The sequence below is a fragment of the Streptomyces sp. NPDC047042 genome (assembly GCF_040644035.1).
Taxonomy (GTDB): domain Bacteria; phylum Actinomycetota; class Actinomycetes; order Streptomycetales; family Streptomycetaceae; genus Streptomyces.
Genome location: NZ_JBEYVP010000003.1, coordinates 229,922 through 343,516, shown reverse-complemented (window position 1 = coordinate 343,516; position 113,595 = coordinate 229,922). Strand labels below are relative to the sequence as shown.

The following is a 113,595-nucleotide window of genomic DNA, read 5'->3' as shown; positions in this document are numbered from 1 at the left end:
GGAACATCGCGGTCTCGGAGGCGGAGGCCCACGTACGCCGTCTGGTCAAACTGGGCCAGGCGGAGGCGGTGACGGGGAGCGATCCGGTGACCTACGTGGCCGTCTGAACCCGGTGCGCCCGGGCCGCCTTCGAGAGCCAGGTCACTTTCGGCGCGCCGGGGACGTGAAGCGGCCCACAGGACGCAGATCACCTACGGGGTGGAGTAGTAGATCGATTGGTGTGTCATGTTCACATAGAAAGGGGGTCTGACCTGCACATTGAGAGGCAGGTCACAAACGCCTCTCATCGCCCACATACGACCACAACTAGCAAAAGGGGTGATTGCGGGCGCCTCTCGAGCCTGTTTCTCTGGAGCAGTCGCACGGCGCCGACGAACCCCCACGGGTCGCGGCGCCGCCGCATGTCACCGCCACACACGCAGCACGCACCACACGCAGCACCCGGCACCGACTGCACGCGACAGCCCTGACCCCGAAGAAAAGGTTCTCCGTGTTCGTCTCCCGTATCGCCCGCACCCTCGCCTCCCCGAAGAAGGCCCTCACCACCGCCGCCGTGGCCGCCGCCACCGCCGGCATGGTCCTGGCCGCGGCTCCCGCGGAGGCGTCCACCGCCTCCTCGTCCGGCGCCAAGGCGATCGCGCACAAGCTGATCCCGAACGACGCGCAGTTCAACGCCTTCAGCAAGATCGTCGAGCACGAGAGCGGCTGGAACGTCGCCGCCACCAACGCCTCCTCCGGCGCGTACGGCCTGGTCCAGGCCCTCCCCGGCTCGAAGATGGCCTCGGCCGGCGCCGACTGGCGGACCAACGCCGCCACCCAGATCGAGTGGGGTCTGAAGTACATGAACGAGCGCTACGGCAGCCCGGTCGGAGCGTGGAACTTCTGGCAGGCCCACCACTGGTACTGAGCCGACCAGGACAGAGAGTACGAAGGCGCCGGCCCCCGATATTTCGGGGGCCGGCGCCTTCATGCTTTCTTCTTGTCCGCCCGTGATGGACTGGCCGGATGAGCACAGAGGCAGAGGCAACCGGGCCGGATTCCGAGTCGCGCGGTCTGCGGCTCGTGGTCGTTCTGCTGGTGCTGACGGTGGTCAGCGGGCTGATCGACGCCGTCAGCTATCTCGGGCTCGGCCGGGTCTTCACCGCCAACATGACCGGCAACGTCGTCGTGCTCGGCTTCGCCGCCGCCGGGGCGCCCGGTTTCTCCGTACCGCACACGCTGACCTCGCTCGCCTCGTTCGTGCTGGGCGCGGTGGCCGGCGGGCGCCTCTCGCGACGTCTTGGCGGTGGTTCGCGCCGCAGGTGGGCCCGGATCACCCTCGCCGTCGAGGCGGTGTTCCTGGGCGCGTCCTCCGTGGTCGCCTTCCTGGCGCCGGACGCGACGGCCACCGTCTACACCCTGATCGCGGTCACGGCCTTCGCGATGGGCCTGCGCAACGCGACCGTACGCAGGCTCGGCGTCCCCGATCTGACGACCACCGTCCTGACGATGACCCTCACCGGTCTCGCCGCCGACTCCCGCGCGGCCGGCGGCACGGGCGGACGCTCCCCGCGCCGCTCGGCGTCGGTGGCGGCGATGGCGGCGGGCGCGGTCCTCGGGGCCTGGCTGGTGGTCCATCACGGCCTGGGGATCCCGCTTCTCGTGGCCGCCGTGGCGGTGGCGGCGCTGGCGGTGAGCGCGTCCGGACGGGAGTGAAGGGGGCCCGTGACGCCGTACGGAAGGAGTCGCGTTGCTAACGATTCATAACTCTTGGCGATTACTGCACGTGCTGTCGCGCTGTCCGAGGGGGCGGTCCCGGGGTCCGGGTCGGCCGTCCGTCACCCGTGTGACCTGCGTGATCCGTCTCGACGCGCGGTATTTTCCGGCGCCGGCGAGCCTCTCCGCCGAGCCGGTGCCGGTGGGGCCGCCGACAGTGGAGTGTGCTCACGGGGTCCACGGCGGGCCGGAGCGGAGCATACTGACGTCAATGACAAAGACAGCGGTAACGCGGGCCCACCTGGCCACCAGCCCTTTCAAAGCCCCTGTGGCACCCCCTGCCAAGCACTTCGCGGCAGGCGACCGAGTCACTCACGACGTCTTCGGCCTCGGCCGGGTGACCAGCGTCGAGGATGGCATCGCAGTGCTCGTCGACTTCGGCGGGCGACAGGAACGGATCGTCAGCCCGTACCCCAAGCTGACCGTTCTGTGAGATCTGCCGTGCCCCCCTCTCGAGGATCAGGAGATTTTCCATCGAGCTGACTTCTCTGTTCTCCGCGCCGGAACCGACGACGTTCCACGCGAGGACCGATACCCCGACCCCGGAGATCGACCCCTTCCAGGCGCCGGCCTTCCGGGAGGGGACTCCCGGCGCCTTCGCGACCCCGGCGGAGGATTCCGAAGCCCGGGATCAGCTGTGAGCAGCACCGTCGCAGCGGTGTGACCGCCGGCCGAGTCGCCCAGTGACCGGTTGCGAACTCCGGGTGCCCGTCAGTTGCGGGGCATCGGGAGGGCGTACACCCTGTCGAAATGCTGGGCGATCAGCGGATGCTCCGTCCCCGGCGCGGTGTCGCAGGAGAGCTGCCACTCATTGATGCCGGTGTCCCGGTTGTCGGTGAAGTTCCAGAGCAGTTCGCCCCGCCGGGCATCGATCGCGTAGAAGCCGTCCTTGTTGTCCTCGGCCGTGACGAACACCGCGTCGGCGCCCGCCACCAGGGGACTGTCCAGGTTCAGCCGGGGCGTCTCGCAGAACCAGAGCCGCGAACCGTCGGCGGCGTCGAACGCCTCGACGCCGTGCGGGCTCCTCGTGGTGCAGTACACCGTGGCGTCCGCGGCGGCGACGGAGGCGAATCCGCCCTTCTCCTGGCGCACCCGCCAGCGCAGCGCACCGGACCTCAGATCCACGGCGATCAGCTCGTTGTCCGCGGCGAAGACGGTGTCGTCGAGCACCACCGGCGCCGACCGGGTGTCCGAGCCGGACGCCATGGGCCTGCTCCACAGCACGTTGCCCCGGCCGGTGCCGTCGCGGGCCGTCAGCCGGTGCAGCCCGTCCATGTAGACGAAGCGCTCGGCGTCGATGAACGGTTTCAGGTCGAGGCCGATGTCCTGTTTGCTGATGGGGATGACCTGCGCCAGGCGCGCCTTGAGATTCGTACCGAGGACGACGTTCGTGGAGGTGGCCGGTCCCCGTGACCCGTCCGGCCGGTCCTGGCGGTCGAACCGCAGTCCGAGGATGGTGACCGTGCCGACGGCCCCGCCGAGCAGCGTGTCGAAGCGGAAGTCCGCGCCGAAGTCCAGCGCGTACCGCTCGGCGCCGGTGACCGCGTCGACGCCCAGCACGGTCGCGCCGGTGCCGAGGGCGACGACGACGTCCGAGACGATCAGGGGCGGGGTCGGCGACTGGCTGATGCCCTGGTAGGTCCACCGGGGACGGGAGCCGTCGGTGAGCCCGAGGCAGAAGAGGGCACCGGACTGCGTCTTCATCAGGGCCGTGTCGTTGTAGAAGACCGCCGGTGCCTGGAGCAGCGCGTCGCTCCGGTAGGTCCACAGCGGTTCCGGCGCCGGGCCGGCAGGGGTGGCCGCGGCGCTCGAACTGTTCCTCGAGTAGAGCAGCGCGGAGACGCCGGTGCCCACGACGAGCGCGGCAGCCGTGAGGACCTTTCGGCGAGAGGGCTTCGGCCGGGTCGAGCGCCGGGCCCGGTGGGTGCCCCGCTCGGGCGACTGCACGGCAGGCCTCTCGGGCGGCTGTTCGGGCGTCGGGACGGACTTGCGTTCCTGCGGGAGGACGACGCGGCCGGGGCCGCTCGAACGCTCCGCTACCAGTCGCTGTACGGCCGCCAGTCGCGGGTCGACCCGGAGGTTGCCGGGACCGGGGGCTGCCGCCAGCGCGGCGGCATGGGCGGGCTCCCGGCGGCCGGCGTTCACCTCGGTGTCGAGGTCGAGGTCCAGGTCCATGAGGGCGGCGGCCTGTCCTCTGATGTGGGCGACCACCGGTTCCGGCAGCCAGTCGCCCCAGTCCACCGCCTCGGCGCCGCCGGGCGCGCACGCCGCCGACACCCGGTCCGGGCTGGGCCGGGCGTCCGGGTCCTTCGCGAGGCAGCCCCCGATGATCGTGTCCAGGGGGGCGTTGACGCCCGTCAGGTCGGGCGTGCCGTGCACCACCTGGTACAGCAGGGTGGCCGCCGAGGAGCCCTCGAAGGGCGCCTGCCCGGTGGCCGCGTAGGCCAGCACCGAGCCGAGACAGAACACGTCTCCTGGCGGACCCATCGGGTTCCCGGTGGCATGCTCGGGGCACATGTACCGCGGGGAGCCCAACAGCACGCCGGACAGGGTGAGTTCGTAGCCGTCGGTGGCGCGGACGATGCCGAAGTCGATGACGCGCGGGCCCTCGGCGGAGAGCAGCACGTTGGACGGTTTGAGGTCGCGGTGGACCAGCCCCGCGGAGTGCACGGCGATCAGCGCCTCGGCGAGTCCGGCGCCGAGGGCGAGTACCGATCTCGGCGGCAGCGGGCCGTACGCCTCGACGGCCTCGGCCAGCGTCGGGCCGAGGATGTGGGTGGTGGCGAGCCAGGGGACGGGACCGTCCGGGTCGGCGTCCAGGACGGACGCCGTGTAGGTGCCGCTCACCGCGCGGGCGGCGTCCACCTCGCGGCGGAACCGGTTGCGGAAGGACCTGGCCGAGGCCAGCTCCGGACGGATCACCTTGACGGCTACGGACTGTTGCCGTTCGTCCTTGGCGAGGAAGACCTCGCCCATGCCTCCCGCGCCGAGTCTCGCGACCGGACGGTAGGGCCCCAACCGGTCCGGATCCGTGGGACGAAGTGGCTCCATTGTCCTCAGCTCGCCTGTTCCCCGTCGTTCCCCGTCTGTTCCCCGTTGGATGAGTCTGGAGGGAGAGTAGGTGCTGAGGAGACAGTTGGCGTACGCAATCGCGTAACTCGTGGCCATTACTTGAGACTTCATGCAGGGATCGTCCGGACGTTACTCGTGACGGCGGGACGAATCCGGCACGGCCCGACCGCTTTCCGTATACGAATTCAGCTCCTGGTCGCGTAAACGATGAGGTTGTTCACCGGATGCCCCTGGGCGTCGAAGTCGCCGTCGCAGGTGATGAGCCGGAGGGCGCGGTCCCGGGTCGGGCCGTAGACCCTCTGGGTGGGGAAGGCGTCCTTGTCGACACTCTCCGTGTTCGTGACGGTGAAGTGGACGACCTCTCCCTTCACGTCGGTGACGGCGATGTCCGCCCCCTTGGCGATCTTCCTGAGGTCGTGGAAGACGGCTTTGCCGAAGCGGGTGTCGTTGTGGCCGATGATGACCGCCGCGCCGACCTCACCGGGCACGACACCGCCCGTGTACCAGCCGGCCGTCATCCCCTTCTCGGCCGGCGGGACCTCGACCGTCCCGTCCGGGTTGAGGCCCAGCTTCATCAGCGGGCTGTCGACCCCCACGGAAGGGACGGTGACCCCGGCAGGGGCCGCCGGGGCCGCCGCGGCGTTCGGGGCCGGGTCCTGCTCGGCGTCGGGAGCATCGGGGGTGTCGGGGGTGTCGGGCGAGGCGGTGCCGACCGTGCTCGGGACCACCTGGACCGTCGGGTCCGGGGTGGACGAGCAGCCGGTGAGCCCGGCGACGAGAAGGATCAGCACGGCGGTCGCGAACAGGGCGACGGCGAGACGGCTACGGGAGAGGGCCGTGCGGGGTGCCGGGTTCGCGGACGGGGCGGGAGATGCAGGGGGTGCAGGGGGTGCAGGAGGTACAGGGCGTGCAGGAGGCAACGCGAGCTCCAGAACAGGGTGCGGTGCGAGAGGGCGGGGAACGCACAGGGCGCCGCCCGGTGAAGGGCGGCGCCACCGTGTCGTCACAGGGGTCGTGCTGCCGGGTCAGCCTTCGCGGCGGGCGGCGGTGCGGCGGCGCAGTACGTAGGTGCCGGCGCCCGCGAGCAGCAGCGCGCCCGTGGCCGAACCGACGAGGGCGCCGGTGTTGTCGTCCTGGGCGGGGGCCTCGCCCGCGGCGACACCGCCTCGCGGGAACTCCTTGCCGGACGCGGACTTCGCGGATTCGGCCTTCGCGGCTTCGGCCTTCCTGAGCTCGGCCTCCTTGGCCCGCAGGGCGTCCTCGCTCCTCTTCTTCTCCAGGGCGTCCTTCCCCTCCGGGGACACGTCGGAGGCGACCGGGGTCGGAGTCGCGTCCGCGAAGGCAGCGGTGGCCGGGACGAGCAGGGCGCCGGCCGCGACGCCGGTCAGGACGGCGACCCGGAGGGAGGTCAGCGGACGCAGCGGGCGCTTGGTGAGACGGCGGGACATGTAAGGGCTCCAGTTCCAGCCCGGCTTTCGTCGTACCTGGTTGCCGATCCGCACCAGGTTCCGGGCATGGCTCCACCCTGACGGGCAGTTGTGAGGAACCTGTCAGATCGCCGTGGTCATCCCATCAGGGTCGCGCCCGGCCCCCGCCGCTGCCGCCGTCGGCAGCCGCAGTGTGAAGGTGGACCCCTCCCCCTCCGTGCTCGTCACGTCCACCGTGCCGCCGTGGGCCTCGGCGAGCTTGAGGACGATCGCGAGGCCCAGACCGCTGCCGCCGGTGCTGCGGCTGCGGGACTTCTCCGCCCGCCAGAAACGGTCGAAGACATACGGGAGGTCGGCGGCCGGAATGCCCGTGCCGGTGTCGGACACCTCTACGGCGAGCTGCTCGCCGGTGTCGGTGTCCTCGTTTTCGGTGACGTACGAGCGCAGGGTCACCGTGCCGCCGGCCGGGGTGTGGCGCACCGCGTTGGAGAGCAGGTTGCTGACGGTCTGGCGCAGCCGCACGGGGTCGGCGTGCAGAAGGGGCAGGCCGGGTCCTGTCGTCGTCGGCAGGAAGGTGAGTGCGACACCCGCCGTCTCGGCCAAACCCTGGTGTGCGGAGGCGACTTGGGCGAGCAGCTCGTCGATCCGTACCGGCTTCCGGTGCAGTCGCAGGGCGCCCGCGTCGGCCGCGCCGAGGTCCTGGAGGTCGTTGATGAGGTGCTGGAGCTGCACCGCCTCCTCCAGGAGCGAGGAGACGAACGCCGGGTCGGGCTGGGCCAGTCCGTCGTGGGCCGCCTCCAGCCAGCCCCTGATGTTGCTCAGCGGCGTACGCAGTTCGTGGGCGACGTCGCTGACCATGACCTTGCGCTGTTCCTCCAGCCTGGCCCGGTGCGCGGCCATGTCGTTGAAGGCCGCCGTCAGCCGTCCGATCTCGTTGTCGGAGACGACCGGCACGGGCACCGGCGTCGAGTCCAGGCCGTCCCGCATCCGCTGGGCGGCGCCGGTGAGCGCGTGCAGCGGGCGTACGAGTCTGCCTCCCGCGAGGACCGACGCGCCGACGGTGAGGGCGAGGACGAGGGCGGTGACCCCGGCGATGCGGGCGGTGTTGGCCGGGGAGAGGTCGAAGCCGGGTACCCCGGCGGCGCCGGGGCCGTCGATGAACAGCAGGGCGGGTCCGGCGACATAGGCGGTGAGCTGCTCGCGGCGGGCGCTGACGACACAGGCGGCGACGGCCCGGTCGTACCCGCTGTCGCGGAACTCGGAGGGCGCGTAGTCGAACGCGCCGCCGGCAGCCGCTTTCCGCTCAGCCGCCTCGAGATCCTCCTCCCGCTTCGCGGCCAGGAGGGCTTCTTCCGCGGCGGCGCGCTTGCGGCGGGTGGCCTCGGCGTCGGAGAGCGCCTCGTAGTCCTGCCCGTAAGGGGTGTCGTAGGCCCGGTTCCAGGACAGGTCCAGGTTCAGTTGCACGGGCGTACGGCCCTGTCGCTTCAGGCAGGCGTCGGCCAGTTGGTTGAGGGCCTTGAGCGCTCTCCGCTCGGTCGGGGTGGCGCCGGTCTCGAAGCCTTCCAGGCACTTGGCCTGCGTGGAGCGGTCGACCTCGCTGTCCGTCCCGTTCTCCTCGCTCACGAACTCGACGCGGGTGCGACCGCCCGGGCTCTCGACCAGGTCGGCGGCGATACCGAGCCGGTTGAGGCACTCCGCCTGCGCGGCGGAGGCCTTGCGCAGCGCGGCCCGCTCGGACGCGGGCAGCCGGAAGGGGCCCACGGCCCGTGGATCGACGCGGTCCGCGTCGGCCTTGGCCGCGTCGGGCACCAGCACGGTGTCGACGGAGAGCGGATCGACGACCGCGGAGGCCTGCGGCGCGAGCGTGGCCGGAGGTGAACCGCCCTCTGTGGAGGGGGAGTCGGCCGAGTCGACGAAGGGGCGCCGGCCTTCGTTGGTCAGCACGATCCGGCGCCCCGACTGCTGGGCCAGTTCGCGCACGGTGGCGTCGACGCCGTCCCAGTCGGGGTGGGTGGCCGCGTAGCCGAGGAGGGTGTTGTAGATCTGCGCGTCGGACTTGAGGTTCTGCCCCTGCTCCTGGCGGATCGCGACGGTGGTCGTCTGCACGGCGAGCCAGGCGGTCGCGGCGACCGAGCAGGAGGCCACCAGCGCCGTCACGGTCAACAGCCGCCCGGCCAGGCTCTTTCGGAGCGGCAGCCGCGCGCTCGTCGCGCGCGCCTTGTCAGCCTTGTCAGGACGACGCATGGCGCGCGTTCCTCGCGGGGTCCGTCAGTTTGTAGCCGACGCCGAATACGGTGACGATCCGGGACGGTCGTCGGGGGGCGCGTTCGATCTTCTTGCGCAGGTTCATGATGTGCACGTCGACGGTCCGGCCGCTGATGTACTTGTCGAAGCCGTGCAGTTCCTCCAGGAGCCGCGCCCGGGTGAACACCCGGCCGGGCTGGGCCGCCATCGCCGCGAGGATACGGAACTCACCGGGCGTGCACTCGACGGGCGCCCCGGCGACCGACACCTCGTGCCGCGCCGGGTCCACGCTGAGCGCGCCGACCGCCAACACGTGCTCGTCCGGGGCCACTTCGGGTTCCGGCGCGGCGGCCGGAGCCGGTACGGGTACGGGGTCCGGGTCGGTGCCGCGCCGGTTGCGGCGCAGCAACGTCCGTACTCTGGCGGTCAGTTCGCGTGGGCTGAACGGCTTGGTCATGTAGTCGTCGGCGCCGAGGTCGAGGCCGAGGAGCAGATCGTCCTCGGTGCTGCGGGCCGTCAGCATCAGCACCGGGACCTCCCGGCGTTCGGCGCGCAGGATCCGTACGACGTCGAGGCCGTCGGCTCTGGGCATCATCACGTCGAGGACGACCAGGTCGGGTTCCTGGTGCCGGACGGCCTCCAGAGCCGCCCGGCCGTCCTCGACGACGGTGACGGTGTGACCCTCGTGCTCCAGATAACGGCGCACCAGTTCAGCCTGTTTCGCGTCGTCTTCGGCGACCACAATGTTTGCGCACACGCCGGAGATCGTAGCGACCGCCGATGCCGCGAGGACCGTAAGAGGCTTTACCCGGAGGGCAGTTCGGTGGTGGACAGGCGGGGATGCAGGCGCCCCGTCGATCGGCCCGTGAGGTCCAGGAGCAGTTCGGCGAAGAGGGCGTCGCCCCAGCCGAACCAGGCGCGGGTGAAGTTCGCGGGGTCGTCCACGTGGAAGCTCTCGTGGACGGAGCCGGTGCCCGCGTCGGTGCGCAGCAGCAGCTCGGCGAGGCGGGTCCGCTCGCCCGCGTCGTCGCTGGTCAGCGCCTGCATGGTGAGGGAGAGCGGCCAGACATGGCCGGGCGGGGTGTGCGGGCTGCCGATGCCTGAGGCCCAACCACCCGCGTAGTAGTAGGGGTTGGCGTCACTGAGGACGAACTCGCGGGTGCGCAGGTAGAGCTGGTCGCCCGGGTCGCACCAGCCGAGGTAGGGCAGGGAGAGCAGGCTCGGGATGTTGGCGTCGTCCATCAGCAACTGCCCGCCGAGACCGTCGACTTCGTACGCGTACACCGCCGGGTCTGCCCCCGCGGTCACCCCGTGCGTCCGTACGCCGGTGGCGATCTCGCCCGAGAGGGCCATGGCGTCGGCGGCGAGGCCGGGGTCTCCGAGTGCCGTCGCCAGTTCGGCGAGGCCGGCGAGGGAGACGGCCGCCATGGCGTTGGACGGGACCAGGTAGCCGTGGTGGCAGCGGTCGTCGCTGGGGCGGAAGCCGGACCAGGTCATGCCGGTGGGCGCGACCGGCGCGCCCCGGCCGCCGCGCGGCAGCGAGTCGAACGCGTCGTCGCCGAGGCGCCGGAACTCGTACGGTGAGCGGTTCTCGTGGTCCTGCTCGACCCGCCACAGGGCGACGATCCGGCGGGCGGCGCGGACGAAGCGGTCGTCGGCGGTGAGGTGGCCGAGGCTGCCGGTGGCCCGCCAGATGCCGTAGGCCAGCTGGAGCGGGGCGCAGAGCGAGTCGACCTCGTACTTCTGCTCCCAGACCAGCGGGTCGGGGGTCGGTTCGTCGATGTAGCCGGCGCCGGAGCCGTCGGGTTCGGCGTTGAAGGAGTTGGCGTACGGGTCGGCGAGGACGTAGCGCAGTTGGCGGCGCAGGACGCCGGTGAGCGCGGCGGCGACGGCGGGATCGTCGGCGGCGAGGAGGTACGGGCGGACCTGGGCGGTGCTGTCGCGCAGCCACATGGCGGGGATGTCGCCGGTGAGGACGAAGACCTCGCCGTCGGGCAGCGGGCGCATGGCCCTGCCCCAGGTGCCGGTCAGCAGCCCGGTGAAGCGGTCGGCGGCGCGCGGATCGAGGGAGCGCAGCTCGCGGCGCACATCGGCGCTGAGGGCGCGGAGTCCTTCCGGCAGCTCGCGTTCCGGCAGTCCGCCGTCCTGCGGTCCGCTTTCCCGCAATCCGCCTTCCTGCCATCCGCCTTCCCGCAGTCCGCCGTCCGGTTCGTCGATCGATCGCATGATCATCCTCTCGCGCACTCCCCCACCACCGACCGAGACAACGTTGTTTCGGAACAACGTTGTCGGACCCTACGCACCCGGCCCCGCACCGCGCAAGGGCGGGCAAAATCCCCGTTGCGATCCATTGACAACGTTGTTTCACGGCGGTTTGCTGTGCGGCACACAGCGACGCCGAGCGACCGATTTCGGAGTGATGCCGGACATGCGAACGCCCACCATGCGGGAGGTCGCCGCCCTCGCCGGGGTGTCGATCAAGACCGTCTCCCGGTTCGTCAACGGTGACGAGACGGTCTCCCGCGCGATCGCGGAACGGGTGCGCGCCGCCATAGACGAGACCGGTTACCGCCGTAACGACCTCGCCCGGAGCCTGCGCCCCGGGCAGCGCAGCACCACGCTGGCGCTGCTGGTCGGCGACCTGTCGAACCCCTTCTACGGCTCGATCGCCAACGGCGTCATGAACGCGGCCCGCGCCAACGGCCACAACGTCGTGCTGGCCAGCTCCGACGAGGACCCCGAGGCCGAGCGCCGCAGCATCGACGACCTGCTCGGCCAGCGGGTGGCCGGGCTGCTGATCGTGCCGGGCGCCATGGACTACGGCTATCTGGGCCGCGAGGTCGCCCAGGGCACCCCGGTGGTCTTCCTGGACCGGCCCGCGCTGGGCCTGGACGCGGACACCGTGCTGCTGGACAACCACGGGGGCGCCCGGAAGGCCACCGAGCATCTGATCGCCGCAGGTCACCGGCGGATCGGCGTTGTGGTGGCGGCCAGCTACCACACCACGGGCCGTCGGCTCGACGGCTATCTGGAGGCCGTGCGCGCCGCCTTCGGCGAGGTCGACGAGGCCCTGATCGCCCGGCTGGAGCACGGCACCCGGGCGGAGGCCGAGGAGGCCACCGCCGGACTGCTGGCGCTGCCCCCGGACCGGCGCCCCACCGCCCTGTTCACCACCACCAACTTCCTGACCTACGGCGCTCTGCGCGCCATGGGCGCCATGGCCCCGGGGTCCGGCCCGGCGCAGGGCCCGGCCCTGGTCGGCTTCGACGACTTCCCCTTCGCCGACCTGCTGCCCACCCCCGTGACAGTCGTGTCCGGGGACGCCTACGAGATGGGCCGCGAGGCCGCCCGACTGCTGCTGGCCCGGCTCGCGGGCGAGAGCGGACCACCCCGCCGGGTCGAGCTCGGCACCGTACTGACCCCCCGTGGAAGCGGAGAGCTGACGCCATGAGCACCCCCACTCCCGAGGCCGGCCCGGGTCCCGCCGCCCCAGGTCCCGCCGCCCCGAGTCCCGGCGCCCCGGCCCCGGCCGTCACCCCCGTCCTGGAACTGTCCGGCATCGTCAAGAGCTACGGCCAGGTCCGGGCGCTGCGCGGTGCGGCGCTCACCGTCTACCCGGGCGAGGTGGTCGCGCTGGTCGGCGACAACGGCGCGGGCAAGAGCACCACCATCAAGGTCATCTCCGGGGTGATCCAGCCCGACGCCGGCGAGATCAGGGTCGACGGCAGGCCGGTGACCATCCCGGACCCGATCGCCGCCCGCCGCCTGGGCATCGAGACCGTCTACCAGGACCTGGCCCTCGCCCCCGATCTGGACCCCGCCGAGAACCTCTTCCTCGGCCGCGAGATCCTGCGCACCGGGCTGCTCGGCAAGCTCGGCTTCCTGGACCGCAAGGCCATGCGCGCCAAGGCCGACGAGGCGTTCGGCTCGCTCGGCGTCGGCATCCAGGACACCGCCGCGCAGGTCGTCACGATGTCCGGCGGCCAGCGCCAGGGCATCGCGGTCGGCCGGGCGGTCAACTGGGCGGACCGGGTGCTGCTGATGGACGAACCGACGGCGGCGCTGGGTGTCGTACAGACGGAACGGGTCGGGCAGTTGATCCAGCGGGTCCGGGCCTCGGGGGTGGCGGTGGTGCTGATCAGCCACAACCTGCCGTTCGTGTTCGAGTACGCGGACCGGATCGAGGTGCTGCGGCTCGGGCAGCGGGTGGCCCGGCTGTCCGGTGCGACGGCGACCAGCGAGAACGTACTCGGCGCCATGACGGGCGCACTCACCTTCGACGACGGCGCGGACCCGGAACCGGATCCCGTGCTGGTTCCAGCCGTCGACGGCTCCGACCGCAGCGAGGACCAGTCATGACGACGCCCACGACGCCGACCACGTCCCCCACCACCGAGGTGAAGTCCGCCGCCCCCGGGCCGGACGCGGACACCGTCCGTCCGCTGCGCTCGGCGCTCCTCGCCGCCGCCTGGCGCAACATGAAGGGCACCCGGAGTCTGGCCCTGGTCGTGCTGCTGGTGCTGCTCGCGGTGTTCGGCGCGGCCTACCCCGACAACTTCCTCACCGCGTACAACCTGCGCAGTGTCGCCATCGAGGCCGCCTCCTACTGTGTGCTGGCCATCGGGATGACGTTCGTGATGACCACCGGCGGCATCGATCTGTCGGTGGGCTCGGTGCTGATCTTCTCCGGGGTCGTCGGTGTCAAGGTCATGACGGCGCTGGGCGGCGGCGGCCCGCTGACCCTGCTGGCGGGTCTGGTGACGACAATGGCGACGGGCCTCGCCTGGGGCGTGCTGAACGGCCTGCTGGTCACGAAGGCCAAACTCCCGCCTCTCATCGCCACGTTGGCCACCCTCTCGGCGGCCGGCGGCGGCGCCCTGGTCCTCACCGACGGCCTCGACCTGCGCGGGGTCCCCGACTCGCTGGTCAGCGGCCTCGGCTTCGGCCGCTTCCTCGGCATCCCCTATACGGTGTGGCTGGCCATCGGCCTCACCATCGCGGGCGCGATCGTCCTCGGCTTGACCCGCTTCGGCACCTACACCCGCACGATCGGCTCCAACGTCGAGGCCGCCCGCCGCGCCGGAGTCGCCGTCGACCGCCATCTGATCAAGGTGTACGCGCTCTGCGGGCTCCTCGCCGGGATCGCCGCGTACGTCAACCTGGCCCGCTTCTCCACCACCACCGTCGGCGGGCACACCGGGGACAACCTCCAGGCGATCGTCGCCACCGTGCTCGGCGGCACCAGCCTCTTCGGCGGGGTGGGCAGTGTCCTGGGCACCGCCTTCGGCTCCCTCATCCCGGCCGTGCTCAGCAACGGCCTGGTCATCATCGGCCTCCAGCCGTTCTGGCAGCAGGTCGCGGTCGGCGCGGTCCTCGCGGGGGTCGTGTACGTCGACCACGTCAACCGGCGCCGCCGCACGCTGCGTTAGCCCCTCCCTCCCACTCCCCAGCTCCCAACGCCCCGTCGCATCAATGGAGTTGAACCATGCAGACCGCCCACCTCACCCTCAGAGGCGCCGCCCTCGCCACCGCCGTCCTGCTCGGCGCCACCGCCTGCGGGTCCGGCGACTCGTCCTCCTCCACCGCGAACCCCAAGGTGACCGTCATCCTCGGGACAGCGTCCGACTCCTTCTACAACACCCTGGGTTGCGGCGCGAAGGCCGAGGGCAAGAAGCTCGGCGCGACCGTGGACGTGCAGGGCGCGACGACCTTCGACCCGGCGACCCAGACGCCGATCCTCACCAGCACGGTCGCGAAGAAGCCGAACGCCATCGTCATCGCACCGACCGACTCCAAGGCGCTGGGCACGCCGCTGAAGCAGGCCAACGAGGCCGGCATCAAGATCGTGACGGCGGACACGGGCCTCGACGACACGAGCTTCATCTCCTCCGCCGTCTCCTCGAACAACGTGGAGGGCGGCGCCGAGGCGGCCCGCACGCTGGCCGAGCTCGTCGGAAAGAAGGGCAAGGTCGTCATCATCGGCGGCACCCCGGGTGTCACCACGGCCGACCAGCGGATCAAGGGCTTCGAGACCGAGATCAAGAAGTACCCCGACATCACCTTCGTGGGCGTGCAGCCCTCCACCCCCAGCGGCGGCGTCGTGGAGGCGGCCCGCCTCACCGCCGCGTCCCTCTCCAAGGACCCCGACCTGGCGGGCATCTTCTCCATCAGCACCCCGGCCAGCGACGGCGCCAACAACGCCATCAAGGACGCGGGCAAGGTCGGCAAGGTCAAGGTGGTCGGCTTCGACGCGGGCCCCGCACAGGTCGAACAGCTGAAGAAGGGCACGGTCCAGGCACTGATCGCCCAAAAGGCGGAGGAGATCGGCGCGCAGGCGGTACGGGAGGCGGTGAACGCGGTCCAGGGCAAGAAGGTGACGAAGTCGATCGGGACGTCGTTCGTGTCGATCACGGCGGCGAACCTGGGTGACGCGAACGTGAGCAAGTACGTGTACCGGTCGACCTGCTGACGTTCGGTCAGGTTTCACTTCCGCCGGCGACCGCCGTACGACTCCGCCCTGTTCACCGGGGCGGAGTCACTGCGTCGCCCGCAGGTTGTCCCAGGTCACCCGCTTCACCATGCCGTCCACGGTCAGTCCCTTGTCGGCCTGGAAGTTCTCCATCGCGGCCACCAGCCCTTCTCCGAACACCCCGTCCACCCCGGTGCCGCCGATGTCGTACCCGCGCATCGACAGGATGCACTGGACCTGCTTGACGCGCTTGCCCGTGTCTCCGAACTCCGTCTGCGCCTTGCCCGCGTAGTAGGTGCACTCGGTGACCCAGGGCGCGGTGGCGGAATCGGTCGGGGAACTGTCCGGGGAGGGGGCGGAGGAAGGCGGGGGGCTGGTCTCGGTGCCGCCGTCCGTTCCCGTGCCTGTTCCCGTGCCGGTGCCTGTACCCGTGCCGGTTCCGGTGCCCGTACCCGTGCCGGTGTCCGGGTCTGTGCCCGTAGGGGCGCCCGGCGCCGGGACGTCCGGCTCACCGTCGCCGTCGGTGTCGCCGCCCTCGGTGCCGGAGCCGGGGACGAGCGACGGTGCGGCCGGGCCGTCGGCGGTCTCGGTGCCGCTGCCCCAAGTGGCCGGGGCCGACTCTCCCTCCGAGGTCCCCGGCTTCCGCTGGGCACCGCCGGCCTTGCCCTCGATGCCGGCGGAGGCCGTCGCGGGCGCCCCGGGGGGCGAGGCGGTCGCGCGGTCCGCCGGGCGTACGAGTACGAAGACCAGCGCGGCCAGGGCACAGAGGGCGACGGCCGCCGTAACGGCCGGTACCGGCCTGCGGACCCAGGCGAGAGCCCGCTTCGGGCGCCGCTTCCCGGTGGACGTCTCGGCGGACGCCGCGTCCGGGGTCGCCGACGGGACGAGGTCCACGTCCTTCGCCGGACCCTGCCCGGAAACCGCGACCTGCCCGGAAACCGCGACCTGCCCCGAACCCGGCACGGGCACCGGCACCGGCACCGGGAGCGCCGGGTTCGGGCGGTGGCCAGGGAAGCGCAGCTCCGCCGCCCGCTCGACGGGGAAGCGGTACAGCACGTCGTACGCCCGCTGCCGCTCGCGCACGGCGCCGAGCAACGGCTGCGGCCACTCGAGCGCCTGGGCGGACCCGGCGGCACGCTCACGCGCCGCCCCGACCAGCTCCGCCGGCGTCGGCCGCCGCTCGGGCTCCTTGACGAGGCAGGCGGAGAGCAGTGCGCCCAGCGCCGGGTCGGTGGCCGTGATCTCGCCGATCACCTCGGCGTCGGGCTCCTCGAACGCGACCCGGTGCATCACGTCGACGCCGGTGCCGTCGCCGAAGGGGGCCCGGCCGGCCGCCGCGTAGATCAGTGTCCCGGCGAGCGAGAACACGTCGGACGCCGCGTCGCAGTGGCCGGTCCGCAGATACTCCGGGGACATGTAGGCGGGCGTTCCGACCCGGTTGCCGGTGCCGGTGATCGCGCTCGCGTCGGCGGCCTTGGAGATGCCGAAGTCGATGACGTGGGCGCCCCGGACCGACAGCAGCACGTTGGACGGCTTCAGGTCCCGGTGCACGATGCCCGTGGCGGCGAGGTCGGCGAGCGCCTGCCCCAGCTCCGCCACCAGCCGCCAGACGGCGCCCGGCTCCAGGGCACCGCCCTCCCGGACGGCTACCGCGAGATCGAGCGCGGCGAGATACTCCGTGGCCATCCACAGCAACTCGTCCTGGAACCCCGTACCGCACAGCCTCGGTGCGCGCGGGGTACGGACCCGGCCGTGCACCAACGCCTCCTGCTCGAACCGGCGCCGGAACGTCGCGTCCTCGGCGTACTCCGGCCGGATCACCTTGACGGCGAACAGGCCGGGGCTGTCGTCCGAGGGGCGCGCGAGATAGACCCGCCCCATGCCACCGCTGCCCAGCAGCGCCAACGGCACGTAGGGGCCGACGTGTTCGGGGTCGGCGGGGCGCAGCGGCGCTGCAGCGGTCTGCCGCAGCGCGGCCGCCTCGCCCGGCGGGGGCCCCGATGGCACCGGATGCTGCTCTGACACGGACCCCCCGAAGTGATCGTCTACGTACGCCAGTTCGCCTCACTGGCCGCGAGGACGAGGCTAACTCAGGGCATGGGCCTCGTTCATGCTTTCGATCACTTCCGTCACGCTACGCACTCGGTTCGGATCCGAAAGGTACCGGCCGACAACTGAGCGCCACCGTTCACCGGACGATCAGGTGTTCGAGGTAGGACTCCACGTTGCGGCGTGTCTCGGGCACGCTGTCGCCGCCGAACTTCTCCACCACCGCGTCGGCCAGGACAAGGGCTACCATCGCCTCGGCCACGATGCCCGCCGCCGGGACCGCACACACATCGGAACGCTGGTGATGCGCCTGCGTGGCCTCACCGGTGACCACATCGACGGTCTGCAGGGCACGCGGAACGGTCGCGATCGGCTTCATCGCCGCCCGCACCCGCAACAGCTCACCCGTGGACAGACCGCCCTCGGTGCCACCGGAGCGGCCGGTCGCACGCCGGATGCCGTCGTCCGTGGCGAGGATCTCGTCGTGCGCCTTCGAGCCGGGCACGCGCGCGAGGTCGAAGCCGTCACCTACCTCCACACCCTTGATGGCCTGGATGCCCATCAGCGCGGCGGCCAGCCGCGCGTCCAGGCGCCGGTCCCAGTGCACGTGCGAGCCCAGACCCACCGGCACGCCGTACGCCAGCACCTCCACCACACCGCCCAGCGTGTCGCCGTCCTTGTGGGCCTGGTCGATCTCCGCGACCATCGCCTTCGAAGCGTCCGCGTCCAGGCACCGCACCGGGTCCGCGTCCAGCCTCTCCACATCCGAGGGCTTGGGGTAGACACCGTAGGGCGCCTTCGCCGCCGCCAGTTCCACGACGTGCGAGACGATCTCGATCCCCGCCGCCTCCTTCAGGAACGAACGGGCCACCGCACCCAGCGCGACCCGGGCCGCCGTCTCCCGCGCGGAAGCGCGCTCCAGGACCGGACGGGCCTCCTCGAAACCGTACTTCTGCATCCCCGCGAGGTCGGCGTGACCAGGACGAGGGCGGGTCAAGGGCGCGTTACGGGCAAGCCCGGCCAGGATCTCCGGATCCACCGGATCGGCCGCCATCACCTGCTCCCACTTCGGCCACTCCGTGTTGCCGACCATCACCGCGACCGGCGAACCCATCGACAACCCGTGCCGCACACCACCGAGAAACGTGATCTCGTCCCGCTCGAACTTCATCCGGGCACCGCGCCCATAGCCGAGCCGCCGCCGCGCCAGGTGGTCCGCCACCAGCTCCGTGGTGACCGGCACACCGGCCGGAAGACCCTCCAACGTCGCGACAAGAGCGGGACCGTGGGACTCCCCCGCGGTCAACCAGCGCAACCTGCTCAACGGTGGCCCCCTGTGCCCTGAAGCGAGCCGTCCGCGGGAGCGCCGACACGCGCCCCGTGCAGCCAGCGCACCTTGTCGTACAGGTCGTCCGGAGTGAGCGACGACAACATGGTGTTGCGGGCCGTCGCGGCGGCGTCCGCCGGGTGGTAGAGCTCCTCGCCCATCGCGCGGGCCACCCGCTGTGCGCGTGCCGTGCGCTCGTACCGCTCGGCGTTGTACTTCTCCAGCCGGGCCGCCGTGTCCCCTGTCTCCTCGGCCGCGCCGGCCAGCAGTCGGCCGACGAGCACCGCGTCCTCAAGGGCCATGCACGCGCCCTGGGCGGCGTACTGGAGCATCGGGTGGGCCGCGTCGCCCAGCAGGGCCACACGTCCGTCCGTCCAGCGTTCGACCGGGTCACGGTCGCACAGCACCCACTCCTTCCAGTCGGTCCCCAGCTCCAGCAACTGCCGTGCTGTGCGGCTCAGTTCCGGGAAGGCGGTCAGGACGTGGTCCCGTTCGGCAGGCCTGCCGGTCACCACGTTCTGTGCGCCGTCGTCCCGGGTGGCGGCCAGGTTGAGGAACCTGCCGCTGCCGATGGGGTAGTGCACGAAATGCCACTTCGGGCCCGCCCACAACGTGACGGTGTTCCAGCGGAGTTCCTCCGGGACCCGCTCCATCGGGATCACCGACCGGTAGATCGTGTGGCCCGAGACCCGAGGGGCGCCGTCGCCGACCAGCTGGGCGCGGACCGCCGAGCGGATGCCGTCCGCGCCGATGAGGGCGGCGCCCGTGAAGCGGCGGCCGGTGTCGGTGACCGCCGTGACCGGCGCGGCGACGCCCTCCGCGTCCTGTTCGTACGACACCACCGAGGCGTCGGACGTCAGGGTGACCGCCGGTTCCCCGCGGCAGGCGTCGAGCAGGGCCTGGTAGAGGTCGCCCCGGTGGACGACGGCGTACGGGTTGCCGAAGCGGGCGCGGTAGGCGCCGCTGAGCGGCATGCTCGCGACCCGTTTCCCCGTCGTACCGTCCATGAACCTCAACTCGTCGATGTGGACGGCGCGTTCACGCACCTCCTCGCCGACGCCGAGGAGGTCCAGGGCGTGGAAGGCGTTGGGGCCGAGTTGGATGCCGGCGCCCAACTCGCTGAAGGTGGAGCGGCGTTCGAGGACGGTCGCCCGGTTGCCGTGCCGCGCGATGCTGAGTGCCGCCGCGAGCCCGCCGATGCCGCCGCCCGCGACCAGGATCGTCACCATGCCGACTCCCACAGCAGTACCGCGCCCCAGCGGTTGGTTTGCTCGTTCAGGTCCCACCAGACGATTACCGCTCGCACGACTGGAGCACCCCCGTGAGCGCGTCGGCGACGATGCGTACACCGTCCTGGGTGAGCACGGACTCGGCATGGAACTGCATCGACGCGAACCCCGGGCCGCGCAGTGCGTGCACCTCGCCGGTGTCGGGGTCCCGGCTCGCCTCGACGACCCCGACCCCGGCCCCGCCGCCGAGCCCGGCAGCCTCGAACTTGTCCTCCTGGCAGCGGGCGGCGAACGTGTTGTAGAAGCCGACCCGTTCGCGCGATCCGAACAGGTCGATCTCCCGCTGCACCCCTTGGTTGGGCACCGGCCGGCGGGCCAGTTCGAGGCCAAGCAGCGTGCTGAGCACCTGATGGCTCAGGCACACCGCGAGGAAGGGCCTCTGTTCGTCGAGGAGTTGGCGGATCGCGGTGCGCAGGTGGGCGATCTTGGGGTGCGTGACGGCACGGGGGTCGCCGGGCCCCGGGCCCATGACGACGAGGTCGTGTCCGTCGAAGGAGTACGGCTCGTCGAAGCGCCGGACCGTCGGTTCGAGCCCCATGGACCGCAGTTGATGGCCGATCATCGAGGTGAAGGTGTCCTCGGCGTCCACCACCAGCACCCTGCGGCCGGTCAGTTCGCGACCGCCGTCGGTCCGGGCGGCCGGACCCGCGTCCCGCTCGCTCAGCCAGAACCCGGCGATCGTGCCGTTGCGCTCCGCGAGGGCCTCGCGTACGCGCGGATGATCCGCCAGCCGTGCGGTGCCGGAGGTGTTCAGCGCCGCGAGCAGACCGGCCGCCTTCGCGTGGGTCTCGGCGACCTCGGACTCCGGGTCGGAGTGGCGGACGAGGGTGGCGCCGACGCCGATGCGCAGCCGGCCCGCGTTGTCGATGTCCGCCGTACGGATGAGGATCGAGGAGTCGAGCGTCCGGCCGCCGTGCTCGTCCCGGCCGATCAGGGCGATGGCGCCGCTGTAGTAGGCGCGGCCCTCCGGCTCGTACCGGCGGATCACCTTGCAGGCGCTCTCCAGCGGGCTGCCCGTCACCGTCGGCGCGAACATGGTCTCGCGCAGGATGGTGCGCGGGTCGTGGTCGCTGTCGCCTTCGATGAAGTACTCGGTGTGGGCGAGGCGCGCCATCTGCTTCAGGTACGGTCCGACGACCCGGGGGCCCGGGTCGCAGATCCGCGCCATCATCTTGAGTTCCTCGTCGACGACCATGTACAGCTCGTCGGCCTCCTTGCGGTCGGCGAGGAAGTCCATCACACCGTCCAGGGTGGGGCCGGCGGGCGGGTAGCGGTAGGTGCCGCTGATCGGGTTCATCACGGCCCGGCCGGCGTCCAGGCTCACGTGCCGCTCGGGGGTGGCGCCCACGAACGTACGGTCGCCGGTGTGCACGACGAAGGTCCAGTAGGCGCCCTGCTCCCGCTCCAGCAGCCGCCGGAAGAAGCCGAGTGCGCTGCGTACGGTGTAGTCGCTGATGTCGGCGACGAACGTCCGCTTGATGACGAAGTTGGCCCCCTCGCCCGTGCCGATCTCGTCCGCGATCACCTTGCGGACGAGATCCGCGTACTCGTCGTCGTCCTGCTCGAACCGGCCGCCGCTCAGCCGGACCGGTTCGTCCGGCAGCCGGCGCAGGGCGTCGGTGACCGGGATCATGGCCTGCTCGGCCACCGTCATCACGGTCAGCGGCTCGCCGTCGTCCACACAGGCGTAGCCGCGCTCGGCGACCTGGCGGTACGGGATCACCGCCAGGACGTCCTGGCGGGCGCCGCCCCGCGCCTGGTCCCGAGCCCCTTCCCCGTCTTCGTCTTCGTCTTCGTCACGCAGGTCCCGTACGGGGATCTGCGTGAGGGTGTCCACCGTCGACGCCTCGCCCGTCAGGATCTCCAGGGTGTCCGGGCCGTTGGTCCCGGGGCGGTGCAGCAGTGCGAAGGGGGCCGGGGCCGGCCTAAGAATCCGGTCGAGCAGATCCTGTGCCATACGGGACTTCTCCTCGTTCATCGGTCGAGTTCCGCGATGAGGGACTTGGTCGTCGTGACGACGGCGCAGCACTCGGCGGCGTAGTCGAGGGCCAGCCGGTGGCGTCCCAGGTCGAAGTCGGCGACGGCGTCGGCCACCAGGAACGTCTCGATGTCGTTGGTGAAGGCCTCGACGGCGGTCATGAGCACCCCGATGTGGGCGTACACGCCGCAGAGGATCAGCTGGTCGCGGCCCTGGGCGCGCATCCGTTCCAGCAGGTCGGAGCGGAAGAACGCGCTGTAGCGCCATTTGGCCAGCAGCCAGTCGTCCGGGCCGGGGGTGAGCGGCTCCACGACCTCCCGGTCGGCGGGGTCGACCCGCATGCCCGGTCCCCAGAAGTCCCTGAGCAGGCCGCGCTGTTCGTCGGTCATGCCGCCCGGCTGCGCGGTGTACGCGACCGGGATGCCCAGGGCGACGGCGCGCTCACGCAACAGGGCCGCGTTGTCGACCAGTTCGGCACCGGGTGCCTCGCCGGCGGGGAACTGCCGTACGAAGTACCGCTGCATGTCGTGGACGAGCAGAACCGCTCGGTCCGGCTCGGCCCGCCAACTCGCCGTGTTGGCGGGGAGGTCCGCGGCCTGGGGCATCGGGTAGGGCTGGATGGGGGGTATACCTGCCATGGTCTTCGGGTCTTCCTCGTGTCGCTGGAGCCGATCGGGCATGTGGGGGGCGGGTCAGACGCCGAGGGCCGCGCCGCCGTCGACGGTGAGGTCGTGCATCGTGATGTGCGCCGCCTGGTCCGAGAGGAGGAACGCCACCGCCTCGGCCACGTCCGCGGGGCGGGCCAGCCTGCCCAGCGGGATGCCCACGCGGTAGGCGTCGGGGTTGCCTTCGAGAGTCGCCGTCCGGCCGTGGTCGTCCTGCCACATGGACGTGAGCATCGGGGTCTCGGTGGAGCCGGGGGCGACCACGTTGCAGCGGATGCCGTGCTGGGCGGCCTCCAGACCGAGACACTTGGTGAACATCGTCGCGGCGGCCTTGGACGCCGAGTACGCGGCCATGTCCATCCGTGCCGTGCCCGCCGCGTTCGAGGCGATGGTGACGACGGCTCCGGAGCGGCGCGGCACCATCCGGTTGACCGCCGCGCGGGACATGAAGAACACGCCCGTGGTGTTGACGGCGAACGTCGACGTCCAGTCGGCGTCGGTGAGTTCGCGGGCCTTGGCCAGACGCAGCACGCCGGCACCGTTGACCAGGTGGTCCAGCGGACCGACGGTGTCCTCGGCCTCCGCGACCAGGCGCTCGGCCTCGGCGCTCACGGTGACGTCCCCGGGGAACGCCCTGACGTCCAGGCCGTCGTGCGACAGTTCCGCCGCGACCTCGCGCAGTCGGTCGCCGTCCCTGTCCACCGCCGCGACGCGTGCCCCGCGCTCGGCGAGGGTCCGTACGACCGCCGCGCCTATTCCGCCCGCGGCGCCCGTCACCAGTGCGATCTTGCCGTGCATGACTGGTCCCCCTGATCGGTTGCTGATCGATTGCTGATCGGTTCCCTGCTCGGCCGACGAGGCAGGCCCGTCGGTTGCCGCTCGTCATCGACGCCAGGCCGAGGCGACCTCCACTGCCTGCCGCGGATTCAGCCTCGGGTCGCAGAAACTGGTGTACTTGTCCCCGACCGAATCCAGGTGCGTACGATCGGCCACGCATTCCGTGACGCTGTCCGGAGTTGTTTCCAGGTGCAGGCCTCCCGGAATTCCTCCGGCCGATTCCACGGATTTCTGGAATTCCTCGACCTCCCGTATCACCGTTTCCACGAACCGGGTCTTCAGACCGTCGGGTCCGGCCACGGTGTTGCCGTGCATCGGGTCACAGAGCCAGCTGACGGGGTGCCCCGCGGCGCGTACGGCCCCGACCAGGGCCGGGAGTCTCTCCGGCCCCGCGCCCGCCCCCATGCGGGCGATCAGGGTGAGCCGGCCGGGCCGCCGTCGCGGGTCCAACCGCTCGCACAGCCGCAGGAGTTCCGCCGGGTCCATGCTCGGGCCCACCTTGCACGCCACCGGGTTGCGGACCGCCGCCAGCAGCGCCACGTGGGCGCCGTCCACCTGGCGGGTGCGCTCGCCGATCCACGGCCAGTGGGTGGAGGTGAGGAGCGGGCGGCCGTCGCCGTCGGCGGCGTCGGCATCGTCCTGACTGCGCACCAGCGGGAGTTCGTAGTCGAGGAGCAGTGCCTCGTGGCTGGTCCACACGGGGGCCTGGGCGCGGGGTGTGCTGCTGGACCAGCCGAGGTGTTCCATGACCTCGCGCGCGGCGCGGTAGCCGGTCAGCAGACGGCGCGGGTCGGGTCGGCGCAGCTCCGGGTCGGGGTTCGGGTCGTTGACCATATGACCGCGGTAGACGGGGAGTTCGACGCCCTGGACGGTCTCGGTGGGCCGGGAGCGGGGCTTGGTGTACTGGCCGGCGATCCGGCCCACCCGGACCACGGGCTTGCCCGTCTGTACGCGCATGACGCCCGCCAGCAGGTCGAGCACCGCCGCCTTGCGGGCCACGTCGACGGGACCGCGTTCCGCCCAGTCCTCCGCGCAGTCGCCGGCCTGGACGACCAGGGCCTGTCCTTCGGCGACCGCCCTGAGGTGGCCGTGCAGCTGGGCCACGTCCGCCGCCTCGACAAGGGGCGGCAGCACACCCAGTTCCCGCCGCACCGATTCCGTCTCGGGACGGGAGGGCCAGTCGGGCTGTTGCAGCGCGGGAAGCGCCTCGATGAAAGCGAGCTCGCTGTTCAACTCGGTTCCTCTCGTGGAGTGGAGACGAAGAATGGTTTCCTCGGCTGAACCCGTGAGTTGCTTTCATCAATTCTGTGGAATTATGGATTCTTCGTGAAGTGCCGAATCGCTACTTTGTCAGGTTTCCGGATTCCGACCGCGGATTCCGGCCGCGAGCTCCGGGTGAATTCACTCCGAAACCCGCGGACGGAACGGCAATGGCGTCAGGAAGTGACGCCGCCGTCGACGACGATGTCCTGGCCGACGACGAAACTCGCCTCGTCGGAGGCCAGCCACAGCACGGCGGCGACGATCTCGTCCGTCGTCGCGACGCGCCCGATCGGAACCACCGAGGCCAGCCGGGCGGCCCGGTCGGCGTCGGTCTCGCCGGGTCGCAGCGACATGGTGGTGTCCGTCGCGCCGGGGCTGACGGCGTTGATACGGACGTTGTCCTTGATGTGGTCCAGGGCGGCGACGCGGGTGAGGGTGCTGACGGCAGCCTTGGAGGCCGCGTAGGCGGCCATGCCAGGACGTCGGCCGTGGTAGCCGATGTTGGACGCCGTGTTCACGATGGCTCCGCCGCCGTGCTCCCTCATGTACGCGATCTCCTGCCGCATGGACAGGAGTACGCCGGTCAGATTGACGTCGAGGACGGACTGCCAGACGGCCAGGTCGAGGTCCGCGACCGGGGCGGGCCGGCCGAAGATGCCCGCGTTGTTGTGCGCGACATCCAGGGCGCCGTGCCGCTCGACGGTCTCCCGCACCAGCCGCGCCATGTCCTCGGGCCGGGTGACGTCGGCGACGACGGAGGTGGCGGTGCCGCCGTCCTCCGCCACGAGCCGGCTGGTCTCCTCGATCGACTCCGGCCGGGCGCCGGCGACGACCACGGTCGCGCCCTCACGTGCGAAGGCCCGGGCGCTGGCCCGGCCGATGCCGGCCCCGGCCCCGGTGACGACGACGACCTTGCCTTTGAAGCGGGCGGTCATAGGGGGTACTCCTCATGGGTGGGGGTGGGCTGCGTCTCCGTACGGGAGCGCAGCAGGAAGAAGGCGCAGAGGGCCGCCGCCGCGAAGGCCGCCGCGGCGATCCCGAGGGCGAAGCCGTATCCGGCCGCCTGGGCCGAGGCCGCGGCGCCGCCGGAGTGGTCCAGGTCCGCCGTGTGACCGGCGGCCAGTGTCACCAGTACGGCGAGGCCGACCGCCGGTCCCGCCTCCAGGGCGGTGTTGACCACGGCACCGGCCAGTCCCGCCTGCTCCTGCGGGACGTCGGCGGTCGCGGCGACGGTCGACGAGGCGAACACGAGGGCCGCTCCGGCGGGGAAGAGCACCAGGCCGGCCAGCACGGCACCGACGTACGGCGTGTCCGCGCCGATGGTGCTCAGGGTGCCGAGTCCGAGGCCGGTGATCACCAGCCCCGAGACGAGTACCGCGCGCGGTCCGAAGCGCTGGACCAGGCTGCCGACGGTCATACCACTGGCGACCAGGGTCAGTCCGAAGGGCACGAAGGCAGCCGAGGTCTCCAGCGCCGAATAGCCGCGTACCTGCTGGAAGTAGAGGGCGAGCATGAAGAAGATCGTCGTGATGCCCGTGGCGCCCAGGAAGACCGCGAACAGCGCGACCGCCCGGCGCGGCGAGGCGAGGAAGGACAGCGGCAGCAACGGCTGCGGGACCCGGGACTCGGTGACGACGAAGCCCAGCAGCAGTACGGCGCCGCCGCCCAGCGCGCCGAGCGCCACGGGGGAGGTCCAGCCGCGTTCGGGTGCCTCGACGAGGCCGTAGCTGAGCAGGGCGATCCCGGCGGTGACCAGGAAGGCGCCCAGGATGTCCAGCCTGCCGCCGCGCGGCGCCGGCCCCGCCGGGACGAGCCGGGGGGCCAGGGCGAGGGCGAGGGCCGCCACCACGACGGGCAGGACGAACGCCCAGCGCCAGTTGTTCCAGGAGGAGACCAGCCCCGACAGCAGCATGCCCGCGGTGCCGCCGGACGCGGCGAGACCGCCCCAGAAGGCCATGGCCCGGGCGTACTTGCCGGGTTGCGTGTGCAGGACGCCCACCAGCGCCATGGCGGCGGGTACGGCGAGTGCCGCGCCGGCGCCCTGGACGAAGCGTGCCGCCAGCAGCGTCCACAACCCGGTGGACACCCCGGCCAGCGCCGAACTCGCCCCGAACACAAGGGTTCCGGTGAGGAACACCCGGCGGGTGCCGTACAGGTCGGCCAACCGGCCGCCGAGCAGGAGCAGTCCGCTGAACGACATGCCGTACGAGGCGCCGAGCAGGGCCAGTTCCGCCCCGTTCGCGCCGAACTCCCGCTGGATGTCCGGGAGTACGACGTTCAGCACGCTCATCGCGAGGATGAGCGCGAACTGGACCGAGGCCAGCAGGGCGAAGGCCCCCCTCGTCCGTGTGCCGCTCCCGCCCGCGTCCGTCGCGTGCGGCCGGGCCCCTTCCGGCTCGGCCGCGGTCCCTGTCTCCTTGACGTCATGCTGCTGCACGGGTCGCCTCACGTCTGGTCGGGAAGGGCGATGGACTGCGAGTGCCGGAAGATGTTCCGTGGGTCGTAGACGGCCTTGATCCGCTGGAGGCGCGGGTAGTTGTCCTTGTAGTAGAGCGTGTACCAGGGCACGCCCGTCGTGTTCTGCCGGGTGTCGGCGATGTCCGCGTCCGGGTAGTTGATGTAGCAGCCGTCCGTGGCCGCGCCCGGCACGGGGTAGCCGCCGGTGGCCGAGAAGACCTCGCCGTAGACGTCACGCACCCACGAGATGTTCGCGTCGTCGCCCTCGGTGTCGCCCCAGAAGCTCTGGAAGAGCCCCTTGAAGACCGAGTCGCGCTGGGCCGCGGCCGTGTCCCCGGAGGCGACGGTGTTGATCTTCCCGCCGTAGGAGAGCAGGACGACCATGGAAGCGGGGTTCTCGTGGTCGGTGCGGGTCAGGTGCCGGTACATCGACGCGGCCTGCGCGTCCGTGACGTTCCGGCGCAGGTAGGCCGACTTGTGGTGGCCGCGCAGCGTCGGGTTGGTCAGGGTCGGGTTGCTCGTGCCGAGCAGCTTCACCGAGGTCAGCCAGGACAGCCGCTGCGGGGTGAACAACTGGGGCAGCGCGCCCAGTTCACCGACGGGCTCGGACATCGGGCGTACGGCCCGCTCGGACACGGCGGACGTGATCTCGGTGAGGAAGTCCGTGAGCACCTGCTCCGCGCCCGGCACGGTGGCGTCGATCTGGGTGAGCAGTCCGATGGCGCCGTTCGCCCGGTGGTTCATCATCAGGAAGCTGCACAGCGAGGCCGCGGCGGAGCCGGCGCCGGCGTTCTCCTCGTGCCAGGCCCCGAACTTCCCGACGAGGGTGGTGTACGCGTCCTTGTCCAGTTCGCTCCACGGCAGGGCGATCGCGCTGACCAGCACCTCCTTCGGCGGCCTGGGCAGCAGGGCCGAGGGGTCGGTGCCGGTGGCGCCGGGACTGCGGAACCAGTACCGCGTGATGATGCCGAAGTTGCCGCCCCCGCCGCCGGTGTGCGCCCACCACAGGTCGCGGTTCGGGTCGTCGGCCTCACGCGTGGCGACCACGCTGCGGGCCTTCCCCGCCGCGTCCACCACGACGACCTCGACGGCGTACAGGTGGTCGACGGTCAGTCCGTGCCGACGGGACAGCATCCCGTACCCGCCGCCGCTGATGTGACCGCCCGCCCCGACCGAGTAGCACATGCCGCCGGGAATGGTGACGCCCCAGCCCTTGAACAGTGACTCGTAGATATGGAGAAGGGTGGCACCCGCGCCGACCTCGAAGGCCCGGCGCCGCTCGTCGTACGAGACGGTGTCGAGCAGCGAGGTGTCGATGACGACCCGGACGTCCGGGTTGAACACGAAGTCCGTGTAGCAGTGGCCACCGCTGCGCACCGAGATCCGCTTGCCCGCGTCCACGGCCTCCTGTACGGCGCGCACGACCTGCGCGGTCGTCCTGACGAGCCGTACGGAGTCGGGCCGGCCGACCCAGCGGGCGTTGTTACCGACGACGAGGTCGGCGTAGCGGGGGTCCGAGGGGAGGACGGTGACGGCGTCGGCCGCGGCGGCGGCCGTGGGAGAGGCGGTCGCCGCCGTCGCCGCGGGAGCGGCTTCGAAAGCGGCGGCGCCTATCGCGGCGGCGGCCGTACCGGTCAGAACACTACGTCTTTTCATGGAACTCGCGATCTCTTTCCTCGTAGTCGCTTCGTCGTCGGTCAGTCGGCCCAGATCAGGCCGAGTCCGAGGTTTCCCGCGAATTCCTGGGTCCGGCCCACCGACCACGACTCACCCACCGGCGCCGACTTTCCCAGCCGGGTCGGATAACCCGTCTCCGAGAAGAACCTCTCGAATCCGCCGGGTGTGGTGATCACGTAGAAGCGGGCGGTCTCGCTCTCCACGAGATAGGAATGCGGGATACCGCGCGGCAGGAACAGGACGCCGGAGCCGTTGACGGTCTCGGTGCGGTCGCCGACGGTGAGGACGACCTCACCGCCCTCGACGATGAAGATCTCGTCCTCAAGAGTGTGGGTGTGGCGTGCCGCCCGTTCCCCCGCCACCGCGCTGAAGTGGGTGATTCCGAGCGCACCGCCGGTCTCCTCGGCGGTGAGCTTGGTGGTGACCAGGGAGCCCTTTCCCCACAGCCGGGCAACTCCCTCGCCGTCGCGGCGGATCAGCGGCGACCGTCCGTCGAACCCTGTGGTCAAGGTTTTTCCTCCAGAGAACGCGGCAGTCGATTTCGGCCGTCCGGCCAGCTGCTCTCCGGGAGATTCACACGCCACCTTCATCCACGGCAACGCGGTCGGGATTAGTTTGTCAGGTGCCGTTGCGCAGCACTTCACGGAACATGATCGCAACCTCGGGCGAATACTTTGTCAGGTATCTCGACCTGCAATACGGTCCTAGAATTCCGCCAGTCCACGGGCGGAGGCAGCCATGACCACACGGCCATGTTCGGCAGTCGGCGGTGTCCTGATCCGGCTCGCGGCGGAGGGGGTCCATCTCTGGCTCGACGACTTCCACCGTGGCCAGCTGGCCGACGGCAGCCTGCGCCGGATGGTGGCCGACGGTCTGGTCACGGGTGCCGTGTCACGGCCGGCGGCCCTCGTCCGCGCGATGAGGGCGGGCACCGGCGCATACGGGGACCGGCGGTCGTCGCCTCCCGAGGAATCCGCGCCGGCGGGGGAATCAGCTCCTGCGGGGGAATCCGCGGAGGAACGCGTCTACGCCCTCCTCGCCGAGGACGCCCGCCGTGCCTGCGCTCTGCTCGACCCCGTGTTCCGGGCGACGCACGGCATGCTCGGCCGGGTCTCCGTCGGTGTCGCGCCCTCGCTGGCCTCGGACGCGACGGCGCTGACGGACCGGGCGCGACGGCTCGCGGAGTCGGTGGGCCGGCCGAACGTCCTGATCCGGGTCCCCGTGACCCCGCGGGGCCTGGTGGCCGCCGGGGACCTGCTCGCCGACGGGATCGGTGTGCACCTGACGTCCGTCTACTCCGTCGACCGGTACGCCCAGGCCGTGGACGTCTATTTCCGTGGCCTGGAACGGGCCGCCGCGGGCGGTGTGGCCGCGGCCGACGTCAGCTCGCTCGTCTCCCTGGACCTCGGCAGCCTCGGCGCCCTGGTCGACGCCCGGCTGGACGCCACGGCGGCGCCGTCCGTCGCCGACGCGCTGCGCGGACGGGCCGCGACGGCCACGGCACGGCTCGTCTACCGCCGTTACGAGGAGAGCCTCGGGTGCCCCCGCTGGCGCGAGCTGGTGGTACGGGGCGCCCGCCCGCAACGTCTCCTGTGGACCACCCGGAACGCGGCGGACCCCGCGGGCCCCGAGACCGCCGGGGACCCGGAGATCTTCCACCTCATCGCCTGGATGACCCTGCACGCCCTGCCGCAACCCGCGCTCGAAGCGCTGGCGCTGAACCAGCACGAGAGCCTGCGTGGTGACACCTTGTCAGGTGCGCACGGTGCGGCCTGCGCCGTCTTCGACGCCCTCGAACAGGCGGGTGTCGCCATCGAATCGGTCGCCCACGAGCTGGAACAGGCGGAACACGCAAGGGAGATGGCGGTGTGGGACGAGCTGGTGACCACGGTCGGCACGAGCCAGGGCACCTGAACGAGCCCGGACTAGGGCCTGTCGTCCCGGATCTCCAGCAGCAGGTGCTCGACCACGTCTCCCCGGTCGAGCACGTCGAGCTTGGCCAGCGGCCGAAGCTGCCGTCCCGTCTCGGCGCCGATCCGGTGCAGCCCGTCCAGGTCCCCCCTGCTGCTGAAGTGCAGCAGGGCCCGGCCCTCGGCCGTCAGCCGGCGGGGCGCCTCGTCGACGTACCGGCGGTGGGCCCGGTACCCCGGGTCGACATAGGCCCGCTCCAGGACCGTCCCGAACCGGAAGTCCTCCGGCGCGCGGACGTACGGCGAACTCCAGACGATCGTGTCGAAGCGCTGTCCGGGCGTCAGTTGCTCGAACAGGTCACTGTGCACGGCCGTGACGCCGCCGAGGACGCCGTGCCGTCGTGCGTTGAGTGCGGCGTTGCGCACGGCCTCCGTGCTGATGTCGGAGGCGACGACCGTTGTACAGCCCTCCAGGGCAGCTGTCACGGCGACGACGCCGGTCCCACAGCCGACCTCCAGGAAGGCGCCGCGCCAAGGGAGTCGGGCCTGCTCCATGAGTTCCAGCACGATCTCGGTCGTACCCGCGTGCGGCGGCGCGAAGACGGAGTCGAGGAGATCCCACTCCCGCCCGCGCAGCGAGAAGACACCGGGCCGGTTCTCCGGCAGCGCGGAGTCCCTGCTGCGTGCGAGTGAGCGCAGATAAGACTGGGTTTCCGACATGACGACTCGACGTCCCTCTCCCCCGTGGCGGGCACCGTAGTGGGTACCCGGGGCGATCTTTCCGCGAACTCCCGCGGGGGCGACAGGTGTTCCGGCCACACATCCGCGGGCGGAGCATGGTGCTCCGGCCACACCGCCAGGCGCAGGACATCACACCACTGTCGGGTTGCTGCCCCGACGGCCAGGAAGTTAGCCTCCCGAAGGGACGTGCCAGAGGTACTGGGGGACACGCCCCTCGAGCAGAGAGGCCGGCAATGCAAGGGGGGCCGCCGCAGCCATCCGTCGACGCGAACGCACTGTCCGTACTCGAACTGCTCGCGGAGGGGGCACCGGCCGCACGGTTCGAGGATCTCCTGCGTACCGCCCGCCGCGGGCACGCCTCCCCGGACGCCCTCGCGGAGCTCGAGGACGCCGTCCGCCTGGCGTTCCGCGTGCACTCCCTGTTCAGCCACGCCCAGCAACGGGAGGCGGGGCTCGCCGCGCTCGTCGACACGGCACACGACCTCACGCTGGTGCGGAACCTGGACAGCCTGCTGCACGAGATCGCCCGCCGGGCGCGCCGTCTGCTGAACTTCGACATGGCCTACGTCGGACTGCGCGACGAGGAGGACGGCTGCTCCTACATCAGGGTCGCCGAGGGCCAGACAACCTCGCTCAGCGTGGGCCTCAGAACCAGCGACGACTCCGGTATCGGCAGCCTCGTCCAGTCGACCCGGGCCCCGGCCTGGACCTCCGACTACCTCTCCGACGAACGGCTCCCGCACTCCCTCGACATCGACACGGTCGTCCAGGCCGAGGGGCTGCACGCCATCGTGGCGGTGCCGCTCGGCTACGGCACCACGGTCTTCGGCACCCTCTACGGCGCCAACCGGACCGTGCGGCACTTCTCGCCGGACGAGATCAGCCTCATGCGCTCGCTCGGCAATCTGGCCGCCGTCGCCATCGAGCGCGCACGGCTGCTGGAGGAGACCCGGGCCGAGGTCACCGAAGCCGAACTGGACCGTTCACGGGCCCGCAGCAGTCTCGACGCGCAGCGCCGCGTCGAGGAGGCCTACATCCACCTGATCGACCTCGTTCTGAACGGCTGCGATCCGCAGACCCTCGTCGAGGCGGCCGTCAGGGATCTGTCGGGCGCGCTGGTCGTCCGCGACTGCGTGGGACGCACGGTCGTCGAGATCGGCACCCTGCCCGACCTCGCCGAGGACGACATCCTCGGCTGGACGTACGACGCCCACGCGGCGGGCCGCCCGGTGCCGATACCGGCGAACGGCGGCTGGGTCGCACCGGTCACCGCCGGCTGCGAGAACCTCGGCGCGATCGTGCTGATACCCGGCCGACCGCTCACGGACGGCTTCGGAGTACGCCTGCTCCAGCTGACCGCACGGTCGGTGGCCCTCGTCCAGCTCATGCAGCGCACCACGGTCGTGGCCCACGACCAGATCCGCGACGAACTCTTCGACGAGCTGCTCAGCGGTGTCCGCCCGCTGCCCCGCCAACTCAAGTCGCGCGCACACCGGTTGGGCATAGCCATCGACGAACCGCACGTCATGGTGGTCGCTCGCCCCGAGGGCGACTCCCACAACTCCCAGGGCAGAGCGGCGGCTTGGGCATCGTCGTACGCGCATCGCACGTCCGGCCTCATGAAGGTGTACGACGGCTGTGTACGGCTCCTGCTGCCCGGCAAGGACCCGTCGGCCGCGGCCGACGCCGTGTCCAGGGAACTCTCGCCGCTCCTCGGACACCCCGTCACGATCGGCGCGGCCGGCCCCGTGCTCGGCCCCGACCAGGTGGCGCAGGCCCACCGTGAGGCGCTCAGCTGTCTGGAGGCGCTCACCGAGCTGGGCAACCTGGGCGGTGTCGCGACCCCGCAGCAGATGGGCTTCCTGGGGGTGCTGCTCTCGGAGACCCGCGGGGTCGGCGACTACGTCGCGACGGTGATCGGACCCGTCCTGGACTACGACGTCCAGCGGTTCACCGAGCTGACCCGCACCCTGGAGGCGTACTTCGCCTCCTCGGCCAGCCCCACCCACGCGGCCTCGGCGCTGCATGTGCACCCGAACACGGTCTCCCGGCGCCTGGAACGCATCACCGAACTCCTCGGCACCGGCTGGCAGGAGCCCGAACGGGCGCTGGAGATCCAGTTGGCTCTGCGCCTGCACCGGGCCCGCCGAACCCTGAACCACCGGCAGAGCGACCGGGCCGGTGCTCAGGCGGAGAGCCGCGGCGAGTAGACCGGCTCCCCGTCCGCCGCGTCCGCCAGCGCGGACACGGCGTGCGCGGCCGAGACGAGGGTCATGTGGCGGTGCCACCCGCTGAACGAGCGCCCCTCGAAGTCCCGCATGCCGACTCGCTCACCGATCCGCTCCTCGGCCACGGCGACGCGCCGCGTCATCCGCGCCAGCCGCAGCACATCCGCGACGGACGAGAACGCCGGCGTCGACGCCGGGGAGACCAGCCACAGGTCGGGCGAGGACTTCTCGCCGGCGTGCCACTCGCCGACCAGCAGCAGTTCGGACGGCGCCTGCGGCTCCAGGGGAACCAACGACCCCGCGGCCCTCGTGCGAGAACCGGCTTCGAACCCGGAGCCGGAGCCCGGCTGGGTCAGCCGTACGCGAACCGCCGCCACGAGCGAGGTGCGGCGGCCCGCGGCACCGGCCTCCGGTTCCCGCCACGACAGCGGACGCCGCAGCCCGCGTACCGACTCCATGATCTGGTGCGCCGGGGCGGCACCGGCCCGGTATCCGGGCATCGTCCGGTCGGCCACGGTCAGCCGTGTGTTCCCGCGCACCGGGGTGAGCAGCGGCACCCGGGCCTTGGCGAAGGCACGCAGTACCCCGTTCGGATTCTCCGGCGGCAGGTCCAGTACGACGGGCCGGGCCGGGTACTCCCAGAGGCCCGGGACGCTGAGGGCCGTGGCGGTCGCGCACTCGTCGAGACTCTCCGCGTGGGCGCTGTCGGGGATCTCGGCCCGTCGGCGCCGGCGCGGATCGGTGAGCCAGAGCTCGGACAACCGCAGCCGCCACTGCACGGGAACACTCACCCGGTCACCGACCGCCCAGGCCCCGAAGGCCAGTTGCCCGTTGAGTTCCTGCCCGCGCTCGGGCGCCGGCTGCCGCGCCACACCGACCGAGTGCTCACCGGCCTTGGCGATGAACAAGGGCCGCACGACCCAGGCGAGTGGCGGCCACAGCGCGTCGACATGGGCGGCGAGGGCGGTACGCAGCGGTGCCCAGTCCCAGGTGGAGCTGCTGATGAAGTGATGCAGTGACTGCTCGACCGCGCTCTCGTCGGCGAGTGCGTCGGCGGCGAGCGCGGCGATGTTCCGGATCGACTTCCGCCCCGGCGCCGCCAGCAGCCCGTTCAGATACTGCCGGCCCTTGAGCCGCTGGTCGCTGCGTGGCAGTGACGCGAACAGCTCGGAGCACAACTCCTCGCTGGGCAGGTCCGGTCTACGGCCCGGACCGCGGCTTGTGGCCCGGCGTTCGATGGTGGCTTCTGCGTTCACGTGATCCCCCGGCTCGCGAACTCCATTGCGGTGCCACAAGCCTGGCCGTCCTGAGCCGCCAACGGGAGGTGGGCAGAGCACACACCTACGGATCACGAAGGGTGACGGGCCGCCCACCCGACCCCGGGAAGGGCCACCGCCCCTCACAGCCGCTGGATGATCGTCCCCGTAGCCAGCGCCCCGCCCGCGCACATGGTGATCAGTGCGAACTCCTTGTCCACGCGCTCCAGTTCGTGCAGTGCCGTCGCGATCAGCCGGGCCCCGGTCGCCCCCACCGGATGCCCGAGGGCGATCGCCCCGCCGTTCACGTTCACCTTCTCCAGGTCCTGTTCGAAGACCTGGGTCCAGCTGAGCACCACGGAGGCGAACGCCTCGTTGATCTCGATCAGGTCGATGTCCTTCAGCGTCATGCCCGCCTTGCCGAGGACCGCCCGCGTCGCGTCGATCGGACCGTCCAGATGGAAGTGCGGGTCGGATCCCACCAGCGCCTGGGCCACGATCCGTGCCCTCGGGCGCAGCTTCAGCGCCCGCGCCATGCGCTTCGACGCCCACAGGAGCGCGGCCGAACCGTCGCTGATCTGGGAGGAGTTGCCCGCCGTGTGGACGGCCGTGGGCATGATCGGCTTGAGGGAGGCCAGCGCGTCGGCCGAGGTGTCCCGCAGCCCCTCGTCCCGGTCGACGAGGCGCCACATGCCCTGTCCGGCGCCCTGTTCCTCCTCCGTCGTGGGCACCTGGACGGCGAACGTCTCCCGCTTGAACCGCTCCTCCCCCCACGCGACCGCCGCCCGCTCCTGCGAGAGGAGCCCCAGCGCGTCCACGTCCTCGCGGGTCAGTCCCCGGCGCCGGGCGATCCGTTCCGCCGCCTCGAACTGGTTGGGCAGATCCACGTTCCACTCGTCCGGGAACGGCTTCCCGGGGCCGTGCTTGGACGCCGATCCCAGCGGCACCCGCGACATGGCCTCCACCCCGCAGCTGATGCCGACGTCGATGACGCCCGCCGCGATCATGTTGGCGACCATGTGCGAGGCCTGCTGCGAGGAGCCGCACTGGGCGTTGACCGTCGTCGCCGCGGTCTCGTACGGCAGGCCGACGGTCAGCCATGCGGTGCGGGTGGGGTTGGCGGACTGTTCGCCGGCCTGGGTGACCGCGCCGCCGACGATCTGTTCGACGCAGTCGGCGGGGATGCCGGTGCGGCCCAGAAGTTCGCGGTAGGTCTCACCCAGGAGGTAGGCGGGATGGAGGTTGGCGAGCGCGCCGCCGCGCCTGCCGATGGGGGTGCGTACGGCTTCGACGATCACGGGTTCCGCGGCCATGGTGGGGAGTTCCTCTCCTCAGGTCACCCGCGCGGCGCGGGCGTCCCGGCCCACCCGCCACGCAGAACTAGTACGCGTTCTAGTTCTGTCTGCAGTCTGCTGACGGGTCCTCGAACACCGCAACCCCCTTGCAGCGCCCGAAAGCACAACCGGTGCCCGGAATTGGTGGTGTCGTGGCCCTTGCCTCTTCTGGAACCCGTTACTACCTTCGCGACACCCACCCATTCCTGATGGACCGTCAGATACTGATCAGATGACGGGAGTTTCCGATGGCGTCCTGCCCCGCGATGCCCGAAGGGTTCGACTTCACCGACCCCGACCTGCTCCAAGACCGCGTACCTCTCCCGGAGTTCGCCGAGCTGCGCGCCACCGAGCCGGTCCACTGGGTGCCCCAGCACCCCGGCATCGCGGGCTTCGCCGACGAGGGCTACTGGGCCGTCACCCGGCACGCGGACGTCAAGTACGTCTCCACGCACCCGGAGTTGTTCTCGTCCACCACCAACACGGCGATCATCCGCTTCAACGAGCACATCGAGCGCGACGCGATCGACGCCCAGCGGCTGATCCTGCTCAACATGGACCCGCCCGAGCACACCCGCGTCCGCCAGATCGTGCAGCGCGGCTTCACCCCGCGCGCGATCCGCGCCCTCGAGGACAACCTGCGCAGCCGCGCGCTCGCCATCGCCGCGAACGCCGCCGCCCGCAGCGGCCCGTTCGACTTCGTCACCGAGGTCGCCTGCGAACTGCCCCTCCAGGCCATCGCCGAACTGATCGGCATCCCCCAGGAGGACCGCCTCAGGATCTTCGAGTGGTCCAACAGGATGATCTCGTACGACGATCCGGAGTACGCGATCACCGAGGAGGTCGGCCAGGAGTCGGCCATGGAGCTCATCGCGTACGCCATGAACATGTCCGCCGATCGCAAGCAGTGCCCGGCTAAGGACATCGTCACCACTCTGGTGGCCGCGGAGCACGAGGGCAACCTCACCTCGGACGAGTTCGGCTTCTTCGTGCTGATGCTGGCCGTCGCGGGCAATGAGACCACCCGCAACGCCATCACCCACGGCATGCACGCCTTCCTCACCCACCCCGACCAGTGGGACCTGTACAAGCGCGAACGTCCGGCGACCACCGCCGAGGAAATCGTGCGGTTCGCGACCCCCATCGTGTCCTTCCAGCGAACGGCCACCCGGGACACGGAGCTGGGCGGCCAGAAGATCAAGGAGGGGGACCGGGTAGGCCTGTTCTACTCCTCCGCCAACCGCGACCCCGAGGTCTTCGACTCCCCGGACGTCTTCGACATCACCCGCGACCCCAATCCCCACCTCGGCTTCGGCGGCGGAGGCCCGCACTTCTGCCTCGGCAAGTCGCTGGCCGTCATGGAGATCAACCTGATCTTCAACGCCCTCGCCGACGCCATGCCTGGCCTCACCCTGGCGGGCGACCCGCGCCGGCTGCGCTCGGCCTGGGTCAACGGGGTCAAGGAACTCCAGGTGAGCGCGGGCTGACCCGCGCCCGGCCCAGTACTCGGGCCGGCGGCCTCCCGGCGCCGCCGGCCCGTCCGACGTCCTGCGAGCACCGCCCGTACACTGCAGACGCAACTGCAACTACGACGGTGAGGCGTGCCGGTGCGATCCTGGCATCGTTGTCTGGACGCGGCGGGAATACACAGCGGGAGCGACCGCGCCGCGTATCTGAAGGCCAAACAGTTCATGCTGAGCCGGGAACCGGCCGGCCACCTGGCGGTACGCCTGCTGATACCCGACCGCCTCCAGCCCCACATCCTGGCCGGATACGCGTTCGCCTCGTTCACCGACGACCTCTGCGACCGCGGCACGGTCCCGGAACGGACGCGTCGCTACGCGAACTGGGCCCAGCAGGTGCGCACCGCGCTGGACACCGGAACGGCCCGGCACCCCCTGCTGCGCGCCTTCCTGCACACCGCCGAGGCACGCGAACTCCCGCGCTCCTGGGTCGACTCGTACCTCGTGGGCGCCCAAGTCGACCTGGACTTCGCCGGGTTCACGACCGAGGACGACTACCAGGCGTACATCGAGCAGCTCACCTGGCCGTTCCTGATGATCACCTCGGGCCTGTCGATGCCGGGCGGCGGCAGCCAGGCGTACGCGGACAGCTGCCGGCTCCTGGCCGACGCCTGCCAGCGCACGGACTTCCTCACCGACCTGGCCGAGGACCTGCGCGACGGCCGCCTCTACCTCCCCACGGACGACCTGGAGAAACACGGAGTCACCCGTTCCGACCTGGAACAGGGCCGCGACCTCCCAGCCGTCCGCTCCCTCCTCTCCGCCACAGCGGCAACAGCCCACGCCACACTCCGCGAGTCCACCCGAATAGTCACCGAACTCCCGGAAGAACAACGCAGATTGACCCGCTTCGTCATCCTCCTCCACGCCCACCGCCTACGCAGAGCAGTAGCGATGGGCGCATCGCTAACCCAGGGCCCGGTCCGAGACAACCCCCTCGAACTCCTACGAATCCTCTCCCGCTCCAACGACCCAACCCGACCCCTCCTCTAGAGACACGGAACGGACCGCTTTCAGGGGCGCGGGGAACTGCGCAACAAGCCCCCACCGACCCTGCTTTCAGGGGCGCGGGGAACTGCGCGACAAGCCCCCACCGGCCCTGCTTTTAGGGGCGCGGGGAACTGCGCGACAAGCCCCCACCGGCCCGCACCCCACCAACTACCTCAACTCCCCGCCCCACATCCCGAGCCCGCGGCCCCATAAACAAATAAGACAACCCAAACCCCACCAAAACAACCACTCCCCCACCCACCGCATCCAACACCCAGTGATTCCCCGTAGCCACAATCGCCCCCACGGTGAACAACGGATGCAACAACCCCACCCCCTTCATCCACCACCTCGGCGCAACAACCGCCATCACCACCCCACACCACAACGACCACCCGAAATGCAACGACGGCATCGCCGCATACTGATTGGCCAACGCCGTCAACGTGCCATAGTCCGGCTTGGAAAAGTCCTGCACCCCGTGCACCGTGTCGATGAACCCCAGCCCCGGCATCAACCGCGGCGGCGCCAGCGGATAGAGCCAGAACCCGACAAGAGCAAGCAGCGTGGTGAAGCCGAGCGACGCCCGCGCCCACCGGTAGTCCACCGGCCGACGCCAGTACAGAACACCCAGCACGGCCAGCGGCACGAAGAAGTGGAACGTCGTGTAATAGAAGTCGAAGAACTCCCGCAGCCAGCCGATCCCCACGACCGTGTGGTTGCCCCAGTGCTCGATGTCGATGTGCAGAAACTTCTCGATGTCATGGATCTGGTGACCGTGCGCCTCGGCGGTCGCCCGACCGCTCGTGGTCGTGTCCCCCGCCGCGGCGAGCCGCACCTTCTGATAGGCCGCGTAGGTGACCCGGATGAGCACGAGTTCGAGCAGCAGGTTCGGGCGCGTGAGCACCCGCCGCAGGAACGGCAGAAGCGGCACGCGGCGGAAGCGTGCGGGGACCGGCGCCGCGTAGACCGTGGGCACCGGTGAGCGGTAGTGCTCCGAGGCCCGGGACAGGAACGGTACGACCGTGGCGGCGGCGACCGCGGCCAGCAGTACAACGTTGTCGCGGACCGGATGGAGGGGACCCATGTTGGGGATGACCATCTTCGCGGGCAGCGTCATCACCACGATGACGGCGACCGGCCACATGTACCGGTCGGAGGCGCGCCTGCCGACCCGCCCGACGACAGCGAGCAGCACCCACAGCAGCTGATGCTGCCAGGACGTGGGCGAGACCACGACGGCGGCGCAGCCGGTGATCGCGACCGCGAGCAGCAGCTGACCGTCCTCGGCGTACCGCACCGCCCGGCGCAGCCCGAGCACGGCGACGCCCGCGCCGAGCACCAGGAACAGGCCGATCTCGAGCGGCCCCTCGAAGCCCAGCCGCAGCAGCGCCCCGTGCAGGGACTGGTTGGCGAGGTCGTCGGCGGGTCCGCCGAGCCCGGCCCCGCCCAGGTGGTGGACCCAGTAGGTGTACGAGTCGTCCGCCATGGCGACCCAGGCGAGCGCGGTGCAGGCGGCGAAGGTGACCCCGGCGGAGACGGCAGCCCGGCGCCGGCCGGTGAGCCACAGCAGCGGCGCGAACAGCAGCACCGTGGGCTGCAGGGCCGCCGCGAGCCCGATGAGCGCACCGGCGGCCCGTTCCTCACGCGCGACGAAGCAGCCGAGGAGGACCAGCAGGACGGGAATGATGCTGGTCTGGCCGAGGTAGAGGGTGTTGCGCACGGGCAGCGACAGCATCAGCAGGCTGATCGCGACGGGCGCGGCGAGCAGCGAGGTGCGGCGACTCACGGGCGTCGGCAGGGCGCGGGCGGCGACCACACCGAGTACGACGACAAGCAGCAGCGTGCCGAAGGTCCAGCCCCAGCCGAGGGCCTGCTCGGCGGCCCGGGTGAGCGGCTTGAGGACGAGTCCGCCGAAGGGCGTGCCGGTGAACCGCGTCGAGTCGTACAGCGACCCCTTGACATGCAGAACGCCGTCGGGCCCGACCCAGGTCTCCAGGTCGGTCAGCCGGTCCGCCTTGGGGGTGCTGAGCACGGCGGCGACCTGTCTGACCGCGAGGACGGCGACGATGAGCCAGAGCGCCGCACGGGCCACCTTCAGCCGTGCCTGCACTGTCCCGGCGGCGCCCATCTGCAAGGCACCTCCCGCTCCACCACCGTGCTCCGCGTTCGCCACGCCCCGCAGACCTCCTGCCCAGTTGGCCCCGTACGTTCCGTACGTTCCCTAACATCCCATGGACGCTGTTTTGCACCCACGCGTCCTATCCTCTACGAGTCCCTGGAGAATCGCACCGTCTCCTGTGAGAGACGCGCGCAACCTCTTTCCACCTGACCTGCTCCGGTCGACCGACGGTCGCGTGCGGGGAGGCGTAGCGTCGGCGGGATGCGGATCCTCCATCTCTCCGACACCCACATCAACCACGCCGGCGCGCCCAACCGCCACGGCGTCGACACCACCGGCTCGCTGCGCGGGATGCTCGCCGACGTACGGCATCTCGAGGACCTCTCGGCCGTCGTCGTCAGCGGGGATCTCGCGGACAGCGGGGCGCCCGAGGAGTACGCGGTCGTACGGGACCTCGTGGGCGCCTTCGCCCGGGAGCGGGGCATCCCGGTGTTCTGCGCCACCGGCAACCACGACGAACGCGGCGCCTTCGCGAAGGCACTGGGCAGCGGCCACCTCGACCCGACGGGCGGGGACCGCGCCGACTCCCGACTCGCTTCCCCCGAAGGCGAGTTGGCGGCGGCGAGCCTGGTGGACGGGCATCGGATCGTCACCCTCGACTCACTCGTGCCGGGCAAGGTGTACGGATATCTCGGCACCGCCCAACTGGACTGGCTGCGCGAGGAGTTGCGCACCCCGGCGGCACACGGCACGACAGTCGTGCTGCACCATCCGCCGGTCCACCTCGACAACGCGCTCCAGCGGGCGATGGGGCTCGGCAACCCGGAGGACCTCGCCGACGCGGTCCGTGGCAGCGACGTACGGCTGATCCTTTGCGGCCACTTCCACCTCCAGATCATGGGGTACCTGGAGGCGGTGCCGGTGTGGGTGACGCCGGGAGTGGTCAACCGGATCGACCTGACCGGCCCGGCGGGCACGGAACGGGCGGTGCGCGGGGCCTCTGCCACGCTCGTCGACCTGGGCTCGCCGTACGGCCCGCTGTTCCACACGCTGCACGCCCGCGATCCCCGGGCCGGTGAGACGGTGTACGAACTCGACGAGGCGCGGATCAACGAGGTGGTCGCCCGTGAGGGCTACAAATGACTCGGCACATGTCCCGTACCGCACACCCAGGCCCCGAAACACCTCGTCCCGAACGGAAGGCACGACTCATATGAGCGAGTCCCAGCGCTGGGAAGACGTCGACGACTACTTCACCACCCTCCTGGCTCCCGCCGACGACGCCCTGGAGGCAGCCCTGCGCGACAGCGACGCGGAGGGGCTCCCGCACATCAACGTGGCCCCGAACCAGGGCAAGCTGCTCCAGCTCCTGGCCCAGATCCAGGGTGCCCGCTGCATCCTGGAGATCGGCACCCTCGGCGGCTACAGCACCATCTGGCTGGGCCGCGCGCTGCCGGCCGACGGCAGGCTGATCACCCTCGAATACGACGAGAAGCACGCCGAGGTCGCCCGCCGCAACCTCGCCCGGGCCGGCCTCGACGGCATCACCGAGGTGCGGACGGGACCGGCCCTGGAGTCGCTGCCCAAGCTGGCCGACGAGAACCCCGGGCCGTTCGACCTGGTCTTCATCGACGCCGACAAGGCCAACAACCCGCACTACGTGGAGTGGGCCCTGCGGCTGACCACCACGGGCAGCCTGATCATCGTGGACAACGTGGTGCGCGGGGGCGCGGTGACCGACGGCGACTCCACCGACCCGAGCGTCCGGGGCACCCGCGCCGCGCTCGAACTCATCGCCGGGCACCCGAGGTTGAGCGGCACGGCGGTGCAGACGGTGGGCAGCAAGGGGTACGACGGCTTCGCGCTGGCGAGGGTCGTGGCGTAGGGCGAGGAGCCCCTCCCCCGACTCGGCACTCGCCCCCGCCCTGCCCGAGTACTGCCGCTACTGCCGCTACTACCGCCCCTGGCTCAACCCTCGTGGTAGAAGCCCACGTTGACGCTGCGCGGCCCGGTGCGGTCCTGGACGATGATCTCTCCGGCACCGCCCCGGGGCAGCGGCACGCTCCCGCCGTACGGCACGGTCTGGGCGTACTCGCCGACCACCAGGCGGACTTCGGAGGACGGGTCGGGCTGGGAGCCCTGCAGCCAGGAGAGGTGCCAGGTGTTGTCGGGGCCGCACAGGAACTCCAGGTGGACCCGTGAGACGAACAGCCAGTCGTCGGGCGTCACGAGACGGCACACGGCCTTGTCCCGGCCCACCCGCATGATGGCCCCCGGTTCGCTGGGCGCCTCGGCCATGAGCATGCCGGCCGTGGCGCCGGCGTCCGTCCCGGAGACGGTGGCCATGGTGAGTTCGAGCACGTGCGCTCCTTCTGAACGGTCACCGGAGTGACCCGACCGGCCCTCGCGGACAGTCGTTGCTGAACAGTCCCTGTACGGCAGCCATGTTGCCGTACGCCGCCGCATGATAAATCGCCCAATCGTCCGGTTGGGCGAGGTCCGGCACAATGGACACATGACCGAACGCAAACCAGCCGGTGTGAGTTTCGAGTCCTGGGTCGACAAACAGATCCGCGAGGCGGAGGCGCGCGGCGAGTTCGCCGGGCTCGCCGGCGCGGGCAAGCCGCTGGCCGACGGCGGCAACACGTCGTACGACGAGCTGTGGTGGGTCAAGCAGAAAATGGCCCGCGAGGGGCTGTCGGTCCTGCCGCCGACGCTGGCCCTGCGCAAGGAGGCGGAGGACGCGCTCATGGCGGCGCGGACCGCCCCCTCGGAGGGGGCGGTCCGCCGGATCGTCACGGAGATCAACGTCAAGATCCGCGACATGATGTTCAAGCCGCCGCCCGGCCCCCCGCTGGGCCTCAAACCGTACGACGTCGACGAGGTCGTACGGGAGTGGCGGGAGACCCGGGCGGACCGGGCGGACTAGGCGACGGCTGTGGTGCGCTTGCGTCAGCTGTGGTGCGCGTGCGTCAGCTGTGGAGCAGGCGCTCCGCGAGTTCGCGGTAGTCCCGCAGGGCGAGCCGGAGCCGCTCGGTGTCGCCGGTGTCCTTGCCGTCGGAGGACTGCAGGGTCGCGCGTACGGTACGGCGGCTGCGTGCCACCGCCTCCGTGAGGCGCTCGGTGACCTCCTCCAGCACGCGGTCGGCCTCCTCGACGGACTCCTGGGGGCCGTCCACGAACCCGGTGACGGCGTGCTGGAGCCGCAGCGTCAGCTTGTCCCGCTCGTCCTGCGCGAGCAGCGCGGTCCCGGTCCCGGTCCTGTGGGACGTACCGCCCTCGGGGGCGCGGACGGGAGCCGGTGCGCCGGACGACGCCGACGAGGCCGCCGGCGGGGGCGTGGGCGGGGACGGCGGTACGGCGGGAGCGCCGCCGACGTGCCTGCCGCCCTCCGGCTCCGCCGTCTGGGGCCTCTTGCCGTCCCGGTTGTCGATGTCCGTCATGTGGGTCAACTCCCCTTCAGCTGAAGCTTGTGGAGCCGCGACTTCGAGTTCGCCCGGGGCCGCTCCCGCTCGCCGATCAGATCGTCGAAGAAGGCGCGGGCCTCGATCATCGCGGTGCGCATCTCCTCCGTGCCGGCCCGTTCCTCACGGGCGGCGTGGTGCACGCGCCGGTAGCCGTGCACATGGTGGGCGTGGTGCACCGACAGCGCGGCGAACTGCTCCTCGTACTCGCCGCCGCCGGGGAAGCCACGGGCGCCGGCCAGCTCGGCCAGGAGCAGGTCGGCGTCGGCGACCGCCTGGCGCGGCGACTCGACGAACCGTTCCTGGGCGGCGGTCCAACGGGCCGCGAACCGTTCCCGCTCAGCGGAGTCCAACGGCCGTTCCCGCAGGTCGCCGTGGCGTTGGACGCGCTCGGCCAGTTCGTGGTCGGCGGCCTTGGTGTCCCCGTCGTGACGGGCGACGACCCGCTCGTACTCGGGTCCGAAGCGCCGTTTCAGATCGCGTGGGCCGTGCGGACCGGCGGCCCGCCGGTTCAGGGCGACCGCTCCGATGACGACGGCCGCGACGACAACGATCACGATCAGCGCGATGAGCATTCCTGTGGACATGAGCGCCTTCCGGATTTCTCGACCGACTTCTCGCCCGACCCGCCCGTCCGACAGCCCGAACAGGCCGGTTACGTCCCCGGGTTGCCCGGAAGCGACGACCCAAACAGCCCACCGCGGGACTCGCCGGTCACCTCGCGCCCGTCGCACATATTCGGTTGCGCACCCGGTACGGGGGCTCCGGAGAATGCGGGTCATGACCTGGACCATCGCCCCGGAGCCCTTCGACTCCCCTGTCGCCGCCGCGCTTTGGCGGGCGTACTACACCGAGGTCAGCGACCGCTGGTACCTCCTGCACGAGGGCCGGCGTACGGATCCCGACGAGCTGGAGCGCGAGGTCGCGGCTGTTTCGGGTGCCGAACTGGTACCGCCCACCGGACAGTTGCTCGTCGCCCGGTACGAGGGTGAGCCGGCCGGCAGTGCGGGCGTACGGCTGCTCGACGCCACGACCGGTGAGCTGACCCGGGTCTTCCTCCACGAGGGTGTGCGCGGCAGGGGCGGCGCTTCCCTCCTCGTGGCCGCGGCGGAGGACGCGGCACGGGACCTCGGTGCCCGGTACCTGGTCCTGGACACCCGCTCCGACCTCGTCGAGGCGCGCGCCCTGTACGCGCGCCTGGGCTACACGGAGACCGAGCCCCACAACGACGGCCAGTACGCCGAGCACTGGTTCCGTAAGGACTTGGCGGACACGAGGAGTCCGGCGGGCCTCAACTGAGCCTGTCAACCGAGCCGTTGTGCGGCTGTTCCGTGTCCGAACCGCACAACTCCTCGTTCAGCAGCTTCACCAGCTGGACGAGGTCGGTGGGCCGGTCCGGCCCCCACCAGTCGCCCAGCAGCTCGGCCAGGGACTCCTCACGGGCCCTGGCGAGCCGTTCGGCGGTCTCCTGCCCCTGGTCGGTGAGTACGAGGTCGAGTCCCTCGCGTACGGCGAGCCGGCGTTCCTCGATCTGCCGGGCGGCCTCGATGATCACGGTCGGCGGTACGAGGCTGCGCTCGGCCAGTACCGCGGGCTCCGCCCAGCCGTACCGCCGGATGCGCAGCAGCAGCCAGCTCGCCGCGGGGTACAGGTCGAGGCCGGCCCGGGCGGTGATCGTCCGGTAGATCTCGCGGCGCCCCTCGCGGGTGCCGAGCACGGACAGCGCGCGGCACACCTCGTCGTAGGACGACCGCTGGACCGGGTTGCTGGCGAGGGTCTCCGTGACGTCGGGCGCGGTCACCGAGCCGCGCAGCTTGTCCTCGCGCAGGAACCAGGCGAGGACGAAGCCGACGACGGCGACCGGAGCGGCGTACAGGAACACGTCGGTGATGGCGGCCGCGTACGCCTCCAGGGCGGCCGGGCGCAGGGCGGGCGGGAGGGCGGCGATGCCGCGCGGGTCGGACTCCAGCGCGTCCGCCGACACCCCGGCGGGCAGCCGTACGCCCCGGAAGGCGTCCTCGAGCTTGTCGCCGAGGCGGCCGGCGAAGACCGTACCGAAGACGGCCACGCCGAAGGACGCGCCGATGGAGCGGAAGAAGGTGGCGCCGGAGGTGGCGACGCCCAGATCCTCGTACGAGACCGCGTTCTGCACGATCAGCACCAGGACCTGCATGACCAGGCCGAGACCCAGGCCGAAGACGAGGAAGTACGCGCTCATCTCGCCGGTGGAACTGTGCTCGTCGAGCTGGTGCAGCAGGAGCAGGCCCAGGGCGGTGACGCCGGTGCCCGCGATGGGGAACACCTTCCAGCGGCCCGTGCGGCTGACGATCTGCCCCGAGACGGTGGAGGCGAGGAGAAGGCCCAGCACCATCGGCAGCATGTGCACACCGGACATGGTCGGGGAGACACCCTGGACGACCTGGAGGAACGTCGGCAGATAGGTCATCGCGCCGAACATGGCGAAGCCCACGATGAAGCTGATGACGGCCGTGAGGCTGAAGGTGCGCAGCCGGAACAGCTTGAGCGGGAGGACGGGCTCGGCCGCCCGTCGCTCGACGAGGACGAAGGCGACGGCCAGGACCACTCCGAGCACCGCCAGCCCGACGATCCGCGCCGAGCCCCAGCCCCAGCCGTCGCCCAGGGAGGTGACGAGAATCAGACAGGTGGCGACGGAGGCGATGAGGAAGGTGCCCAGGTAGTCGATGACATGCCGGGCGGACCGGCGCGGGATGCGCAGGACCGTCGCGATGACGCCGAGGGCGACGGCGCCGACGGGGAGGTTGACGTAGAACACCCAGCGCCAGCTGAGGTGTTCGGTGAAGAGCCCGCCCAGCAGCGGCCCGAGCACACTGGTCGCACCGAAGACGGCACCGAACAGGCCCTGGTAGCGGCCACGATCACGCGGTGGGACCAGATCCCCCACGATCGCCATCGACAGCACCATCAGCCCGCCGCCGCCGAGCCCCTGCAACGCCCGGAACCCGATCAGCTGGGGCATGTTCTGCGCCATACCGCACAGCGCCGACCCGATCAGGAAGATCACGATCGCGGCCTGGAACAACCTCTTCCGGCCGTACTGGTCGCCGAGCTTGCCCCAGAGGGGTGTCGCGGCGGTCGACGCCAGCAGATAGGCGGTGACCACCCATGACAGGTGATCCATTCCGCCGAGATCGCTGACGATGGTCGGCAGCGCGGTCGACACGATGGTCTGGTCGAGCGCGGCGAGCAGCATGCCGAGCAGCAGGGCACCGATGGAGACGAGTACGTTCCCGGGCACGTGTTCGGGCCCGGCAACCGCCGACCGCCCGTCCGCCGCGCCATGCACCGCGCCGCCCGCCGCGCCGTCCGCCGCGTCTCCCGTCCTACCGCGCGCTTCCGCGGCCATGAGGACCTCCACCTCCTGTGTCCTGTGACTCTTGTGACTCTCGTGACACCCCCATCGTGGTCGGTGTGACCGGTTATGGCCTGTCGAATCCTCACGAGATTCGACGGAAGACCGGATTCCGGGGGCTTCCGGGAGAAGGTGTGAAGGGGCTTTGGATAATCTCGGGGATTCGTACGGGGGTTCGTACGCGGAAGGGACCAACGCGCAGTGAACGATCCGATGGGGCACGTGTGTCCGGAGTGCGGCGCGCCCCGGGGAGCCGACAACACGCCCTCCTGCACCTGCGCCGAACGAGCGGCCGACGCCCACCTCGAGAACCGCACGGCGGAGGCGGCGGCAGCGGAGGACTTCGACCCCCTGCGCATACGCCCGTACGTGGAACTGACCCCGGAAACACCGGGGTCGCCCGGAGACACGGCCCACACCCCGGCAACCGAGGCCACGATGCCGATGCCGCCGGTCCAGGAGACCGACTGGCCGACCGGAGAGGCAACGGCACCGATACCGGCGACACCCCTGCCCCTTGGCCCGGAGAGCACCCCCTCCCCCTTCCCCTCCCCCTCCGAGGACGAGCCACCGAGTAACGGGTCGGGCAGCCGCCCCAAGGTCCTCCTCCTGGGCGTCGCAGGAGCCGTGGTCGCCATCCTGGCGGCGGGCGGACTGGCCGGCGGAATGTTCACGTACGACAAACCGGACCGGGACAACACGGCCGCCCAGGAGGTACGGGAGAGCGTGCCGGCGGCGACGACCAGCGCGGCGTCCCCGACCCCCTCCTCACCAAGCCCCACCCCCTCGAAGTCGACGACGGCACCCACTCCCACCCCGACCCGCACAGCGAGCCCGACCCCCTCGCCCACCCCGACGGCCGCGTCCCCGACCCCGTCGAGCACGCCCACCCCGACCCAGGCCCCGCCGACCGCCCAGGCGACCGGCACGATCACCCCGTCCCCGGCCCCCGGCCACGACAGGGACACCGCCCCGGTCCTACGCCCGGGCGACCACGGCGACGAGGTCCTCGAACTGCAACTGCGGCTACGCCAGTTGGCCCTGTACCTGAACGACACGGACGGCGTCTACGACGACAACGTCACGAACGCGGTGACCACGTACCAGACGACCCGCACGATCGACACGGATGAGCCGGGCGTATACGACCGCACAACGAGGGAGCGACTGGAAGCGGAGACGACGGAACCGTAGGGCCGCAGGGCGCCCATCCTCTCGGTGTCTCAGTTCGGCGTTTCCTGGAGGATGGGGCGGTGCTGGCCTACTTCTACAGCGTCAACAAATACGATCCCGCCGACCGTGACGAACACGGGTCCTACACCGGCCCGGAGGACACCGTCAGCGATCACGGTGACGTCGAGGCGGCCTATCTTCAGGCGGTTGCGGCGTTCGCCAAGGACACCGGAATCGATCGTCTGACCGTACGCGAACCGCAAATCCCCTCCCTGGCACATTTCGGCGTCGAGCCTCCGGTGGATGGCTTCGGCCTGGACGGGCTCTTCCCATCCGGGCTGACCGACTTCCACGACGGGGCCGAAGTGCCGCTCGACATCGGGCTGGAACTGGTGCGGGCCATGCTGCGCGACGACGGCGCGTGGTGCAGGTTGGAGGTCGAGGACACCTTCGCAGCCCATGTGGGGTGGGACCAGTACCTCTACATCAGCAGTAGCCGACCATGCACGGAGGCGCTGGTCCGGACCCGCGAACTCGGACTGTTCCCGGAACGCATGGATGCCTCCCCTTACAGCTTCGAGGATGAGGAGGAGGGCACGCAGCGGCCCGGCGACGACGACTTCTGGGCTTTCTTGCACCGGGCCGTCTGCGAGGGCGTCGCCGGAACGCTGGAAGAGACGTACCTCGAAGGCGCCACTCGATGGCACCGGCTGACCGTCGACACCATCAGCACAGTCCGCGCCGCACTGGCTCCTCGGGCCCGCCTGGAGGTATGGCCCCCCTTGTCCTGCGACGTGGAAACCGTCCTGGGAGCACTCCCCGCCGAAGGCCTCGTCGAAGGCGTCTGGCAGGACGATGCCGGCCGCATCCACAGCGCCATCGCCAATGCCAACGAGGACGACTTCCTGGAGCTGACCGCGCGGATATCCAGTGCCTCTGCCGCCGCACTCCTGCCCGTTTACGCGGGTGAACGTGTGCCTCTGTTCACCGCCGTCATGCCTGACAACGACGGAGTTCTCCGGGCGCGCTGGCGAACCGCGCCAACGCCGAACGACCGGCAGTGGGCCCTCCACCATCACCAAGGGTGAGTGCGACGACCTGCGAGTCTGTGCTATTTGACCAATCGGAAGGCGGGGTGCCCAGCCCAGGCCCGCAGGAACTCCGCTGTTCCCAGCACCGTCCAGCCGTCGTCCGTGATCCCCAAGACCCCCGGAAGGTTGGCGGCGACCGACGCCTGTCCGTCCGGCAGCTCGGCTTTGGCCACGCCCCCGACGACGTCCATGACAGCGGCGGTCAGCATGGCCGTGGCCACGTGATCGATCCCGCGATTGCAGCAGGCGCTGACATTGACGGCATGGGTCGGCCTGAAGCCGAGGAGGGCCTCAACTTCCGCCTCATCCGCGTGCTCAGCCTCGAAGAGGCTCTCATCACCGACACCCGGCCCCATCAGATAGACCAGAAACGGCCGACGGCCGTCCTCCTCCCGCCCGTGCTCCACGCCCACTCGCTCTACCGGCACATTGACGTCGAAGAACCCGGGCCGCTTCGCGGCGAAGTGGGAGGAGAGCCCCACCATCAGCGCGCGGAACTCCCGCAGCGCGGCAGGGGAGAGCGGCTCCGCCAAATCGATCACCAACGTGGGACCGGACATGCTGGCGAGTTTAAAGAGTTTTCTCGCAATCACCGCAGCAGGAGTGGGTCCGTGGGTGGCCGGGCTCCTCGCACCGCCACGATCCCGATGTTGAGAGACTCCCGTCATGGGATCTTGGGGAACCTTGGGGCCGGCGTTGTTGTCGCTGGCAGGTGTTGCGCTCGGCGCGGGTGGATCACTGTTTGGCCAGTACCTGCTGTCACGAGCAAGCACTCGGCAGCTCGAAGCACAGGAGTCAGCCGCGCACCGGGCAGAGGTCAAGAACGCGGTCCTGAAGCTCCTGGGCCTTGCGTCGCAGGTGGAGAAGGCAGCGCTCGCACCCACGGGCGCAGCTGGCGCCATGGCCGATGCCAGGCTCGATCAGCTTATTGATGATCTGTGGCTGGCGCATGCGGAGATTGATTTGGCAGCCAGAAGTGAACCTCTGCGAGGCGCTGCCTATCGTTATGCGGCCCGCCTCGCGGAGGCAGCGAGGAACGGCATATCCGACGGGTCCGCGCTGCGCGGGCCGCAGGCGCAGTTCTTCGACGCGGCGTATGACGACATGTGGCCTGGCCATCGGCGGGCGGCCGGTGATTCCGTGACGCCTCAGTGAACGAGCTGTTTGAGCACTGGCCGCTGTTGAAGGACGAGCAGACGCGGTGTGACGGGATCAAGCCGGCTGCTCGGTCGACGCCGGTATGACTCGCGGCGAGCGTCTCAGCTTCGCCGCCGCCGACCTGACAAACGATGCCGGATGGGCCGACGCCATGAGCGGATGCGATGCCGTCCTGCACGTGGCCTCGCCCGTGCACATCGGCAAGGTAAAGAACGAGCAGGACGTCATCGGGCCGGCCCGCGAGGGCACCCTGCGCGTGTTGCGCGCGGCACGCGACGCAGGCGTCAAGCGGGTGGTGATGACCTCGGCGTTCCACGCGGTCGGCCGGCCATAAGCACACTGACCGCACGTTCACCGAAGACGACTGGTCGGTGCTCAACGGACCGGGCGTGGACGCCTACGGCAAGAGCAAGATCCTGGCGGAGCGCGACGCCTGGGACTTCGCGGCCGCGCAGGCCGGCACCATGGAGCTCGTCGCGGTGCTACCGGTCGCGGTCCTGTGCCCCGTGCTGGGCACGCAGATCTCGGGCGCCGGCCACATCGTGCAGCGCAGCCTCAACGGCGACATGCCGGGCTACCCGAACATGTGGGTCCCCATCGTCGACGTCCGTGACGTGGCCCAGGCTCACGTCGCAGCCATGACCAGCCCCACTGCCGCCGGTCAGCGGATCCTGCTGGCCGACGGACCGGCGCTGTCCATGCATCAGATCGGATCGATCCTGCGATCGCATCTCGGCGACGCCGCCCACCGCGTGCCGACCCGCACCATCGCCAACACGGTGGTCCGGCTGGCGGCAGTCTTCTCCGCGGAATTCCGGCCGGTCGCAGCAGACCTCAACTACGTCAAGAAGGTGTCGGACGACCGGGCCCGTCGCGTATTGGGCTGGCAACCCCGGTCGCCCGAAGAAGCCGTCATCTCCTCCGCCCGCAGCATGCTCGCCAAGAACCTCATCACCAACTGACGTGCGCGCGACCAGGCCTCTCAAGTAACCGCCGAGCCTCGCGCAGACGCACTGGGGCAGCGAGGCAGTCCTTTTCGAATGAGTCCAGCGGCGGCACGGATCTCATCCTTGGGACGTTAGCTTTACACACGACATACGACACACCGACAAGGTCACGATTTACGGCTGGAGCAATAGAAATCACTAGTTCTAGATCCTGCAACGCGGACATGCGATTCCGTCCGGGTAAGCCCGACCAATCGATATCCGTCCGGAATTGCGGCGACCCTGCCGAAATCCTTACCGGGCGACCAAGAGGGTGGGGTTCGCGGCAGGTAGGAGATCACTTGATCCACCATTCCGGCCGAAGCGATCAGAGAAAATCGATTGGCTACACCGGATAGCAGCACGGATCGAGCCCCTGCCCCACCGAGCGCTTTTACTATCTCATCGGCATCACTACTCAACACTCCGTGCGGAAGCTGAAATACGTCGTTGCCATGCCTCCCCGATTCTCCTTCTTCAATGCCACCTTCCTGGTCAATCACGAGATCATACGAACCTCGGAGCGAATCCACTTCACCACGGTAGATTCCCCGCCCGGAATCTCCATTTGGGTTCCCGTCCATACCAGCTTCATAGATCCATGTAATGAATGGTCGGCCATGATTCAAGGAAGATTGCCACGGACCCAGAACGAGAAGTGCCTCATCTTTCAGGAAACCCTGTTCGACTTCTATTCCAGCTCTCCGTAGGAGCGCTGCCCCACCTTCACCGCGGGACGTTGGGTCCATTACAGCAATGAGCACCCTCGCCACGTTCGCATTGATCAAAGCTTCACGGCACGGTGGTGTACGTCCGTAGTGATTGCACGGCTCCAGAGTTACGACAGCCGTTCCGCCCTCTGCCCGGTCTCCGGCAGCGCTAAGCGCATTGACTTCCGCATGCGATTCACCCTTGCGGACGTGATAGCCCTCGCCAACTGTTCGCCCCTCGCTGTCGAGAATGACGCACCCGACCGGCGGGTTCGGGCTGGTCGAGCCCATCCCCTGGGCTGAAATCGCGATCGCCCGACGCATGGCAGCCACTTCGTACTCGTGCGCATTCGCCACGTCAGAAATTCCCCTCTTCCTTAATGGCGTCGAACAGTTGAGAAACTGCCTGCGATGTATGGCCTCGCCCGAGCGCGTTGACTGCATACACGGTCTCGTGCAACGTACGCAGCGATCCGGAACTGCGAGCGATGCTCAGCGCGGAGGTGGCTTGCGCTGCCGCCGAGTCGTACTCTCGCATTCCAGCGTATGCGAGTGCCAGGCGCGCCTGCGCCAGACCTCGGTCACGCTGGTAGGCACCGGGAAGCTCGTCGAGCGCGGTTTCGAAAAGCGGGACGGCCAGATCAGGCCGCCCGAGACTGAGCCAGCAATTAGCGCGCTGAATTTCGAGGTAACTTGCCGTACAGAAATCTCCGTGCCCAGTGCGAGCGTCTCCCTTCGTATTCGGCGATGCCGCGAATTCATGGGCATCGTCCAGACGGGTATGGCAGGAAACCTCGTCTGCATCCAATGCGTAGCCGTGTGCTTCCTGCTGCATGGCAGCCGCTCGCATGGGACGCGTGAGGACAGAGCTATTTTGCTGGGCAGCCTGAGCAAGGCTGATGGCTTGTGCCGCATTCTTATTCGTGGTGGCCTGCTGGCTTTTGCGGAAAAGCGTCCACGTCACCATGGCTTGGTCGCCGGACTCGGTAGCCCATTCCATGGCCCGGCTGGTCCACTTTTCGGCGTTGCGCATATCTGCCGAGTCTTCATGCAGCCATGCGGCTGACTCGGCATACTGGGCGGCAAGTCTCAGCAATTCGGAGCGCTGCGCACTTCTGGCGTACTCCAGAAGTGATTCGAGGATGCCCACTTGTTCACGCACTGACGTGAGAGCGTGCCGTGGTCCGAAGAGGTTGTCAGCCCGGACAAGAGAATGCCACATGTCTCGGAGATGCTCTGTCGCTGCTTCGATGCGGGTTGGATCGAGCTTCGGCAATCTTGTAGAAACTGGAGTGGATTCTTTAGTAGGCACTGGGGATCGCGAGAGATCTGCTGATCGCAGCGCAGCGCCTACCGCACCCGTAATCAGGGTGCGCCGACTGATGGGCACGATCTGTTCCCTCCCCTCAATCCACAGCGAGACCAGAAGAACATCGGAATGAGCAGCAGCAAGAACCGGAGATTGCGGCACGTGGACCCTTTCCGGGGAACCCTCCCACAGCCGTTGAGGTAACCCAAGCATTTCGCCGGGGATACCGAATCCGTCAGCTACCCGCTCGATCACTTCCTGTCCGCGAATTCTCCGTACACCACGGATTACGTCACTCACGCGTGCACTGGTCATCTTGCCGACTGCGGCAGCCATAACTGCGTAACTGGAGCCCGTGCGTCTGTTGACGAGACGGAAGATCTCCTGAAAGTCACGGGTGGCGCAGGCTCCGCGCATCGCATCGCTCTGTAGCAGCGCGTTGGGGATCGTCAGCGAGTAGCCGCTGCGTCGTGTCTCGCGATCGTCCATGGGCGCTACCACCTTGCAGGCACGGAAGTGATCTCTTCCCAGGGTAGTGCCGGCGTTCAAGGGGGTTCCCCAAAAGCCCTTGCGGGGTTCCCCGTTCGCTGTTCCCTCAACTGGCCTGTGCGATTGAACCTTTTCAGACGGCACCTTTGACACGCCGGACAGCCCAGACCCCCGCAACCGCGCGAACGGCCCGGGGGCATGGACCACCTGAGAGGCAGGCAGCCATGGCAGACAGTACGCGGCAGGAGATTGACCAAGGAACGGGCATCAGCGAACTGCCCCGTATCGGCAGGCTCGTTCGGGACGACAGGGGGAGGATCGGCCGGTACATGGGCAGGGGCGGCCCCTACGCCATACTGCGACCGGTCGGCGGGGGCAAGGAGTGGGAAGCCAACCCGGAAAGCGTCGAGCCCCTGACAGACGCAGAAGCGCTGTCCGTGGAAGTGAGAGAAGCCAACACGCGCAGCGACCGGAGGCAGGTATGAGCGACTGCACGGAGTGCGCCCGCCTGGAAGAGGTCAAGCAGACGGCGAGAGACACCGGGGACAAGAGCAAGGTGAGCGACTGCGTCGTCTTGCTGCGTCGCCACCCGAACCACGGTGAACAACCGTCACAACGAGGTGCGTCATGAGCCGCAGCGTCATGCGTTTCGTCCCCCACACCATCCGACACGAGCCGGAAGCCGCAGTCACCTTCGAAGCCTTCTGCACCGCACCGGGCTGTGATGAGACGTCCGGCTCCCAGGAAGCACAGGACACCGCGCAGGACTGGTGCCTGCGTCACACCGGCCGCACCGGACACGACCTCTTCCGCCGAGTCGTGACCGACCATGCCCGCGTGACGCGGGACGAGTAGACCGGTAATCCCCGTTCGTACACCCCCCGTGGCGTATGAACGGGGCCTGCGCATCATCTCGGTTTCAGCTTGCGCCACCCCGCGCCTGGGACGCCGCCCGCGCCGAAGCAACCGCTCAAGTCCGCCTGACAATCACGCCGAGACAGGCGGCCGAGCGGGAAACACAACCCGCATCTCACCCTCCCCCACCCCCTCGACCCGCACCCCCGTCAAATCCCCCACCACCACATCCGGCCGATGCCAGTGGGCCCGCGGCCCAACCCCCACCACCCGCATCCCCGCGGCGCGCCCCGCCGAGATTCCGGCGCCGGAGTCCTCGAACACCACGCAGTCGGCAGGGGCAACGCCCAGTTCGGCCGCCGCCTTCATGAAACCCTCGGGGTCCGGCTTGCTCGCCCCGACCGACTCCGCCGTGACGCGCACGTCGGGCAGCCTCAGTCCCGCCGCCCCCATCCGCGCGGTCGACAGCGCGACGTCCGCCGAGGTCACCAGGGCGTGCGGAAGTCCACGCAGGGAGGCGAGGAAGTCCAACGCGCCCGGTATCGCGACGACACCGTCCAGATCGGCGGTCTCCTCCGCCAGCAGACGCGCGTTGTCCGCGTAGTTCTGTTCCATGGGCCGCCCGGGCAGCAGCACAGCCATGGAGGCGTACCCCTGCCGGCCGTGCACCACCTTCATGACCTCGTCGCCGTCCAGCCCGTGCCGGTCGGCCCAGCGCCGCCAGACGCGCTCGACGACGGCGTCCGAGTTGACGAGGGTGCCGTCCATGTCGAGGAGAAGGGCACGGGCGGTGAGTACGGCGGGGACCGTCATCTACAGGCTCCAGGACACGGGTACACAGGACACGGGTGCACAGGACACAGGTACGGGAAACCAAGGCGGCCCCGCCCGCCGGTCAGGGAAAACGGGCGGGAGCCACTTTGTTCCTACACGGTACAAAAGAATCGGCGCTTCCCGCTACCACCTTCGGCAACCGTTCACCGACCGGCACCGACCGGCCACCTCCCGCCCTCCCGATCCCCGGCGTGCCGCCAGGTCGGCGAAGTTCCCGCCCACCTCCCCTACCCCGTCACCGCCTCCCAAAGACTCCACACCCCCAGCCCCAGCATCAGCACCGCCGCGACCTTGGTGATCAGATCCAGCGGCACCCGCTTCATCAGCGCCCGCCCACCCACGATCCCCAGCCCGGCCACCGCCCACAGCGCGAGCACCGCGCCGAGGCCGACGGAGAGCGGATCGTCGTAGCGGGCAGCGAGGTTGGCCGTCATGATCTGCGTGAGATCGCCGAACTCGGCGACCAGGATCAGCATGAAGCCCGCCCCCGCGACCTTCCAGAAGGACTGGTCCTCGGGCCGCCGGACCTCCGCCTCGCCCTCGCCCTTCTTCATCAGCAGCACGGCGGCGCCGCCCAGGAACAGCACGCCGGTCAGCGCGTGCACGATCTGCCGCGGCAGAAGGGTGAGGACACTCCCCGCGGCCACCGCGAGCACGACATGCAGCGCGAACGCGGCGGCGACGCCTGCGAACACGTACGAAGCGCGGTAGCGGGTGCCGAGGACGAGCCCGGCGAGTGCCGTCTTGTCCGGGAGTTCGGCGAGGAAGACGACGCCGAAGACGAGCGCTGTCACGGTGAAGCTGATCAAGGTTCCTCAATCGGTAGGCGCTGCCCCACCGAGAGTGTTACCGCCGGGCGACACACTTCGGCACGGCAGCGCACAGCGGGTGCACTACTGGCCGAAGGTCTCGCTGGCCGGTCACAGGTGACCTGCCTCCGGGCGCCGGCTCAGACGAGCTGAGCAGTATGTCGACGGTCCGGCGAAGAGCTACTCCCCTTCTGCGCCGTCCACGATAACCGACACAGCAAACACACTCCGCACGGTCCAGAGGGTTGTTATGTCATGCCCACGTCACTAACTTCTTACCGATCGCACATCTCACGGCAACCAACCGACGCAAGCATTCACTCGCTCGCGCTCAACACCCCCATCCCCCGAGGGAGTTCGCATGCCGAAGTTCTACGCGCGTCGACGACTCAGCATACTCGCCGCGTTCACCGGCCTCATAGCCTCGGTCGGCCTTTTCAACGGTCCGACCGCCTCCGCCGCTCTCCCCACCCCGATCAGCGCGGCCACCGCCCGCACCTACCTCGCCTCGCTCACCGTCGCGACCGAGAACCGTACGGGCTACGACCGCGACCTGTTCCCCACCTGGATCACGATCAGCGGTACGTGCAACACGCGTGAGTACATCCTCAAGCGCGACGGCTCCAACGTCGTCACCAACTCCGCCTGCACCGCCACCAGCGGCAGCTGGTACTCCCCGTACGACGGCGCCACCTGGACCGCCGCCTCCGACCTCGACATCGACCACCTGGTCCCGCTCGCCGAGGCCTGGGACTCCGGTGCCAGCGCCTGGACCACCGCCCAGCGCCAGGCCTTCGCCAACGACGTCACCCGGCCGCAGCTCATCGCCGTCACGGACAACGTGAACCAGTCCAAGAGCGACCAGGACCCGGCCGAGTGGATGCCGTCGGTCACCTCGTACCGCTGCACCTATGTCCGCGCCTGGGTCCAGGTGAAGTACTACTACGACCTCTCGGTCGACTCGGCCGAGAAGAGCGCGCTCACGAGCTACCTGGCCGGCTGCTGACCAGCTGCTGACCAGTCGCTCGGCCACTGACCGGCGGTCGGCCCGCTACGGACCGACCGCCGGTCGAACGCATCACGCGAACGCATCACGCGAAAGCGCCATACGAACGCGCCATGCGAACGCGCCATGCGAACACGTCATGTGCAAAACCTCCCCCGCCTCCTCCGGCGTCCGTACCGTACGGTGCGACGGAGGAGGGTGATCACATGACGACACTTCGCCTGGGACCGCTGCTGAGGTACGCCGACGGTTCGTCCGCGACCATCTGGGTCGAGGCGAGCCGTCCGTGCACGGCCGAGGCGCGCTGCGCGGACGGGGCCGGCGGCGAGGCCCGCACCTTCCAGGTCGCGGGCCACCACTACGCGCTGATCCCGGTCACGGGCCTCGCACCGGGCACGACGACCGCGTACGAGGTGCTCCTGGACGGCGTCCGGGTGTGGCCGCTGCCCGACTCGCCCTTCCCGCCCTCCGTCATCCGCACCGCCGACGACGGAGAGCGCGGGGAGGAGGGCGAGGCCTTCCGCGTGGCCTTCGGGTCCTGCCGCTGGGCGGCGCCGGCCGCGGGCGAGAAGGACCCGGTGGGCGCGGACGCCCTGGACACCCTGGCCGCGCGCATGGCGGCCGACCCCGCGGGCGAGCGCCCGGACGTACTCCTCCTGCTGGGCGACCAGGTGTACGCCGACGAGGTCTCCCACGACACCCGCGACTGGCTGGCCGCCCGCCGGGACCTGTCCGAACCGCCGGGCGCCGAGGTCGCGGACTACGAGGAGTACACCCACCTCTATTACGAGTCCTGGCTCGACCCCGACGTCCGCTGGCTGCTCTCCACCGTCCCCAGCTGCATGATCTTCGACGATCACGACGTCATCGACGACTGGAACACCAGCGCCGCCTGGCTGGCCGACATGCGGGAGACCCCCTGGTGGCGCGAGCGCCTGCTGAGCGGCCTGATGTCGTACTGGGTCCACCAGCACCTGGGCAACCTCACCCCGGCCGAACTCGCCGCCGACCCGCTGTACGCGGCCGTACGCGAGAGCCCCGACGGTACGGACGTCCTGCGCGCCTTCGCCGCCCGGGCTGACGTCGACCCCGCCTCGGTCCGCTGGAGCTACCGGCGCGACTTCGGCCGCGTACGCCTGCTGATGGTGGACAGCAGGGCGGCCCGGGTCCTGGAGGAGGACCAGCGGGCGATGCTGGACCCGGGCGAGGAGGCCTGGGTGCGGGAACAGGCGCTGAGCGACCCCGGCTCGTACGACCATCTGCTCATCGGCACCTCGCTTCCCTGGCTGCTGCCGCACCTCGTGCACGACGCCGAGGCGTGGGACGAGGCCCTGTGCCGGGGCGAACGAGGCGCGCGCTGGGCCCGGTTCGGGGAGAAACTGCGCCGGGCGGCGGACCTCGAACACTGGGCGGCGTTCACCGCCTCCTTCACCGCCCTGGCCGATCTGATCGCGGAGGCCGGTTCTGGCCCCGACGCCCCGGCGACGGTGCTGGTCCTGTCGGGGGACGTCCACCACGCCTACTCGGCCGAGCCCGCCTGGCCCGAGGCCTCCCGCCCGGACGCGCGCGTCCTCCAGCTGACCTGCTCCCCCGTCCACAACGCCATCCCCCTCTACATCAAGGTCGGCTTCCGGCTGGGCTGGAGCGGTCTCGGCCGTGCGCTGGGCCGGCGTTTCGCCCGGCACGGGCGGGTTCCGCGGCCACCGGTCTCCTGGCGCAGAACTGGCGGTCCCTGGTTCGGGAACATGCTGATGACCCTGACCGTGCGGGGCCGTTCGGCCCGGCTGCGGCTCGACCGGGCCCTCGGTGAGAAGGGCGTGGGCGCGCGGCTGGAGACGGTCATGGAGTCCGAGCTGAGCGCGTGAGGCATCCCACACCGGCGGCGACCCACGTCCCCGGTGCCCGGCCCGGGTGGTCACCGGCGGCATGATGAGGCGGACCGTCCGCTTCCGGTGGGCGGTGCTCCTTCCAACGCGCCCCACACGCCCGGGAGTTCCCCCTTGCCCCCAGCACCCGACGAGCCCCCCAGGACCACCTTCCCCGCCCCCTTCTCCCCTCCTGTCACCCTGTCCGTCGGCCTGTCCGTCGCCTTGGTCGGGGCCGGTCCGCGTGGCACCAGCGTGCTGGAACGCCTCTGCGCCTCCGCACCCGAACTCCTGCCGCCCGGGGCCCTGTTGACCGTCCATGTCGTCGACCCCGAGCCGCCGGGCGCCGGTCAGGTCTGGCGCACCTCGCAGTCACCCCGGCTGCTGATGAACACCGTGGCCTCGCAGGTGACCCTCTTCACCGACGCCAGCGTGGACTGCTCGGGCCCGATCCGCCCGGGCCCGAGCCTGTACGAGTGGTCGCGCGAAACCCCGTACACGGAAGGCGAGTTGGGGCCGGACGACTATCCGACCCGCGCCCACTACGGGCGTTACCTGGAGTGGGTGTTCGCGAAGGTCGTGCGCGAGGCGCCCGCCGCCGTACGCGTGGAGACGCACCGCACACGCGCGATCCGCCTCGACGAGGCCCCCGACGGCAGCCAGACCCTCACCCTCGCGGGCGGTCGCGTCCTGTCGGGCCTGTCCGCCGTCGTCCTCGCCCAGGGCCACCTTCCCCTGGTCCCGGACGACGAACAACGCCACCTCACCTCGTACGCCGCCCACCACGGCCTGCGCCATGTCCCGCCCGCCAACCCGGCCGACGTGGACCTCTCGCCGCTCGCGCCCGGTGAACCGGTCCTGCTGCGTGGCCTCGGCCTCAATTTCTTCGACCATCTGACCCTCCTGACAACGGGCCGCGGCGGCCGGTTCGTTCACCGTCCCGAGGGCGGGCTGCGGTACGTGCCCTCAGGACGCGAGCCACGTGTCTACGCCGGTTCACGGCGCGGTGTCCCGTACCAGGCGCGCGGCGACAACGCGAAGGGCCCGTACGGCAGACACACCCCGCTCGTCCTCACCGACGAGGTGATCGCCGGCTTCCGCAAGCGCGCCGACTCGGGCGAGCCGCCCGACTTCCGGGCGGAGATATGGCCGCTGGTGGCGAAGGAGGTCGAGACGGTCTACTACGAAACCCTGCTGAGGGCACGAGAATTGACGGATCGTCCGCTCGCGGGCTTCCGGGACCGATTCCTCGCCGTCCCGCACCACGCACCTCAAGAGGCTGCCGTACTCGACGAGTTCGGCATCCCGCAGGCCGAACGCTGGTCCTGGGAGCGGATGTCGCGGCCGTACGCCGGACAGGTCTTCCCCGATGCCGACGCCTGGCGGCCCTGGCTGCTCGCGCATCTCCGCGAGGACGTCGCCCAGGCGTCCCTCGGCAATGTCGACGGGCCGGTGAAGGCGGCCCAGGACGTGCTGCGCGACCTGCGCAACGAGTTGCGGCTGATCGTGGACCACAGCGGGCTGCCGGGCGACTCCCGCCGGGACCACCTGGACCGCTGGTACACCCCGCTCAACGCCTTCCTCTCCATCGGCCCGCCCCGGCGACGCGTCGAGGAGTTGGCGGCGCTGGTGTCGGCGGGTGTGGTGGAGGTGCTCGGGCCCCGCCTCGAGGTGAGGGCGGCGGAGGGGGCCTGGGTGGCGCACTCCCCCGACGTGCCGGGCTCGGCCGTACGCGTGACCGCGCTGATCGAGGCGCGGCTGCCGGAGCCCGACCTCCGCCGTACGGCCGATCCGCTCCTCGCCCAGTTGCTGCGTTCCGGCGGGGCGCGGCCCCATGTGATCGACGGTTACGAGACCGGCGGACTGGATGTGACCCCGCGCCCGTATTTTCTGATGAACCGTCAAGGTCTGGCACAGGCAGGGCGGTTGGCGTTCGGTGTCCCCACGGAGGGCGTGCACTGGGTGACGGCAGCCGGGGTCCGCCCCGGCGTGGATTCGGTCACACTTTCGGACGCGGATGCGATGGCGCGGGCGGTGCTGCGGATGGCTCCGACAGCGGTTTCACGTGCGGCGATCAGCGAAGAGGAGGGGTGGCCGAAAGGTCATGAGGAGGAAAAGCGATGGCCAAATGTTGAACTTGCAATCATTGATCAGGCCGCCCTACGGTGGATTACCCGCTCGGTTCCGCCCCCACCGGACCGATCCGTCCTCGCCACTCAGCCTCGGCCCACATCCCGAGAACTGAGGCCTGGAACCTGAGACCTGAGCCTGTAACTGAGCCTGAGCTGAGCCCTCGGACGGAACGATCCCCGACCGAAGGAGACAACCCCCACATGTCCGCTCGCCTCAACAACGCCCAGCCCTACGCCATCGGCCTGTTCCGGATCGTGGTCGGCCTGCTCTTCGCCTGCCACGGCGCCCGCTCACTGTTCGGTGTCCTCGGCGACGAGCCGGCGGTGGCGGCCGGCACCTGGCCCGGCTGGTACGCGGCCGTGATCGAGCTGGTCGGCGGCACCCTGGTCCTGCTGGGCCTCGGCACCCGCGCAGCCTCGTTCATCGCGTCGGGCGCGATGGCGTACGCGTATTTCGACGTCCACCAGCCCAACGCCCTCATGCCGATCCAGAACCAGGGCGAACTGGCCGCCGCCTTCTGCTGGGCCTTCTTCCTGCTCGTCTTCACCGGCTCCGGCGCCTTCGGCGTAGACCGGTTCCTCGCGAGGCGCTCGTCGAGGTCGAACGCGACGAAGGGCTCGGCCGAGCAGACGGACAAGAACTCCCCGGTGACCGTCTGATCCGTCCTACATAGGTGCCCGTCCCGCCGCCCCGGGGGACGGGCACCGGCGTACGTCAGGGTGAACATCGTGTGCCGAACACATGCGCCCCCCGTGGATCTCGTGTCAGACCCCCCGCGTACGCTGTATGGCTGTCACAGGCCGCCCGTGCGCTCCCCCGCGAGGTAGCGGCACGGATCGGGCCGACGGGGGAGTTTCGGGGAGTCTGCGGTGCTTGAGAGTGTGGGGTCACTGACCGGGACCCCGTGGATCTACGCCCTGGTGGGTGTGTCCGTACTGTTCGACGTCCTGGTGCCGGTGCTGCCGAGCGGTGTCCTGGTCATCACGGCCGCCACGGCCGCCGCCGGTACGGGAGCCGCCACCGGCCAAGTGCCGCAGGAGGTCCCCGACATCCTCGCGCTCACCCTGTGCGCGGCCACGGCGTCGGTCCTCGGCGACCTGGTCGCCTACCGGCTGGCCTGGCACGGCGGGGCCCGTCTGGACCGCGCGATCGCCCGCTCCCGGCGCCTGACGAACGCGCAGGAACGTCTCGGCCAGGCCCTCGCGCACAGCGGCGGCATCCTGGTCGTCGTCGCCCGCTTCGCCCCGGCCGGCCGCTCGGTCGTCTCCCTCGGCGCGGGCGCCGCCCACCGCCGGGTCGGCGAGTTCCTCCCGTGGTCCATCGTGGCCGGCCTGGCCTGGGCCGCGTACAGCGTCGCCCTCGGCTACTTCGGCGGCCAGTTGATGGGCGCGACCTGGCTGGCGACGGGCGTATCCGTGGCGGCCCTCTTCGGCGCGGGCGCGGGAGCGGCCTTCCTGATGCGCCGCCCACAAGTGACCGGCGCCTGAGGGAGATCCACCCCCTGCGAGGCAAACTCCCTTCCTCACTCCGAACCCGGGTCGAGTGAAGTCCGGCAGGCTGCCGTGTCGGGGTCGGCGGCAAGGCCGATCAGTACCGCCAGCCTGCGCCCCGCCGTGCGCAACTCGGCGGCCCTCGCTTCGATGCGGGCGTGCTCGTCGGACAGGCGGTCCAGCAGTTCGGGGCCCATCGAGCGGGCTTCGATGGCGGGCAGGAGGTCGGCGATCAGGCGGCTGCCGAGTCCTGCGGTGTAGAGCTGCTGGATGATCTTCACCCGGTCGACAGCCGTCTCGGGGTAGACGCGGTGGCCGCCGGACGTGCGCTCGGGACTGAGCAGCAGCTGTTCCTCGTAGTAGCGCAGGGCCCGCGTGCTGACGCCGGCCCGTTCGGCCAGTTCACCAATTCGCATCGCAGCCCTTCCTGTTGGCGCTGTCACGCCCCGCCGACTTGCACTTCACGCCGACGTGAGGTTTTAGCGTAGGCGACCTGGAGCGGGACCGAACCGTACGCCCGCCCGGGAAGGGAACGACCATGGACATCGCCGGTTCCACCGCACTCGTGACCGGGGCCAACCGCGGGATAGGCCGACGCTTCGTCGAGCAACTGCTGGAGCGCGGGGCCGTGAAGGTCTACGCGTCCGCCCGCCGCCCGGAGTCGATCGACATCCGGGACCCCCGGGTCGTACCGCTCCACCTGGACCTGCTGGACGAGGAATCGATCGCACAGGCGGCCGCGTCGGCACCGGACGTCACGCTGCTGGTCAACAACGCCGGCATCGCCACCGGCGCCGACCTCATGACCAGTGACCTGGACCTGGTACGGCAGGACCTGGAAACGCACCTCTTCGGCACCCTGAGGGTCATCCGCGCCTTCGCGCCGGCCCTGGCCGCCAACGGCGGCGGCGCGATCGTCAACATCCTCTCCGTGCTGTCCTGGGTGGCCACGGCCGAGGGGTCGGGTTCGTACTCGGTGGCCAAGGCCGCGGAGTGGAACATGACCAACGCGGTACGCGTCGAACTCGCCGACCAGAAAACCCTCGTCCAGGGTGTCCATCTGGGTGCCGCGGACACCGACATGATGGCGGGCCGCGACGCCCCCAAGATCGACCCGACGAACGTGGCCCAAGCCACCCTCGACGGCGTCCAGAAAGACGCCATCGAGGTACTGGTAGACGCCCCCAGCCACTACGTAAAAACAGCCCTGTCAGCCGACCCGACCCACCTCTACCCCACACCCCAGACCAACTGACGCGCCCCGACAGGGGCGCGGGGAACGGCGCGACAAGCCCCCACACACCCGCACCGATGGTTTTGGGGGCGCGGGGAACTGCGCGACAAGCCCCCACACACCCGCACTCATCGTTCTGGGGGCGCGGGGAACTGCGCGACAAGCCCCCACACACCCGCACCGATGGTTTTGGGGGCGCGGGGAACTGCGCGACAAGCCCCCACGCACCCGCACTCGCCACCACACCGAACCCCCACCCCCCCCAGGCGCCCACCCAAACCCCCCTCCGCACCCCTCAACCCACCCAATCCCCCACCCCAGTAACCCCGTTGGGAAAACAACCTCTGCCACACCCGTTGACTTAAACCCCTCACCGCTCTAATTTCAGCGCGCCCCCCCGTTCGGTTCGCCGATCGCAGTTCGACATACCGACCAAAGACTCCGGGAATCGCACCGCCGCGCCCCCGGCAAGGAGCCGCATGTACCCCCCGCCGCGCCCGTCCCTCGTGAGACGCACCGCCATCCGCACCCTCGCCCTCACGACCGCGGCGACCGCCGCCCTCCTCTTCGCCCAGCCCCAGGCCGAAGAAACGACCCCCCTCGACAACAGCGCCCCGGTCGCCGCCTCCACCCGTCAGATACCGGTCCCCGCCGCCCCCATGGGCTGGGCCTCCTGGAACAGTTTCGCCGCGAAGATCGACTACAACGTGATCAAGGGCCAGGTCGACGCCTTCGTCGCGTCCGGCCTGCCCGCGGCCGGCTACGACTACGTCAACATCGACGAGGGCTGGTGGCAGGGCACCCGGGACAGCGCCGGGAACATCACGATCGACGAGTCCGAGTGGCCCGGCGGCATGAAGGCCATCGCCGACTACATCCACAGCAAGGGCCTGAAGGCCGGCATCTACACCGACGCGGGCAAGGACGGCTGCGGCTACTACTACCCGACCGGCCGCCCCGCCGCCCCCGGCTCCGGCAGCGAGGGCCACTACGACCAGGACATGCTCCAGTTCTCGCAGTGGGGCTTCGACTTCGTGAAGGTCGACTGGTGCGGCGGCGACGCCGAGGGCCTCGACGCGGCGACGACCTACCAGGCCATCAGCGACGCGATCACCAAGGCCACCGCCGCCACCGGCCGCCCGATGACCCTGTCCCTGTGCAACTGGGGCCGGCAGAACCCGTGGAACTGGGCCCCGGGCCAGGGCGCGATGTGGCGGACCAACGACGACATCATCATCTACGGCAACAAGCCCTCGATGACCAACCTGTTGATGAACTACGACAGGAACGTCCACCCCACCGCCCAGCACACCGGCTACTACAACGACCCCGACATGCTGATGGTCGGCATGGACGGCTTCACCGCCGCCCAGAACCGCACCCACATGGACCTGTGGGCCATCTCCGGCGCCCCGCTCCTGGCCGGCAACAACCTGGCCACCATGACCACCGAGACCGCGAACATCCTCAAGAACCCCGAGATCGTCGCCGTCGACCAGGACGCACGCGGCCTCCAGGGCGTCAAGGTCGCCGAGGACACCACCGGACTCCAGGTGTACGGCAAGGTCCTGTCCGGCACCGGCAACCGTGCCGTCGTCCTGCTCAACCGCACTTCCTCCGCCCAGAACATGACCGTGCGCTGGTCCGACCTCGGCCTGACGGGCGCCAACGCGACCGTCCGTGACCCGTGGGCCCGCGCCAACGTCGGCTCGTACGGCACGAGTTACACCGTCAGCGTCCCGGCCGGCGGCTCGGTCATGCGGACGATCAGCGGCGCCACGGAGGCGGCGAGCAGCGCGTACGAGCCCGACTCGTCCGCCCGCTACACCGGCGTGAACGCGGCGAACACGGGTGTCGCGGTCGCCGACTTCACGTACACGAACAACACGAGCACCGCCCGTACGGCGACCCTCAAGGTCAACGGCCAGACGGCCACCACCGTGTCGTTCCCGCCGACCGGCGCCACCCCGGGCACGATCTCCGTCCAGGTCGCCCTCTCCAAGGGCGCGGCCAACACGCTCGCCGTCACCAACGGCCCGACCCTGGGCACGCTGACCGTCCAGCCGGTGCCCGGTACGAACGGCAGCCTGGTCGTCGGCAAGCAGTCCGGGCGCTGCCTGGACATCTTCAACAACACGATCACCAACGGCACCCAGGCCGAGCTGTGGGACTGCAACGGCGGCTCGAACCAGGCGTGGACGTACACCTCCCGCAAGGAACTCGTGGTGTACGGCAACAAGTGCCTGGACGCCAACGACAGCGGCACGACCAACGGCACGAAGGTCATCATCTGGGACTGCCACGGCGGCAACAACCAGAAGTGGAACGTCAACACCGACGGCACGATCACGAACGTCAACGCGGGCCTCTGCCTGGACGCGTACGGCGCGGCAACGGCCAACGGCACGCAGCTGGTGCTGTGGGCCTGCGGTACGGGTGACAACCAGAAGTGGAGCCAGAGCTGAGGCTCGGCGGCTGACCTGAACGACAGCCCGGCACGCGTCCTACGACGCCTGCCGGGCTGTCGCCGTATCGTCCCTCACCACCCTGGCACCGCCGCCCCGCACCTCGAGGCCGTCGAGGAGTTCGGCCGTGGCCGCCGCGATGACGTCGACGGCGTGTTCGAAAACCTCGCGGTTGTGGGCGGCCGGCGCCCGGAAGCCGGAGATCTTGCGGACGTACTGGAGGGCGGCAGCCCTGATCTCCTCCTCGGTGGCCTCTTCGGGGAGTACGGGCGGACGAAGGGTCTTGATGCTGCGGCACATGCCTCCAGTCTCGCGCGTGCCCTCGGCCATTCGCATGAAGTGGAGGAGGAAGTACCGGAAGGAACTCGCATCTCAAAATCGAACAGGCGTACCATTACCGCGTGGCGACGACCTATGACTTCCCGAGTGACCTCCTGGCCGGTCAGGAGGAGCTGCATCAGGTCCGGGCCGAGCTGTCCGCCCTGCTGAAGCGACTCCCCTGGTCGGTCGAGCCGCTGGACGGTTTCAGTGACACGGGAGGCTGGCGCAAGGTGGAGCGCCCCGCCTCACCGGGCTGGACGGCCGACGAACAGGCCGAGGTGGAGAAGCTGCGGCGCCGGGAACACGAGCTGGCGGTGTTCGTGAGCGGCCACCGCTTCTGGGCCGAGGTCACGGGCCCGGACCGGGTGGACGCACGCACGCGGCTCAAGCACGCGCACGAGGACATGGAAGAGGCGCCTGAGGCCTGAGGCCTGGCGTGAGGTGTGCGGCGGCCGGACTTCAGGACGTGGACGGGGACGTGATGCGGAAACCTTCCCGTACCCGGTCGAAGACCGGCCGGTAGGTGTCCCACTTCTCCTCGGGCGCCGAGACGTAGATGTCGTACTCCCGGCCGCCCTCCTGCCCGAAGGCGAGTTCGATGGCGTGGAAGACACGGGCCCGGCCCTGGAAGGTGAACTCCCAGACGGCGGCCTTCTGGCCCCGGTAGGTGGTGCGCTGCAGATAGAGCTTGCGGTACTTGTCCCCCGGATAGTTGACCTTGGTGTTCGCCTCGATCTGCGTGAGGTGCGCCAGGGGGTCGCCGGCGGGGTCGACCATGCCGATGGTGAGGCCGGCCAGACGGGTCTCGTCGACATAGACGACCCCACCGGACGTCCGCCTGTCCAGCGTCCAGCCGTCCGGCACCGGGAAGGCGATGCCGAGCGTCTCCTCCGTGACCAGGTGGTAGCCGTCGGGGACGGGCGAGGGTGCGTAGGTCGTCGGGGTGGGGCTCGTCGCCGAACCCGCGCTCCGTGTGTCGTCACCGGACCCGTTCAGGTAGTAGAGGCCGCCCGCCGTGCCCCCGGCGACCAGGATCACCGCGACCGCGCTCCACAGAACAGTGCGGAGCCCTCGCCCACGACGAGGCGGTTCGGGTACGGAGGGCAGCTTTCCGGCGCCGGTCCGTCTCCGCGTGCCGCCGGTACGGTCCGGGTCCGGAGCCCGTCCCGGCGTCGACAGCGGAACGGACGCCGTCCACGCGCGCGGCTCCGTGTCCTCGGTCACCGACCGCAGGGCCAGTTCCGTCTCCTCCGCCGAGGGCCGCTCGGCCGGATCCTTGGCCAGCAGAGCCGTGATCAGGGGTTCGAGCGGGCCGGCCTGCTTCATCGGCTCCAGGGGGGCGGTGACAATGGAGTACGCCGTCTCGACCGGCGTGAGCCTGCGGAACGGGGGCTGCCCCTCCACCGCCTGGTAGAGGGTCGCGCCGAGCGCCCAGAGGTCCGAGGCGGGCCCGGGGGTGTCGCCCTGGACGCGCTCCGGTGCCATGTAGTCGATGGAGCCGACGATCTCGCCGGTCCGGGTGAGGGTGCTGGTGCCGGTCGCCGTGGCGATGCCGAAGTCGGTGAGGACGATCCGGCCGTTCTCGGCGAGCAGGACGTTGCCCGGCTTGACGTCACGGTGCAGTACGCCGGCCTCGTGAGCGGCCCGCAGCGCGCCGACCATTCCCCGGCCGACCCGGGCCGCTTCCTCGGGTGAAACGGTTCCGCCGCTCTTGAGCAGGGCCCCGAGGGTGGTCGACGGCACGTACTCCATGACGATGCACGGCAGCCCGTCGTCCTCGACGACATCGTGTACGACGACCACGTTCGGGTGGGCGATCCGGGCCGCGCTCTGCGCCTCACGGCGGGTGCGCTCGTACATGAGGGCCAGTTCGTCGTCGGCGTACCGGGAGTCCTCGTGCAGTCGCTTGAGGGCGACCCGGCGGTTGAGCATCTCGTCGGCGGCCAGCCAGACCGTGCCCATGCCGCCCCGACCGATCTGCTCGGTAAGGCGGTACCGCCCGGCGATGAGCCGTCCCTCGTCCGACGCGTCCGACACCGCAAACCTCTCTGATCCCACCGGCAAACTGCCGCTCACGATATCCGGCGCATACGTGGGCCCGAGCCGAAGGTCGCGCACACCACACCTGGCTGCGTGGGGCAGCCGTCGAACCGCCGTACGGGACGGCCGCACGAAAAGGCCCCCCGGCGAAAACGTCGAGGGGCCATCGGTGACGATCCCGCGGGCGGCGCCTTATCGAACAGGCCGTTCGGGAAGCGTCGGGAGAACCTTCTCGGCGATGGCGCGGAGAGCGCTGTCGCCCGGGAGGGCTCCGGTGTCGCTCCACACGGTGAGGTCGTAGTAGCCGCCCCGGTCGGCGCGGTCGAGAGCCACGGTCAGCGTCCTGGCCAGGGGGCCGTTCGTGACAGGTCTGGGGGAATTGGCGCCCCCGAGGTTGAACTCGATCTTCATCGTGTAATCCGAGGAGAGAACCGCGGGCCGGCCGAGAACCTTGAGGTGCTGGACGTTCTGCTCACTCCCGTACTTCATCAGCATCACGTACTGGTCGATGGTCATGCGGTTGTACGTGGCCAGGAGCTGCACGTGGTACGTCTCGAACGCGACCTGGCCCTCCGGCGCGGCGACCTTCTCATCCGTCAGGGGAGCGGTGCCGTTGCTGCCGGAAGCACTGCTCGCGGTCTCCTCGGGGGTTCCGAGAAGCGTGGCCAGGTCCGGCCGGTTGAGCGCCTCGCACAGCTCTTCGCCGGTGGCGGGCCGGGGCGCCTTTGTGTAGACCTGCGGCAGCTTCTCGTGCTCTCCCTCTCCGTCCGAACACGAGGCGGGCTCGGTGGAGTTGTTGGCGTTGTCGGACGGCAGGACCTTGGGGGCCACCCACAGGACGGCCGCGATCACCCCGAGCACAGCCACGGCCGCGAAGACCTGGCCCCACTCGTTGGGCTCCTTCTCGGGAGCACGCGGCGCGGGAGGCGGACCGGCCGGGACCGGGGCCGGGACCGGGGCCGGGGCCGGGGCCGGGGCCGGGGCCGGGGCCGGGGCCTGGACCGGGGCCGGGGCGTGGACCGGGGCCGGGGCCTGGACCCTGACCGGAGCCGAGGCCTGGACCGCAGCCGGGGCCGGAGCCTGGCCTTGAACCGGCACCTGGGCCTGGGCGGCGGCGCCGACCACTGTCCCGGCCGCCGGGATCACCGGACTCGGGTTGCGGCGTGCGCGCAGGGCCCTGACCACCCTGTAGACGCTGACCGCGGCGACCAGGAGGAACACCGCGCCGATACCGGCCGCACCCAGATTTTGCTCGACGACGGCGAGGTACATGATGCGCACGCCGAAGACGGACCCGATCAGGATGAGCAGGGGCTCGCGGATCCAGAAGGGCAGGCGACGGATGAGAAAACCGACCATCCTGTGATCACACCATGACAAGTCTGTGTTGACCATGTGGAAGCCGCAGTTCCACAGGCACGAACCGGTTGCGGTTGCGGAACGGCGGCCCGGGAGGATTTCCCCCCGGGCCGGGATGTCCTTACTCGAACGGCACGTTGACGCAGGCGAGGCGCGCACCGGCCGTTCCGGCGTGGCCCGGGTGCATGGCGGTGCCCATCTCGTGCAGGACCACGGAACGTGCCGCGCCCTCACGGAACTGCCAGCCGACGACGGCGATGGAGCGGTCCGACCCGTCCTTGTTCGTGGTCAGGTCCAGCCATACCTCGTTGAGCGGGTTGGCGTACACCGGGTCGACCGAGGGCTGCGTGGGGTCCACCCGGTCCTGGTAGTGCGGCCCGGCATCAGCGGGCAGCGCCCCGCACGGCTTGGTGTGGACGTGGACGCCGTAGACGCGGTTCGGGACCAGGCCCCGCAGGCGCAGCTCGATACGCGTCCCGCCTTGGCGGCGCAGCTCCTCCTTCACCTGGACCCTCGCGCCTGCCGGCACCAGATCCTGCTTGTAGGTCACCGCCTTGGCCCCGGCCGCATCGCTCACCGGCGAGAACGTCGTCGCGACGACGACCTTGCGCACGGGGGCCTTGGAGATGTCCTGCGGTGTGGCGGCGCCCGCCGTGGCCACCACACCCGCCGCGATACCTATGGCGGCGACAGCGGCTCCGGCGGCCAGGAGGCCTCGGTGCTCGGCGACGAACTTGTGCTTGGACATGGCGAAACTCCGTGGGGGTTTGGGATGCGGGCAGGCGCATGCGCCGGGAGTCACCGGGGGAAAAATGGGCTCCCTGGACGGGCGTGCCTTGCGAGATCTCCGGAACCGTATAACGGAAGCAAAGCCTTCGGATTGGCTTACCGGCGAGTACTGGGGGAGTTTGTGTGAAAGTTCAAGCTCCATTCGAACCGGCCGGGCGGTCCGGGCCCTCAGCCTTCCGACCTGGCCGGATGGCCCGAGTACGGGCGGGGAGGAGGTAGCGAGGTCTACGCCGATCGCCTCGGCGCTCAGGAGCAGGGTGTTGAGCGCCCGTTCCGCTTCCGCTCCCCTGCTCGGTGAGCACGATGGAGGGCCGGTCGATTCCGGCGCGGTCGGGCGCCGCTTCGTGGGTGAGACCGACACGGCCACGCCGTTCGTCACCGATGCGTGCGCCGCATGTCTGGCGCGCGTCGGGAGACGCTCCAACAGGAGAGGCCTCCCGGGGATTTACCCCAAGAGGCCTCTGAGCTGCTAATCAGCCCTGGTGGGCGCGGACGGTTTCGAACCGCCGACATCCGCCTTGTAAGGGCGGCGCTCTACCGCTGAGCTACGCGCCCAGGACGAGTCGTCAGCCTACATTGCCCGGGGTACTGCCTCGCAAACTCGTATCCGCCCCTGACATCCATGCCCCCGGATCCGGGGGTTTTCCCTACCTTTCTTCCGGGAGCGTCCCGGATGCCCGGGCGGGCCCCCGCTCCGTACGGTCGAAGAGTGTCGCAGGGCCGGCTCCACCGATCGCCGATCACCGGTCCCGCGTTCGCCTCAGGGGGAGTAGGACCATGGCCCGTTCAGCGTTTCCGCGCATCCGCACCCGCGCTCTCGATGCTCACGCCCGCGCCCGCTCCCGCGCCCGCATCCGTGTCGTCGCCGTCACCGGTGTCGTGGTCGCGCTCGTCGCCGCCGCGTCGGCGTGTGCCTCCGCCGGGGACGACAAGGACCCGGAGCACCGCTCCTTCGACCTGCGCGGGCGCACGCTGACCGTCGACTCGAACGAGTCGGGGCTCGACATCGTCGCCACGGACTCGGACAAGGCGGGCCGGATAGAGGTCACCCGCTGGTTCCAGGGGTCCGTCGCCCTGGGCAAGGATCCCAAGGTGACCTGGGCCATGAAGGACGACCGGCTCAAGCTGCGGGTGAAGTGTTCGGGCGTGGTCGCCGACTGCGCCGCCAAACACCGGATCGAAGTGCCGCGCGGGGTCTCGGTGATCGTGCGGAACGGAGACGGGAAGGTCACCGCGCGCGGCTTCGACCAGGCCCTCGACATCCGCTCCGAGGACGGCTCCGTCACCGTGCAGGACTCCACGGGCCCGCTGAAGCTGCACACGGACGACGGCTCGATCCGCGCCCTCGGTGTGCGCTCCCAGCAGGTGCGGGCCCACTCGGAGGACGGCTCGGTGCGGCTCGAACTCGCCGCCGCGCCGGACCTCGTGGAGTCGAGCAGCGACGACGGCTCGCTCACGATCGAGCTGCCCCGCGATACGTACCGGGTGACGGCGGACTCCGACGACGGCTCCGTGAAGGTGTCGGTGCCGCGCACCGAGCGCAGTGCGCATGTGGTGTCCGCGAAGACGCAGGACGGGAGCATACGGGTGCGGTTCGCCGGGGAGTGAGCCGCGCGGTGGTCCCGTGACGTCAGGGACGCGGTTCGATTCGTGACCGGTACGCGCAGCGCGAACCGACCGGGCCGTGTGTTTGTCCTCTACCGGTGGGACAATGAACCGGGCAGGGCGGAACACAGCACGGGAGAGGGATGTGACGGCGACTACTTCTGAGCCGTACACGCCGATTGCGCCGCGCGCGCACCAGTCGCCTCACCCATCGCCTCCCCCCTCACCTCACCCCTCACCTCACCCATCGCCTCACCCCTCGCCGGATCGTCCACAGCACCGTCGGCACCGCCCTCCCCGGGTCCCGCGCACCGGCGCGCTCGTCGCGGCCCGGGACGCGCTGACGCTCGTACTGCTGCCGTTGCCGCTGCTTCTCGCCCTGCCCGCCGCCTTCGCCAGTGGTGGTACCCGGCGGTGGTTCGGTGGGCGGGCCGAGAGCCAGCGTGCCGAGGCGCAGTCCGCGAAGGACGCCGCTGCCGCCGCCTTCTACGAACTGGACACCGCCCAGCGGGATCTGCGGATCTCGATAGAGACCATCAAGGCGGTCGACGACACCCCCGCCGCCCGGCGCGCGGTCGCCGACTTCGAGGGGCTCGGGCGGCGGATCGACGAAGTCAGCGGGCAGTACATCACCGCCATCGACGCCCATGACCTCGACCGCGACGACCTGGAGGCCTCGGCCGCCTCCCACGCCCGCTCCGAGCTGACCCGGGCCAAGGAGGAGCTGGGGCGGGTCAAGCAGGAGCTGGACCGCTTCGCGGACGGGCTCGGGCCGCTGCTCGGCAAGGCGGAGACGCAGCTGGCCCGGCTCGCGCCCTCGGTGGAGCGCGCCCGCCAGTCGCTGCTGGCCGCCTCCAACGCCCTGGACGGGGTACGGGGGTCGGGGCTGCGGGCGGACGATCTCGCCGCGCGGCTCGCCGCCCTCGGGCCCGAGCTGACGCGGCTCAACCAGGGTGCCGGGCAGCACGGTGTGCCGGAGACGCTGGAGCGGGCCGACCGGGTCGCGCGCGAGGCGGAGGGGGTACGGGCCGAGGCGGAGCGGCTGCCGGAGCGGGCCGCCGAGATCGACCATCGGCTGGTGTCGCTGCGTACCCGTGCCGAGGCGCTGACGACCAGGTCGGGGCAGGTGGAGCCGGTGCTGAGCGAGCTGCGCAGACGGTTCTCGGCGGAGTGCTGGCAGGATCTGCAGCACGTACCGGAGCAGGCCGCGGACCATGTACGGCAGGCCGAGGCCAGGCTCAGGGAGGCGCAGGCGGCGCGGGACGCGCAGCGCTGGCCGGACGCGACGGCGCTGCTGTCGACGGTTCGGGCGCTGCTGAACACCACCGACGAGGCGGTGTCGGCGGCCGGGGACCGGTTGCGGCGGCTGAACGCCGTGCAGAAGGACCCGCAGAGTGAGATCGACCGTACGCGCTTCGCGATCCGGGACGCCCAGCGGCTGGCCATGTCGGGGCGCAACACCCCTGAGCCTCGGCACGCGCGTCCGCTGGACGAGTCGGTGGCGCGGCTGGAGCGCGCGATCGCCGGGCTGGAGGGCCGTCACCCCGACTACTGGCACTTCCTGACGGAGACGGAGGCGGTGCGGCAGGCGGTGGCGGGTGTCGTGGCCCGTATCCGTGAGGAACGCGGGACCGCCACTGCCCACTGAGCGCCCACTGAGCGGCGGAGGCCCGCCGCCCCGGCCCGGTGAGGGGCCGTAGCGGCGGGACCGGGGCTGTCAGGTGCGGTAGGCGTAGTAGTACGAGTTGGGCTCGGACGCGATGATGCTCGCCACCGACCTGCGGTAGGTGTTGGCGGAGTGGTAGGTCAGGTACGGCACGCCCTGGGGGCTGCGGTACGTGACGATCATCGTGTGGTCCTTGGACCCGTCACGGTTGAAGTCCATCTGGAGCACGTCGCCGACGTCCATCTGGTAGACGTACGCGAGGCTGGTGGTCCGCTTCGAGTTCTGGGCGAACCAGGACCACTCGTTGACGCCGACGAACGAGTCCGACTGGATCTCCGCGTTGCCGAACCACCGGGTGTAGTCGTAGACGTAGCCGGGGACGTGCTTCCAGCCGCCTGCCTTCAGGGACTGGCTGACGAAGTTGGTGCAGTCGCCGCCGGCTCCGTGCCCGTTGAAGTTGGGGTAGGCGGTGTTGTAGTTCTTCCAGTACTTCTCCGCGTACGTGGCCATGGCCTTGTAGTTGAAGGTGGTGCCGGTGAGTTTCTTGGCCTTGGCCGGTGCCGTGCGGGTGGTGGCGGCGCGGGGGGCCTTGGGCGTGGGGCCGGAGGCCACCCGGGCGACGCGTGCGCCGGTGGACGGCTGGGCCGGCTGGTTCACCGCGATGCCGGCGGCGGCCGGGTCGGTGTTCCGGATGCCCGTCAGCTGCCAGTCGCCGCGCGCGTCGGCGGTGAAGGTCAGCTTGTGGTGGGCCTGGAAGCCGGTGGTCCCCGGTTCGTCGCCGCGGACCTTCTTGTAGGTCAGGGTCGTGGTCTCGGTGACCTCGGCCTCGGCCTTGGTGCCCTGGACGCGGGTGCTGTTCAGGGTGACGGTGGTGTCGGCCTTGCTGTAGCTCTCGCCGAGCGCGGCGAGGCGGGCCTTGCGCTGGTCGAGCGAGGACAGGGCGGTGTTCTCGCTGCGGGCCAGCGCGGCGGACAGCTTGACGGCGCCGGAGAAGCTCTTGGTCAGTGGCTTCTTCCGGGTGCCCTGGCCGCCGTCGACCAGCGCGTCCGTACGGTCGGTGAAGACCGCGTCGGCAAGGCGCTGGAAGGTGGCCCTGGTCTGCTGGTCCACGACCGGGGCGGTGGAGCGGGCGGTCGCCGCGCTGGCGCTCGCGGCCGGCAGCAGCGCCGTTCCGGCGGCGACCGACGCGGCGGCCGCGACGACTATGGCGGCGCGGCTGCGTGTACGGCCCTTGTTGCTTGACTTCACGTATGTATCCCCTCTTGCCCCGGCGATGGGGGATGCCGGGTTGTGGAATTTTCGCATGCGATGTGGAGCTCCCGTGAACGGGGATCCCCTTTGCGCGTAAGGAAGTTGACGGTCCGTCAGATGTATCGGGTTACTTCACGACCGTCGACCAGTCCGGTGACTGCGCCGGGTCCAGGCCGCGCAGGCGCTCCAGCGTCGCCGGGGTCTGGACGTCGAGCCAGTCGGCGAGTTCCTTGAAGGAGACGCACTTGACGTCCTCCTGCACGCACACGGCCGCCATGACCTCGTCGACGGCCTTCATGTAGATGCCGCCGTTCCACTCCTCGAAGTGGTTGCCGATGAACAGCGGTGCGCGGCTGCCGTAGTACACCCGGTCGAAGCCCGCCTTGTAGGCGTCGACGGTCTCTCGCTGCCAGCGCGCGTGGTTGGCCGCAGGGCCGTCGGTCTCGCCTTTGGACTGGTTGTAGAGGAAGTTGAAGTCCATGGAGAGGCCCTGGTACTTGCCTCCCTCGTACGGGACCATCTGGAGCGGGAAGTCCCAGATGCCGTTCTTCTTCTCGGGCCAGATCTGGAAGTCGCCCGCCGAACTCGCGTCGTAGCGCCAGCCGTAGCTCTTGGCGGCCTTCAGCAGGTTCGCCTGGCCCTCCAGGCAGGGGGCGCGCCCGCCGGTGACCTCCTTCTTGATGTCGAACGGCAGCGGGGCGAGGTCGGTGTAGCCGGTGTTGGTCTTCCACTTCTGCACGAAGGAGAAGAACTGGTCGATCTCGCTCTTCCACTCCGCGACGCTCCAGTCGCCGCCGCCCTTCTTGCCGCAGAAGTGGCCGTTGAAGTGGGTGCCGATCTCGTTGCCCTCCTGCCAGGCCTTGCCGAGCTCGTCGAGGGTGGTGCGGATGTGGTCGTCGGTGGCGTAGCTGATCGCCGCCGAACCGGCCGCGTGCTGCGGGGGCTTGTAGAGGTTCGCCTTGCTCTTGGGCAGCAGGTAGATGCCGGTGAGGAAGAACGTCATGTGGGCGTCGTACTTCGCGGACATCTCCCGGTAGTGGGTGAAGAGTTCGTCGTCGCCCGCGAGTGCGCCGTCCCAGGAGAAGACGACGAACTGGGGCGGTTTCTCACCGGGCTTGAGCGGTACCGCCTTCAACCGGCCCTGCTGCGGGCCGGTGTACGAGGTGGAACCGTCCCCCAGGACCCTGGTCCTGCCGTCCCACTTCGGTTCGCCGCTCGCCTGCCCGGGGGCGTTCAGGGTGTCCCCGGGCCCCACGGAGGCCGTCGGCGCGGTGCGGTCGGGGCGGCCCACCGTCAGATATCCGGCGGTCAGGGAGGCGAGCGCCAGGGACGCGACGACGAGGTACGCCGCGATGCGCGGCCGGTGATTGGCGGGGGGACGCGTTGCCGGGGCCCTGCGACGGCGGCCCGACGGTTGTCTCATGTCCTGCTCATTTCGAGGGGGGTGGGGGCACCGCTCCGGTGGTCAGCCGAGCGGGCCCATGGCGCCTGACCAGATGCCGTACGGGACGCTGTCGTCGGCGGTCCCGGCGAGACCCTTCAACGGCAGCGGTTCGAGGCTCTTGGCCAGGTCGATGCGGTAGACGACGACAGCCGTGGACACGAAGTCGTGTGTGCCGACGTACCAGGAGGCGGTGTCGTCCGGATTGGTCCCCGCCTTCCCCGTCACCCGTCCGACGGCGGACGCCGCGGCGGCGGGGTGGGCGGCGCGGAAGGTGTCGGCGAGCGCGGAGGTGACCTCCTCGGCCGCCACGGAGCCGATCGCGCGGGTCGGGGTGGGGATGTGGAGGCCTACGCCGATGCCGTTGCGGGTGATCCTGCGCACCGAGTACGGCTCGGTGCGTTTGCCGCCCGCGATGAACGTCGTGTAGCCGCCGGCCATGCGGATCGCGCTGGGCGTGGAGGTGCCCATCGACAGCGCGGGCACCTGCGCCCCGATGCTGGCGGGCAGCAGACCGGCGGCCTCGGCGGTCGCGCGAACGTTGTCGAGGCCGGTGTCCATGCCGAGCTGCATGAACGGCGTGTTCACCGACAGCTCCAGCGCCCGGCGCAGGGAGATCTGCCCGTAGGACCGGTCGCCGTCGTTGCTGGCGTACACCTTCTTGCCGCTGCGGTCCCAGTAGGGCCCCTCGGGCGTCATCACCGGCACGTCGTCGTCGCCGTTGTACAGGGTCTCCCCGGTGACACGTGTCGCCTCCACGTCCCGGCTCTTGCGCACCCCGTGGTCGAGCCCGGCGGCGTACACGAACGGCAGGAAAGCCGAACCGGCGGGCACGGTGGTGGAGTTGGACTCGTTGTAGCCCTGCGTACGGTGGTCGGGGCCGCCGTACACGGCGAGGATCCGGCCGTCGGCGGCCACCGAGGCGGCGCCGTAGTGGGCGGTTTTCGCCGCGCTCGGATCGTCCTTCAGCGCCTTCTTGCGGGCCTTGGTGACGGCGTCGGCGAGCTTGCGCTCCCGTGCGCGGTCGAACGTCGTGTAGACCTGGTAGCCGCCGAGGTCGAAGTCCTTGTCGGAGATCTTCGCGGTCTTCCTGGCGTACTGCGAGGCCACTTCCACCAGGTAGTCGGTCTGCTCACCGGTGTCGTACAGCGGGTTGCTCTTCAGCGGCTCCGGGAACTTCGTGAACTTGTCCCGCTCGGCCTGCGTCAGTCTGCCGATCTCGACCATCCGGTCCAGGGTCCAGGACCAGCGATCCACGGCGCGGGCGCGGTTGGCGCGGCTCAGGGTCGGGTCGTACAGGCCGGCTCCCTTGAGGAGGGAGGCGAGGAACGCGCCCTCGCTCGCGTCGAGCCGGCTGACGTCCTTGCCGTAGTAGGCCTGGGCGGCGCGCTGGATGCCGTAGCAGCCGCGGCCGAACCAGCTGGTGTTGAGGTAGCCCTCGAGGATGTCGTCCTTGCTCATCCGGTTGTCGAGCTTGAGGGCGATCATGGCCTCGGTGAACTTGCGGCCGATCGTCTGGTTCTGGTTGAGATAGACGTTTTTGACGTACTGCTGGGTGATGGTCGATCCACCCTGGGTGTCCCCCTGGCCGATGGTACGGAAAAGGGCGCGGCTGATGCCCTTGAGGGAAATGCCGGAATCGCTGTAGAAACTCGCGTTCTCGGCGGCGAGCACCGCCCAGCGCACCCCTTCGGGGACCTCGTTGAGCGGCATCGCCTGCCGCTGCACCCAGCCGGTGCGGGCCATGGGCGTGCCGTCGGCCCAGAAGTACACATTGTCCTGCTGGGTGGCGTACGTGTTGAGGTCGTCGGGAATGTCGGTGGCCGCGTAGGCGATGCCGAGCAGCAGGGCGCTCACGCCCAGGGAGCCCAGTACACCCCCTGCCCACTGGCGCCAGGAGGGTATCCAGCGCCGCCAGCCGGTACGGCCGGGCCGCGGGTACTTCGGCGCGTGGGCCGCGAGGCGGCCGAGAAGCCCCGAGAGAATTACCCGGCGGGATTTACGAGCCAACCGGGCTTTACGCCTGTTTCCCGACCCGGGGTCAATATCTAAGTCAGATATGCGCAAATGCAGAGTGGCGTCCGATTCATCCGGTTCCCGCATCACGACACGCCCCTCCGCACTCCGCGCAGCCCTGAATTCCCCGACTTCACGAGTCATCGCGGCAAACACAAAATACCAGCGATCTTCGCACGTTCTCCACACGGGGAATGGGCGGAAAGGACCACGTCCGAAACCTGTGGGCTGCACAGGACGAGCAATTGGGGACTAACCTGTGCGCATGCCTCGCTACGAGTACCGCTGCCGCACCTGCGGCGACACGTTCGAACTGAGCCGCCCGATGGCCGAGTCGGCCGCCCCCGCGGACTGCCCCGCCGGTCACGACGACACCGTGAAGCTGCTGTCGACGGTCGCCGTCGGCGGCTCGGCGTCCGCACCGGCGTCGGCACCGCGCGCGAGCGGTGGCGGAGGCGGCGGTTGCTGCGGTGGGGGCTGCTGCGGCTGAGGGCGTTCAGGGTCTCTTCAGGTTGGGTTTCCTAGCCTGGCCGAATGACAGCCACGACGGCCGCACCCCAGTGGGTCACCGACCTCATGGACACGCTCGGCGCCCCCGGCGCCGGGCTCGCCATCGCCCTGGAGAACCTCTTTCCGCCGCTGCCGAGCGAGGTGATCCTGCCGCTGGCCGGATTCGCGGCGAGCACCGGGCAGATGAGCCTGTTCGCCGCGCTCCTGTGGACCACGGCCGGCTCGGTCGTCGGCGCGCTCGCCCTGTACGGGGTCGGCGCGCTGCTCGGCCGGGACCGCACCGTCGCGATCGCCGCCCGGCTGCCGCTGATCAAGGTGGCGGACATCGAGAAGACCGAGGCGTGGTTCCTGCGGCACGGCACGAAGGCGGTGTTCTTCGGCCGGATGATCCCCGTCTTCCGCAGCCTGATCTCCGTACCGGCCGGCGTCGAACGCATGCCACTGCCGGTGTTCCTGGGCCTCACCACCCTCGGCAGCGCCCTGTGGAACACGGCCTTCGTGTGCGCGGGCTACCTGCTGGGCGACAACTGGACAGAGGTCACGACGGTCGTCTCCGCGTACTCGAAGGTGGTGCTGGCGGGCGCGGCAGTGGCCCTGGCCATGTTCATCGCCGTACGCATGAAACGCCGTGCACACGGGCGCCCCCAAGGGGCGCGGGGAACTGCGCGACCAGCCACAACGGCGCAGCAGCGACCCGACAACCCCTCACGGCACCCCTAAAAGATCCCTACCGCACTTCCCGAAGAAACTCCCGCAGGATCCGCTCCCCGGCGGCAACCCCCCGCTCGGGAAGCGCGGTGACGGTCTCGGCCTTCCACTCCGTCTCCGCCAGCTCGCCGTGCCCAGGGCGCCAGCCCCGATCCGCGGCAAGAAGCAGATCGGCGTCGAGCAGCGAGTCACCGGCCGCAAGCGTGAGCGTCGCCCCGGACCGCCGCGCGACCTCGCGCATCGCCGCGCTCTTGGTGAGCGGCTTCGGGACGGCGTAGATCTTGCGGCCCTGGAGGGAGACGGTCCAGCCGCGGACCTCCGCCCAGACGGCCAGTTCCTTCACCCACTCCTCGGGGAGCAGCTCCCGCTCGACGACGAGATAGGCGAAGAAGTCCTCGGCGATACGGTGCTTGCGCACCCAGAGCGGGTCGGCGGTGGCGGCGAGATGCTCCCGGACCTCGTCCAGAGACGCGCACTCGTCCGCGAGCCGCGCCTGCACCCGCGCGTGCCAGTCCTGGTCGGCGACACCGTCGACGAGGATGTGCCCGCCGTTCGCGCAGATCGCGTACTTCGGTGCCGGCCCCGGCAGGTTGATGCGCAGGTACTGCTTACGGGTCCGGGTGGTCGTCGGTACGAAGACCGCCGCGTCGCCGAGCTCGGTGAGCAGCTGGGCGGCCGTCTCCGTCATGTACGACAGCGGCCGGGTCTCGTGCACCTCGACGCAGAGCAGCCGGGGCGCGCGGGCGTCCGGCATGGTCAGCGCGAGTGCGGCGGCGGAGTAGATGAGGGTGCGGTCGAGATCGCTGGCGACCAGGACGGGACTCATACCGACACCGCCTTGCCGTCGGCGCCGGTCGCGCCCCGTGTGTACTTGGGGTGGATCAACCCCACGCAGGTGTACGGGAGTTCGGCCACCTCCTCGACGGGTACGCCCCGCTGCTCGGCGAGCAGGCGTACATGGTCGAGGTCGGCGCCCGCTCCGGCGCGGGCCAGGATCTTCCAGGGGACGCGGCGCAGCAGCACCCGGGTGGTCTCGCCGACGCCGGGTTTGACGAGGTTGACGTCGTGGATCTCGTACTCCTCGCTGATCCGCTCGACCGCCGCCCAGCCCTCCCAGGTCGGGGCGCGGTCGCCGGACAGCAGTTCCTTCACCGTGCTGTCGACGGCGTCCGTGACCTCGGGGAAGCGGGCGGCGACGGCGTCGAGGAAGTCCAACGAGACGTCGGCGCCGGCGAGTTCGCGGTAGAACTTGGCGCCGTGGAAGTCGTTCGGGCCGACCAGGTCCGCGCGCAGGACGGTCCGTGAAATCAGGCCGGACACCGTGGAGTTGAGGCAGGCGGAGGGAATGAGGAAGTCCTCGCGGGTGCCGTACGTCCGGACGCAGGAGCCCGGGTCGGCCAGTACCGCGATCTCCGGGTCGAAGCCGGTGATGCCGTCGGACGCCTCGAACTCCTCGATGGCGTCGGCGAGTTCGCGGGTGATGGCGCCCTTGCCGGTCCAGCCGTCGACGAACACGACGTCGGCGGGGTCGTGGTGGGCGGCCAGCCAGCGCAGCGCGTTGGCGTCGATGCCCCGGCCCCGGACGATCGACACGGCGTAGTGGGGCAGTTCGAGCCCGTGCCGGTGCTGGGCCCAGCGGCGCATCAGCACCCCGACGGGCGTTCCGGCCCGCGCCAGCGACACGAGTACGGGACGCGGCGACCGCTCGGCGAGCACCAACTCCGTGACCGCGCCCACCGCTTGGGCGATACGGGCGGCGGAGGTGTCGAGGGCGGCGCGGAACAGCTCCTGGTACTGGTCGCTGGGCTGGTACTCGACCGGCAGCGACTCGGCGTAGTGGGCACCGCCCGCCTGGATCGCCTCCTCGCGCTCCTCGGTGGGCGCCTCCAGGGTGACGTCCGAGAGGTCCTGCAGCAGCCAGCCGACCTCGTCCGGTGGGTACGAGGAGAACGCGGGACCGCGGAGGGGCTCGGGCAGCATGCGGGGCCTTTCGGGTACGTGCGGAGGAGCGGGTACGTACGAGGGGACGACGGCGAGCAGGACGTGCGGCGTGTGTCCGGCGAGCGTGGCCAACAGGCCGTCGGGGGCGTGCAGTTCGGGTGTGTCGGCGGCCGAGTCCACGACCGCGACGACGGCGTCGAAGCCGGCGCCTGCCACGTTGTAGGCGTAGCGCTCGCCGGGCCCGTCGGCCGGGTCGTCGTGGGCCGGGAAGACGAGGCGGCTGCGGATCGCGTACCCCGGGTCGTCCACGGCGAGGACGGGTGAGCGGGTGGTCGTCGAGTAGCGGATCTCGGCGACTTGCGTCACCTGCTCCAGCTCGCGGGCGAGGCGGAGGGGGGCGTACATCAGCTCTTCGAAGCCGAGGACGAGGACGCGGTGCGCGTCCTCGGGGAGGGATTCGGCGAGGGTTGCCGCCATCGCGGGGAGTGCGGTCTCCAGGCGTATTCGGTGGCCGGGGGTGAAGCCGTGGCGGGCGCCGTCCGGCAGTTTGGCCGGCCAGCGCAGTTCGACTCGGGTGGGCTGGTTGTTCGGCGGGTGCGGGTCTGTGGGGGCTGGTCGCGCAGTTCCCCGCGCCCCTGAGGTGGGTTGCTCGTGCCCGGCGACCAGTGCTTGCCCTTTCTCCAGCACCCCCTCGGGCAGGGTTACCGTGCCCTTTGCCGCTGTTATCAGGTCGATCTGTGCGCCGATCTCAGCGGCGAACTCGTCCAGGCGGGCCACGTCCGTCGGGGCGCGCATGTCGACCAGGGCGACTATGACGTACCGCTCGCGCGGGTAGCGCTCGTGCAGGGCTCGGATGGTGTTGAGGACCGTGTTGCCGGTGGAGAACTCGTCGTCGACGAGGACCAGCGGGCCGGGGCCCGCCAGCAGGGCGGGGTTCTCCGGGAGGAGGAGGTGGGAGGTGGCGTGCGAGTGGGACTCCTCGAAGCCGCCGGCCCGGGCCACGCCCTCGACCGGGCGCCGGGTGGAGTGCAGGTAGGGCGCGAGGCCCACGCCGTCGGCGACACAGTGGCCGAGGCCGGTGGCCGTCTCGGCGTAGCCGAGGACGACGGCGCGCCGGGACTCGTCGGCGCCCAGCAGCTCGCGCACCCGCCTGCCCAGGGCGAAGCCGTGCCCGTAGACGACGGCGGGCGACTGCGGGACGTGCTTGCCGAGCACGTTCGACACCAGCAGGTGCGCCCGCTTGGGGTTGCGCCGCAGGGCGAGTCCGAGCAGCTCTCGCAGCTCGTCGTCGCCGACCAGCTCGACCCCGAGCCGCTCGGCGACCCAGGTCCCGGACCAGACCCCGTTGTGCACAGCGTTGTTCATGAGTCCCTATGTGTGATGAGCATGTGTGGTGAGCGGATGCCGGGCGGGTCAGTCGGGGATACCGGCGGTGAGCAGCTCCACGAAGCCGATGTCCTCGTTGGCGACACCGAAGACCTCGGCGCGCATCAGGGTCCGCTCGGCCCAGGCACGATGCGGTTTCACCTCGTTCATCTTGTTCGTGTACGCCGACCTCAGGACGCCGCCTCCGCAGCGCTCGGGCCGCAGGATGTCCTGGGCGTCGCTGAACTCCTCGTGGCTGACCACGGACAGCGTGTGCACGGGCAGCACGTGCGAGGGATGGATGCAGGTCTTGCCGAGCAGACCGTTGGCGTGGTCGAGGCTGATCTCGCGGAGCAGCCCGTCCATGGCGTGCTCAATGAGCTTCTCACGCAGTTCCTCGGCCTGCCCCTCCAGGAAGGGGCTGCGGCGCAGCTGTGGCTTGAACATGCGCTCCTGGACCCGGAAGTACTCCCAGACGGGCCCGGTGACGGTGAACCCGGTGCCGTCGGCCCGCCCCAGCATGTTGACGACGTCGGCGATGACGGAGGCGACGACGTGGACGTCGTACGCGGTCATGTCGGGGGCTCGGCGCAGGCCGTACGAGGAGCAGAAGTCGGTGACGCCGAGGCGCAGGGCGAGGACGCGGTCGCGGTACTTGTCGACGGCGCGGGAGATGCCCTCGAGGGTCTCTACGCGCGTTTCCCGGTACATCAGCTCGGGGGACTCGAGCACCGGCATACCGAACAGCCGGTGACCGCTCGCGGCCTCGGCGTCGGCGAGTGCCTCCAGGAACGGCATCCCGCGTTCCTCGGTGAACTTGGGCATCACGAACCCGGAGAGCAGCCGGACGGTGGACCCGAGGCGCTGTACGAGGTCGGGGATCTGTTCGGGCGTACGGACCCGGATGAACAGCAGCGGCAGCCCGGTCGCGGCGTCGGGGCGCTCGGCGAGCACCCGGAACTCCCGCACCAGGTTCTCCTCGGCGTCCTCGACCTCCGAGTCGTCGATCGAGTCCTCCAGGCACAACACCATCGAGACGACACCGCGGGCGACCTGTTTGACGACGGCGTCGGCGAGGTTCGGGCGGGTGGCCGGGCTGTACAGGGTGGCCCCCAGGGCCGTGGCGAGCACCCGGGCCGGGGAGTCGGCGGAGAACTCGCACGGCTCCTGGTGGAACAGGCGCTGTCGTACCTCAGGGGCGATGTGCCCGAAATGACGCATGAAACTCCCCTGTGGTGGCTGGCTGCCGGTCGAGTGGTGATCGATTGTCGGTCGAGTGTTGCTGGGTGGCCGGTAATAGTACGTAGGGATCCGTGTCAGGGGTTCCCACTGAGAATGAAGTTCAGGTAACGCGGACACGCAGAACGGATGCCCCCGCGTTGTCGTGACCAGGACCGAGAAGGCAGGATGACCGCATGACGCACGCGATGCTGAAGGGGTCGAACGTCCCGCTCGAAGCCACGACGGTGCGCGCCGTGCTGCGCTGGACGCCCGGGCAGGGGGTTCCGGATGTCGACGCCTCGGCGCTGCTCCTCGGCCCCGACGGACGTGTGCGCTCCGACGAGGACTTCGTCTTCTACAACCAGCCCCGGCACCCCTCGGGCAAGGTCTGGCGGCTCGGCAAGAAACGGGTGGCCGAGGGCCTGACCGACACGATCCAGACGGATCTGACCGGTGTCGAGTCAGGAGTCGGACAGATTCTGCTGGTCGCCTCGGCGGACGGCGTCGCCTTCGACCGCGTACGGTCTCTGCGCATCATGCTGTACGACGGGGCGGTCGCGGACGGGGAACCGCTTGCGTACTTCGACGTCAAGCCGGAGACGGGTGAGGAAACGGCGCTGATCTGCGGCGAACTGTACCGACGCGGCGACGGCTGGAAGTTCCGCGCGCTGGGCGAGGGGTATTCGAACGGCCTGGAGGGCCTGGCCACCGACTTCGGTATCTCGGTGGAGGACCAGCCGGCCGAGGAACCGTTCCCGGACACCACGAACGCCCCGCCCACGGACACCTCGGCGGCCACGACAGTCCAACACCCGCCCACCCTCCCTCCTCAGCCCGCCTACGGTTACCCCCATCCGGTGGCAACATCCCCGGGCCCGTCCCCGGACTTCCACCTACCCCCCCAGGGCCCACAGTTCATCGGACGCTGAGACGAGCGCGCCCTATAGGGGCGCGGGGAACTGCGCGACCAGCCCCCACCGACCCGCACCCGAAACTCAACGCTCAGCCTTCGTCTTGTATCCCCTCCCCCACTGCAACCCCCACCCGTACAACCGATCAAGCTCCGCCTGAAACCCGTAGACGAACTTGACCTCCCGCCGAACGATCAACTCGTTCTTCACGTTCTCGATCAAAACCACCGCACACGACCGAGCCTGCGAGTGCCGCTCGTCCAGACCTATCTCGATCCGAGGCCCGTTGCTCGGATAGAGCGTCACCACCGCATGGGTCCGGTCGAACGCCGGCGTCTGGTCGTAGATGTACACGAACACCAGCAACCGCTTGATCTCGTCCCGGTGGTCAAGGTTGACGTACGCCGTCTCCCCGGACGCCGACCCGAACCGGTCGTCCCCGCTCAGCTTGACGTACGGCGGCGCGTTGGTGTCGCCGAGGAACCCGCCCAGGGGCTGCACGACCCCCTTCGTGCCGTCGGCGAGCTCGTACAGGATGCCCAGGTCGAGGTCGACGTTGACCATGCTCTGGGTGTGCCCCTGGACCGCCTCCGGCTTCAGCGCCTGGAAGGGGTGGCGCCACAGGCTCTGCCGTTTGGGGCCGCCGATGTCCGACGTACGCATCCGCCACGACAGGTTGATGCGCAGATGCCCGGTCGCGGCGCCCTGTTTGGTGAGCGAGACCCGCTGGTGCCGTTTGGTCAGCTCGATGGAGTTGCTCGCGGCGCTGCCGGCGTCGAAGTCCGTCGTACGGCCGCGCCACAGATCGTCCCAGAAACTCATCCCGTCCCCACCCGTCAAGACCCCGCACATTCGTCCATGGCGTCAAAGCCGCGGGGCGGCCGACGAGGACGATTCCTCGTAGCCGCCCCGCTCAGAGCGTTCCTCACACCGGAGGCTGTCACACCCCGGACGAGACCTCAGTCTTCTCGTCCGAGGCCGTCGCTTTTCCCTCGGCCGCTGCCAGCGCCCTGTTGCGGCGCACGGAGGACCAGAAGGACCAGGCGATGAGGACGACACCCACCAGGCCGGTGATGACCTCGTGGATCTCGTACTGGATGGTGACGAGGAGGATGGCGGCGAGGGCGCCGATCGCGTAGTGCGCGCCGTGCTCCAGGTAGACGTAGTCGTCGAGGGTGCCCTGGCGGACCAGGTAGACCGTGAGCGACCGGACGTACATGGCGCCGATACCGAGGCCGAGGGCCATCAGCACGATGTCGTTGGTGATGGCGAAGGCGCCGATGACACCGTCGAAGGAGAAGGACGCGTCGAGGACCTCGAGGTAGAGGAACATGAAGAACGCGGCCTGGCCGGCGAGGACGATGGCCGGCTTCTTCTTGCCGGTCCGCTGAGCCTCTTCCTCCTCCTCGTGCTCCCGCTCCTCCTCTTCCTCGAGCTTGTCCTCGAAGTAGCCGGAGAGCCCGCCGACGATCATGTACGTGATCAGACCGGCGATACCGGAGATGAGCACCGTCTGCGCCTTGTCGACGTGGGCGCCACCGTGCTGGTGGGCGTTGGTCGCGAAGGTCATGGCGGAGATCATCAGCACGATCAGGGCGATGCAGACCGACAGCATGTCAACCTTGCCGAGCTTGGCGAGCGGGCGTTCCAGCCAGCCGAGCCACTTGATGTCCCGGTCCTCGAAAATGAAGTCGAGGAAGATCATGAGCAGGAACATGCCACCGAAGGCGGCGATCGACGGGTGGGCGTCGGTGACCAGTTGCTGGTACTGGTCCTTGTCGTTGAGCGCGAGATCGACCGCGTCGATCGGACCGATCTTGGCGCTGATGGCCACGATCACGACCGGGAAGACGAGACGCATACCGAAGACGGCGATGAGGACACCGATGGTGAGGAAGATCTTCTGCCAGAAGGCACTCATCTTCTTCAGGATGCCGGCGTTGACCACCGCGTTGTCGAAGGACAGCGAGATCTCGAGGATGGAGAGGATCGCCACGATGCCGAAGCCGGTCCACCCCCCGTAGAAGACCGCCGCGACCAGGCCGAGCGCGGTGACCGCGAACGACCAGCCGAAGGTTTTCAGAATCACTGGCTACCCAATCGTGTGTTTACGGGTCTTCCCCCGCTGCCTTACTCGGCTTTACGAAACATTGACTCCGAAGTCTAGAGCGATGCCCTTGAGCCCCGACGCGTACCCCTGACCAACTGCACGGAACTTCCACTCACCCTGATATCGGTACAGCTCACCGAAGATCATGGCAGTCTCGGTCGACGCGTCCTCACTCAGGTCATAGCGCGCCAGTTCCTGGCCGTCGGCCTGGTTGACGACCCGGATGAAGGCGTTGGCGACCTGGCCGAAGGTCTGGCCCCGGTTCTCCGCGTCATGGATCGACACCGGGAAGATGATCTTGTCGCAGGCGGCCGGCACCTTCGGGAGGTCGACGATCAGCGACTCGTCGTCGCCCTCGCCCTCACCGGTGAGGTTGTCGCCGGTGTGCTCGACCGAGCCGTCCGGGCTCCTGAGCTGGTTGTAGAAGACGAACCACTCGTCGCCGAGCACCCGTCCGCCCCCGCACAGCAGTGCGCTGGCGTCGAGGTCGAACGGCGCGCCCGTGGTGGAACGCGCGTCCCAGCCGAGTCCGACCAACACCTGGGTGAGGTTCGGTGCGGCTTTGGAGAGGGAGACATTGCCCCCCTTGGCAAGCGTGACGCCCATGCTGCTGGTCCTCCCCGAGGTGATGCGAAAACATGTGCCGAGCGCGTCCGGCGCCGCACCGAGAGTGCGACGCCGGACGACGGAGCCGGAGGAGTCCGGCTCAGACGTTCACGCCGAAGTCCTGCGCGATACCGCGCAGGCCGGACGCGTAACCCTGGCCGATGGCGCGGAACTTCCACTCCGTGCCGTGCCGGTACAGCTCGCCGAAGACCATGGCGGTCTCCGTCGAGGCGTCCTCGGAGAGGTCGTAGCGCGCGAGCTCCGCCTCGCCCGCCTGGTTCACGACGCGGATGAACGCGTTGCGCACCTGACCGAAGGACTGCTGACGGTTCTCGGCGTCGTAGATCGAGACCGGGAACACGATCTTGTCGATGTCCGCCGGGACCGCCGCGAGGTTGACCTTGATCTGCTCGTCGTCGCCCTCGCCCTCACCGGTGATGTTGTCGCCGGTGTGCTCCACCGAGCCGTCCGGGCTCTTGAGGTTGTTGAAGAACACGAAGTTGGCGTCGGAACTGACCTTGCCCTCCGCGTTCGTCAGGATGGCGCTGGCGTCGAGGTCGAAGTCGGTGCCGGTGGTGGTACGGACGTCCCACCCCAGACCGACGATGACCGCGGTGAGGCCCGGGGCCTCCTTCGTCAGCGATACGTTGCCGCCCTTGCTGAGGCTGACTCCCACGAGTCCTCCATTGGTGTCTCGTCTGCTGTCCAGGGGCGGTGTGCCCGTGGTGCGCCGTTATCGGATCAACGTGTCGATCCTAGTGACGGGTTCCCGCCCCACGCAGGGCTTGGAACCGAAGAATCACAGGGTGTCGAGGGCCTTCACGTACTCGTTCAGGTCGCGCGCGTCCGGCAGGCCGTTGACGACGGTCCACCGCACGACGCCCTCCTTGTCGATGATGAAGGTCCCGCGCACCGCGCAACCCTTGTCCTCGTCGAAGACGCCGTACGCGCGCGAAATGTTGCCGTGCGGCCAGAAGTCGGACAGCAGGGGGTAGTCGAGGCCCTCCTGCTCTCCGAAGACGCGCAGGGTGTGGATGGAGTCGTTGGAGACGGCGAGCACCTGGGTGTCCCGGTCGGAGAACCTCGGCAGGTTGTCCCGCAGGTCGCACAGCTCGCCGGTGCAGACGCCGGTGAAGGCGAAGGGGTAGAAGAGCAGCACCACGTTCTTGGCACCGCGGAAGTCCGAGAGCCGCACGGTGGCGCCGTGGTTGTCCTTGAGCTCGAAGTCCGGGGCCTTGTCGCCGACCTCGATCGCCATGATCCTGCATCCCTTCGGTGGGCTGTTCGGGTGAGGACACCCTAGTAACGACCCACCGCGACACGTCGGACGGGCCGGAGTGAATCCAGCCCGTCCGGCGATTGAGGACGAGGCCGTTCAGGCCGATCGGGGGTCTGGGGGCAGAGCCCCCAGCCGACGCCCAGACCGGCGAACGGTCACTTGTTCGCTACTTCTTGGACTTCGCTGCCTTGGGCGTCGCCAGCCGACTCCCACTCCAGTCCTTGCCCACACTGACGCTCTTCGTCGCCGACAGACCCGCCGTCGTCGCGGCTTCAGAGATGTCGCTCGGCTCCACGTAGCCGTCACGGCCCGTCTTGGGCGTGAGGAGCAGGATCGCGCCGCCTTCTTCGATGTACGTGGTGGCATCCACCAGCGAATCGGTCAGGTCGCCGTCGTCGTCGCGGAACCACAGCACCACGGCATCTGCGACGTCGTCGTACTCCTCGTCCACCAGATCGCTGCCGATGACTTCCTCAATGGCCTCGCGGAGCTCCTGGTCGACGTCGTCGTCGTAGCCGATCTCCTGGACCACCTGCTCGGGCTGGAACCCCAGCCTGACGGCAGGGTTAGTCCGCTCCTCCGCGTGGTCCGCGGTCGCGCTCACGGGTTGCCTCCTGATCATGTTCGAGAAATGTCCAGCCACGCGCGTGCGCGAAGCATTGGCCGTAGTCCACACGGGCGGGGCGGATCGCGCAAGTACCCGGCCGTTCAGACCGCCGAAACGGTGACGATCCTGGCGGTGTCGCCGCAACTACAGACAGCGGTTCCAGGGAAAGAGTGACGCCCACCACACCATTCTGCCCGCTTTGCGGTTTTGCTGCTCCCGAGTGGCTCCCGAACCTCTCACACATACGTGCGAGATCCGAATTGCTTTACGGAACACGTCATGGACTGGGCGTATCGTTGCGATTTGGCTGCGACCACCCGCGGAGCGCCTCCACCGGGGGCTACCTCCGAGTAGAGGTGACGTACCCGGCCTCGGGGTACACGATGGGGCCAGTGCATTCGCAGCCCCGGGACAGGCCCACAGCGTGCCCCGGATCAAGCCCTCCGAGAGCGAAGGAACAGCGTGGCTTCCGGATCAGATCGCAACCCGATCATCATTGGCGGCCTTCCGAGTCAGGTTCCTGACTTCGATCCCGAAGAAACCCAGGAGTGGCTCGACTCCCTCGACGCCGCGGTTGACGAGCGCGGCCGGGAGCGGGCCCGCTATCTGATGCTGCGGCTGATCGAGCGGGCCCGCGAGAAGCGCGTGGCCGTGCCCGAGATGCGGAGCACGGACTACGTCAACACGATCGCGACGAAGGACGAGCCCTTCTTCCCCGGCAACGAGGAGATCGAGCGCCGCATCCTCAACGCGACCCGCTGGAACGCGGCCGTGATGGTCTCGCGCGCCCAGCGGCCCGGGATCGGCGTCGGCGGCCACATCGCGACCTTCGCCTCCTCCGCCTCCCTCTACGACGTGGGCTTCAACCACTTCTTCCGGGGCAAGGACGAGGGCGACGGCGGCGACCAGATCTTCTTCCAGGGCCACGCCTCCCCCGGTATCTACGCCCGCGCGTTCCTCCTCGACCGGCTCAGTGAGCAGCAGCTCGACGCGTTCCGCCAGGAGAAGTCGAAGGCGCCGTACGGGCTGTCCTCGTACCCGCACCCGCGGCTGATGCCCGACTTCTGGGAGTTCCCGACCGTCTCGATGGGCCTCGGCCCGCTCGGCGCGATCTTCCAGGCGCGCATGAACCGCTACATGGAGGCGCGCGGCATCGCGGACACCTCCAAGTCACACGTGTGGGCGTTCCTCGGTGACGGCGAGATGGACGAGCCGGAGTCGCTCGGCCAGTTGTCGATCGCCGCGCGCGAGGGCCTGGACAACCTGACCTTCGTCGTCAACTGCAACCTCCAGCGGCTCGACGGCCCGGTGCGCGGCAACGGCAAGATCATCCAGGAGCTGGAGTCGCAGTTCCGGGGCGCCGGCTGGAACGTCGTCAAGCTGGTCTGGGACCGCAGCTGGGACCCGCTGCTCGCGCAGGACCGGGACGGCGTGCTCGTCAACAAGATGAACACGACGCCCGACGGACAGTTCCAGACGTACGCCACCGAGACCGGCGCGTACATCCGCGACCACTTCTTCGGGGACGACACGCGGCTGCGCGCGATGGTCGAGGGCATGACCGACGACCAGGTGCTGCACCTGGGGCGCGGTGGCCACGACCACCGGAAGATCTTCGCGGCGTTCGCGGCGGCCAAGGCGCACAAGGGCCAGCCGACCGTCATCCTCGCCAAGACAGTCAAGGGCTGGACGCTGGGACCCAACTTCGAGGGCCGCAACGCCACGCACCAGATGAAGAAGCTGACGGTCGCCGACCTCAAGGGCTTCCGCGACCGGCTGCACCTGCCGATCTCCGACAAGGAGCTGGAGAGCGGCGCGCCGCCGTACTACCACCCGGGCCGGAACTCGGAAGAGATCCAGTACATGCACGACCGCCGCAACTCGCTCGGCGGTTACGTCCCGACCCGTGTCGTCCGCGCCAAACCGCTGACGCTGCCGCCGGAGAAGACGTACGCGAGTGTGAAGAAGGGTTCGGGTCAGCAGTCGATCGCCACGACCATGGCGTTCGTGCGGCTGCTCAAGGACCTCATGCGGGACAAGGAGATCGGCAAGCGTTTCGTGCTGATCGCGCCGGACGAGTACCGCACGTTCGGCATGGACTCGTTCTTCCCGAGCGCGAAGATCTACAACCCGCTCGGCCAGCAGTACGAGTCGGTCGACCGTGAGCTGCTCCTCGCGTACAAGGAGTCGCCGACCGGGCAGATGCTGCACGACGGCATCTCGGAGGCGGGCTGCACCGCCTCGCTGATCGCGGCGGGTTCGGCGTACGCCACGCATGGCGAGCCGCTCATCCCGGTCTACGTCTTCTACTCGATGTTCGGTTTCCAGCGCACCGGCGACCAGTTCTGGCAGATGGCCGACCAGTTGGCGCGCGGTTTCGTCCTGGGCGCGACCGCCGGCCGTACGACTCTGACCGGTGAGGGTCTGCAGCACGCCGACGGCCACTCGCAGCTGCTCGCCTCGACGAACCCGGGCTGTGTGGCGTACGACCCGGCGTACTCGTACGAGATCGCGCACATCGTGCAGGACGGTCTGCGGCGGATGTACGGCCCCGACAGTGAGGACGTCTTCTACTACCTCACCGTCTACAACGAGCCGATCCAGCACCCTGCCGAGCCCGAGGACGTCGATGTCGACGGCATCCTCAAGGGCATCCACCGGGTGGGCGCGGGCACGGCGGGCTCCATCCCGGCGCAGGTCATCGCGTCCGGTGTCGCCGTGCCGTGGGCGCTGGAGGCGCAGCGGATCCTCGCCGAGGAGTGGAACGTCAAGGCGGACGTCTGGTCGGCGACCTCCTGGAACGAGCTGCGGCGCGAGGCGGTCGCGGTGGAGCAGCACAATCTGCTGCACCCCGAGGAGGAGCAGCGCGTCCCCTATGTCACGCGGAAGCTGAGCGGGGCCGAGGGTCCGTTCGTGGCCGTGTCCGACTGGATGCGGTCGGTTCCGGACCAGATCTCGCGCTGGGTGCCGGGGACGTACCAGTCGCTGGGTGCGGACGGGTTCGGCTTCGCGGACACGCGGGGTGCGGCGCGGCGGCACTTCCACATCGACGCGCAGTCGATCGTGGTGGCGGTGCTGACGGAGCTGGCGAAGGAGGGGAAGGTGGATCGGTCGGTGCTGAAGCAGGCGATCGATCGGTATCAGTTGCTTGACGTGGCTTCGGCGGATCCGGGGGCGGCGGGCGGCGACGCGTAGCGCTCCGCTGTCTGGGCTGAGCCGGTAACGCCGGTTCGTTGTCTGCTGGTGCGTCGTGGCTGGTCGCGCAGTTCCCCGCGCCCCTGGGAGGGGCGCCCCTTCGGGGCGTCCTCCAGGGGCGCTTTCCGCGTCCTACGATGCTGGGCATGAACGAACAGTCGGCGCAGGCCCGTTGGGAGCGGCATACTCAGCGGCCGCTGATGGCGCTCGCGGTCGTGTTCACCGTCGCCTATGCGGTGCCGATCGTGGACAACCCCGCGAGCCGGTCCGTCTCGGTGGCGTGCACGGTCGCGGAGTGGACGGTGTGGGGCGCGTTCGCGGTCGACTATCTCGTGCGGATCGCGCTCGCCGACCGGCGTCTGGAGTACGTACGACGGCACTGGCTGGACCTGTTCGCCGTGCTGCTCCCGTTGCTCCAGCCGCTGCGGCTGCTGCGGGTCGTCTCCACGCTGCTGCTCGTCGGCCGGCGGGCGCAGATGGCGTCCCAGGTGCGGCTGACGACGTATGTCGGCGGGGCCGTGGTGGGGCTGCTGATGTTCGGTTCACTGGCCGTGCTCTCGGTGGAACGCGCCTCGCCGGAGGGGAACATCCGAACGCTGGATGACGCGTTGTGGTGGTCGTTCACGACGATGACGACCGTGGGGTACGGGGACCACGCGCCGACGACCGGAGTGGGCCGGATGCTCGCGGTCGGGCTGATGCTGTCCGGGATCGCGCTGCTCGGTCTCGTCACCGCGAACATCGCCGCCTGGTTCATCTCCCGGTTCGAGATGGACGACGTGGAGGAGAGGCGCCAGACGGCGGCGATCGCCACGTTGACGGACGAGGTACGGGCACTGCGCGCGGAGGTGGCCGCCCTCACCGGCACCAGGGGCGCGCGGGACCGGGTGGGTGAGGAGCAGCCCCGGTAAGCCCGCCGTCAGAACAAGCCGGGCGTCGGGCCTGTGGCGCTCGCCAGCCAGATGATGGCCAGGAGGGTGTCGATCGCGCCCAGGACCACGGCCACCAGGGGCGGTATCGGGCGCGGGCCGCGCCAGGTGCGGCCCATCGCCAGCCAGCCGCAGACGACGGCGACGGGGCCCAGGACGATGCCGAGGACGAAGAAGCCCGCTACGGCGCAGATGAGCCCGATGATGCCCAGCGTCGCGCTGTCCGGGGCCGAGCGCTGCCAGGTCCTGCCGCCGCGTGAGCCGGGGTGCCTGCGGGTGGGGTGCTGCCGTCCGAAGGCCGCCATTTTCATCAACTCCCTGGAACTTGTCGGTAGTTCGGGGTCGATGGGGCGGGTACCCCCGCTGTGGGGTTCTAGCCTCCCGGCTCTTCGGCGGGCCCGCCGGCGCGCTGTCCCCCTCCGGCAGCGCGCCGCGGCCCGGCTGTCCTCCCAGGTCGTAAGGACCATGTCGTGCGGAGGACTTGACTAACTGTGACCTGTCCCGAGTACCGAAGGGGAGGAATCTTTAGCGGAGTCACCCTGATGAGCGAACCTCACCGGAATGGTCATAGATATATGCGCGATATATGCGCCTCAGATGTGCGCCGCGCCCGCGCCCGCCTCCGCGTTCTCGCCGCGCTTCGTCAGCAGCGCGACCACGATCGCGACCACGGCCACACCGGCCGCGACGAGACAGGCCAGGCTCATGCCGGAGATGAACGTGTCGTGGGCGACCTTCGTGATCTGGGCGACGACCGTCTCCGGCGTGCCCGGCGCCACCGGCGGCACCCCGACCTGGACCGCTTCCGAGGCCTGGGCCTGCTGCTCCGGGGTGAGCTTCGGGAGGCCCGCGGCCGTCCAGTTGCCCGGGAGGTCGTTGTCGACCTTGGAGGCCATGACCGCGCCCAGGACCGCCGTACCGAGGCTGCCGCCGATCTGCATCGCCGCCTGCTGGAGGCCGCCGGCGACACCGGAGAGCTCCATCGGGGCGTTGCCGACGATGACCTCCGTCGCGCCGACCATCACCGGGGCGAGGCCGAGGCCGAGCAGGGCGAACCAGAGCGACATGATGCCGCTGCCGGTGTCCGTCTCCAGCGCGGACATCCCGAACATGGCGACCGCGACACAGGCCATACCACCCGCGAGCGGGATACGGGGACCCGTCTTGCTGATCATCGCGCCGGCAAGGGGCGAACCGACGATCATCATCCCGGTGAGCGGGAGCAGATGCAGGCCCGCGTCGATCGGGCTCATGCCGTGCACGTTCTGCAGGTAGAAGGTGACGAAGAAAAGGCCGCCCATGAACGCGATGGCCATCAGGACCATCAGCACCACACCCGCCGAGAGCGGGACCGACCGGAACAGGTTGAGCGGGATCAGCGGCTCCTTGACCCGCTGCTCCCAGAAGGCGAAGACCGCGAAGCCCGCCACCGACACGACCAGGAACAGCCACGTCTTGCCGTCGCCCCAGCCCCACGCCGGAGCCTTGATGAGCGCCCACACCAGGCAGAACATCGCGCCGGAGAGCAGGGCGATACCGAGGAGGTCGAAGGAGCGCGGGGCGTTCTCCGCCCGGTGGTCGACCAGGATGACCAGACCGATGACCAGGGCCAGGACACCCACCGGCACGTTGATGAAGAACACCGACTGCCAGCTCACGTGCTCGACCAGCAGACCGCCGAGGATCGGGCCGCCCGCGGTGGACGCGCCGATGACCATGCCCCAGATACCGATGGCCATGTTCAGCTTCTCGGCGGGGAAGGTCGCCCGCAGCAGACCCAGCGCGGCCGGCATCAGCAGCGCGCCGAACAGCCCCTGGAACACCCGGAAGGTGACGACCAGGGCGATACTGCTGGACAGGCCGATGGCCGCCGACGAGGCGGCGAAGCCGACGATGCCGACGAGGAAGGTCTGCCGGTGCCCGAACCGGTCCCCGAGCTTGCCCGCGGTGATCAGGGTGACCGCGAGCGCGAGGAAGTAGCCGTTGGTGATCCACTGGACCTGCGCGAAACTCGCGCCCAGGTCCTTCTGGATGGCCGGGTTGGCGATGGCCACGATGGTGCCGTCCAGGGCCACCATCATGACCCCGACCGCCACGGATATCAGGGTCAGCCATGGATGGCCGCGCAGCCCCTTGGCAGGCGTGGGGTCCGGAGGGGAGACAGACGTCTCGACGGTGGTCTGACTAGTCATACGTTCGAGGCTAGTGACAGCCGCTGACAATTGACAAACCAGTTCACAAGTCGGTAACTGACACGTCACTCACCGAAAAAACGAATGAACAGCGAAGAACGAAGAGGCCTGATCGTCATGAGCGCTGCCGAAACCGAGGCGGGTCCGGCGTCGGGTCCCGGCCTGCGCGAGCGCAAGAAGCAGCGCACCCGGGACGCCCTGGTGCGCGCCGCCCTCACCCTGTTCACCAGCAACGGGTACGAGCACACGACCGTCGACGAGATCGCCGAGGCCGTCGAGGTCTCGCAGCGCACGTTCTTCCGCTACTTCGCCGGCAAGGAGGACGCCGCCTTCGCCGTGCAGCGCATCGCGGAGGCGCACTTCATCGAGGCCCTGCGCGCACGCCCGCCGCACGAGACCCCGTTGGAGGCGCTGCGCCAGGCCGTACTGGAGGGCTGGCACACGATCAACGAGGCCGTGGAGTCCGTCGTACCGGCGGAGTTGCAGATGCGTATGTACCACGTGATCGAGTCGACGCCCGCGCTGCTCGCCGCGCACATGCGCCGCTCCGCCGAGACGGAGGACGCGGTGGCGCGGCTGATCGCCGAGCGTGAGGGCGTCGACGTGGACGGGGATCTGCGGCCGCGGGTCGTGGTGGCTCTGTTCAGCGGGCTGATGCGGCTGACGGAACGGCGGTGGGGCGCCGGCTCGGACATGAGCGTGACGGCGATGCGCGAGCTCACCAGCACCTATCTCGACGCGATGGGTCCCGCGCTGGCGGGGAACTGGCGCGCGGAGCGCCCGTGACGCCGCGTACGGGCGTGCGCACGGAGTGGCGTACCCAGCGTCGGTTATCGAAACGTGATCCGCGTCACTCGGTTACCGCGAGACCCTCTCGTTCTCCTAGTGTGTCCTTTCAGTGACTTCCTTCGACACCTCTCCCCAACTGAACGTCTGGCGCGCACTGCTCGCGCTGGCCGTGGTCTTCGTGATGCTCGCGACGACCGGCTGGACCGCGGTCCGCAGCCATCGCACGCCCTCGCCGCTCCAGGCGTCGCTCTCCGCGTGGGAGCACGGACGGCTGGGCGGCCACGCGCTGCCCGACCCGGACGAGACGCCCTACAGGCTGGGCCGGTTCTTCGCCTCGCTCACCGACCGCCAGCGCGACCGGCTCGTCCGGCGCTACCCGCTGGCGGTCGGCAACATGAACGGCGCGCCCGTCTCCTTGCGCTACCGCGCCAACCGCATCGCGCTGCACACGGCACGCGAGACCGAACGCGTGCGCATCCACGACAACCGGCTCTCGGCCGTCGGCCAGCACGAGGCCGAGCGCCGCATGGACCGCTACGACTCGCTGCTCGAGCCCGGCCGCCAGATCCTCGCCTTCGACCCCGAGGGCTCGGGCCGGGTCGCCGAGGTCTTCGGCGACCTCGACAAGGCGCAGCGCGTCTCGGTCGTGGTCCCCGGCGTCGACACCGACGTCCTCACCTTCCAGCGGACCAACCGCAAGTACTCGGCGCCCGTCGGCATGGCCTCGGCGCTGTACCGCGCGGAGTGGGAGACGAGCCCCACGACCCGTACGGCCGTGATCGCCTGGGCCGACTACACCGCGCCCAACGGAGTCGGCATGGACGCGGCGACGGCGATGCGCGCCAACTCCGGCGCGCTGCGGCTGAACGCGCTGGTGCGCGCGCTGCCCGGCCGGACACCGGTCGCGCTGTACTGCCACAGCTACGGCTCGGTGCTGTGCGGGGTCGCCGCACACGCGCTGCCGCGCCGGGTGACCGACATCGCGGTGGCCGGCAGCCCCGGCATGCGGGTCGAGAACTCCGCGGGGCTGCACACCTCCGCCCGGGTCTGGGCGATGCGGGACGCCGACGACTGGATCCAGGACGTGCCGTATCTGGAGGTCGGCGGGCTCGGACACGGCGCCGATCCGGTGTCGTCGGCGTTCGGCGCCCGTGTGCTGTCCGCGCGGGGCGCACAGGGGCACGGCGGCTATTTCGAGCCGGGTACGGAGAGTCTGGACAACTTCGCCGAGATCGGCGTCGGCGCGTACGACGCCGTTCGGTGCGCTCAGCAGGATCAGAAGGATCAGCGGGACCGCAAGGATGACGCGTGTCTGAAGGGTTTGTCCGACGGGGCCATGGCCGGACGCGCGTAGAGGACGCAGAAATCACGGTGTGCCCGGGGAGGGGACTATGAAGCTCGCGCCGCATACGATGAGCCGCATGGGTGACGTACTGGCCGGATTTCATGCCGCCTGGGAGTTCGAGTCCGACTCCGTGCTCATCCGCTTCGAACGGGGTATTCGCACGCCGAAGCTGTTCCAGGCGCTCGGCGAACGTCGTATCCCCCTGGAGGCGATCGCGGGCGTGACGCTGACACCGGGCAAGCGCGGGACGGTGGTCCTGCGTGCCGAACCCCGGCCCGGCGCCGACCCGTTGATGGAGGCGGCCGACGGTCAGCTGAAGGAGAACTGCGACCCGTACCGGCTGGTGCTGCCGGCCGAGCGGGAGACGCTCGCCGAGTACTACGCGGACGAACTGCGGGCCCAGCTGACCGAGCAGGGTCCTGCTGAAAGGTTTTTGGTGGCCGCGCCCGAGGTGCCGCGGGCCTTCAAGGCGTACGACGCGAAGGCGTCCTTCGACGGGCGTGCGGTGTCCTTCCGGTGGTTCTGGACGGGCGCGTCGTCGGCGAAGTGGAAGGCGGGCGACCAGACTTTTCCGGTCGCCGACCTCAGTGGGGTGGAGTGGCGGTCGCCCGAGGTGTTCGAGGGGCATCTGCGGTTGCTGAGGCGTACCGATTCCTCTGTGACGCCGGTCGACCAGGATCCCGCGTCGGTGGTGTTCGGGCTGGGGTACGGGCCGGTGCACGAGTCGTTGCCGTTCGCGGCTTCGGTGTTGTCGGCGGTGCGCTCCGCGGGTGGGGCGGGGGTTGTGCAGGTGAGTTCTGGGCGGCGGGATCCTGGGGATGTCGCTGAGCGGATTCGGCACCTGGGGGAGTTGCACTCGGCTGGGCTGGTCACCGATGAGGAGTTTTCGGTGAAGAAGGCTGAGTTGTTGGCGGAGTTGTAGCGCCTATGGGGGTGGGCGGTGCGGTGCGTTGGCGGGTGCGGGTGCGTTGTGGCTTGTCGCGCAGTTCCCCGCGCCCCTGAAAAACGCCCCGCTCCCGCCTTGCCTTCATGTAACCGTTCTTACTCCCTGCCTGCTGATGCGAAGCGCATGTCCGGGTAGCGGGGGCCTGCCACCTTTGCCGCCATGGGGGCCAGGGAGGACAGTTCCTCTTCCGTCAGGGTGATGGTCGTCGCCTGGGTGTTCTCCTCGATCCTCGAGCGTTTGCGGGTGCCCGGGATCGGGATGACCGGGAGGTTGTGGATCGTGGTCTGTTGTTGGACCCAGGCCAGGGCGATCTGGCCCAGGGACGCGCCGTGGGCCTCGGCGACCGCCCGGATGGGGGCCAGCAGGGCCGCGTTCGTCGTGGCGTTCTCGCCGGTGAAGCGGGGCTGGGTGCGGCGGTAGTCGTCCTCGGTCAGGTCCTGGTCGGCGTTGGTGAAGGAGCCCGTCAGGAAGCCTCGGCCGAGCGGGGAGTACGGGACCAGGGTGACGCCCAGTTCGCGGGCCGCCGGGACCACCGCCGCCTCGATGTCCCGGCTGAAGAGGGACCACTCCGACTGGACCGCGGCGATCGGGTGCACGGCCTGGGCCGCCCGCAGCTCCGGGCCCGTGACCTCGCTCAGGCCCAGCTGCTTGACCTTGCCCTCGCGGACCAGGTCGGCCATCACGCCGACGGTCTCCTCGATGGGGATGTTCACGTCACGCCGGTGCATGTAGTAGAGGTCGATGACGTCCAGGTCGAGGTTCTTGAGGCTGGCCTCGATGGCCTGACGGATGTAGGGCGGGTCGTTGCGGACGACCCTGGGGCCCGAAGTGCCCGCCGGCATCGACAGGGCGAACTTCGTCGCGACGACCACCTCGTCACGGTGGGCCTTGAAGAACGGGGACAGGAAACGTTCGTTCTCGCCGTTGCCGTAGGCGTCCGCAGTGTCGTAGAGGGTCACGCCGAGTTCGAGGGCACGTTCGAGCGTGGCGCGGGCCTCGTCGGCGTCCGTGGGGCCGTACGCGATGCTCATGCCCATACAGCCGAGGCCCTGCACGCCGACCCGGGGGCCGTCGGTGCCCAGTGGGGCGGTGCTGAGCCTGCTGCTGTCGTCGTTCGTCATCGAACCCTCTCCATCTGGCGAACGTCCCGGACGAGACCCGCGTCGAGGTCGGTGTCCGCGTTCGCGTAGAAACTGATCTTGCGGTCGAGTACCGCGAGCGTGTCCTGGAGTTCGGCGATCCGCTCCAGGACGGCCCTGCGGGTCGATTCGAGCAGCTCGAAGCGCTCGCCGTACGTGTGGTCGCCCTCGCGCACGAGTTCGGCGTACCGCACCATGTCCGCGACCGGCATACCGGTGAGCCGGAGCTTGCCGACGAGGTCGAGCCAGTCGAGGTCGCGGTTGCTGTAACGGCGCTGGCCGGTGTGCGAGCGGTCGATGTGCGGCATCAGCCCGATGCGCTCGTACCAGCGCAGGGTGTGCGCGGTCAGTCCGGTGAAGAGGACGACCTCGCTGATCGTGTAGCGGTCCGCTCCGTCCGGGCGCCGGTCGGGCTGCCGCGGGCCCGCGCAGCTGTCGGCCGTGGCGGGGGCTGTGGGGGTGGGGGTCTCCGTGGTCTCCAGCACCGTCATGGCCCCCACGCTAAAACCCTGGAGTGCACTCCAAGCAAGCGGATTCCGCGATATTGCGGAGACTTGGCCGGTCCGGGCTCATTACCGTACGGATCATGACTCTCGTACGCCGTGCCACACCCGCGGACGCCGGGGAACTGCTGCGACTGCGCCAGGTGATGATCGACTCGATGCCCGGGGCGAACACCGACGCCGACTGGCAGACCGCGTCCCTGTCGACGGTGACCGCGCGGCTGGCAGATCCGGCCGAAGGCTTCGCCGCGTTCGTCGTCGACCATCCGGAGCGGCCCGGGTCGCTGGCCGCGCTGGTCGTGGGGACCCTCGAGTACCGGATCGGGCGCGCGGGCAATCCGCACGGGCGGATCGGGTACGTGTTCAGCGTCGCCACCGATCCGGACGCGCGCCGCCGGGGGTACGCGCGGGCCTGTATGGAGGCGCTGGTGGACTGGTTCCGGGAGGAGGGCGTCGGCCAGATCGATCTCACCGCGTCCCCGGACGCGATACCGCTGTACGCGTCGCTGGGCTTCGTGCGGCAACCGGACCCCTTGATGCGGCTGCGGTTCTGAAGCTTTTAAGCTCGACGGCATGTCGTTGAAGAGCCTCGCGCTGATCGAGAACTGGCCCGTGCCCACCGCCGCCGCGGCCGTCGTACGGGCGGACGGTGCGGTGCTCGGCGCCCACGGCCGGCTCGACCACCGGTTCGCGCTCGCCTCCGTCACCAAGCCGATCGCGGCGTACGCCGCCCTCGTCGCGTACGAGGAGGGCGCCGTCGAACTCGACGAGCCGGCCGGGCCGCCCGGATCGACGGTCCGCCATCTCCTCGCGCACACTTCCGGGCTCGCCTTCGACGAGCACCGGGTGACGGCTCCGCCCGGGGAGCGGCGGCTGTACTCCAACGCCGGGTTCGAGGTGCTGGGGGATCACGTCGCGAAGGCTACGGAGATGCCGTTCGCGGAGTATGTGCGGCAGGCGGTGCTGGAGCCGCTGGGGATGACGGCCACGGAGGTGGAGGGGTCGCCGGCGAAGGACGGGGTGTCGACGGTCGGTGATCTGGTGCGGTTCGCGGCGGAGGTGCAGGCGCCTCGGCTGCTGGATCCGCGGACGGTCGCTGAGGCTATGACCGTTCAGTATCCGGGGAGGAAGGGGGTGCTTCCGGGGTACGGGCATCAGAACCCCAATGACTGGGGGCTCGGGTTCGAGATCCGGGGGGTGAAGTCGCCGCACTGGACGGGGAGTTTGTCTTCGCCGGGGACCTTTGGGCATTTCGGGCAGGCCGGTACGTTTCTTTGGGTTGATCCGGGGGTCGGGGTGGCGTGTGTGGCGCTGGCGGATCGGGCGTTCGGGGCGTGGGCGGTGGAGGTTTGGCCGGGGTTCACGGATGCGGTGGTGGCGGAGGTACGGGGCTGAGGTTGGGGTTTTCCTCGCCCCCGCCGCCCCTACCCGTCCCATCCCTGGGGGCTGCGCCCCCAGACCCCCGCTACGGCCCTGAACGGGCCTTGTCCTCAAACGCCGGACGGGCTAGAAAATTCCCATAGCAGCAGCTCTGTTGCCGTTACCCCGGTCGCCTCCATGTTCGTTGGTGCCGTGATGCGGGCCGCATCTCCCGGGAACAGTTTTTCGGGGCCCAGGCGGAGCTCGCCGCGTACGACATGGACGTATACGAAGGGGGCGTCCGGTAGGGCCGTGCGTTCGCCTGCCTGTAGGCGGCGTACGTGCAGGAGGGTGGCTGCCTCGGGGATCGCGTACGGGGTCGCGTCGGCGATTCCTCGGACCGTTTCGTAGGACGGGGTGCCGCCGAGGGTGAGGGGGGCCAGCCAGGTCTGGATGAAGGTCAGGGGGGTTGCACCCTCGTTGCGTTCCACGTGGCGTACTCCCGCCGCCGCGCTCAGGCGTTGCACGTCCCCGGGGTGCACCACCGTCTCGTGGCCCGTCGAGTCGCGGTGGGTGAGCTCCCCCTCCGTCACCCAGGTCACGATCTCGGTGTGGCTGTGCGGGTGTTCGTCGAAGCCGGCGCCGGGCTCGAGGCGTTCCTCGTTGCAGGCGATCATCGCGCCGAAGCGCAGGTTGTCCGGGTCGTAGTGGGGGCCGAAGGAGAAGGCGTGCCAGGATTCGATACCGGCTGCCGGGTCGCCCCCTGGATAGCGCTCGTCCGCGCGCCGTACGTCCATCACTCCCCCACCGTAGACCCGGCGCCGCACGCTCCCGTCCCGATAAGGCAGTCTTGTTCCGTGCCCGAACCCGAATCCCACCGCCCCGCACCCACCGCACGTCCCGAGCATCCGCACCCGGGGACCCTGAAGCGGCTGGAGAAGTCGTCCGGGAGTCTCGCCGCGCAGGCGATCACGCGCATGGACGAGACGCTGTCGTGGTACCGGGCGATGCCCCCGGAGAACCGTTCCTGGATCGGGCTGGTCGCCCAGGCCGGTATCGCCGCCTTCACCGAGTGGTTTCGGCATCCGGATGCTCCGCAGGCCATTTCCACCGACGTGTTCGGTACCGCTCCTCGTGAGCTGACCCGGGCGATCACCCTGCGCCAGACCGTCGAGATGGTCCGTACGACCATCGAGGTCATGGAGAGCGCCATCGACGAGGTGGCCGCTCCCGGTGACGAGTCCATGCTGCGTGAGGCGCTGCTCGTCTACGCCCGTGAGATCGCCTTCGCCACCGCGCAGGTGTACGCCCAGGCCGCCGAGGCACGGGGTGCCTGGGACGCCCGGCTGGAGTCGCTCGTCGTCAACGCCGTGTTGAGCGGTGAGGCCGACGAGGGGGCTGTCTCGCGGGCCGCCGCGCTTGGCTGGAACTCGCCCGAGCATGTGTGTGTCCTGCTGGGTACCGCGCCCGACGGTGACAGTGAGTTGACCGTCGAGGCGATCCGGCGGGCCGCTCGGCACGCCAAGTTGCAGGTGCTGACCGGGGTGCTGGGTGATCGGCTCGTCGTCATCGCGGGCGGCAACGACAACCCGATCGCCGTCGCCAAGGCGCTGATCGGGCCTTATGCCGCCGGGCCCGTCGTCGCGGGGCCGATCGTGCCCGATCTGCTCGCCGCCACCCGGTCCGCGCAGGCCGCCGCCGCCGGGCTGAAGGCCTGTTCTGCCTGGCAGGACGCACCGCGGCCGGTGCTGGCCGACGATCTCCTGCCGGAACGCGCGATCGCCGGTGACCCGGGGGCGCGCGACCAGTTGGTGGAGGAGATCTACAGACCGCTGGAGGAGGCGGGGTCCGCGCTTCTGGAGACCCTCGCCGTCTATCTCGAACAGGCGAGCAGTCTGGAGGGCGCGGCACGCATGCTCTTCGTTCACCCGAACACCGTGCGCTACCGGCTTCGACGTGTGACTGACGTCACCGGATGGTCACCTTCAGATGTACGATCCGCATTCACACTGCGGATCGCGTTGATCCTGGGGCGCCTGGCCGATGGGGATCATCAGCCCTAGGGTTTTGTCGGGGGTCTACAAAACCCCCTGCTGTTCTTCGTCCTTGTCCCCACGGGCGGCCGTGCCCGTACCCAAGAGAGAGTGTGAGAGTGCTCGTACTCGTCGCTCCCGGCCAAGGCGCCCAGACGCCCGGCTTCCTGACTCCATGGCTCGAACTGCCCGGTGCCGCCGAGCGCGTCGCCGCGTGGTCCGACGCCATCGGGCTCGACCTCGTCCATTACGGCACCGAGGCCGACGCCGACGCGATCCGTGACACAGCTGTCGCCCAGCCGCTGCTCGTCGCGGCCGGGATACTGTCCGCCTCGGCACTCGGTGCCATGGGCGGAGACCTCGTACCCGGCGCCGTCGCGGGTCACAGCGTCGGTGAGATCACCGCCGCCGCCTTCGCGGGCGTACTCGACGACTTGGCCGCCCTGACCCTCGTACGCAAGCGCGGTCTGGCCATGGCCGAGGCCGCCGCCGTCACGAAGACCGGTATGGCGGCGCTCCTCGGTGGTGACCCCGAGGTGAGCGTGGCGCATCTGGAGAAGCTCGGGCTGACCCCGGCGAACATGAACGGTGCCGGGCAGATCGTCGCCGCGGGTACGGCCGAGCAGATCGAGGCCCTGGTCGAGGACGCGCCCGAAGGGGTGCGCAAGGTCGTCAAGCTGCAGGTGGCCGGCGCCTTCCACACCCACCACATGGCGCCGGCCGTGGACAGCCTCGCCGCAGCCGCCGCTTCGCTGACGCCCGGCGACCCGAAGGTCACGTACGTCTCGAACAAGGACGGCCAGACGGTCGCGGACGGCTCCGAGGTGCTCGCCCGGCTGGTCGGGCAGGTCGCCAACCCGGTGCGCTGGGACCTGTGCATGGAGACGTTCAAGACGCTGGGAGTGACCGCGTTCATCGAGGTGTGCCCGGGTGGCACCCTCACCGGTCTGGCCAAGCGCGCCCTGCCCGGCGTGAAGGCGCTGGCCCTGAAGACACCCGCCGACCTCGACGCCGCTCGTGAGCTCGTCGCCGCGTCGTCGACCTCGACCGCTGCCGCCGACGCGGCGGGCGCCTGAAAGGAGCCCCGAGCAATGTCGAAGATCAAGCCCAGTAAGGGTGCCCCGTACGCGCGCATCCTGGGCGTGGGCGGATACCGGCCGGTCAGGGTCGTGCCGAACGAGGTGATCCTGGAGACGATCGACTCGTCCGACGAGTGGATCCGGTCCCGCTCCGGCATCGAGACCCGGCACTGGGCCTCCGACGAGGAGACGGTCGCCGCGATGTCCGTCGAGGCGTCCGGCAAGGCGATCGCGGACGCGGGGATCACCGCCGAGCAGATCGGCGGCGTGGTCGTCGCCACCGTCTCGCACTTCAAGCAGACCCCGGCCGTGGCCACCGAGATCGCCGACAAGCTCGGCACCGCCAAGGCCGCCGCGTTCGACATCTCGGCCGGCTGCGCGGGCTTCGGCTACGGTCTGACCCTGGCCAAGGGCATGATCGTCGACGGTTCGGCGGAGTACGTCCTTGTCATTGGCGTCGAGCGGTTGTCCGACCTGACCGACCTGGAGGACCGGGCGACCGCCTTCCTCTTCGGTGACGGCGCGGGCGCGGTGGTCGTGGGCCCCTCCGAGGAACCGCACATCGGTCCGACGGTATGGGGGTCCGAGGGCGACAAGTCGGACACCATCAAGCAGACCGTACCGTGGAACGAGTACGACAGTTCCGGCAAGTTTCCTGCGATCACGCAGGAGGGCCAGGCGGTGTTCCGCTGGGCCGTGTTCGAGATGGCGAAGGTCGCCCAGCAGGCGCTGGACGCGGCCGGGATCACCCCGGACGACCTGGACGTCTTCATCCCCCACCAGGCCAACGAGCGGATCATCGACTCGATGGTGAAGACACTGAAACTGCCGGAGCACGTAACGGTCGCACGCGACGTGCGCACCACCGGCAACACGTCGGCAGCCTCGATCCCGCTCGCGATGGAGCGGCTCCTGGCGACCGGCGAGGCGAAGAGCGGCGACACCGCGCTCGTCATCGGCTTCGGGGCGGGTCTCGTGTACGCCGCGACGGTCGTTACCCTCCCCTAGGCACCCGTACCGGATCTTCGGAACCGGAACGGGGACAACTGCCAACCCTCTCTGGATAGATACACAAGAAGGAGCGCCTGCCATGGCCGCCACTCAGGAAGAGATCGTCGCCGGTCTCGCCGACATCGTCAACGAGATCGCCGGCATCCCGGTTGAGGACGTCCAGCTGGACAAGTCCTTCACCGACGACCTGGACGTCGACTCGCTGTCCATGGTCGAGGTCGTCGTCGCCGCCGAAGAGCGCTTCGACGTCAAGATCCCCGACGAGGACGTCAAGAACCTCAAGACGGTCGGCGACGCCACCGAGTACATCCTCAAGAACCAGGACTGATCGCGGGGACCGGCCCCCGGGCCGGTCCCTCAGCCCCGCCACCCGGCGGTGGCGCCGTTCTCCCCGCCTGTGCGGGGGTTGTCCTCCCGTATCCGTTGGAGAAGGAATTCCCGTGAGCCCGACCAATCGCACCGTGGTCGTCACCGGTATCGGCGCAACCACACCGCTGGGTGGTGACGCGGCCTCTACCTGGGAGGGTCTGGTCGCCGGCAAGTCCGGTGTCCGTGCCCTGGAGCAGGAGTGGGCGGCCGAGCAGGCCGTTCGCATCGCCGCGCAGATCGCCGTCGAACCGTCCGAGATCATCCCCCGCCCGCAGGCCCGCCGACTGGACAGGTCGGCGCAGTTCGCGCTGATCGCCGCCAAGGAGGCGTGGGCCGACGCGGGCTTCACCGACCGGGCGGGCGAGGGCGACAACGACGCCGTCGACCCCGACCGGCTCGGCGCCGTCATCGCCTCCGGCATCGGCGGAGTCACGACACTGCTCGACCAGTACGACGTGATGAAGGAGAAGGGCGTACGCCGCGTCTCCCCGCACACCGTCCCGATGCTGATGCCCAACAGCCCCTCCGCCAACGTGGGCCTGCTCGTCGGCGCCCGCGCCGGTGTGCACACCCCGGTCTCCGCCTGCGCGTCGGGCGCCGAGGCCATCGGCTACGCCATCGAGATGATCCGTACCGGCCGCGCCGACGTCGTCATCGCGGGTGGCACGGAGGCGGCGATCCATCCGCTGCCCATCGCCGCGTTCGGCAACATGATGGCGATGTCCAAGAACAACGAGAACCCGCAGGCGGCGTCCCGTCCCTACGACACGGGCCGCGACGGCTTCGTGATGGGTGAGGGTTCCGGTGTGGTCGTCCTGGAGTCCGCCGAGCACGCGGCGGCGCGCGGTGCGCGGGTCTACGCGGAGGCGGTCGGCCAGGGCATCTCGGCCGACGCCCACGACATCGTGCAGCCGGAGCCGGAGGGGCGCGGGATCTCCGCGGCACTGCGGAGCCTGTTGGCCGCGACCGACCTCGACCCGGCGGAGATCGTGCATGTGAACGCGCACGCGACGTCGACGCCCGCGGGTGATGTGGCCGAGCTGAAGGCGCTGCGGAATGTGTTCGGCGAGGATGTCGACCACATGGCTGTGTCCGCGACCAAGTCCATGACCGGGCATCTGCTCGGGGGGGCCGGTGGGGTGGAGACGGTCGCGACCGTGCTGGCGCTTTATCACCGGGTGGCTCCGCCGACGATCAATGTCGACGAGCTCGATCCTGAGGCTGACGCGGACATTGTTCGTGGGGAGGCTCGGAAGTTGCCTGTTGATGGGCGGATCGCCGCGCTCAACGACTCGTTCGGGTTTGGTGGGCACAACGTGGTGCTGGCGTTCAGGTCGGTTTGATTTCTGCCGTGAACGGTGTGTGGCCCGGACTCCTTGTTTGGAGTTCGGGCCACTCGTTGTTGTTCGTCGGGTGCCGGCCGGTGGGGGCTTGTCGCGCAGTTCCCCGCGCCCCTAAAAGCCAAAGCCCCCCTGGACGCCTGCTATACGACCTGGTGGAGCCATCTCACCGGGGCGCCTTCCCCCGCGTACCTGAAAGGCTCTAGTTCGTCGTCCCAAGGTTTGCCCAGAAGTTTGGCCAACTCGGCCTCCAGGTCCGTCTCTCCTCGCTGGGAGCGGGTGAGGGCGGCGCGGAGGCGGTCCTCGGGGATGAGGATGTCGCCGTGGATGCCGGTGACCGCGTGGTAGATGCCGAGGTCGGGGGTGCAGCTGTAGCGCTCGCCCTCGGCGGTGGCGCAGGGTTCCGCGGTGACCTCGAAGCGCAGCAACTGCCAGCCGCGCAGGGCCGACGCGAGCTTGGAGGCGGTGCCGACCTGGCCCTTCCAGGAGAACTCGGAGCGCCAGGTGCCCGGTGCGGCGGGCTGGCGGATCCAGTCGAGGCTGACGCGCGTGCCGAGGACTCCGGCGACGGCCCACTCGACGTGCGGGCACAGCGCGCGCGGCGCGGAGTGCACGTACAGAACTCCACGTGTCGTCACTGCAACCTCCGGACAGAGCGGGACATCTTGCGAACTGGCTGAGCGGCGGTGGCGGACAGCCCCGTTGATGGCGAGGCTACCGTGCGGCGGCGCAAGGAGTGTGACGTACCGTCGGTCCCGATGCCATGAAACGCCCGCCATTCACCCAGGGGGACGCTTGTACGGGTGTGCGACGTTGCAGTGTGTGGGGCATTAGTTGTTTTCGGTTCGGGAACTTTCGTGCGTTGTTATGTGCGAGGGCCATTGGACGCCGACCGAGGGGACCCGAAGGATGCGGAAACGAAGTCACCGTTCGCGGACCGTCGCCGCCGTGGTGTCGGCTGCCCTGCTGGGTGTCGCCGGGTGCGACGCGGCCGGTGGCGCGTCTCCGGCGCCGGACGGTACGCGGGCGAAGGCGAAGCCGTCGGCTCCCCCGGCGCCCGTCTGGGACACCAGCCCCGCATCCATGGTCGCCGTGGGCGACTCCATCACCCGCGGTTTCGACGCCTGCTCGGTGCTGTCCGACTGCCCCGAGGTGTCCTGGGCGACCGGCAGCGACAAGGAGGTCAACAGTCTGGCCTTACGGCTGCTGGGGACGACCGGGGCCGCCCGGCGGAGCTGGAACTACGCCGTCAGCGGCTCCCGGATGGCCGATCTGCCCGCCCAGATGACGAAGGCCGCCGCCCGTAGGCCCGCGCTGGTGACGGTGATGGCGGGCGCCAACGACGCGTGCCGGCCGTCGGTCGCGGAGATGACGTCGGTGGCGGACTTCCGGTCGTCGTTCGAGAGGTCGCTGCGCACCCTGCGTACGGCGTCGCCCAGGAGCCAGGTGTACGTGACGAGCGTGCCAGATCTGAAGCGGCTCTGGTCGCAGGGGCGGACCAATGTGATGGGCAAGGCGGTGTGGAAGCTGGGGATCTGTCAGTCGATGCTGGCCGATCCGGACGCGGTCGACTCGGCGGCGACCGCGCGGCGCGACGAGGTGCAGGGGCGGGTGGAGGCGTACAACTCGGTGCTGAAGGAGGTGTGCGCCACCGACCGGCTGTGCCGGTTCGACGGGGGCGCGGTCTTCGACTACGACTTCGGGACGCGGCAGTTGAGCCCCTGGGACTGGTTCCATCCGAGCCGGAACGGGCAGGCGCAGCTGGCGGAGATCGCCTACCGCGGTATCACCGGCCGGAAAGCCGTGACCTAGGGTTTTCCGCATGGCCCACAGAAACGAACTCTTCGGCACACTTTCCGACGGCACCGCCGTGCATCGATGGACGCTGGAGCGGGCCGGCGTCCGGGTTCGGGTGCTGACGTACGGCGGGATCGTGCAGTCGGTCGAGGTGCCGGACCGGGACCGGCGGCTCGTGGACGTCGTGCTGGGGTTCGCGGACCTGGCCGGTTATCTGGCGCACCCGGAGCCGTACTTCGGGGCGCTGGTGGGCCGGTACGCGAACCGCATCGCCGGCGCCTCCTTCCCGCTGGACGGGCGGACGTACGAACTGGCGCCGAACAACGCGCCCAACTCCCTGCACGGCGGCACCCACGGTTTCGACAAGCGGGTGTGGGACGCGGAGCCCGTCGAGCACGGGGTGCGGCTGTCCCGGGTCAGTCCGGACGGCGAGGAGGGGTTCCCGGGGCGGCTGGCGGTCTCGGCGACGTACACGCTGGACGCGGACGGGGCGCTGCGGATCGCGTACGAGGCGGTCACGGACGCGCCGACGGTGATCAACCTGACGAACCACACGTACTGGAACCTGTCCGGTCCGGCCTCCGGCAGTACGGCCGGGCACATCCTGCGTGTCGACGCCTCGCGGTACACCCCGGTGGACGCGGACCTCATCCCGACGGGCGTCGAGCCGGTGGCCGGCTCCCGGTTCGACTTCCGTGCGGAACGGAAGGTGGGCGACCTGTACGACCACAACTTCGTGCTCGACAAAGGGCGGACGGCGGACGCGGTGGAGGTCGCCGAGTTGTACGACCCGGCGTCGGGGCGGGTCGTGACCGTGGCGACGACCGAACCCGGCCTGCAGCTCTACACCGCCGACCACTTGGGCGAGCCGTTCGGGCCCGGACACGGTGTCGCCCTGGAGACACAGCACTTTCCCGACTCCCCGAACCGGCCCGAGTTCCCCAGCACGGAACTGCGGCCGGGTGACACGTTCCGCTCGGAGACGGTGTTCGGGTTCGGCGTGCGGGACTGAGCCGGGACCGGGTTCGGTGTCCGGGGTCCGTGCGGAGCTGACGAACCCCGGCCCGGGGGTCAGGTCCCGGGCCGGGGCCGGCTGGTGGGGCGGACTGCCCTCGGTCAGACCGTAATGGGCGCGGTGAGCCTGCGGTCGGCGATCGAGCGGCCCACCTGGATTTCGTACGAACCCTTCACAAGGGTCCACGAGCCCGCGGACTCGTCCCAGATCTCGAAGGCGCGGCGCGGGAGTTCGAGGACCAGTTCGGCTGTCTCGCCCGGCCCGGCCTCGACTCCGGCGAAGGCGGCCAGCCAGCGGGCGGGGCGGTCGGGGGCCGGGGACTGGCGGGAGGTCGGCGCGAGGTATGCCTGGACGACCTCGCGGCCGGGGCGCGTGCCCGTGTTGGTGACCCGGACGGTGAGGGTCACGCCGTCCGCCGGGCTGCCCTCCGCCTGGACCGTCTCGTACGTCCAGTCGGTGTAGCCGAGGCCGTGGCCGAAGGGGTACGAGGGGGTCCTGCCCTCCTTCTCCCAGGCCCGGTAGCCGATGAACACGCCCTCGGCGTACGGGAGTTCGCCGTCGGCGGGGGTCACCTGGGTGACCGGGGCGTCGGTGAGGGTGCCCCAGGTGGTGGGGAGCCGGCCGCCGGGTTCCCGTGCGCCGGTGAGGACGTCGGCCAGGGCCGCGCCGCCCTCCTGGCCGGGGAACCAGGTCAGCAGCACGGCGGCGACCTCGTCGCGCCAGGGCAGTTCCACCGGGGAGCCGGCGTTGACGACCACGACGGTGTTCGGGTTGGCGGCGGCGACCGCGCGGACCAGGTCGTCCTGGTTCCCGGGGAGTCGGAGGTCGGCGCGGTCGAAGCCCTCGGACTCGACGCGTTCGGTGGTGGCGACCACGACGACGGCGGTGTCTGCGGCGCGGGCGGCCTCGACGGCCTCGGCGATCAGCTCGTCGGGGTCGCGCTGCGGTTCCTGGTGGCACAGGCTGAAGCCGACGGCGGTCATCGGGGCGTCATCGGGGAAGTCGACGCCGTAGGTGAGGGACACCTCGACCGGTGTGTCCGCGGTGAGGGCGACCTCGGCGCGGGGTTCGGGGTCGCCGAAGAACGAGATGAAGGGGTCGTCGCTGTCGGTGGCCTGGACGTCGTCGTAGTACGTGGTGCCGTCGACGGTGAGGGTGAAGGCGCCGAGGCCCTTGATGCCGAAGGTGTGCCGGCCGGTGTCGCGCGGGGTGAAGGTGCCGGTGAGTTCGACCGTGTGGAGCCGGTCGTGGGTGACCCCGTCGGGGAGGTCCGAGCCCATCCAGTTGATCTGGCCGCTGGGCGCGGAGCCGGTGCCGATGACCGTGCCGGTGGCGTCGCGGCAGACGGCCCGCAGGACGAACCCCTTGTCGGCGATGGCGAGTTCGGTGTTGGGGTCGGCGCCCACGGTGTAGATGACGGCGCCTTCGGGGAGGGCGGCGGTGAGGCCGTCAAGCGGAGAGACGACACGGGCCGGGAAGACGGTGGCGGAGCCGCCGCCGAGGACGCGGGCGTCGCGGGCGGCGGCGCCGATGAGGGCGACCGTACGGCCTTCGGGCAGTGGGAGGGCGCCCTCGTTGCGGACCAGGACGAAGGAGCGGTGGGCGATCTCGCGGGCCAGGGCCTCGCCGTCGACCGGGGCGGGCAGGTCGGCGGGGGCGACCGCGGGTTCGGCGCCCGCCAGGATGCCGACGCGGGCGGCGAGGCGCAGGACGTTGCGCACGGCGCCGTCGAG

104 protein-coding genes and 1 tRNA gene (2 of these 105 only partly in view) are annotated in these 113,595 nt (G+C 69.9%); 50 read left to right on the top strand and 55 right to left on the bottom strand.

From position 1 onward, the window contains the following. The 4 genes from ABZ855_RS05180 to ABZ855_RS05165 form a co-directional block, all read left to right on the top strand. Nucleotides 1–107, top strand: partial view of an MBL fold metallo-hydrolase gene (locus tag ABZ855_RS05180; RefSeq protein ID WP_360801105.1) — the end only. It extends 931 nt beyond the left edge of the window; only the last 107 of its 1,038 coding nucleotides appear in the window; its start codon lies off the left edge, out of view; its stop codon occupies nt 105–107. 383 nt (nt 108–490) lie between these two features. Beyond that, nucleotides 491–907: a transglycosylase SLT domain-containing protein gene (locus tag ABZ855_RS05175; RefSeq protein ID WP_360801102.1), complete on the top strand. Its 417-nt coding sequence runs from the start codon at nt 491–493 to the stop codon at nt 905–907. 98 nt (nt 908–1,005) lie between these two features. Continuing rightward, a complete protein-coding gene (locus ABZ855_RS05170) occupies nt 1,006–1,695 on the top strand; it encodes a YoaK family protein (RefSeq protein WP_360801099.1) in 690 nt (229 codons plus the stop codon). 271 nt (nt 1,696–1,966) lie between these two features. After that, nucleotides 1,967–2,188: a hypothetical protein gene (locus ABZ855_RS05165; RefSeq protein ID WP_360801096.1), complete on the top strand. Its 222-nt coding sequence runs from the start codon at nt 1,967–1,969 to the stop codon at nt 2,186–2,188. A gap of 278 nt (nt 2,189–2,466) precedes the next feature. On the opposite strand, the gene ABZ855_RS05160 is transcribed toward ABZ855_RS05165, so the two are convergent. The 6 genes from ABZ855_RS05160 to ABZ855_RS05135 form a co-directional block, all read right to left on the bottom strand. Beyond that, nucleotides 2,467–4,731 (bottom strand): PQQ-binding-like beta-propeller repeat protein, encoded by a 2,265-nt coding sequence (locus tag ABZ855_RS05160; protein ID WP_360801093.1) that lies wholly within the window; start codon nt 4,729–4,731, stop codon nt 2,467–2,469. 281 nt (nt 4,732–5,012) lie between these two features. After that, on the bottom strand, nt 5,013–5,618 hold the full coding sequence (locus tag ABZ855_RS05155; protein WP_360801090.1) for a class F sortase: 606 nt from the start codon (nt 5,616–5,618) through the stop codon (nt 5,013–5,015). Nucleotides 5,619–5,852: 234 nt separating this feature from the next. Beyond that, nucleotides 5,853–6,275: a sortase-dependent protein gene (locus ABZ855_RS05150; protein ID WP_360801087.1), complete on the bottom strand. Its 423-nt coding sequence runs from the start codon at nt 6,273–6,275 to the stop codon at nt 5,853–5,855. Nucleotides 6,276–6,377: 102 nt separating this feature from the next. Further along, nucleotides 6,378–8,498, bottom strand: coding sequence for a HAMP domain-containing sensor histidine kinase (locus ABZ855_RS05145; RefSeq protein ID WP_360801084.1), 2,121 nt, complete (start codon nt 8,496–8,498; stop codon nt 6,378–6,380). Then, on the bottom strand, nt 8,485–9,255 hold the full coding sequence (locus ABZ855_RS05140) for a response regulator transcription factor (RefSeq protein WP_360801081.1): 771 nt from the start codon (nt 9,253–9,255) through the stop codon (nt 8,485–8,487). The genes ABZ855_RS05145 and ABZ855_RS05140 overlap by 14 nt, the downstream gene beginning before the upstream one ends. A 47-nt stretch (nt 9,256–9,302) precedes the next feature. Then, on the bottom strand, nt 9,303–10,724 hold the full coding sequence (locus ABZ855_RS05135; protein WP_360801078.1) for a glycoside hydrolase family 125 protein: 1,422 nt from the start codon (nt 10,722–10,724) through the stop codon (nt 9,303–9,305). A 202-nt stretch (nt 10,725–10,926) separates the two neighbouring features. On the opposite strand from ABZ855_RS05135, the gene ABZ855_RS05130 reads away from it, so the two are divergent. The 4 genes from ABZ855_RS05130 to ABZ855_RS05115 are packed head-to-tail and all read left to right on the top strand — an operon-like array spanning nt 10,927 to nt 14,967. Further along, complete coding sequence (locus ABZ855_RS05130) at nt 10,927–11,949, top strand: LacI family DNA-binding transcriptional regulator (RefSeq protein ID WP_360801075.1); 1,023 nt, start codon at nt 10,927–10,929, stop codon at nt 11,947–11,949. Then, complete coding sequence (locus ABZ855_RS05125) at nt 11,946–12,857, top strand: ATP-binding cassette domain-containing protein (RefSeq protein ID WP_360801072.1); 912 nt, start codon at nt 11,946–11,948, stop codon at nt 12,855–12,857. The genes ABZ855_RS05130 and ABZ855_RS05125 overlap by 4 nt, the downstream gene beginning before the upstream one ends. Then, a complete protein-coding gene (locus tag ABZ855_RS05120; RefSeq protein ID WP_360801069.1) occupies nt 12,854–13,927 on the top strand; it encodes an ABC transporter permease in 1,074 nt (357 codons plus the stop codon). Before ABZ855_RS05125 ends, ABZ855_RS05120 begins: the two co-directional genes overlap by 4 nt. A gap of 56 nt (nt 13,928–13,983) precedes the next feature. Then, nucleotides 13,984–14,967 carry an ABC transporter substrate-binding protein gene (locus ABZ855_RS05115; RefSeq protein ID WP_360801066.1) on the top strand — a complete coding sequence of 328 codons (984 nt, stop codon included), beginning with the start codon at nt 13,984–13,986 and terminating at the stop codon, nt 14,965–14,967. Nucleotides 14,968–15,033: 66 nt separating this feature from the next. On the opposite strand, the gene ABZ855_RS05110 is transcribed toward ABZ855_RS05115, so the two are convergent. From ABZ855_RS05110 to ABZ855_RS05060, 11 genes are all read right to left on the bottom strand, one after another. Continuing rightward, nucleotides 15,034–16,974 carry a serine/threonine-protein kinase gene (locus ABZ855_RS05110; RefSeq protein WP_360801063.1) on the bottom strand — a complete coding sequence of 647 codons (1,941 nt, stop codon included), beginning with the start codon at nt 16,972–16,974 and terminating at the stop codon, nt 15,034–15,036. Nucleotides 16,975–17,155: 181 nt separating this feature from the next. Next, nucleotides 17,156–18,340 (bottom strand): chorismate synthase, encoded by a 1,185-nt coding sequence (aroC, locus tag ABZ855_RS05105; protein ID WP_360801060.1) that lies wholly within the window; start codon nt 18,338–18,340, stop codon nt 17,156–17,158. Further along, entirely contained in the window at nt 18,337–19,572 is a 1,236-nt protein-coding gene (locus tag ABZ855_RS05100) for a 3-hydroxybenzoate 6-monooxygenase (RefSeq protein ID WP_360801057.1), read from the bottom strand. Before ABZ855_RS05100 ends, aroC begins: the two co-directional genes overlap by 4 nt. A 64-nt stretch (nt 19,573–19,636) precedes the next feature. Next, the gene (locus ABZ855_RS05095; protein ID WP_360801054.1) at nt 19,637–21,589 is read right to left on the bottom strand and encodes an anthranilate synthase family protein; all 1,953 of its coding nucleotides are present in this window, start codon (nt 21,587–21,589) and stop codon (nt 19,637–19,639) included. Nucleotides 21,590–21,606: 17 nt separating this feature from the next. Continuing rightward, nucleotides 21,607–22,248 (bottom strand): isochorismatase family protein, encoded by a 642-nt coding sequence (locus tag ABZ855_RS05090; protein ID WP_360801051.1) that lies wholly within the window; start codon nt 22,246–22,248, stop codon nt 21,607–21,609. A 54-nt stretch (nt 22,249–22,302) separates the two neighbouring features. After that, nucleotides 22,303–23,073 (bottom strand): 2,3-dihydro-2,3-dihydroxybenzoate dehydrogenase, encoded by a 771-nt coding sequence (locus ABZ855_RS05085; protein ID WP_360801048.1) that lies wholly within the window; start codon nt 23,071–23,073, stop codon nt 22,303–22,305. An 84-nt stretch (nt 23,074–23,157) separates the two neighbouring features. Next, a complete protein-coding gene (locus ABZ855_RS05080; protein WP_360801045.1) occupies nt 23,158–24,345 on the bottom strand; it encodes a 3-deoxy-7-phosphoheptulonate synthase in 1,188 nt (395 codons plus the stop codon). Between the two features lie 203 nt (nt 24,346–24,548). Beyond that, on the bottom strand, nt 24,549–25,310 hold the full coding sequence (locus ABZ855_RS05075; RefSeq protein ID WP_360801042.1) for a glucose 1-dehydrogenase: 762 nt from the start codon (nt 25,308–25,310) through the stop codon (nt 24,549–24,551). Further along, complete coding sequence (locus ABZ855_RS05070) at nt 25,307–26,812, bottom strand: MFS transporter (protein WP_360801039.1); 1,506 nt, start codon at nt 26,810–26,812, stop codon at nt 25,307–25,309. The genes ABZ855_RS05075 and ABZ855_RS05070 overlap by 4 nt, the downstream gene beginning before the upstream one ends. Before the next feature lie 8 nt (nt 26,813–26,820). Then, the gene (locus ABZ855_RS05065; protein ID WP_360801036.1) at nt 26,821–28,488 is read right to left on the bottom strand and encodes an FAD-binding protein; all 1,668 of its coding nucleotides are present in this window, start codon (nt 28,486–28,488) and stop codon (nt 26,821–26,823) included. Nucleotides 28,489–28,529: 41 nt separating this feature from the next. Further along, entirely contained in the window at nt 28,530–29,018 is a 489-nt protein-coding gene (locus ABZ855_RS05060) for a cupin domain-containing protein (RefSeq protein ID WP_360801033.1), read from the bottom strand. Nucleotides 29,019–29,247: 229 nt separating this feature from the next. Between ABZ855_RS05060 and ABZ855_RS05055 the strand changes: the two genes are divergently transcribed. Beyond that, the gene (locus tag ABZ855_RS05055; protein ID WP_360801030.1) at nt 29,248–30,423 is read left to right on the top strand and encodes a transaldolase family protein; all 1,176 of its coding nucleotides are present in this window, start codon (nt 29,248–29,250) and stop codon (nt 30,421–30,423) included. An 11-nt stretch (nt 30,424–30,434) separates the two neighbouring features. Here ABZ855_RS05055 and ABZ855_RS05050 read toward each other — a convergent pair whose 3' ends face one another. Then, entirely contained in the window at nt 30,435–31,139 is a 705-nt protein-coding gene (locus ABZ855_RS05050; protein ID WP_360801027.1) for a class I SAM-dependent methyltransferase, read from the bottom strand. Nucleotides 31,140–31,393: 254 nt separating this feature from the next. On the opposite strand from ABZ855_RS05050, the gene ABZ855_RS05045 reads away from it, so the two are divergent. Then, a complete protein-coding gene (locus ABZ855_RS05045; RefSeq protein WP_360801024.1) occupies nt 31,394–33,370 on the top strand; it encodes a helix-turn-helix domain-containing protein in 1,977 nt (658 codons plus the stop codon). On the opposite strand, the gene ABZ855_RS05040 is transcribed toward ABZ855_RS05045, so the two are convergent. Continuing rightward, a complete protein-coding gene (locus ABZ855_RS05040; protein WP_360801021.1) occupies nt 33,346–34,644 on the bottom strand; it encodes a transposase in 1,299 nt (432 codons plus the stop codon). The genes ABZ855_RS05045 and ABZ855_RS05040 overlap by 25 nt on opposite strands. A gap of 143 nt (nt 34,645–34,787) precedes the next feature. Then, nucleotides 34,788–35,957, bottom strand: a complete 1,170-nt coding sequence (locus tag ABZ855_RS05035; protein WP_360801018.1) for a steroid 3-ketoacyl-CoA thiolase — start codon at nt 35,955–35,957, stop codon at nt 34,788–34,790. A gap of 269 nt (nt 35,958–36,226) precedes the next feature. Between ABZ855_RS05035 and ABZ855_RS05030 the strand changes: the two genes are divergently transcribed. After that, entirely contained in the window at nt 36,227–37,465 is a 1,239-nt protein-coding gene (locus tag ABZ855_RS05030) for a cytochrome P450 (RefSeq protein ID WP_360801015.1), read from the top strand. Between the two features lie 120 nt (nt 37,466–37,585). Further along, nucleotides 37,586–38,494, top strand: coding sequence for a squalene/phytoene synthase family protein (locus ABZ855_RS05025; RefSeq protein WP_360801012.1), 909 nt, complete (start codon nt 37,586–37,588; stop codon nt 38,492–38,494). A 112-nt stretch (nt 38,495–38,606) separates the two neighbouring features. Here ABZ855_RS05025 and ABZ855_RS05020 read toward each other — a convergent pair whose 3' ends face one another. Beyond that, nucleotides 38,607–40,622: a bifunctional glycosyltransferase 87/phosphatase PAP2 family protein gene (locus ABZ855_RS05020; RefSeq protein WP_360801160.1), complete on the bottom strand. Its 2,016-nt coding sequence runs from the start codon at nt 40,620–40,622 to the stop codon at nt 38,607–38,609. A 252-nt stretch (nt 40,623–40,874) separates the two neighbouring features. Here ABZ855_RS05020 and ABZ855_RS05015 point away from each other — a divergent pair, with 252 nt between their 5' ends. Together ABZ855_RS05015 and ABZ855_RS05010 are read left to right on the top strand one after the other, a co-directional pair. Next, the gene (locus tag ABZ855_RS05015) at nt 40,875–41,756 is read left to right on the top strand and encodes a metallophosphoesterase (protein ID WP_360801009.1); all 882 of its coding nucleotides are present in this window, start codon (nt 40,875–40,877) and stop codon (nt 41,754–41,756) included. 70 nt (nt 41,757–41,826) lie between these two features. Beyond that, entirely contained in the window at nt 41,827–42,498 is a 672-nt protein-coding gene (locus tag ABZ855_RS05010; protein ID WP_360801006.1) for an O-methyltransferase, read from the top strand. Nucleotides 42,499–42,581: 83 nt separating this feature from the next. On the opposite strand, the gene ABZ855_RS05005 is transcribed toward ABZ855_RS05010, so the two are convergent. Continuing rightward, nucleotides 42,582–42,974 (bottom strand): FHA domain-containing protein, encoded by a 393-nt coding sequence (locus tag ABZ855_RS05005; protein WP_105971499.1) that lies wholly within the window; start codon nt 42,972–42,974, stop codon nt 42,582–42,584. A 154-nt stretch (nt 42,975–43,128) separates the two neighbouring features. Between ABZ855_RS05005 and ABZ855_RS05000 the strand changes: the two genes are divergently transcribed. Beyond that, on the top strand, nt 43,129–43,542 hold the full coding sequence (locus ABZ855_RS05000; RefSeq protein ID WP_360801002.1) for a DUF1992 domain-containing protein: 414 nt from the start codon (nt 43,129–43,131) through the stop codon (nt 43,540–43,542). Nucleotides 43,543–43,585: 43 nt separating this feature from the next. Here the strand turns inward: ABZ855_RS05000 and ABZ855_RS04995 are convergent, their stop codons facing one another. Both ABZ855_RS04995 and ABZ855_RS04990 read right to left on the bottom strand, forming a co-directional pair. Then, nucleotides 43,586–44,056, bottom strand: a complete 471-nt coding sequence (locus ABZ855_RS04995) for a hypothetical protein (RefSeq protein WP_360800999.1) — start codon at nt 44,054–44,056, stop codon at nt 43,586–43,588. Between the two features lie 5 nt (nt 44,057–44,061). Beyond that, on the bottom strand, nt 44,062–44,664 hold the full coding sequence (locus tag ABZ855_RS04990) for a hypothetical protein (protein WP_360800996.1): 603 nt from the start codon (nt 44,662–44,664) through the stop codon (nt 44,062–44,064). Nucleotides 44,665–44,857: 193 nt separating this feature from the next. Between ABZ855_RS04990 and ABZ855_RS04985 the strand changes: the two genes are divergently transcribed. After that, on the top strand, nt 44,858–45,376 hold the full coding sequence (locus tag ABZ855_RS04985) for a GNAT family N-acetyltransferase (protein WP_360800993.1): 519 nt from the start codon (nt 44,858–44,860) through the stop codon (nt 45,374–45,376). Here ABZ855_RS04985 and ABZ855_RS04980 read toward each other — a convergent pair. Next, nucleotides 45,369–47,462: an MFS transporter gene (locus tag ABZ855_RS04980; protein WP_360800990.1), complete on the bottom strand. Its 2,094-nt coding sequence runs from the start codon at nt 47,460–47,462 to the stop codon at nt 45,369–45,371. The genes ABZ855_RS04985 and ABZ855_RS04980 overlap by 8 nt on opposite strands. Nucleotides 47,463–47,669: 207 nt before the next feature. On the opposite strand from ABZ855_RS04980, the gene ABZ855_RS04975 reads away from it, so the two are divergent. Both ABZ855_RS04975 and ABZ855_RS04970 read left to right on the top strand, forming a co-directional pair. Beyond that, complete coding sequence (locus ABZ855_RS04975; RefSeq protein WP_360800987.1) at nt 47,670–48,662, top strand: peptidoglycan-binding protein; 993 nt, start codon at nt 47,670–47,672, stop codon at nt 48,660–48,662. Nucleotides 48,663–48,721: 59 nt separating this feature from the next. After that, entirely contained in the window at nt 48,722–49,729 is a 1,008-nt protein-coding gene (locus tag ABZ855_RS04970; RefSeq protein ID WP_360800984.1) for an RNA-binding protein, read from the top strand. 23 nt (nt 49,730–49,752) lie between these two features. Here the strand turns inward: ABZ855_RS04970 and ABZ855_RS04965 are convergent, their stop codons facing one another. Next, on the bottom strand, nt 49,753–50,292 hold the full coding sequence (locus ABZ855_RS04965; RefSeq protein ID WP_360800981.1) for a DUF6368 family protein: 540 nt from the start codon (nt 50,290–50,292) through the stop codon (nt 49,753–49,755). A gap of 106 nt (nt 50,293–50,398) precedes the next feature. Here ABZ855_RS04965 and ABZ855_RS04960 point away from each other — a divergent pair, with 106 nt between their 5' ends. The 3 genes from ABZ855_RS04960 to ABZ855_RS04950 all read left to right on the top strand — a co-directional run bounded on the left by ABZ855_RS04960 (nt 50,399) and on the right by ABZ855_RS04950 (nt 51,852). Then, entirely contained in the window at nt 50,399–50,887 is a 489-nt protein-coding gene (locus ABZ855_RS04960) for a hypothetical protein (protein WP_360800978.1), read from the top strand. 85 nt (nt 50,888–50,972) lie between these two features. Beyond that, nucleotides 50,973–51,224 carry an NAD(P)H-binding protein gene (locus ABZ855_RS04955; RefSeq protein WP_360800975.1) on the top strand — a complete coding sequence of 84 codons (252 nt, stop codon included), beginning with the start codon at nt 50,973–50,975 and terminating at the stop codon, nt 51,222–51,224. A 55-nt stretch (nt 51,225–51,279) separates the two neighbouring features. Next, entirely contained in the window at nt 51,280–51,852 is a 573-nt protein-coding gene (locus ABZ855_RS04950) for a hypothetical protein (protein ID WP_360800972.1), read from the top strand. A gap of 152 nt (nt 51,853–52,004) precedes the next feature. On the opposite strand, the gene ribD is transcribed toward ABZ855_RS04950, so the two are convergent. After that, nucleotides 52,005–52,943 (bottom strand): bifunctional diaminohydroxyphosphoribosylaminopyrimidine deaminase/5-amino-6-(5-phosphoribosylamino)uracil reductase RibD, encoded by a 939-nt coding sequence (gene ribD / locus ABZ855_RS04945; RefSeq protein ID WP_360800969.1) that lies wholly within the window; start codon nt 52,941–52,943, stop codon nt 52,005–52,007. Nucleotide 52,944: 1 nt separating this feature from the next. After that, nucleotides 52,945–54,384 carry a hypothetical protein gene (locus ABZ855_RS04940; RefSeq protein ID WP_360800966.1) on the bottom strand — a complete coding sequence of 480 codons (1,440 nt, stop codon included), beginning with the start codon at nt 54,382–54,384 and terminating at the stop codon, nt 52,945–52,947. A 224-nt stretch (nt 54,385–54,608) separates the two neighbouring features. On the opposite strand from ABZ855_RS04940, the gene ABZ855_RS04935 reads away from it, so the two are divergent. Continuing rightward, a complete protein-coding gene (locus tag ABZ855_RS04935) occupies nt 54,609–54,869 on the top strand; it encodes a hypothetical protein (RefSeq protein ID WP_360800963.1) in 261 nt (86 codons plus the stop codon). Nucleotides 54,870–55,011: 142 nt separating this feature from the next. Next, nucleotides 55,012–55,239 carry a hypothetical protein gene (locus tag ABZ855_RS04930; protein WP_360800960.1) on the top strand — a complete coding sequence of 76 codons (228 nt, stop codon included), beginning with the start codon at nt 55,012–55,014 and terminating at the stop codon, nt 55,237–55,239. A 132-nt stretch (nt 55,240–55,371) separates the two neighbouring features. Here ABZ855_RS04930 and ABZ855_RS04925 read toward each other — a convergent pair whose 3' ends face one another. Both ABZ855_RS04925 and ABZ855_RS04920 read right to left on the bottom strand, forming a co-directional pair. Next, entirely contained in the window at nt 55,372–56,052 is a 681-nt protein-coding gene (locus ABZ855_RS04925) for an HAD family hydrolase (RefSeq protein WP_360800957.1), read from the bottom strand. 248 nt (nt 56,053–56,300) lie between these two features. Continuing rightward, a complete protein-coding gene (locus ABZ855_RS04920) occupies nt 56,301–56,882 on the bottom strand; it encodes a TMEM165/GDT1 family protein (protein WP_360800954.1) in 582 nt (193 codons plus the stop codon). A gap of 361 nt (nt 56,883–57,243) precedes the next feature. Here ABZ855_RS04920 and ABZ855_RS04915 point away from each other — a divergent pair, with 361 nt between their 5' ends. From ABZ855_RS04915 to ABZ855_RS04895, 5 genes are all read left to right on the top strand, one after another. Continuing rightward, complete coding sequence (locus ABZ855_RS04915; protein ID WP_360800951.1) at nt 57,244–57,888, top strand: HNH endonuclease family protein; 645 nt, start codon at nt 57,244–57,246, stop codon at nt 57,886–57,888. A 206-nt stretch (nt 57,889–58,094) separates the two neighbouring features. Continuing rightward, a complete protein-coding gene (locus ABZ855_RS04910; RefSeq protein WP_360800948.1) occupies nt 58,095–59,753 on the top strand; it encodes an alkaline phosphatase D family protein in 1,659 nt (552 codons plus the stop codon). Nucleotides 59,754–59,966: 213 nt separating this feature from the next. After that, a complete protein-coding gene (locus ABZ855_RS04905; protein WP_360801157.1) occupies nt 59,967–62,012 on the top strand; it encodes an FAD/NAD(P)-binding protein in 2,046 nt (681 codons plus the stop codon). 74 nt (nt 62,013–62,086) lie between these two features. Beyond that, the gene (locus ABZ855_RS04900) at nt 62,087–62,545 is read left to right on the top strand and encodes a DoxX family protein (RefSeq protein ID WP_360800945.1); all 459 of its coding nucleotides are present in this window, start codon (nt 62,087–62,089) and stop codon (nt 62,543–62,545) included. Nucleotides 62,546–62,755: 210 nt separating this feature from the next. Beyond that, nucleotides 62,756–63,373, top strand: coding sequence for a VTT domain-containing protein (locus tag ABZ855_RS04895; protein ID WP_360800942.1), 618 nt, complete (start codon nt 62,756–62,758; stop codon nt 63,371–63,373). A gap of 35 nt (nt 63,374–63,408) precedes the next feature. Here the strand turns inward: ABZ855_RS04895 and ABZ855_RS04890 are convergent, their stop codons facing one another. After that, nucleotides 63,409–63,792: a MerR family transcriptional regulator gene (locus tag ABZ855_RS04890; protein WP_360800938.1), complete on the bottom strand. Its 384-nt coding sequence runs from the start codon at nt 63,790–63,792 to the stop codon at nt 63,409–63,411. A 122-nt stretch (nt 63,793–63,914) separates the two neighbouring features. On the opposite strand from ABZ855_RS04890, the gene ABZ855_RS04885 reads away from it, so the two are divergent. Beyond that, on the top strand, nt 63,915–64,631 hold the full coding sequence (locus ABZ855_RS04885; RefSeq protein ID WP_360800935.1) for an SDR family oxidoreductase: 717 nt from the start codon (nt 63,915–63,917) through the stop codon (nt 64,629–64,631). 458 nt (nt 64,632–65,089) lie between these two features. After that, the gene (locus tag ABZ855_RS04880; RefSeq protein WP_360800932.1) at nt 65,090–67,075 is read left to right on the top strand and encodes an RICIN domain-containing protein; all 1,986 of its coding nucleotides are present in this window, start codon (nt 65,090–65,092) and stop codon (nt 67,073–67,075) included. 39 nt (nt 67,076–67,114) lie between these two features. Here ABZ855_RS04880 and ABZ855_RS04875 read toward each other — a convergent pair whose 3' ends face one another. Further along, complete coding sequence (locus ABZ855_RS04875; RefSeq protein ID WP_319205185.1) at nt 67,115–67,375, bottom strand: DUF2277 domain-containing protein; 261 nt, start codon at nt 67,373–67,375, stop codon at nt 67,115–67,117. Nucleotides 67,376–67,476: 101 nt separating this feature from the next. Here ABZ855_RS04875 and ABZ855_RS04870 point away from each other — a divergent pair, with 101 nt between their 5' ends. Further along, complete coding sequence (locus tag ABZ855_RS04870; protein ID WP_360800928.1) at nt 67,477–67,824, top strand: hypothetical protein; 348 nt, start codon at nt 67,477–67,479, stop codon at nt 67,822–67,824. Nucleotides 67,825–67,855: 31 nt separating this feature from the next. Here the strand turns inward: ABZ855_RS04870 and ABZ855_RS04865 are convergent, their stop codons facing one another. From ABZ855_RS04865 to ABZ855_RS04850, 4 genes are all read right to left on the bottom strand, one after another. Beyond that, the gene (locus ABZ855_RS04865; RefSeq protein ID WP_360800925.1) at nt 67,856–69,433 is read right to left on the bottom strand and encodes a serine/threonine-protein kinase; all 1,578 of its coding nucleotides are present in this window, start codon (nt 69,431–69,433) and stop codon (nt 67,856–67,858) included. 195 nt (nt 69,434–69,628) lie between these two features. After that, the gene (locus ABZ855_RS04860) at nt 69,629–70,795 is read right to left on the bottom strand and encodes a DUF6215 domain-containing protein (RefSeq protein WP_360800922.1); all 1,167 of its coding nucleotides are present in this window, start codon (nt 70,793–70,795) and stop codon (nt 69,629–69,631) included. A gap of 121 nt (nt 70,796–70,916) precedes the next feature. Next, entirely contained in the window at nt 70,917–71,543 is a 627-nt protein-coding gene (locus tag ABZ855_RS04855; RefSeq protein ID WP_360800919.1) for a superoxide dismutase family protein, read from the bottom strand. A gap of 521 nt (nt 71,544–72,064) precedes the next feature. Continuing rightward, nucleotides 72,065–72,139 (bottom strand) — tRNA-Val (locus ABZ855_RS04850). Nucleotides 72,140–72,361: 222 nt separating this feature from the next. On the opposite strand from ABZ855_RS04850, the gene ABZ855_RS04845 reads away from it, so the two are divergent. Further along, nucleotides 72,362–73,192: a DUF4097 family beta strand repeat-containing protein gene (locus ABZ855_RS04845; protein WP_360800916.1), complete on the top strand. Its 831-nt coding sequence runs from the start codon at nt 72,362–72,364 to the stop codon at nt 73,190–73,192. A gap of 142 nt (nt 73,193–73,334) precedes the next feature. Continuing rightward, nucleotides 73,335–74,837, top strand: coding sequence for a hypothetical protein (locus tag ABZ855_RS04840; protein WP_360800913.1), 1,503 nt, complete (start codon nt 73,335–73,337; stop codon nt 74,835–74,837). A gap of 69 nt (nt 74,838–74,906) precedes the next feature. Here the strand turns inward: ABZ855_RS04840 and ABZ855_RS04835 are convergent, their stop codons facing one another. From ABZ855_RS04835 to ABZ855_RS04825, 3 genes are all read right to left on the bottom strand, one after another. Further along, on the bottom strand, nt 74,907–76,103 hold the full coding sequence (locus tag ABZ855_RS04835; protein WP_360800910.1) for an amidase domain-containing protein: 1,197 nt from the start codon (nt 76,101–76,103) through the stop codon (nt 74,907–74,909). Between the two features lie 130 nt (nt 76,104–76,233). Beyond that, complete coding sequence (locus ABZ855_RS04830; protein WP_360800907.1) at nt 76,234–77,529, bottom strand: hypothetical protein; 1,296 nt, start codon at nt 77,527–77,529, stop codon at nt 76,234–76,236. Nucleotides 77,530–77,571: 42 nt separating this feature from the next. Further along, nucleotides 77,572–79,650: a transglycosylase domain-containing protein gene (locus tag ABZ855_RS04825; protein WP_360801154.1), complete on the bottom strand. Its 2,079-nt coding sequence runs from the start codon at nt 79,648–79,650 to the stop codon at nt 77,572–77,574. 178 nt (nt 79,651–79,828) lie between these two features. Between ABZ855_RS04825 and ABZ855_RS04820 the strand changes: the two genes are divergently transcribed. Both ABZ855_RS04820 and ABZ855_RS04815 read left to right on the top strand, forming a co-directional pair. Beyond that, nucleotides 79,829–80,053: a zinc ribbon domain-containing protein gene (locus tag ABZ855_RS04820; RefSeq protein ID WP_360800904.1), complete on the top strand. Its 225-nt coding sequence runs from the start codon at nt 79,829–79,831 to the stop codon at nt 80,051–80,053. 44 nt (nt 80,054–80,097) lie between these two features. Beyond that, nucleotides 80,098–80,793, top strand: coding sequence for a DedA family protein (locus ABZ855_RS04815; RefSeq protein WP_360800901.1), 696 nt, complete (start codon nt 80,098–80,100; stop codon nt 80,791–80,793). 7 nt (nt 80,794–80,800) lie between these two features. Here ABZ855_RS04815 and ABZ855_RS04810 read toward each other — a convergent pair whose 3' ends face one another. Genes ABZ855_RS04810 through ABZ855_RS04800 form a run of 3 tightly spaced genes read right to left on the bottom strand, consistent with a single transcriptional unit; the run spans nt 80,801 to nt 85,308 of the window. Then, a complete protein-coding gene (locus ABZ855_RS04810) occupies nt 80,801–81,607 on the bottom strand; it encodes an HAD family hydrolase (protein ID WP_360800898.1) in 807 nt (268 codons plus the stop codon). Next, entirely contained in the window at nt 81,604–84,087 is a 2,484-nt protein-coding gene (locus ABZ855_RS04805; protein ID WP_360800895.1) for a phosphoribosyltransferase, read from the bottom strand. The genes ABZ855_RS04810 and ABZ855_RS04805 overlap by 4 nt, the downstream gene beginning before the upstream one ends. A gap of 48 nt (nt 84,088–84,135) precedes the next feature. Next, nucleotides 84,136–85,308 (bottom strand): HpcH/HpaI aldolase/citrate lyase family protein, encoded by a 1,173-nt coding sequence (locus ABZ855_RS04800; RefSeq protein WP_360800892.1) that lies wholly within the window; start codon nt 85,306–85,308, stop codon nt 84,136–84,138. A gap of 194 nt (nt 85,309–85,502) precedes the next feature. Here ABZ855_RS04800 and ABZ855_RS04795 point away from each other — a divergent pair, with 194 nt between their 5' ends. Next, the gene (locus ABZ855_RS04795; RefSeq protein ID WP_360800889.1) at nt 85,503–86,237 is read left to right on the top strand and encodes a TerD family protein; all 735 of its coding nucleotides are present in this window, start codon (nt 85,503–85,505) and stop codon (nt 86,235–86,237) included. A gap of 66 nt (nt 86,238–86,303) precedes the next feature. Here ABZ855_RS04795 and ABZ855_RS04790 read toward each other — a convergent pair whose 3' ends face one another. The 6 genes from ABZ855_RS04790 to ABZ855_RS04765 form a co-directional block, all read right to left on the bottom strand. Then, nucleotides 86,304–87,041: a Tellurium resistance gene (locus ABZ855_RS04790; protein WP_360800886.1), complete on the bottom strand. Its 738-nt coding sequence runs from the start codon at nt 87,039–87,041 to the stop codon at nt 86,304–86,306. Between the two features lie 118 nt (nt 87,042–87,159). Further along, nucleotides 87,160–88,308, bottom strand: coding sequence for a DUF475 domain-containing protein (locus ABZ855_RS04785; RefSeq protein WP_360800883.1), 1,149 nt, complete (start codon nt 88,306–88,308; stop codon nt 87,160–87,162). A 51-nt stretch (nt 88,309–88,359) separates the two neighbouring features. Continuing rightward, on the bottom strand, nt 88,360–88,935 hold the full coding sequence (locus ABZ855_RS04780; RefSeq protein WP_360800880.1) for a TerD family protein: 576 nt from the start codon (nt 88,933–88,935) through the stop codon (nt 88,360–88,362). A 100-nt stretch (nt 88,936–89,035) separates the two neighbouring features. Then, nucleotides 89,036–89,611, bottom strand: a complete 576-nt coding sequence (locus ABZ855_RS04775) for a TerD family protein (RefSeq protein WP_360800877.1) — start codon at nt 89,609–89,611, stop codon at nt 89,036–89,038. A 123-nt stretch (nt 89,612–89,734) separates the two neighbouring features. Then, on the bottom strand, nt 89,735–90,193 hold the full coding sequence (locus ABZ855_RS04770) for a peroxiredoxin (protein WP_360800874.1): 459 nt from the start codon (nt 90,191–90,193) through the stop codon (nt 89,735–89,737). 187 nt (nt 90,194–90,380) lie between these two features. Next, nucleotides 90,381–90,818, bottom strand: coding sequence for a DUF3052 domain-containing protein (locus ABZ855_RS04765; RefSeq protein WP_319205143.1), 438 nt, complete (start codon nt 90,816–90,818; stop codon nt 90,381–90,383). Nucleotides 90,819–91,283: 465 nt separating this feature from the next. Between ABZ855_RS04765 and aceE the strand changes: the two genes are divergently transcribed. Then, entirely contained in the window at nt 91,284–94,016 is a 2,733-nt protein-coding gene (gene aceE / locus ABZ855_RS04760; protein ID WP_360800870.1) for a pyruvate dehydrogenase (acetyl-transferring), homodimeric type, read from the top strand. 146 nt (nt 94,017–94,162) lie between these two features. Then, a complete protein-coding gene (locus ABZ855_RS04755) occupies nt 94,163–94,927 on the top strand; it encodes an ion channel (RefSeq protein ID WP_360800867.1) in 765 nt (254 codons plus the stop codon). A gap of 8 nt (nt 94,928–94,935) precedes the next feature. Here the strand turns inward: ABZ855_RS04755 and ABZ855_RS04750 are convergent, their stop codons facing one another. Beyond that, nucleotides 94,936–95,250 (bottom strand): small hydrophobic protein, encoded by a 315-nt coding sequence (locus tag ABZ855_RS04750; RefSeq protein WP_360800864.1) that lies wholly within the window; start codon nt 95,248–95,250, stop codon nt 94,936–94,938. Between the two features lie 288 nt (nt 95,251–95,538). Next, complete coding sequence (locus ABZ855_RS04745) at nt 95,539–97,137, bottom strand: MFS transporter (RefSeq protein WP_360800861.1); 1,599 nt, start codon at nt 97,135–97,137, stop codon at nt 95,539–95,541. A 117-nt stretch (nt 97,138–97,254) separates the two neighbouring features. Between ABZ855_RS04745 and ABZ855_RS04740 the strand changes: the two genes are divergently transcribed. From ABZ855_RS04740 to ABZ855_RS04730, 3 genes are all read left to right on the top strand, one after another. Continuing rightward, a complete protein-coding gene (locus ABZ855_RS04740; protein WP_360800858.1) occupies nt 97,255–97,923 on the top strand; it encodes a TetR family transcriptional regulator in 669 nt (222 codons plus the stop codon). A 112-nt stretch (nt 97,924–98,035) separates the two neighbouring features. Then, nucleotides 98,036–99,280, top strand: coding sequence for an alpha/beta hydrolase (locus ABZ855_RS04735; protein ID WP_360800855.1), 1,245 nt, complete (start codon nt 98,036–98,038; stop codon nt 99,278–99,280). Nucleotides 99,281–99,347: 67 nt separating this feature from the next. Then, complete coding sequence (locus tag ABZ855_RS04730) at nt 99,348–100,193, top strand: DUF4429 domain-containing protein (RefSeq protein WP_360800852.1); 846 nt, start codon at nt 99,348–99,350, stop codon at nt 100,191–100,193. Nucleotides 100,194–100,312: 119 nt separating this feature from the next. Here the strand turns inward: ABZ855_RS04730 and ABZ855_RS04725 are convergent, their stop codons facing one another. Both ABZ855_RS04725 and ABZ855_RS04720 read right to left on the bottom strand, forming a co-directional pair. Then, a complete protein-coding gene (locus tag ABZ855_RS04725; protein WP_360800849.1) occupies nt 100,313–101,338 on the bottom strand; it encodes an aldo/keto reductase in 1,026 nt (341 codons plus the stop codon). Then, complete coding sequence (locus ABZ855_RS04720) at nt 101,335–101,847, bottom strand: MerR family transcriptional regulator (RefSeq protein WP_360800846.1); 513 nt, start codon at nt 101,845–101,847, stop codon at nt 101,335–101,337. Before ABZ855_RS04720 ends, ABZ855_RS04725 begins: the two co-directional genes overlap by 4 nt. Nucleotides 101,848–101,942: 95 nt before the next feature. Between ABZ855_RS04720 and ABZ855_RS04715 the strand changes: the two genes are divergently transcribed. Together ABZ855_RS04715 and ABZ855_RS04710 are read left to right on the top strand one after the other, a co-directional pair. After that, the gene (locus ABZ855_RS04715) at nt 101,943–102,413 is read left to right on the top strand and encodes a GNAT family N-acetyltransferase (protein ID WP_360800843.1); all 471 of its coding nucleotides are present in this window, start codon (nt 101,943–101,945) and stop codon (nt 102,411–102,413) included. Nucleotides 102,414–102,432: 19 nt separating this feature from the next. Further along, a complete protein-coding gene (locus ABZ855_RS04710; RefSeq protein ID WP_360800840.1) occupies nt 102,433–103,254 on the top strand; it encodes a serine hydrolase domain-containing protein in 822 nt (273 codons plus the stop codon). A 95-nt stretch (nt 103,255–103,349) separates the two neighbouring features. Here the strand turns inward: ABZ855_RS04710 and ABZ855_RS04705 are convergent, their stop codons facing one another. Beyond that, the gene (locus ABZ855_RS04705; protein ID WP_360801151.1) at nt 103,350–104,015 is read right to left on the bottom strand and encodes a pirin family protein; all 666 of its coding nucleotides are present in this window, start codon (nt 104,013–104,015) and stop codon (nt 103,350–103,352) included. Nucleotides 104,016–104,075: 60 nt separating this feature from the next. Here ABZ855_RS04705 and ABZ855_RS04700 point away from each other — a divergent pair, with 60 nt between their 5' ends. The 5 genes from ABZ855_RS04700 (at nt 104,076) to fabF (ending at nt 109,053) form a co-directional block, all read left to right on the top strand. Beyond that, nucleotides 104,076–105,281 (top strand): helix-turn-helix domain-containing protein, encoded by a 1,206-nt coding sequence (locus ABZ855_RS04700; protein ID WP_360800836.1) that lies wholly within the window; start codon nt 104,076–104,078, stop codon nt 105,279–105,281. Nucleotides 105,282–105,370: 89 nt separating this feature from the next. Further along, nucleotides 105,371–106,327: an ACP S-malonyltransferase gene (locus ABZ855_RS04695; RefSeq protein WP_360800833.1), complete on the top strand. Its 957-nt coding sequence runs from the start codon at nt 105,371–105,373 to the stop codon at nt 106,325–106,327. 15 nt (nt 106,328–106,342) lie between these two features. Beyond that, nucleotides 106,343–107,338 (top strand): ketoacyl-ACP synthase III, encoded by a 996-nt coding sequence (locus ABZ855_RS04690; protein ID WP_360800830.1) that lies wholly within the window; start codon nt 106,343–106,345, stop codon nt 107,336–107,338. 82 nt (nt 107,339–107,420) lie between these two features. Further along, nucleotides 107,421–107,669 carry an acyl carrier protein gene (locus ABZ855_RS04685; RefSeq protein WP_053744781.1) on the top strand — a complete coding sequence of 83 codons (249 nt, stop codon included), beginning with the start codon at nt 107,421–107,423 and terminating at the stop codon, nt 107,667–107,669. Nucleotides 107,670–107,781: 112 nt separating this feature from the next. Beyond that, nucleotides 107,782–109,053, top strand: a complete 1,272-nt coding sequence (gene fabF, locus ABZ855_RS04680) for a beta-ketoacyl-ACP synthase II (RefSeq protein WP_360800826.1) — start codon at nt 107,782–107,784, stop codon at nt 109,051–109,053. A 140-nt stretch (nt 109,054–109,193) separates the two neighbouring features. Here fabF and ABZ855_RS04675 read toward each other — a convergent pair whose 3' ends face one another. Continuing rightward, nucleotides 109,194–109,688 (bottom strand): DUF3145 domain-containing protein, encoded by a 495-nt coding sequence (locus ABZ855_RS04675; RefSeq protein ID WP_006374635.1) that lies wholly within the window; start codon nt 109,686–109,688, stop codon nt 109,194–109,196. 271 nt (nt 109,689–109,959) lie between these two features. Between ABZ855_RS04675 and ABZ855_RS04670 the strand changes: the two genes are divergently transcribed. Continuing rightward, the gene (locus ABZ855_RS04670) at nt 109,960–110,862 is read left to right on the top strand and encodes an SGNH/GDSL hydrolase family protein (protein ID WP_360800822.1); all 903 of its coding nucleotides are present in this window, start codon (nt 109,960–109,962) and stop codon (nt 110,860–110,862) included. Nucleotides 110,863–110,872: 10 nt separating this feature from the next. Next, complete coding sequence (locus tag ABZ855_RS04665; RefSeq protein ID WP_360800819.1) at nt 110,873–111,859, top strand: aldose epimerase family protein; 987 nt, start codon at nt 110,873–110,875, stop codon at nt 111,857–111,859. Between the two features lie 104 nt (nt 111,860–111,963). On the opposite strand, the gene ABZ855_RS04660 is transcribed toward ABZ855_RS04665, so the two are convergent. Next, on the bottom strand, nt 111,964–113,595 hold the 3' portion of the coding sequence (locus tag ABZ855_RS04660; protein ID WP_360800816.1) for a glycoside hydrolase family 3 C-terminal domain-containing protein. Its footprint extends 849 nt past the window's final position; the window shows 1,632 of its 2,481 coding nt (coding positions 850–2,481); its start codon lies off the right edge, out of view; its stop codon occupies nt 111,964–111,966.

What these genes read in the sequence shown, in the direction of transcription:
- ABZ855_RS04960 (WP_360800978.1), top strand. Translation starts at nt 50,399, where the DNA reads ATGGGATCTTGGGGAACCTTGGGGCCGGCGTTGTTGTCGCTGGCAGGT.
- ABZ855_RS05055 (WP_360801030.1), top strand. Translation starts at nt 29,248, where the DNA reads ATGACCACACGGCCATGTTCGGCAGTCGGCGGTGTCCTGATCCGGCTC.
- ABZ855_RS04750 (WP_360800864.1), bottom strand. Translation starts at nt 95,250, where the DNA reads ATGGCGGCCTTCGGACGGCAGCACCCCACCCGCAGGCACCCCGGCTCA.
- ABZ855_RS04935 (WP_360800963.1), top strand. Translation starts at nt 54,609, where the DNA reads ATGGCAGACAGTACGCGGCAGGAGATTGACCAAGGAACGGGCATCAGC.
- ABZ855_RS04965 (WP_360800981.1), bottom strand. Translation starts at nt 50,292, where the DNA reads ATGTCCGGTCCCACGTTGGTGATCGATTTGGCGGAGCCGCTCTCCCCT.
- ABZ855_RS04795 (WP_360800889.1), top strand. Translation starts at nt 85,503, where the DNA reads ATGACGCACGCGATGCTGAAGGGGTCGAACGTCCCGCTCGAAGCCACG.
- ABZ855_RS05035 (WP_360801018.1), bottom strand. Translation starts at nt 35,957, where the DNA reads ATGGCCGCGGAACCCGTGATCGTCGAAGCCGTACGCACCCCCATCGGC.
- ABZ855_RS04725 (WP_360800849.1), bottom strand. Translation starts at nt 101,338, where the DNA reads ATGACGAACGACGACAGCAGCAGGCTCAGCACCGCCCCACTGGGCACC.
- ABZ855_RS05020 (WP_360801160.1), bottom strand. Translation starts at nt 40,622, where the DNA reads ATGGGCGCCGCCGGGACAGTGCAGGCACGGCTGAAGGTGGCCCGTGCG.
- ABZ855_RS04820 (WP_360800904.1), top strand. Translation starts at nt 79,829, where the DNA reads ATGCCTCGCTACGAGTACCGCTGCCGCACCTGCGGCGACACGTTCGAA.
- ABZ855_RS05085 (WP_360801048.1), bottom strand. Translation starts at nt 23,073, where the DNA reads ATGCACGGCAAGATCGCACTGGTGACGGGCGCCGCGGGCGGAATAGGC.
- ABZ855_RS05135 (WP_360801078.1), bottom strand. Translation starts at nt 10,724, where the DNA reads ATGCGATCGATCGACGAACCGGACGGCGGACTGCGGGAAGGCGGATGG.
- ABZ855_RS04800 (WP_360800892.1), bottom strand. Translation starts at nt 85,308, where the DNA reads ATGCGTCATTTCGGGCACATCGCCCCTGAGGTACGACAGCGCCTGTTC.
- ABZ855_RS04845 (WP_360800916.1), top strand. Translation starts at nt 72,362, where the DNA reads ATGGCCCGTTCAGCGTTTCCGCGCATCCGCACCCGCGCTCTCGATGCT.
- ABZ855_RS04825 (WP_360801154.1), bottom strand. Translation starts at nt 79,650, where the DNA reads ATGCGGGAACCGGATGAATCGGACGCCACTCTGCATTTGCGCATATCT.
- ABZ855_RS04770 (WP_360800874.1), bottom strand. Translation starts at nt 90,193, where the DNA reads ATGGCGATCGAGGTCGGCGACAAGGCCCCGGACTTCGAGCTCAAGGAC.
- ABZ855_RS04930 (WP_360800960.1), top strand. Translation starts at nt 55,012, where the DNA reads ATGAGCCGCAGCGTCATGCGTTTCGTCCCCCACACCATCCGACACGAG.
- ABZ855_RS04710 (WP_360800840.1), top strand. Translation starts at nt 102,433, where the DNA reads ATGTCGTTGAAGAGCCTCGCGCTGATCGAGAACTGGCCCGTGCCCACC.
- ABZ855_RS04925 (WP_360800957.1), bottom strand. Translation starts at nt 56,052, where the DNA reads ATGACGGTCCCCGCCGTACTCACCGCCCGTGCCCTTCTCCTCGACATG.
- ABZ855_RS05115 (WP_360801066.1), top strand. Translation starts at nt 13,984, where the DNA reads ATGCAGACCGCCCACCTCACCCTCAGAGGCGCCGCCCTCGCCACCGCC.
- ABZ855_RS05130 (WP_360801075.1), top strand. Translation starts at nt 10,927, where the DNA reads ATGCGAACGCCCACCATGCGGGAGGTCGCCGCCCTCGCCGGGGTGTCG.
- ABZ855_RS05095 (WP_360801054.1), bottom strand. Translation starts at nt 21,589, where the DNA reads ATGGCACAGGATCTGCTCGACCGGATTCTTAGGCCGGCCCCGGCCCCC.
- ABZ855_RS04755 (WP_360800867.1), top strand. Translation starts at nt 94,163, where the DNA reads ATGAACGAACAGTCGGCGCAGGCCCGTTGGGAGCGGCATACTCAGCGG.
- ABZ855_RS05075 (WP_360801042.1), bottom strand. Translation starts at nt 25,310, where the DNA reads ATGACCGCCCGCTTCAAAGGCAAGGTCGTCGTCGTCACCGGGGCCGGG.
- ABZ855_RS04890 (WP_360800938.1), bottom strand. Translation starts at nt 63,792, where the DNA reads ATGCGAATTGGTGAACTGGCCGAACGGGCCGGCGTCAGCACGCGGGCC.
- ABZ855_RS04990 (WP_360800996.1), bottom strand. Translation starts at nt 44,664, where the DNA reads ATGTCCACAGGAATGCTCATCGCGCTGATCGTGATCGTTGTCGTCGCG.
- ABZ855_RS04670 (WP_360800822.1), top strand. Translation starts at nt 109,960, where the DNA reads ATGCGGAAACGAAGTCACCGTTCGCGGACCGTCGCCGCCGTGGTGTCG.
- ABZ855_RS04665 (WP_360800819.1), top strand. Translation starts at nt 110,873, where the DNA reads ATGGCCCACAGAAACGAACTCTTCGGCACACTTTCCGACGGCACCGCC.
- ABZ855_RS05065 (WP_360801036.1), bottom strand. Translation starts at nt 28,488, where the DNA reads ATGAAAAGACGTAGTGTTCTGACCGGTACGGCCGCCGCCGCGATAGGC.
- ABZ855_RS04900 (WP_360800945.1), top strand. Translation starts at nt 62,087, where the DNA reads ATGTCCGCTCGCCTCAACAACGCCCAGCCCTACGCCATCGGCCTGTTC.
- ABZ855_RS04705 (WP_360801151.1), bottom strand. Translation starts at nt 104,015, where the DNA reads ATGGACGTACGGCGCGCGGACGAGCGCTATCCAGGGGGCGACCCGGCA.
- ABZ855_RS04995 (WP_360800999.1), bottom strand. Translation starts at nt 44,056, where the DNA reads ATGACGGACATCGACAACCGGGACGGCAAGAGGCCCCAGACGGCGGAG.
- ABZ855_RS04915 (WP_360800951.1), top strand. Translation starts at nt 57,244, where the DNA reads ATGCCGAAGTTCTACGCGCGTCGACGACTCAGCATACTCGCCGCGTTC.
- ABZ855_RS05030 (WP_360801015.1), top strand. Translation starts at nt 36,227, where the DNA reads ATGGCGTCCTGCCCCGCGATGCCCGAAGGGTTCGACTTCACCGACCCC.
- ABZ855_RS04985 (WP_360800993.1), top strand. Translation starts at nt 44,858, where the DNA reads ATGACCTGGACCATCGCCCCGGAGCCCTTCGACTCCCCTGTCGCCGCC.
- ABZ855_RS04790 (WP_360800886.1), bottom strand. Translation starts at nt 87,041, where the DNA reads ATGAGTTTCTGGGACGATCTGTGGCGCGGCCGTACGACGGACTTCGAC.
- ABZ855_RS04730 (WP_360800852.1), top strand. Translation starts at nt 99,348, where the DNA reads ATGGGTGACGTACTGGCCGGATTTCATGCCGCCTGGGAGTTCGAGTCC.
- ABZ855_RS04885 (WP_360800935.1), top strand. Translation starts at nt 63,915, where the DNA reads ATGGACATCGCCGGTTCCACCGCACTCGTGACCGGGGCCAACCGCGGG.
- ABZ855_RS04860 (WP_360800922.1), bottom strand. Translation starts at nt 70,795, where the DNA reads ATGGTCGGTTTTCTCATCCGTCGCCTGCCCTTCTGGATCCGCGAGCCC.
- ABZ855_RS05050 (WP_360801027.1), bottom strand. Translation starts at nt 31,139, where the DNA reads ATGTCGGAAACCCAGTCTTATCTGCGCTCACTCGCACGCAGCAGGGAC.
- ABZ855_RS05090 (WP_360801051.1), bottom strand. Translation starts at nt 22,248, where the DNA reads ATGGCAGGTATACCCCCCATCCAGCCCTACCCGATGCCCCAGGCCGCG.
- ABZ855_RS05165 (WP_360801096.1), top strand. Translation starts at nt 1,967, where the DNA reads ATGACAAAGACAGCGGTAACGCGGGCCCACCTGGCCACCAGCCCTTTC.
- ABZ855_RS04910 (WP_360800948.1), top strand. Translation starts at nt 58,095, where the DNA reads ATGACGACACTTCGCCTGGGACCGCTGCTGAGGTACGCCGACGGTTCG.
- ABZ855_RS04875 (WP_319205185.1), bottom strand. Translation starts at nt 67,375, where the DNA reads ATGTGCCGCAGCATCAAGACCCTTCGTCCGCCCGTACTCCCCGAAGAG.
- ABZ855_RS04855 (WP_360800919.1), bottom strand. Translation starts at nt 71,543, where the DNA reads ATGTCCAAGCACAAGTTCGTCGCCGAGCACCGAGGCCTCCTGGCCGCC.
- ABZ855_RS05125 (WP_360801072.1), top strand. Translation starts at nt 11,946, where the DNA reads ATGAGCACCCCCACTCCCGAGGCCGGCCCGGGTCCCGCCGCCCCAGGT.
- ABZ855_RS04980 (WP_360800990.1), bottom strand. Translation starts at nt 47,462, where the DNA reads ATGGCCGCGGAAGCGCGCGGTAGGACGGGAGACGCGGCGGACGGCGCG.
- ABZ855_RS04830 (WP_360800907.1), bottom strand. Translation starts at nt 77,529, where the DNA reads ATGAGACAACCGTCGGGCCGCCGTCGCAGGGCCCCGGCAACGCGTCCC.
- ABZ855_RS04880 (WP_360800932.1), top strand. Translation starts at nt 65,090, where the DNA reads ATGTACCCCCCGCCGCGCCCGTCCCTCGTGAGACGCACCGCCATCCGC.
- ABZ855_RS05000 (WP_360801002.1), top strand. Translation starts at nt 43,129, where the DNA reads ATGACCGAACGCAAACCAGCCGGTGTGAGTTTCGAGTCCTGGGTCGAC.
- ABZ855_RS05015 (WP_360801009.1), top strand. Translation starts at nt 40,875, where the DNA reads ATGCGGATCCTCCATCTCTCCGACACCCACATCAACCACGCCGGCGCG.
- ABZ855_RS04940 (WP_360800966.1), bottom strand. Translation starts at nt 54,384, where the DNA reads ATGGACGATCGCGAGACACGACGCAGCGGCTACTCGCTGACGATCCCC.
- ABZ855_RS05120 (WP_360801069.1), top strand. Translation starts at nt 12,854, where the DNA reads ATGACGACGCCCACGACGCCGACCACGTCCCCCACCACCGAGGTGAAG.
- ABZ855_RS04810 (WP_360800898.1), bottom strand. Translation starts at nt 81,607, where the DNA reads ATGAGTCCCGTCCTGGTCGCCAGCGATCTCGACCGCACCCTCATCTAC.
- ABZ855_RS04805 (WP_360800895.1), bottom strand. Translation starts at nt 84,087, where the DNA reads ATGAACAACGCTGTGCACAACGGGGTCTGGTCCGGGACCTGGGTCGCC.
- ABZ855_RS05170 (WP_360801099.1), top strand. Translation starts at nt 1,006, where the DNA reads ATGAGCACAGAGGCAGAGGCAACCGGGCCGGATTCCGAGTCGCGCGGT.
- ABZ855_RS05160 (WP_360801093.1), bottom strand. Translation starts at nt 4,731, where the DNA reads ATGGGCGAGGTCTTCCTCGCCAAGGACGAACGGCAACAGTCCGTAGCC.
- ABZ855_RS04745 (WP_360800861.1), bottom strand. Translation starts at nt 97,137, where the DNA reads ATGACTAGTCAGACCACCGTCGAGACGTCTGTCTCCCCTCCGGACCCC.
- ABZ855_RS05045 (WP_360801024.1), top strand. Translation starts at nt 31,394, where the DNA reads ATGCAAGGGGGGCCGCCGCAGCCATCCGTCGACGCGAACGCACTGTCC.
- ABZ855_RS04685 (WP_053744781.1), top strand. Translation starts at nt 107,421, where the DNA reads ATGGCCGCCACTCAGGAAGAGATCGTCGCCGGTCTCGCCGACATCGTC.
- ABZ855_RS05145 (WP_360801084.1), bottom strand. Translation starts at nt 8,498, where the DNA reads ATGCGTCGTCCTGACAAGGCTGACAAGGCGCGCGCGACGAGCGCGCGG.
- ABZ855_RS04715 (WP_360800843.1), top strand. Translation starts at nt 101,943, where the DNA reads ATGACTCTCGTACGCCGTGCCACACCCGCGGACGCCGGGGAACTGCTG.
- ABZ855_RS04740 (WP_360800858.1), top strand. Translation starts at nt 97,255, where the DNA reads ATGAGCGCTGCCGAAACCGAGGCGGGTCCGGCGTCGGGTCCCGGCCTG.
- ABZ855_RS04955 (WP_360800975.1), top strand. Translation starts at nt 50,973, where the DNA reads ATGACTCGCGGCGAGCGTCTCAGCTTCGCCGCCGCCGACCTGACAAAC.
- ABZ855_RS05100 (WP_360801057.1), bottom strand. Translation starts at nt 19,572, where the DNA reads ATGGTGACGATCCTGGTCGCGGGCGGCGGCATCGGCGGGCTCGCGGCG.
- ABZ855_RS04720 (WP_360800846.1), bottom strand. Translation starts at nt 101,847, where the DNA reads ATGACGGTGCTGGAGACCACGGAGACCCCCACCCCCACAGCCCCCGCC.
- ABZ855_RS04690 (WP_360800830.1), top strand. Translation starts at nt 106,343, where the DNA reads ATGTCGAAGATCAAGCCCAGTAAGGGTGCCCCGTACGCGCGCATCCTG.
- ABZ855_RS04815 (WP_360800901.1), top strand. Translation starts at nt 80,098, where the DNA reads ATGACAGCCACGACGGCCGCACCCCAGTGGGTCACCGACCTCATGGAC.
- ABZ855_RS04780 (WP_360800880.1), bottom strand. Translation starts at nt 88,935, where the DNA reads ATGGGCGTCACGCTTGCCAAGGGGGGCAATGTCTCCCTCTCCAAAGCC.
- ABZ855_RS05010 (WP_360801006.1), top strand. Translation starts at nt 41,827, where the DNA reads ATGAGCGAGTCCCAGCGCTGGGAAGACGTCGACGACTACTTCACCACC.
- ABZ855_RS05150 (WP_360801087.1), bottom strand. Translation starts at nt 6,275, where the DNA reads ATGTCCCGCCGTCTCACCAAGCGCCCGCTGCGTCCGCTGACCTCCCTC.